The sequence below is a fragment of the Pseudomonas yamanorum genome, assembly GCF_013386765.1.
Lineage (GTDB): Bacteria > Pseudomonadota > Gammaproteobacteria > Pseudomonadales > Pseudomonadaceae > Aquipseudomonas > Aquipseudomonas yamanorum_A.
Window position 1 is genome coordinate 56213 of the sequence record NZ_JACARE010000018.1, and the last position, 113479, is coordinate 169691.

General features: G+C 60.4%; 109 protein-coding genes (2 of these 109 cut by a window edge). 56 read left to right on the plus strand and 53 right to left on the minus strand.

Features of this window, described 5'->3' with window-relative positions; translation table 11 throughout:
- Positions 1-289 carry the 5' portion of an SURF1 family protein gene (locus tag HX875_RS13560; protein WP_177043564.1) on the minus strand. 455 nt of this gene lie to the left of the window's left edge, so only the first 289 of its 744 coding nucleotides appear in the window; its start codon is at positions 287-289; the stop codon falls past the left edge of the window.
- Between the two features lie 84 nt (positions 290-373).
- On the opposite strand from HX875_RS13560, the gene HX875_RS13565 reads away from it, so the two are divergent.
- On the plus strand, positions 374-577 hold the full coding sequence (locus HX875_RS13565) for a twin transmembrane helix small protein (RefSeq protein WP_010168612.1): 204 nt from the start codon (positions 374-376) through the stop codon (positions 575-577).
- Positions 578-583: 6 nt separating this feature from the next.
- Here HX875_RS13565 and HX875_RS13570 read toward each other — a convergent pair whose 3' ends face one another.
- From HX875_RS13570 to coxB, 4 genes are all read right to left on the minus strand, one after another.
- Complete coding sequence (locus HX875_RS13570) at positions 584-1471, minus strand: cytochrome c oxidase subunit 3 (RefSeq protein WP_177043565.1); 888 nt, start codon at positions 1469-1471, stop codon at positions 584-586.
- Between the two features lie 35 nt (positions 1472-1506).
- Complete coding sequence (locus HX875_RS13575; RefSeq protein WP_008439615.1) at positions 1507-2058, minus strand: cytochrome c oxidase assembly protein; 552 nt, start codon at positions 2056-2058, stop codon at positions 1507-1509.
- Between the two features lie 141 nt (positions 2059-2199).
- Positions 2200-3789: a cytochrome c oxidase subunit I gene (gene ctaD, locus HX875_RS13580; RefSeq protein WP_177043566.1), complete on the minus strand. Its 1590-nt coding sequence runs from the start codon at positions 3787-3789 to the stop codon at positions 2200-2202.
- 58 nt (positions 3790-3847) lie between these two features.
- Positions 3848-4975 (minus strand): cytochrome c oxidase subunit II, encoded by a 1128-nt coding sequence (gene coxB / locus HX875_RS13585; RefSeq protein WP_177043567.1) that lies wholly within the window; start codon positions 4973-4975, stop codon positions 3848-3850.
- Between the two features lie 368 nt (positions 4976-5343).
- On the opposite strand from coxB, the gene HX875_RS13590 reads away from it, so the two are divergent.
- Positions 5344-5991 (plus strand): hypothetical protein, encoded by a 648-nt coding sequence (locus tag HX875_RS13590; protein WP_177043568.1) that lies wholly within the window; start codon positions 5344-5346, stop codon positions 5989-5991.
- Between the two features lie 129 nt (positions 5992-6120).
- On the opposite strand, the gene HX875_RS13595 is transcribed toward HX875_RS13590, so the two are convergent.
- The 3 genes from HX875_RS13595 to HX875_RS13605 all read right to left on the minus strand — a co-directional run bounded on the left by HX875_RS13595 (position 6121) and on the right by HX875_RS13605 (position 9736).
- The gene (locus HX875_RS13595; protein ID WP_177043569.1) at positions 6121-7662 is read right to left on the minus strand and encodes a SulP family inorganic anion transporter; all 1542 of its coding nucleotides are present in this window, start codon (positions 7660-7662) and stop codon (positions 6121-6123) included.
- 85 nt (positions 7663-7747) lie between these two features.
- Entirely contained in the window at positions 7748-8479 is a 732-nt protein-coding gene (locus tag HX875_RS13600) for a carbonic anhydrase (RefSeq protein WP_177043570.1), read from the minus strand.
- Positions 8480-8677: 198 nt separating this feature from the next.
- Positions 8678-9736, minus strand: coding sequence for a PA0069 family radical SAM protein (locus HX875_RS13605; protein WP_177043571.1), 1059 nt, complete (start codon positions 9734-9736; stop codon positions 8678-8680).
- A 223-nt stretch (positions 9737-9959) separates the two neighbouring features.
- Here HX875_RS13605 and HX875_RS13610 point away from each other — a divergent pair, with 223 nt between their 5' ends.
- Positions 9960-10211: a hypothetical protein gene (locus tag HX875_RS13610; protein WP_177043572.1), complete on the plus strand. Its 252-nt coding sequence runs from the start codon at positions 9960-9962 to the stop codon at positions 10209-10211.
- Between the two features lie 70 nt (positions 10212-10281).
- Here HX875_RS13610 and HX875_RS13615 read toward each other — a convergent pair whose 3' ends face one another.
- From HX875_RS13615 to HX875_RS13625, 3 genes are read right to left on the minus strand one after another with little or no spacing between them, the layout of a single operon-like run.
- Positions 10282-11550, minus strand: a complete 1269-nt coding sequence (locus HX875_RS13615) for a cytochrome c (protein WP_177043573.1) — start codon at positions 11548-11550, stop codon at positions 10282-10284.
- Positions 11551-11562: 12 nt separating this feature from the next.
- On the minus strand, positions 11563-13347 hold the full coding sequence (locus HX875_RS13620) for a GMC family oxidoreductase (RefSeq protein WP_177043574.1): 1785 nt from the start codon (positions 13345-13347) through the stop codon (positions 11563-11565).
- A 2-nt stretch (positions 13348-13349) separates the two neighbouring features.
- On the minus strand, positions 13350-14090 hold the full coding sequence (locus HX875_RS13625) for a gluconate 2-dehydrogenase subunit 3 family protein (RefSeq protein ID WP_177043575.1): 741 nt from the start codon (positions 14088-14090) through the stop codon (positions 13350-13352).
- Positions 14091-14364: 274 nt separating this feature from the next.
- Here HX875_RS13625 and HX875_RS13630 point away from each other — a divergent pair, with 274 nt between their 5' ends.
- Positions 14365-15051 (plus strand): phosphatase domain-containing protein, encoded by a 687-nt coding sequence (locus HX875_RS13630; RefSeq protein WP_177043576.1) that lies wholly within the window; start codon positions 14365-14367, stop codon positions 15049-15051.
- Positions 15052-15078: 27 nt separating this feature from the next.
- Here the strand turns inward: HX875_RS13630 and HX875_RS13635 are convergent, their stop codons facing one another.
- Positions 15079-15351, minus strand: coding sequence for a YheV family putative zinc ribbon protein (locus tag HX875_RS13635; protein ID WP_003214872.1), 273 nt, complete (start codon positions 15349-15351; stop codon positions 15079-15081).
- Positions 15348-17399 (minus strand): oligopeptidase A, encoded by a 2052-nt coding sequence (gene prlC / locus HX875_RS13640; RefSeq protein WP_371321479.1) that lies wholly within the window; start codon positions 17397-17399, stop codon positions 15348-15350. The genes HX875_RS13635 and prlC overlap by 4 nt, the downstream gene beginning before the upstream one ends.
- A 102-nt stretch (positions 17400-17501) precedes the next feature.
- On the opposite strand from prlC, the gene HX875_RS13645 reads away from it, so the two are divergent.
- Positions 17502-18044 carry a gamma carbonic anhydrase family protein gene (locus tag HX875_RS13645; RefSeq protein WP_063033719.1) on the plus strand — a complete coding sequence of 181 codons (543 nt, stop codon included), beginning with the start codon at positions 17502-17504 and terminating at the stop codon, positions 18042-18044.
- An 11-nt stretch (positions 18045-18055) separates the two neighbouring features.
- Positions 18056-18709, plus strand: a complete 654-nt coding sequence (locus tag HX875_RS13650) for an HAD family hydrolase (RefSeq protein ID WP_177043578.1) — start codon at positions 18056-18058, stop codon at positions 18707-18709.
- Between the two features lie 116 nt (positions 18710-18825).
- Here the strand turns inward: HX875_RS13650 and HX875_RS13655 are convergent, their stop codons facing one another.
- On the minus strand, positions 18826-19863 hold the full coding sequence (locus HX875_RS13655) for an aminopeptidase (protein WP_177043579.1): 1038 nt from the start codon (positions 19861-19863) through the stop codon (positions 18826-18828).
- Between the two features lie 140 nt (positions 19864-20003).
- Here HX875_RS13655 and HX875_RS13660 point away from each other — a divergent pair, with 140 nt between their 5' ends.
- Positions 20004-20426, plus strand: coding sequence for a PA0061/PA0062 family lipoprotein (locus HX875_RS13660; RefSeq protein ID WP_177043580.1), 423 nt, complete (start codon positions 20004-20006; stop codon positions 20424-20426).
- Here HX875_RS13660 and HX875_RS13665 read toward each other — a convergent pair whose 3' ends face one another.
- Together HX875_RS13665 and HX875_RS13670 are read right to left on the minus strand one after the other, a co-directional pair.
- Positions 20427-20666, minus strand: a complete 240-nt coding sequence (locus HX875_RS13665; protein WP_177043581.1) for a DUF1161 domain-containing protein — start codon at positions 20664-20666, stop codon at positions 20427-20429. It lies immediately after the preceding gene.
- Between the two features lie 182 nt (positions 20667-20848).
- On the minus strand, positions 20849-21280 hold the full coding sequence (locus HX875_RS13670) for an OsmC family protein (protein ID WP_177043582.1): 432 nt from the start codon (positions 21278-21280) through the stop codon (positions 20849-20851).
- Between the two features lie 217 nt (positions 21281-21497).
- On the opposite strand from HX875_RS13670, the gene HX875_RS13675 reads away from it, so the two are divergent.
- Positions 21498-22499: an LLM class flavin-dependent oxidoreductase gene (locus tag HX875_RS13675; protein WP_008439586.1), complete on the plus strand. Its 1002-nt coding sequence runs from the start codon at positions 21498-21500 to the stop codon at positions 22497-22499.
- 59 nt (positions 22500-22558) lie between these two features.
- Here the strand turns inward: HX875_RS13675 and HX875_RS13680 are convergent, their stop codons facing one another.
- Both HX875_RS13680 and HX875_RS13685 read right to left on the minus strand, forming a co-directional pair.
- The gene (locus tag HX875_RS13680; RefSeq protein WP_003214893.1) at positions 22559-22786 is read right to left on the minus strand and encodes a DUF1161 domain-containing protein; all 228 of its coding nucleotides are present in this window, start codon (positions 22784-22786) and stop codon (positions 22559-22561) included.
- A gap of 118 nt (positions 22787-22904) precedes the next feature.
- On the minus strand, positions 22905-23120 hold the full coding sequence (locus tag HX875_RS13685) for a dodecin (protein WP_017848986.1): 216 nt from the start codon (positions 23118-23120) through the stop codon (positions 22905-22907).
- Between the two features lie 156 nt (positions 23121-23276).
- Here HX875_RS13685 and HX875_RS13690 point away from each other — a divergent pair, with 156 nt between their 5' ends.
- Positions 23277-23603: a DUF883 family protein gene (locus HX875_RS13690; RefSeq protein WP_032885107.1), complete on the plus strand. Its 327-nt coding sequence runs from the start codon at positions 23277-23279 to the stop codon at positions 23601-23603.
- Here HX875_RS13690 and HX875_RS13695 read toward each other — a convergent pair.
- On the minus strand, positions 23600-24496 hold the full coding sequence (locus tag HX875_RS13695) for a LysR family transcriptional regulator (protein WP_177043583.1): 897 nt from the start codon (positions 24494-24496) through the stop codon (positions 23600-23602). The genes HX875_RS13690 and HX875_RS13695 overlap by 4 nt on opposite strands.
- Positions 24497-24605: 109 nt before the next feature.
- On the opposite strand from HX875_RS13695, the gene trpB reads away from it, so the two are divergent.
- From trpB to HX875_RS13710, 3 genes are all read left to right on the plus strand, one after another.
- Positions 24606-25832, plus strand: a complete 1227-nt coding sequence (trpB, locus tag HX875_RS13700; protein WP_177043584.1) for a tryptophan synthase subunit beta — start codon at positions 24606-24608, stop codon at positions 25830-25832.
- Positions 25832-26641 carry a tryptophan synthase subunit alpha gene (gene trpA, locus HX875_RS13705; protein WP_010168557.1) on the plus strand — a complete coding sequence of 270 codons (810 nt, stop codon included), beginning with the start codon at positions 25832-25834 and terminating at the stop codon, positions 26639-26641. The genes trpB and trpA overlap by 1 nt, the downstream gene beginning before the upstream one ends.
- A 140-nt stretch (positions 26642-26781) precedes the next feature.
- Positions 26782-27225, plus strand: coding sequence for an anti-virulence regulator CigR family protein (locus tag HX875_RS13710; protein ID WP_177043585.1), 444 nt, complete (start codon positions 26782-26784; stop codon positions 27223-27225).
- Between the two features lie 257 nt (positions 27226-27482).
- On the opposite strand, the gene HX875_RS13715 is transcribed toward HX875_RS13710, so the two are convergent.
- The 6 genes from HX875_RS13715 to HX875_RS13740 all read right to left on the minus strand — a co-directional run bounded on the left by HX875_RS13715 (position 27483) and on the right by HX875_RS13740 (position 33158).
- Positions 27483-28787 carry an MFS transporter gene (locus tag HX875_RS13715; protein ID WP_177043586.1) on the minus strand — a complete coding sequence of 435 codons (1305 nt, stop codon included), beginning with the start codon at positions 28785-28787 and terminating at the stop codon, positions 27483-27485.
- A 175-nt stretch (positions 28788-28962) separates the two neighbouring features.
- Positions 28963-30111, minus strand: a complete 1149-nt coding sequence (dgoD, locus tag HX875_RS13720) for a galactonate dehydratase (protein ID WP_003213645.1) — start codon at positions 30109-30111, stop codon at positions 28963-28965.
- Between the two features lie 33 nt (positions 30112-30144).
- Positions 30145-30765 (minus strand): 2-dehydro-3-deoxy-6-phosphogalactonate aldolase, encoded by a 621-nt coding sequence (locus HX875_RS13725; protein ID WP_177043587.1) that lies wholly within the window; start codon positions 30763-30765, stop codon positions 30145-30147.
- Positions 30766-30778: 13 nt separating this feature from the next.
- Positions 30779-31747: a 2-dehydro-3-deoxygalactonokinase gene (locus HX875_RS13730; protein WP_177043588.1), complete on the minus strand. Its 969-nt coding sequence runs from the start codon at positions 31745-31747 to the stop codon at positions 30779-30781.
- A 102-nt stretch (positions 31748-31849) separates the two neighbouring features.
- The gene (locus HX875_RS13735) at positions 31850-32176 is read right to left on the minus strand and encodes a DOPA 4,5-dioxygenase family protein (RefSeq protein ID WP_093203349.1); all 327 of its coding nucleotides are present in this window, start codon (positions 32174-32176) and stop codon (positions 31850-31852) included.
- Between the two features lie 31 nt (positions 32177-32207).
- Positions 32208-33158 carry a choline sulfate utilization transcriptional regulator gene (locus HX875_RS13740; protein ID WP_177043589.1) on the minus strand — a complete coding sequence of 317 codons (951 nt, stop codon included), beginning with the start codon at positions 33156-33158 and terminating at the stop codon, positions 32208-32210.
- A gap of 103 nt (positions 33159-33261) precedes the next feature.
- Between HX875_RS13740 and betC the strand changes: the two genes are divergently transcribed.
- The 3 genes from betC (at position 33262) to HX875_RS13755 (ending at position 37457) form a co-directional block, all read left to right on the plus strand.
- Complete coding sequence (gene betC / locus HX875_RS13745; protein WP_177043590.1) at positions 33262-34776, plus strand: choline-sulfatase; 1515 nt, start codon at positions 33262-33264, stop codon at positions 34774-34776.
- Between the two features lie 16 nt (positions 34777-34792).
- Positions 34793-35713, plus strand: coding sequence for a choline ABC transporter substrate-binding protein (choX, locus tag HX875_RS13750; RefSeq protein WP_177043591.1), 921 nt, complete (start codon positions 34793-34795; stop codon positions 35711-35713).
- 175 nt (positions 35714-35888) lie between these two features.
- The gene (locus HX875_RS13755) at positions 35889-37457 is read left to right on the plus strand and encodes a SulP family inorganic anion transporter (protein ID WP_177043592.1); all 1569 of its coding nucleotides are present in this window, start codon (positions 35889-35891) and stop codon (positions 37455-37457) included.
- 113 nt (positions 37458-37570) lie between these two features.
- Here the strand turns inward: HX875_RS13755 and aroE are convergent, their stop codons facing one another.
- A complete protein-coding gene (gene aroE / locus HX875_RS13760; RefSeq protein ID WP_177043593.1) occupies positions 37571-38389 on the minus strand; it encodes a shikimate dehydrogenase in 819 nt (272 codons plus the stop codon).
- Complete coding sequence (gene hemF / locus HX875_RS13765) at positions 38389-39318, minus strand: oxygen-dependent coproporphyrinogen oxidase (protein WP_177043594.1); 930 nt, start codon at positions 39316-39318, stop codon at positions 38389-38391. Before hemF ends, aroE begins: the two co-directional genes overlap by 1 nt.
- Positions 39319-39634: 316 nt before the next feature.
- On the opposite strand from hemF, the gene HX875_RS13770 reads away from it, so the two are divergent.
- On the plus strand, positions 39635-40612 hold the full coding sequence (locus HX875_RS13770; RefSeq protein ID WP_177043595.1) for an NADPH:quinone reductase: 978 nt from the start codon (positions 39635-39637) through the stop codon (positions 40610-40612).
- Between the two features lie 142 nt (positions 40613-40754).
- Here the strand turns inward: HX875_RS13770 and HX875_RS13775 are convergent, their stop codons facing one another.
- From HX875_RS13775 to HX875_RS13785, 3 genes are all read right to left on the minus strand, one after another.
- The gene (locus tag HX875_RS13775; protein WP_177043596.1) at positions 40755-41312 is read right to left on the minus strand and encodes an L-threonylcarbamoyladenylate synthase; all 558 of its coding nucleotides are present in this window, start codon (positions 41310-41312) and stop codon (positions 40755-40757) included.
- A gap of 54 nt (positions 41313-41366) precedes the next feature.
- Complete coding sequence (dprA, locus tag HX875_RS13780; protein ID WP_177043597.1) at positions 41367-42461, minus strand: DNA-processing protein DprA; 1095 nt, start codon at positions 42459-42461, stop codon at positions 41367-41369.
- A gap of 63 nt (positions 42462-42524) precedes the next feature.
- Complete coding sequence (locus HX875_RS13785) at positions 42525-43313, minus strand: peptidoglycan-binding protein (RefSeq protein ID WP_177043598.1); 789 nt, start codon at positions 43311-43313, stop codon at positions 42525-42527.
- 150 nt (positions 43314-43463) lie between these two features.
- Here HX875_RS13785 and def point away from each other — a divergent pair, with 150 nt between their 5' ends.
- From def to HX875_RS13810, 5 genes are read left to right on the plus strand one after another with little or no spacing between them, the layout of a single operon-like run.
- Positions 43464-43970, plus strand: coding sequence for a peptide deformylase (gene def / locus HX875_RS13790; protein WP_003213617.1), 507 nt, complete (start codon positions 43464-43466; stop codon positions 43968-43970).
- 57 nt (positions 43971-44027) lie between these two features.
- Positions 44028-44987, plus strand: a complete 960-nt coding sequence (gene fmt, locus HX875_RS13795; protein ID WP_177043599.1) for a methionyl-tRNA formyltransferase — start codon at positions 44028-44030, stop codon at positions 44985-44987.
- Entirely contained in the window at positions 44984-46294 is a 1311-nt protein-coding gene (rsmB, locus tag HX875_RS13800) for a 16S rRNA (cytosine(967)-C(5))-methyltransferase RsmB (protein WP_177043600.1), read from the plus strand. The genes fmt and rsmB overlap by 4 nt, the downstream gene beginning before the upstream one ends.
- 22 nt (positions 46295-46316) lie before the next feature.
- Complete coding sequence (trkA, locus tag HX875_RS13805) at positions 46317-47690, plus strand: Trk system potassium transporter TrkA (protein ID WP_003213611.1); 1374 nt, start codon at positions 46317-46319, stop codon at positions 47688-47690.
- A gap of 18 nt (positions 47691-47708) precedes the next feature.
- Complete coding sequence (locus tag HX875_RS13810; RefSeq protein ID WP_177043601.1) at positions 47709-48020, plus strand: tetratricopeptide repeat protein; 312 nt, start codon at positions 47709-47711, stop codon at positions 48018-48020.
- A gap of 128 nt (positions 48021-48148) precedes the next feature.
- Here HX875_RS13810 and HX875_RS13815 read toward each other — a convergent pair whose 3' ends face one another.
- Both HX875_RS13815 and HX875_RS13820 read right to left on the minus strand, forming a co-directional pair.
- Positions 48149-49036: a lysophospholipid acyltransferase gene (locus tag HX875_RS13815; protein WP_003213605.1), complete on the minus strand. Its 888-nt coding sequence runs from the start codon at positions 49034-49036 to the stop codon at positions 48149-48151.
- Between the two features lie 40 nt (positions 49037-49076).
- Entirely contained in the window at positions 49077-49634 is a 558-nt protein-coding gene (locus tag HX875_RS13820; RefSeq protein ID WP_177043602.1) for a DNA-3-methyladenine glycosylase I, read from the minus strand.
- Between the two features lie 81 nt (positions 49635-49715).
- On the opposite strand from HX875_RS13820, the gene glyQ reads away from it, so the two are divergent.
- The 4 genes from glyQ (at position 49716) to HX875_RS13840 (ending at position 54114) form a co-directional block, all read left to right on the plus strand.
- On the plus strand, positions 49716-50669 hold the full coding sequence (gene glyQ, locus HX875_RS13825; RefSeq protein ID WP_003213601.1) for a glycine--tRNA ligase subunit alpha: 954 nt from the start codon (positions 49716-49718) through the stop codon (positions 50667-50669).
- Positions 50666-52720, plus strand: a complete 2055-nt coding sequence (gene glyS / locus HX875_RS13830; protein WP_177043603.1) for a glycine--tRNA ligase subunit beta — start codon at positions 50666-50668, stop codon at positions 52718-52720. Before glyQ ends, glyS begins: the two co-directional genes overlap by 4 nt.
- Positions 52720-53259 (plus strand): D-glycero-beta-D-manno-heptose 1,7-bisphosphate 7-phosphatase, encoded by a 540-nt coding sequence (gene gmhB / locus HX875_RS13835; protein ID WP_177043878.1) that lies wholly within the window; start codon positions 52720-52722, stop codon positions 53257-53259. The genes glyS and gmhB overlap by 1 nt, the downstream gene beginning before the upstream one ends.
- An 84-nt stretch (positions 53260-53343) precedes the next feature.
- Positions 53344-54114, plus strand: coding sequence for a lysophospholipid acyltransferase family protein (locus HX875_RS13840; RefSeq protein WP_003213596.1), 771 nt, complete (start codon positions 53344-53346; stop codon positions 54112-54114).
- A 227-nt stretch (positions 54115-54341) separates the two neighbouring features.
- Here the strand turns inward: HX875_RS13840 and HX875_RS13845 are convergent, their stop codons facing one another.
- From HX875_RS13845 to HX875_RS13860, 4 genes are all read right to left on the minus strand, one after another.
- Positions 54342-54617, minus strand: coding sequence for a hypothetical protein (locus HX875_RS13845; RefSeq protein WP_177043604.1), 276 nt, complete (start codon positions 54615-54617; stop codon positions 54342-54344).
- 49 nt (positions 54618-54666) lie between these two features.
- A complete protein-coding gene (locus HX875_RS13850; protein ID WP_177043605.1) occupies positions 54667-56970 on the minus strand; it encodes a CHASE2 domain-containing protein in 2304 nt (767 codons plus the stop codon).
- A gap of 18 nt (positions 56971-56988) precedes the next feature.
- Positions 56989-57975, minus strand: coding sequence for a FecR family protein (locus HX875_RS13855; protein ID WP_256348098.1), 987 nt, complete (start codon positions 57973-57975; stop codon positions 56989-56991).
- Between the two features lie 277 nt (positions 57976-58252).
- Positions 58253-58504, minus strand: a complete 252-nt coding sequence (locus HX875_RS13860; protein WP_177043607.1) for a hypothetical protein — start codon at positions 58502-58504, stop codon at positions 58253-58255.
- 173 nt (positions 58505-58677) lie between these two features.
- Here HX875_RS13860 and HX875_RS13865 point away from each other — a divergent pair, with 173 nt between their 5' ends.
- Positions 58678-59400 carry a response regulator transcription factor gene (locus tag HX875_RS13865; protein WP_177043608.1) on the plus strand — a complete coding sequence of 241 codons (723 nt, stop codon included), beginning with the start codon at positions 58678-58680 and terminating at the stop codon, positions 59398-59400.
- Positions 59401-59497: 97 nt separating this feature from the next.
- On the opposite strand, the gene gyrB is transcribed toward HX875_RS13865, so the two are convergent.
- The 4 genes from gyrB to dnaA are packed head-to-tail and all read right to left on the minus strand — an operon-like array spanning position 59498 to position 65713.
- The gene (gene gyrB, locus HX875_RS13870) at positions 59498-61921 is read right to left on the minus strand and encodes a DNA topoisomerase (ATP-hydrolyzing) subunit B (RefSeq protein WP_177043609.1); all 2424 of its coding nucleotides are present in this window, start codon (positions 61919-61921) and stop codon (positions 59498-59500) included.
- Positions 61922-61925: 4 nt separating this feature from the next.
- A complete protein-coding gene (gene recF, locus HX875_RS13875; protein ID WP_003213585.1) occupies positions 61926-63029 on the minus strand; it encodes a DNA replication/repair protein RecF in 1104 nt (367 codons plus the stop codon).
- A 20-nt stretch (positions 63030-63049) separates the two neighbouring features.
- Positions 63050-64153, minus strand: coding sequence for a DNA polymerase III subunit beta (dnaN, locus tag HX875_RS13880; RefSeq protein WP_003213582.1), 1104 nt, complete (start codon positions 64151-64153; stop codon positions 63050-63052).
- A 39-nt stretch (positions 64154-64192) separates the two neighbouring features.
- Positions 64193-65713 carry a chromosomal replication initiator protein DnaA gene (gene dnaA, locus HX875_RS13885; protein ID WP_032868695.1) on the minus strand — a complete coding sequence of 507 codons (1521 nt, stop codon included), beginning with the start codon at positions 65711-65713 and terminating at the stop codon, positions 64193-64195.
- Positions 65714-66298: 585 nt separating this feature from the next.
- Between dnaA and rpmH the strand changes: the two genes are divergently transcribed.
- The 23 genes from rpmH (at position 66299) to HX875_RS14000 (ending at position 88515) form a co-directional block, all read left to right on the plus strand.
- On the plus strand, positions 66299-66433 hold the full coding sequence (rpmH, locus tag HX875_RS13890; protein ID WP_003213577.1) for a 50S ribosomal protein L34: 135 nt from the start codon (positions 66299-66301) through the stop codon (positions 66431-66433).
- A 16-nt stretch (positions 66434-66449) separates the two neighbouring features.
- A complete protein-coding gene (rnpA, locus tag HX875_RS13895; protein ID WP_256390017.1) occupies positions 66450-66854 on the plus strand; it encodes a ribonuclease P protein component in 405 nt (134 codons plus the stop codon).
- Entirely contained in the window at positions 66847-67092 is a 246-nt protein-coding gene (gene yidD / locus HX875_RS13900; RefSeq protein ID WP_003213574.1) for a membrane protein insertion efficiency factor YidD, read from the plus strand. Before rnpA ends, yidD begins: the two co-directional genes overlap by 8 nt.
- A gap of 2 nt (positions 67093-67094) precedes the next feature.
- Positions 67095-68777 carry a membrane protein insertase YidC gene (gene yidC / locus HX875_RS13905; protein WP_003213572.1) on the plus strand — a complete coding sequence of 561 codons (1683 nt, stop codon included), beginning with the start codon at positions 67095-67097 and terminating at the stop codon, positions 68775-68777.
- 80 nt (positions 68778-68857) lie between these two features.
- Positions 68858-70228, plus strand: a complete 1371-nt coding sequence (mnmE, locus tag HX875_RS13910) for a tRNA uridine-5-carboxymethylaminomethyl(34) synthesis GTPase MnmE (RefSeq protein ID WP_177043611.1) — start codon at positions 68858-68860, stop codon at positions 70226-70228.
- A gap of 551 nt (positions 70229-70779) precedes the next feature.
- On the plus strand, positions 70780-72672 hold the full coding sequence (gene mnmG / locus HX875_RS13915; protein ID WP_177043612.1) for a tRNA uridine-5-carboxymethylaminomethyl(34) synthesis enzyme MnmG: 1893 nt from the start codon (positions 70780-70782) through the stop codon (positions 72670-72672).
- The gene (gene rsmG / locus HX875_RS13920; RefSeq protein ID WP_003213561.1) at positions 72669-73313 is read left to right on the plus strand and encodes a 16S rRNA (guanine(527)-N(7))-methyltransferase RsmG; all 645 of its coding nucleotides are present in this window, start codon (positions 72669-72671) and stop codon (positions 73311-73313) included. The genes mnmG and rsmG overlap by 4 nt, the downstream gene beginning before the upstream one ends.
- Before the next feature lie 18 nt (positions 73314-73331).
- Entirely contained in the window at positions 73332-74129 is a 798-nt protein-coding gene (locus HX875_RS13925) for a ParA family protein (protein ID WP_003213559.1), read from the plus strand.
- A gap of 9 nt (positions 74130-74138) precedes the next feature.
- A complete protein-coding gene (locus tag HX875_RS13930) occupies positions 74139-75011 on the plus strand; it encodes a ParB/RepB/Spo0J family partition protein (RefSeq protein ID WP_177043613.1) in 873 nt (290 codons plus the stop codon).
- 148 nt (positions 75012-75159) lie between these two features.
- Positions 75160-75567, plus strand: coding sequence for a F0F1 ATP synthase subunit I (locus tag HX875_RS13935; RefSeq protein ID WP_177043614.1), 408 nt, complete (start codon positions 75160-75162; stop codon positions 75565-75567).
- 16 nt (positions 75568-75583) lie between these two features.
- Positions 75584-76453: a F0F1 ATP synthase subunit A gene (gene atpB / locus HX875_RS13940; protein WP_177043615.1), complete on the plus strand. Its 870-nt coding sequence runs from the start codon at positions 75584-75586 to the stop codon at positions 76451-76453.
- 133 nt (positions 76454-76586) lie between these two features.
- Complete coding sequence (gene atpE, locus HX875_RS13945; protein ID WP_002555987.1) at positions 76587-76844, plus strand: F0F1 ATP synthase subunit C; 258 nt, start codon at positions 76587-76589, stop codon at positions 76842-76844.
- A 56-nt stretch (positions 76845-76900) separates the two neighbouring features.
- A complete protein-coding gene (locus HX875_RS13950) occupies positions 76901-77371 on the plus strand; it encodes a F0F1 ATP synthase subunit B (protein ID WP_008439543.1) in 471 nt (156 codons plus the stop codon).
- Between the two features lie 12 nt (positions 77372-77383).
- Complete coding sequence (locus HX875_RS13955) at positions 77384-77920, plus strand: F0F1 ATP synthase subunit delta (protein ID WP_003213551.1); 537 nt, start codon at positions 77384-77386, stop codon at positions 77918-77920.
- A gap of 21 nt (positions 77921-77941) precedes the next feature.
- Positions 77942-79486, plus strand: a complete 1545-nt coding sequence (atpA, locus tag HX875_RS13960; RefSeq protein ID WP_003213549.1) for a F0F1 ATP synthase subunit alpha — start codon at positions 77942-77944, stop codon at positions 79484-79486.
- Between the two features lie 50 nt (positions 79487-79536).
- On the plus strand, positions 79537-80397 hold the full coding sequence (gene atpG / locus HX875_RS13965) for a F0F1 ATP synthase subunit gamma (protein ID WP_003213547.1): 861 nt from the start codon (positions 79537-79539) through the stop codon (positions 80395-80397).
- Positions 80398-80424: 27 nt separating this feature from the next.
- Positions 80425-81804 carry a F0F1 ATP synthase subunit beta gene (gene atpD, locus HX875_RS13970; protein WP_003213545.1) on the plus strand — a complete coding sequence of 460 codons (1380 nt, stop codon included), beginning with the start codon at positions 80425-80427 and terminating at the stop codon, positions 81802-81804.
- A gap of 44 nt (positions 81805-81848) precedes the next feature.
- Positions 81849-82274 (plus strand): F0F1 ATP synthase subunit epsilon, encoded by a 426-nt coding sequence (locus tag HX875_RS13975; RefSeq protein ID WP_008439541.1) that lies wholly within the window; start codon positions 81849-81851, stop codon positions 82272-82274.
- A 115-nt stretch (positions 82275-82389) separates the two neighbouring features.
- Positions 82390-83757 (plus strand): bifunctional UDP-N-acetylglucosamine diphosphorylase/glucosamine-1-phosphate N-acetyltransferase GlmU, encoded by a 1368-nt coding sequence (gene glmU, locus HX875_RS13980; protein ID WP_177043616.1) that lies wholly within the window; start codon positions 82390-82392, stop codon positions 83755-83757.
- A 240-nt stretch (positions 83758-83997) separates the two neighbouring features.
- Positions 83998-84765: a DeoR/GlpR family DNA-binding transcription regulator gene (locus tag HX875_RS13985; protein WP_177043617.1), complete on the plus strand. Its 768-nt coding sequence runs from the start codon at positions 83998-84000 to the stop codon at positions 84763-84765.
- Positions 84766-84775: 10 nt separating this feature from the next.
- Positions 84776-86608 carry a glutamine--fructose-6-phosphate transaminase (isomerizing) gene (glmS, locus tag HX875_RS13990; protein WP_177043618.1) on the plus strand — a complete coding sequence of 611 codons (1833 nt, stop codon included), beginning with the start codon at positions 84776-84778 and terminating at the stop codon, positions 86606-86608.
- Between the two features lie 162 nt (positions 86609-86770).
- A complete protein-coding gene (locus tag HX875_RS13995) occupies positions 86771-87352 on the plus strand; it encodes a LemA family protein (RefSeq protein WP_010168443.1) in 582 nt (193 codons plus the stop codon).
- On the plus strand, positions 87349-88515 hold the full coding sequence (locus HX875_RS14000) for a hypothetical protein (protein WP_177043619.1): 1167 nt from the start codon (positions 87349-87351) through the stop codon (positions 88513-88515). The genes HX875_RS13995 and HX875_RS14000 overlap by 4 nt, the downstream gene beginning before the upstream one ends.
- Here the strand turns inward: HX875_RS14000 and pbpC are convergent, their stop codons facing one another.
- The 3 genes from pbpC to HX875_RS14015 form a co-directional block, all read right to left on the minus strand.
- Positions 88516-90813, minus strand: coding sequence for a penicillin-binding protein 1C (pbpC, locus tag HX875_RS14005; protein WP_177043620.1), 2298 nt, complete (start codon positions 90811-90813; stop codon positions 88516-88518).
- The gene (locus tag HX875_RS14010) at positions 90794-96637 is read right to left on the minus strand and encodes an alpha-2-macroglobulin (RefSeq protein WP_177043621.1); all 5844 of its coding nucleotides are present in this window, start codon (positions 96635-96637) and stop codon (positions 90794-90796) included. Before HX875_RS14010 ends, pbpC begins: the two co-directional genes overlap by 20 nt.
- 79 nt (positions 96638-96716) lie before the next feature.
- On the minus strand, positions 96717-97346 hold the full coding sequence (locus tag HX875_RS14015; RefSeq protein WP_177043622.1) for a LysE family translocator: 630 nt from the start codon (positions 97344-97346) through the stop codon (positions 96717-96719).
- Between the two features lie 145 nt (positions 97347-97491).
- Between HX875_RS14015 and HX875_RS14020 the strand changes: the two genes are divergently transcribed.
- Entirely contained in the window at positions 97492-97965 is a 474-nt protein-coding gene (locus HX875_RS14020; protein WP_026078018.1) for an Lrp/AsnC family transcriptional regulator, read from the plus strand.
- Between the two features lie 142 nt (positions 97966-98107).
- Here the strand turns inward: HX875_RS14020 and HX875_RS14025 are convergent, their stop codons facing one another.
- From HX875_RS14025 to HX875_RS32755, 10 genes are all read right to left on the minus strand, one after another.
- Positions 98108-98308, minus strand: a complete 201-nt coding sequence (locus HX875_RS14025) for a DUF3077 domain-containing protein (protein WP_177043623.1) — start codon at positions 98306-98308, stop codon at positions 98108-98110.
- Between the two features lie 332 nt (positions 98309-98640).
- Complete coding sequence (locus tag HX875_RS14030) at positions 98641-99573, minus strand: phosphatidate cytidylyltransferase (RefSeq protein ID WP_177043624.1); 933 nt, start codon at positions 99571-99573, stop codon at positions 98641-98643.
- A 1-nt stretch (position 99574) separates the two neighbouring features.
- Positions 99575-100195 (minus strand): lysophospholipid acyltransferase family protein, encoded by a 621-nt coding sequence (locus HX875_RS14035; protein ID WP_177043625.1) that lies wholly within the window; start codon positions 100193-100195, stop codon positions 99575-99577.
- A 9-nt stretch (positions 100196-100204) separates the two neighbouring features.
- Positions 100205-100648, minus strand: coding sequence for a hypothetical protein (locus HX875_RS14040; RefSeq protein WP_177043626.1), 444 nt, complete (start codon positions 100646-100648; stop codon positions 100205-100207).
- Entirely contained in the window at positions 100638-101936 is a 1299-nt protein-coding gene (locus HX875_RS14045; RefSeq protein ID WP_177043627.1) for a phosphatase PAP2/dual specificity phosphatase family protein, read from the minus strand. Before HX875_RS14045 ends, HX875_RS14040 begins: the two co-directional genes overlap by 11 nt.
- 3 nt (positions 101937-101939) lie before the next feature.
- Positions 101940-103694 carry a bifunctional alpha/beta hydrolase/class I SAM-dependent methyltransferase gene (locus HX875_RS14050; protein WP_177043628.1) on the minus strand — a complete coding sequence of 585 codons (1755 nt, stop codon included), beginning with the start codon at positions 103692-103694 and terminating at the stop codon, positions 101940-101942.
- Between the two features lie 10 nt (positions 103695-103704).
- Positions 103705-104325 (minus strand): CDP-alcohol phosphatidyltransferase family protein, encoded by a 621-nt coding sequence (locus tag HX875_RS14055; RefSeq protein WP_177043629.1) that lies wholly within the window; start codon positions 104323-104325, stop codon positions 103705-103707.
- A 99-nt stretch (positions 104326-104424) separates the two neighbouring features.
- Positions 104425-104907 (minus strand): DUF6392 family protein, encoded by a 483-nt coding sequence (locus tag HX875_RS14060; RefSeq protein WP_218171053.1) that lies wholly within the window; start codon positions 104905-104907, stop codon positions 104425-104427.
- A complete protein-coding gene (locus tag HX875_RS32750; RefSeq protein WP_371321480.1) occupies positions 104907-105767 on the minus strand; it encodes an S-type pyocin domain-containing protein in 861 nt (286 codons plus the stop codon). Before HX875_RS32750 ends, HX875_RS14060 begins: the two co-directional genes overlap by 1 nt.
- Before the next feature lie 336 nt (positions 105768-106103).
- The gene (locus HX875_RS32755; RefSeq protein WP_256348100.1) at positions 106104-106379 is read right to left on the minus strand and encodes a PAAR domain-containing protein; all 276 of its coding nucleotides are present in this window, start codon (positions 106377-106379) and stop codon (positions 106104-106106) included.
- A gap of 286 nt (positions 106380-106665) precedes the next feature.
- On the opposite strand from HX875_RS32755, the gene hflK (HX875_RS14070) reads away from it, so the two are divergent.
- From hflK (HX875_RS14070) to bufB, 6 genes are all read left to right on the plus strand, one after another.
- Positions 106666-108597 (plus strand): protease modulator HflK, encoded by a 1932-nt coding sequence (gene hflK / locus HX875_RS14070; protein ID WP_177043630.1) that lies wholly within the window; start codon positions 106666-106668, stop codon positions 108595-108597.
- A gap of 9 nt (positions 108598-108606) precedes the next feature.
- The gene (gene hflC / locus HX875_RS14075) at positions 108607-109605 is read left to right on the plus strand and encodes a protease modulator HflC (protein ID WP_173860313.1); all 999 of its coding nucleotides are present in this window, start codon (positions 108607-108609) and stop codon (positions 109603-109605) included.
- Entirely contained in the window at positions 109602-110636 is a 1035-nt protein-coding gene (hflK, locus tag HX875_RS14080; RefSeq protein WP_177043631.1) for a protease modulator HflK, read from the plus strand. Before hflC ends, hflK (HX875_RS14080) begins: the two co-directional genes overlap by 4 nt.
- Positions 110633-112528 (plus strand): cation-translocating P-type ATPase, encoded by a 1896-nt coding sequence (locus tag HX875_RS14085; RefSeq protein ID WP_177043632.1) that lies wholly within the window; start codon positions 110633-110635, stop codon positions 112526-112528. Before hflK (HX875_RS14080) ends, HX875_RS14085 begins: the two co-directional genes overlap by 4 nt.
- Before the next feature lie 116 nt (positions 112529-112644).
- Entirely contained in the window at positions 112645-112896 is a 252-nt protein-coding gene (gene bufA2 / locus HX875_RS14090; protein ID WP_177043633.1) for a BufA2 family periplasmic bufferin-type metallophore, read from the plus strand.
- Between the two features lie 65 nt (positions 112897-112961).
- Positions 112962-113479: the 5' portion of an MNIO family bufferin maturase gene (gene bufB, locus HX875_RS14095; protein ID WP_177043634.1), read on the plus strand. 328 nt of this gene lie beyond the right edge of the window; only the first 518 of its 846 coding nucleotides appear in the window; it begins with the start codon at positions 112962-112964; its stop codon lies beyond the right edge, outside the window.

A 113479-nucleotide genomic window follows, 5' to 3' on the forward strand; every position in this document is an offset into this window, starting at 1 on the left:
GTTGCAGCAGCTCCACACCGACCTTGCCGTCGCGAAAGCGGTTATCCAGCAACACGCTGTGCTCGGCGTCGAACTGCCCGCGCAAATGCACACGACGGAACGCCGGATCTTCGGTGGCCTGCAATTGCGTACTGCTCATGGGCTCGGCAGCACGGCGCTCGGCGTAGGTTTCCAGCAGCGCCTGTTTTTCGTGACCACGGGACAGTTGCCAAAAGCCGAGGAACACCAGCAACGGCAGCAGCACAAGCACCACCAGCGTCGGCGCAATACCGGGGCGAAAGGGTTTCATGGCATTGCCGCAGAGGTCGGTGCTGCGCTGGCTATACTGAATCTCATTGCTCGCCCCCTCCAAAAAAGAGCCCCGGAGCCCACCATGCTCAAAGCAGCCATTGCCCTGATGCTGATTGCTACCGTCGTGAGCCTGTTCAGTGGCTTGTTCTTCCTGGTCAAGGACGAGGGCAACTCCAATCGCCTCGTCACTGCCTTGACCGTGCGTGTGGTGCTGGCCGTGATCACCCTGGGGTTGATCACCTGGGGGTTCTTCAGCGGCCAGCTGGTGTCTCATGCGCCCTGGTGAAAATCCTCAAAGCACGTAAACGAAGAAAAACAGCCCGATCCACACCACGTCCACAAAGTGCCAATACCAACTGGCCGCCTCGAAGCCGAACTGGTGCTCGTTGTTGAAATGCCCCTTCAGGATGCGCATCAGCATCACAAACAAAATGATCGTGCCGATGGTCACGTGGGCGCCGTGGAAACCGGTGAGCATGAAGAAGGTCGCGCCGTATACGCCGGAACCCAGGGTAAGGCCCAGTTCCTTGTAGGCGTGGATGTATTCCTCGGCCTGGAAGCCGAGAAACGCCCAACCCAGCAGCACGGTGATCGCCAGCCAGATCTTCAGCGCGCCGCGATGGCCTTTGCGCAAGGCGTGGTGGGCGATGGTGATGGTCACGCTGGAGCTCACCAGCAAGATCGTGTTGATCAGCGGCAGGCCCCACGGGCTGATGGTGCCCTTGGGCGCCGGGAACAGTTTCGGGTCAGGATTGTTCAGCAGCGGCCAGGCAAATTCGAAGTTCGGCCACAGCATGTGGGCGATGCCCTTGTGGCCTTCGCCCGCCAGCCAGGGCGCCGACATGTGCCGCACATAAAACAGCGCACCGAAGAAGGCGATGAAGAACATCACCTCGGAGAAGATGAACCAGGTCATGCCCCAGCGAAAGGAGCGGTCCATCTGCGAACTGTACAAACCGGCACGGCTTTCCTTGATCACCGCGCCGAACCAGCCAAACATCATGTAGGCCAGCAGCAGACCACCGACGAAAAAGATCAGCGGGCCGTGGGATTCCGGGCGTGCGGCCTTCAGGTCGTTGAACCAGGTAGCCAGCCCGAACACCGTAATCAGCATGCCCAACGTGGCAATTATTGGCCATTTGCTTTGCGCTGGTACGTAGTACGTATCATGAGTCGACATGTATTCGTTCTCCTAATCGAGCCCGCAAGCAACGCCTAGCCGCCGGTATGGACAGCCACGGGCGGTTGGCGCGCGGTGATATCGAACAGCGTGTACGCCAGGGTCAAATGCTTCACATCCTTGGGCATGTCGCGATCGACAATGAAGCGCACCGGCATCTCTATGCGCTGGCCTGGCTGTAGCACTTGCTGGGTGAAGCAAAAACACTCGGTCTTGTGGAAGTACATCGCTGCCTCGGCGGGCGAAATGCTCGGCACCGCCTGGGCCGTCATCGGTTTGTCGGTGGGGTTGTAGGCCACGAACAGCATCTCGGTGACCGCGCCGGGGTTGACCACCACCTCGTCGGCCTTGGAGTGGAACTCCCAGACCATGTCGATGGCATTGGTGGACAAAAACTGCACACGCACCTGGCGCGTCGGGTCCACCACCTGCTCGCCTTCGTACTGCCCGGCGGTCTTGCCGTTGATGCCGAACGCCTTGCACATCACGTCGTAGATCGGCACCAGGGCAAAGCCGAAGGCGAACATCGCCACCACCAGGATCAACAGGCGCGTGACCAGGCGCTTGATGGGCACGGACTCAAGCATGGCGGCCACCTGCGAATGAATGCTCTGTGAATGGCTTTTCTGTGGGAGCTGCCTTGCCCGCGATGCTGGCAACTCGGTCTTTCAGGCACACCGAGGTGATGCCATCGCAGGCAAGCCAGGTCCCACAGGGTAGGGAGGTGTTCATTTGACCTCCGGCGGCGTGGTAAACGTGTGGTACGGCGCGGGCGAAGGGATGCTCCACTCCAGCCCTTCGGCGCCATCCCACGGCTTGGCCGGCGCGGGCGGGCCGCCACGGATGCACTTGATGACGATGAACAGGAAGAAGATCTGCGTCGCGCCAAAGGTGAAGGCACCGATGGAGGAGACCATGTTGAAGTCGGCGAACTGCAGGTTGTAGTCCGGCACCCGACGCGGCATGCCGGCAAGTCCTACGAAGTGCATCGGGAAGAACGCCATGTTCATCCCCACGAACGACAGCCAAAAGTGCAGCTTGCCCAGGGTTTCGTCATACATGTGGCCGGTCCATTTCGGCAGCCAGTAGTAGGCCGAGGCGAAGATCCCGAAGATCGCGCCAGGCACCAGTACGTAATGGAAATGCGCCACCACGAAGTAGGTGTCGTGGTACTGGAAGTCCGCCGGGGCGATGGCCAGCATCAGCCCGGAGAACCCACCGATGGTGAACAGAATCACGAAGGCCACGGCGAACAGCATCGGCGTCTCGAAGGTCAGCGAGCCTTGCCACATGGTGCTCACCCAGTTGAACACCTTCACCCCCGTGGGCACCGCGATCAGCAGCGTGGCGTACATGAAGAACAGCTCGCCCACCAGTGGGATGCCCACCACGAACATGTGGTGCGCCCACACGATGAACGACAGGAACGCGATGCTCGCCGTGGCGTACACCATCGAGGTGTAGCCGAACAGCGGCTTGCGCGAGAAGGTCGGGATGATCGAGCTGACGGCGCCGAAGGCCGGCAGGATCATGATGTACACCTCGGGATGCCCGAAGAACCAGAACACATGCTGGAACAGCACCGGATCGCCGCCGCCGGCGGCACTGAAGAAGCTGGTGCCGAAGTGGATATCCATCAACATCATGGTCACGCAACCCGCCAGCACCGGCATCACCGCGATCAGCAGGAAGGCTGTGATCAGCCAGGTCCAGACGAACAGCGGCATTTTCATCAGGGTCATGCCGGGAGCGCGCAGGTTGAGGATGGTGGCGACCACGTTGATCGCACCCATGATCGAGCTGATGCCCATCAGGTGGATGGCGAAGATGAAGAAGGTCACGCTTTCCGGCGCATAGGTGGTGGAGAGCGGGGCGTAGAAGGTCCAGCCGAAGTTCGGCCCGCCGCCGGGCATGAACAGGGTGGACACCAGCATCAGGAACGCCGCTGGCAACAGCCAGAAACTGAAGTTGTTCATGCGCGGCAGGGCCATGTCGGGCGCGCCGATCATCAACGGGATCATCCAGTTGGCCAGGCCGACAAACGCCGGCATCACCGCACCGAACACCATCACCAGGCCGTGCATGGTGGTCATCTGGTTGAAGAACGCCGGCTCCACGATCTGCAGGCCCGGCTGGAACAGCTCGGCGCGGATCACCATGGCGAACGAGCCGCCGAGCAGGAACATGGCGAAGCTGAACCACAGGTACATGGTCCCGATGTCTTTGTGGTTGGTGGTCAGCACCCAACGCATCAGGCCCTTGGCGGGGCCGTGAGCGTGGTCACCGGCATGACCGTGGTCATCGATCACAGCGCTCATGGCCTTTCTCCTGCGAACGAGTGGGCGGGACGGTTCAGGGAATACGCAATGAAGGAAGTCATTTGCTTTCCGCCTGTTTCAGAGCCAGCACGTCTTTAGGAGTGACCATGTCGCCTTTGTTGTTGCCCCAGGCGTTGCGTTCGTAGGTCACGACCGCCGCGATATCGACTTCCGACAGCTGCTTGCCGAATGCCGCCATGGCGGTGCCGGGCTTGCCGAAGTACACGCGGTGCAGGTGGTCTTCCTTGGCTCCCGTGGCGATCGGCGAGCCTTTGAGCGCCGGGAACATCGGCGGCAAGCCCTGGCCTTCGGCCTGGTGACAGGCTACGCAGGTGGTGTGGTAAACCTTGTCGCCACGGGCCACCAGCTCATCCAGGGTCCATTCCTTGGAGGTCAGCTCCTTGAGCTTGGCCGCTTCTTCCTTGCGCTCGCCGAGCCAGGTGTCGTAGTCGGCCTTGGACTTGACCTCAACCACGATGGGCATGAAGCCATGGTCCTTGCCGCACAGCTCGGCGCACTGGCCGCGGTAGATGCCGGGCTTCTCGACCCGGGTCCAGGCCTCGTTGACGAAGCCGGGAATCGCATCGCGCTTGACCGCAAACGCCGGCACCCACCACGAGTGGATCACATCGGCGGCCGTCACCAGGAAACGCACCTTGGCGCCCACCGGCAGCACCAGCGGCTGGTCGACTTCCAGCAGGTAATGCTCGCCTTTGACGGCCTGGTTATGAATCTGCTCGGCGGGCGTGGCCAGGTTGCTGAAAAACTCCACATCCTGGCCCAGGTATTTGTAGTGCCACTTCCACTGGTAGCCGGTGACCTGGATATCGATATCCGACTCGGTGCTGTCGTAGATGTTGATCAGCGTCTTGGTGGCCGGAATGGCCATCGCCACCAGGATCAACAGGGGCACCACGGTCCAGAGAATCTCCACCGTCGTACTCTCGTGGAACTTGGCCGCCACCTGGCCCGTGGAGCGCCGGTGAACGATCATCGACCAGAACATCGCGCCAAACACGACGATGCCGATCACCACACAAATCCAGAAAATGGTCATGTGCAGGTCAAACACGGCGTGACTGACTTCAGTGGCCCCTGGCGCCATATTCGTTGTCCAGGCGGCTTGCGCCTGGCCGAATACTGACCACAACAGTAGACCCATCCAAACATGTGGATGTCGCGTCATTGCGGGTTCCCCTTATCGTTCTTGTTATCCCGCCGGTTTGCACCTGCGGCCAAGGGAGCGGCTTCCATACTGCTTACAACCGCTAAGCCTTGCCTGCTCATGCAGTCGGGCGTCATCAGCTAATTGCGTACAAAACCGAGTATAGACAGCGACCGCCACCCCGCAATGTGATCGGGCAAATGAACGAAAATGGACGAACCGACCACACAACAGGACAAGTGGAGCGACTTATCCGACGAACGATGGCGATTTGATATAACAGCAGTGCATAACCATGAAATAATTATGACAAATGCGTCTTAGGCTCTCGTATAAACGAGCTACCTTATGCTCTCCCTATTTCCTACGCCTGCACCACTGGAGCTTTCATGAACACCGCCGCATTGCGCGAGCAGATTTCCCGTGCCCATCAACACGAATCCAGCACTGGCCAGCTTGCTCAGCAGCTGGAAGTTCAGTTACCGCACCTGCACCCGGCGATCGCCCTGCCTGATGTCGACGCCAAGGGCGTGATGACGCGTTTTGTCAGCGCCTACATCGACCAGGTCCCGGATTTGCTGGACGCGGCCAACGATGTCGCCCGTGAAGCCGGCATTGAGAGCCAGATCAAACCGGTACTGAAAATCGCCGAGCATTTCTTCCTGCAGCCGCCAGCGATCCTGGCCGGGCATGAGGGCCTGGACGGTTTGCTGGACGAGGCTTACCTGGCGCATCGCCTGGTGGAAGAGGTCAACGATCTGTATATCAAGCACTTCGGCCAGCCGTTGATCCCGCTGGATACCACCGTGGCGAACGTGATTGCCCACCAGTTGATCGGCGAAACATTTGCCAACCAGCTGGATGAAGCGGTGCACCACGCGGTGGATGAGATGCTCAACGAAGACAGCTTTGCGCTGGAGTCGGTCGAGACTTACCGCGACAAGCTCAAGAGCCCGGACACGGAAGCCGCGTGGAAACGCTGGCCGTGCCTGTCGCGGCAGTTGGGTGTGGGTCTTGAGCTGGACCAGCCGGCCTAAATCTCCCGACCGACATAGATCAAATGTGGGAGCCGGGCTTGCCCGCGATAGCGGTGTATCAGCCAATACATTCTTTGCTGATCTAACGCCATCGCGGGCAAGCCCGGCTCCCACAGGGTTATGCAGGGATCACACAGCAGCTGAACCTATCCCGGTCGTTGTCCTGACTCTGCCTTCCAACCTGCGCTTCAACCCTCGCGCCTCGATCACCAGCGTCGAGCCCTTGGCCGCATTCGCCCGCCCCCATTCCTCCAACAGCTCAAGGCAGGAGTGGTCGATGTAACTCAGGTTACTGAGGGGCACATGCACGGTCGTCCCGGCAGGTACCGTCGACAACACCTGAGTCAACGCCGGCACCTTGAGAAAGGTCGCAGCCCCCGTCAAGCGCAGCTCCATCTCGCCCTCCGGCGGCAGGTCGATCAGGCTTATCTTCAAGCGTGAAGCCTTGAACGCCAGCTTGACCAGCGTCAGCCCGAAGCCCACCAGCACCCCCGTCAGCAGGTCGGTAAAAATGATCGCCAGGGCAGTCGCCGCGTAGGTGAACATCGGCATCCGTCCGTAACGCGCCAAGCCACGAAACGCCTTCATGTCCACCAGCTTGATCCCGGTGTACACCAACACGCCCGCCAGGCTTGCCACCGGAATGCTTTGCAGCACGCTGGACAGCAACAGCACGAACGCCAGTAACCACAAGCCGTGGAACATCGCCGACAGCCGCGTGGTGGCGCCGGCCTGGACGTTGGCCGAGCTGCGCACGATCACGCCGGTCATCGGCAGGGCGCCCACCAGGCCACACAGCATGTTACCCACACCTTGTGCCGATAATTCCTTGTCGAAATCGGAACGTTGCCCGGCGTGCATACGGTCGACCGCCGCCGCCGAAAGTAATGTTTCAGCGCTGGCGATAAACGCCACGGCGAACGCGGCGATCAACAGGTTGGGATCTGCCAGGTTCAGCAGGTCGCTGGGGCGCAGCCAGTCGATGGCATCGGCGAGGTTTTCCGGCACCTCCACACGCTTGACCTGCAGCGCCAGCACCAGGCTGGTAACCGTCGCCAAGCCCACACCGAGCAGGGCGCCCGGCACGAAGCGCAGTTTTTGCGGGCGAAACTTGTCCCACAGCCACATCACCAGAATCGTCGACAGCCCGAGCAAACCGGCCTGCCAGCCGAGGCCGCCGCCGAGGGTGGGTATCGCCTGGACCAACGCCGCCGGAAAGCCGGCGAGGTTATCCAGCCCGGAAGGTTTTGGCACACCGTCGAGCATCACATGCACTTGAGACAGGACAATCAGCACCCCGATCCCCGCCAGCATCCCGTACACCACCGCCGGCGCAGTGACGCGAAACCAGCAGCCCAGGCGCAAACGCCCGGCTACCAGTTGCAGGAAGCCCGCCAGCAACAGGATCGGCCCGAGCATGGCCATGCCATGCTGGCGCACCAACTCGAACACCAGCACCGCCAAACCCGCCGCCGGCCCGCTGACTTGCAGCGGCGACCCCGCCAGCCAACCCACTACCAAACCGCCGATGATCCCGGTGATCAGGCCCTTGGCCGGTGGCATCCCGGAAGCAATCGCGATCCCCATGCATAACGGCAGGGCGACCAGAAACACAACCACGGAGGCCAGCAGCTCCCGTGGCAGTACAGCTTTTAATTGAGCAGCACGCATGATGACTCTCCCGAGGCATTCGCCGGGCGTGGCAAGGCCTGGCTGCTCGAATGGCAGCCATCGCTTTACCCGACAGGGGATTGTTTTAGAAGCGCGCTTTGGGCGTCGCGGATGGGATCGGCTGGGTGCCGTTCAAAGGCAGGAACGCTGCCTGATCCGCATCGTAGGCCCTGATTTCGCTGGTCTCGATGTCATAGACCCAGCCATGGATGAACAGATGCCCGTTGGCCATGCGCGAGGCCACCGACGGGTGGGTGCGCAGGTGTTGTAACTGGGCGATTACGTTTTCTTCGGTCAGCACGTGCATGCTCTCGTGCTCGTTGGCGCAATCGCAGTTGTCCTGGACCATGGTCTTGGCGACCTCGGCATGGCGCAGCCAAGCCTTTACGGTGGGCATTTTTTCCAGGCTCAAGGGGTTGAGCACCGCGCGCATGGCGCCGCAGTCGGAGTGACCGCAAATGATGATGTGCTGCACGCCAAGGGCCAGCACCGCGTACTCGATGGCCGTGGAAACACCGCCGTTCATCTGCCCATAAGGCGGCACGACGTTGCCGACGTTACGGGTCACGAACAAGTCGCCCGGGGAGCTTTGGGTGATCAGCTCGGGAACGATGCGCGAGTCGGCGCAAGTAATAAACATCGCCCGTGGGCTCTGGGCCGTGGCGAGTTTTTTGAAGAGTTCTTCCTGCTGGGGAAAGATCTCGTTATGGAAATGCAAAAAGCCTTCAACGATGTGCTGCAGCGCTGCATCGGCGGACTCCGCCTCGTGAGGGGCTGAAGCCGACACAGCCAACGGCTGTTTATCCTTGTCACTCATGATTCATCCTCTTGGTTGGAGCAGGGGAGTTTTCCAGTGCGGTTGGCGCGCAGACCATGGCGCCGACTCATTAGTCACTCGATGAACAAGGTACCCGCCGAAACTTAACTGAAACTGAATGAACCGCTCTAGATCGGGGCTCTCAGTGATGTCAAAACGCGACCATGCCTGCAAGGCAATGCGCTTTTACCCAGCAGTCTACAACAATGCCATCTGCCTGCCCGGCGGACAAAACGCCGTGCAATCCAGATTAAACCCTTCCCGGCGGTTCAGCCCCAAGCGTTTGATCGCCTTGGCGAAACGTTGCGCCAAAAGATCGGCAAACGGCCCTTCGCCGCGCATGCGTACACCGAAGCGACTGTCGTAGACCTCACCCCCGCGCACCTGGCGCACCAGGCTCATCACATGGGCCGCCCGCTGCGGGTAATGAGCCGCCAGCCACTCCTCGAACAGCGGTGCCACCTCCAGGGGCAGGCGCAGCATCATGTACGCCGCGCTTTGTGCCCCAGCGGCATGGGCTTCGGTAAGCAGGCTTTCCAGCTCGCTGTCGTTGATCATCGGAATCATCGGCGAACACAAAACGCCTACCGGAATCCCTGCCTCGCGCATCACCCGGATCGCCCGCAGCCGGGCCTTGGGCGCCGCGGTGCGTGGCTCGAGAATGCGCTTGAGCTCATCGTCCAGGCTGGTGAGGCTGATCATCACGGCCACCAGCCGCTGCTGTGCCAGCTCGGTCAGCAGGTCAAGGTCGCGCAGGATCAGCGAGCCCTTGGTAATGATCGTCACCGGATGACGATAGCGCAGCAGCACTTCGAGGGTCTGCCGGGTGATCTTGTACTCGCGCTCGATGGGCTGGTACGGGTCGGTATTGGAGCCCAGGTTGATCGGCGCGCAGGTGTAGCCCGGTTTCGACAATTGCTGCTCCAACACGTCGGCGGCGTTGGTCTTGGCGATCAGCTTGGTTTCGAAATCCAGCCCCGGCGACAAGTCCCAATAGGCGTGACTGGGCCGCGCATAGCAATAGATACAGCCGTGCTCACAGCCGCGGTACGGGTTGATTGCCCGGTCAAACGGGATATCCGGCGAGCTGTTGCGGGTGATGATGGTTTTCGCGGTTTCGATACGGACTTCGGTGCCCTGGGTCTGTGGCACTTCCTGATACCAGCCGTCGTCTTCAGCCACGCTGACGGTGGGCGCAAAACGGTTGTGCAGGTTGGTGGCCGTGCCGCGCCCGCGAGGCGGCAAAGGAATGCTCATGGTCAGACCTCGATATGTGTATGCATATACAGTATTCGAAGATCATGTGTTCGGCCAGCACCGTTCAGCAGGCGAGAGCCATAACAGTCCTCACACAGGCAAAAACGTAACTTCCTACTTCTAATTAAATATGAAATAAATCGCCACATATGAGGCATGGATTTAGCTTTAAGTACATCGCTATGATCAGCGCCTTAATTCACTCCACACCCAAAGGATATTTATGTCTCAGGATGAACTACGTTTGACGTGCGAAGACTTTGAAAAAGACAACAGCCCGGAAGTTCTGCTGGAACGCTTTACCGAAGGTAAACTTTCGTACGCGATGTATGCCTCTTCTTCCAATAAAGACGGGCACTACGACACGACTTCCTCGCCCACAGACCTGGACAATGACGGGGATTATGATGATGAAGACAAAGCTCTATTCTTGATCCTTGCCAATACTTTTGCGAAAACCTGTGCTCGCCGATAATTAGAGACTAGGTGCCGGCCTTATATATAAATAATTACAAGGCCGGCACACTTACAGTGTAATCGGAAGTTTATTCCTCCCTGACAACCGCAGTATTTTTTCGCAGTGTTGCAACTTGTGAAGTTGTCACCGCATTTGCTTTATTACCCCAACTGCCTCGCACAAAGTTCACTACATCTGCCACTTCCTGATCCGACAACCGCCAGGCAAACGCCGGCATGGTGAAGGTCGAAGGCGCCGTATGCGTAGCCGGCAACGTGCCGCCGTTCAACACGATGTTGATCAACGAAGTGGCGTCCGTTGTCTGCAACACCGGGTTACCCGCCAACGCCGGGAATACTCGGGTGTAGCCATGGCCGTCAGTACGGTGGCAGGCCGCGCAGTTGTCGATGTACACCGAGGCCCCCGGCTTGCTGTCATCGCCCTTCCACAGCGCGTCGGCGACCTGTTTGTCGTATTGGTGCGGCTGATCCTTGGGATCCACCGCCGGCAGGCTCTTGAGGTAACGGGCGATAGCCGTCAGGTCGTCTTGCGACATGTACTGCATGCTGTGGACTACAACATCGCTCATGCCACCAAACACCGCACTGCGATCACTGCGGCCGGTCTTGAGGAACTGCACCAGCTGTTCCTCGCTCCAGCTCCCCAGGCCATCCTTGTGATCACCCCGCAGGCTCTTGGCAATCCAGCCTTCCAGCGGCGCACTGCCGGACAAGAACGTACTGCCATCTGTCGCACTCAGGGACTTCTCCTGCATGGTCAGCGCCCGTGGCGTGTGGCAGGCGCCACAGTGGCCGAGGCCTTCCACCAGATACGCGCCACGACTGATCACCGGATCGGCACCCGCCTGGGCCTTGTAATCCTCGACCTTGGGCGCAAACATCCAGCGCCATCCCGCCAACGGCCAGCGCATGCTCAGCGGCCAGGGAATGTCACTGTCCTTGTTCACCTGCGCCACCGGCTCGACGCCCTTCATGAAGTACGCATACAGCGCCTGCATGTCGCTTTCGCTCACCCGCGCATAAGACGGGTAGGGCATCGCCGGGTAAAGGGTACTACCGTTCTTGGCGACGCCATGGCGCACGGCCTTGTCGAAGTCTTCGAAGCTGTAGTCGCCCAGGCCGGTTTTGTCCGGGGTGATGTTGGTGGAGTAGATAGTGCCGATCGGGGTTTCCATCGGCAGGCCACCGGCGAACGGCTTGCCACCCTTGGCGGTGTGACAGGCCACGCAGTCACCCGCGCGGGCCAAGTATTCACCCTGTTTGACCAAGTCGGTTTCAGCCGCACTCACCGAGCAACTGCTGAACAAGGCCAGGGACGCGATAACAAATGCTTTCATGGTCATCGCTCCTTATGCCTGAACCAGTGGGCCGGGGTTTTTCAGGTACTGCTCGCGAATCGCCCGCGCCGACCAGTAGGTCAGCGCCGCCACCAGGCCCGTAGGGTTGTAGCCCAAGCCTTGTGGGAACGCGGAGGCGCCCGGGACAAACACGTTGTGTACGTCCCAGCACTGCAAGTAGCGGTTCAAGGCACTGGTTTTCGGGTCGGTGCCCATGATCGCGCCACCATTGAGGTGAGTGGTCTGGTAGGCCGCGGTGTTGAAGTGCTCACCGACTTTTTTGCCCAGCAGGGCAATCGCCTTGGGGTTCATGGCTTCGGCGATCTTGCTCATTTTATCGACCATGAAGCGGTTCATCTTGATGTCGTTTTCCTGCCAGTCGAAGGTCATGCGCAGCAGCGGCAGACCGTAGGCATCGCGGTAAACCGGGTCCAGATCGAGGTAGTTGCCACGGTAGGATTGATGGGCGCCGTGGGCATCCATCGACACCTGGTGGGTGTAGTAATCGGCGGTGGCGCGCTTCCAGGCGCTGCCCCAGGCTGGCGTGCCCGGCGGGTTGGAAGAACCGGCAATCGGTCGGCTGCCCGCCTGGTTGACCCACATTGGCGAGCCGCCCACGAAACCGTGAGGCCCATGGTCGAAGTTGTCGGCGTTGAAGTCATCGATCGCCACGCCATTGCCGCCGGCGCCGATGAAGTTGTTGGTGTGCACGTCCTTGTCGAAGAACGCCTTGATGGTAGCCATGTTCTGGTAAGCGAAGTTCCGCCCCACCACGCCCTCGCCGGAGATCGGGTCGTAGGGTTTGCCGATGCCCGACAGCAGCATCAGGCGCACGTTGTTGAACTGGAATGAACCAAGGATCACCAGGTCCGCCGGCTGCTCGCATTCACGGCCCTGTGCGTCGACGTAGGTCACGCCGGTGGCCTTGCGCTTGGTGCTGTCGAGGTTGACCTTCAGCACGTGGGAATTGGGCCGCAGTTCGAACTTGGGCTCCTGGCGCAACGCCGGCAGGATGTTCACGTTCGGCGAAGCCTTGGAATACATGTAGCAAACGTAACCGCTGCAGAAGCCGCAGAAGTTGCACGGGCCCATCTGCGCGCCGTAGGGGTTGGTGTATGGCCCCGATGTATTTGCGGAAGGCAGGTTGTAGGGTTTGTACCCCACGGAGGCAGCGGCCTTCTGGAACAGCTGTGCGGACACGGTGTTCTTCTGCGATTCCAGAGGGAAATGATTCGAGCGATCCGGCGCGTAAGGGTTGCCACCCTTGCCTTCGCCCACCAGCTGGCCTTTCACCGTCCAGGCTTGGCCGGAGGTGCCGAAGACTTTCTCGGCATAGTCGAAGAACGGCTCCAGCTCTTCGTAGCTGACGCCGAAATCCTGGATGGTCATGTCCTTGGGAATGAAGTTTTTCCCGTAGCGCTCTTCGTAATGGCTGCGCATGCGCAACTCGATCGGGTCCACCCGAAAGTGCACGCCCGACCAATGCAGGCCGGCACCGCCGACGCCGTTGCCGGGCAGGAAAGCGCCCAGTTGGCGGTTCGGCATCGCCACGTCATTCACGCTATGGCGAATGGTCACGGTTTCCTTGGAGATGTCCTGGAAGAGTTTTTTACGCACGCTGTAGGTCAATTCGTCGATGACCTGGGGATAGTTGCCGTCTGGATAAGTGTCCTGCATCGGGCCGCGCTCCAGCGCTACCACGTTGAGGCCCGCCTCTGTCAGCTCCTTGGCCATGATCGCGCCGGTCCAGCCGAAGCCGACGATCACTGCATCCACTTTCTTCATGATGGTCGCCACGTTTATGCCCTCTCGCCGCGGATCGAAACAGCCGGGAAGGGGTATTGCTCGTTGCGTTCAACCCAATCCATGAAATCGGCGCGGGCGCCGGGGAAGCCGATCATGGTCCAGCCGACCATGCCTTTGTTGCCACCGTGGACCGGGTCGCAGAAGAAACCCTCCTTGGTGTTTTGCAGCAACAGGTTGAAGAAAATCTTCGGCGGAACGCTGTCGAACTGCGCGTCGCCAGCCTCCAGACGCTGGAGCAATTTTTCCTGGGTAGCGCTGTCTTGCTCGGCAAATAGCTTACCGTTCATCGCTTTCGACCAGGCATCCGTGGCGGCGATGCCGAGGCGATAGATCTCCTTGGGCACCAATTTGCTCTGCCAGCCCATTTCAGGCGGCGCGTCGGCATTGAACGGGCCCTGCATGAACCACAGGGCGCCAGCCGCGTACGGCGTGTTCATCTGACGGTCAATATATTCCGGTGCTCCAGCTTCCAGGGCGCCTGGGCCTTGGTCGTCAGCCGGGATCAAGCGGGCAACTGCCGCGTTGATGAAGGCCCATTCCTCGGCAGTGAAATAGCTCGGCTCATAGGCCTTGCTGCTGACGGGCGCCTTTTCAGGGCTGGCTTGAACCGGCTCGGGAACCGCCATCAGCATCGAACCGCCCAGGCCCGTGCTGGCGACAGTGACCACCGGGATCAAGGTCAAGGATTTGCGCAAAAACTCACGCCGGGGGTTGTCTTGATCTTGATCAGACATGGTGGCACCTCATCATGTGGTCACGGATTTATCAGCCGCTTCATGGAGCGACTTATTAGTTTTGGCAGCAAATGGGATCCAAAGGACCCAAAGGGATAGAACACAGCAGCAATCAATAGTTACAAAGGATAGCAGGCTAAGGATCGAGGAGAATCGATTCAGCCGGAAAAAACAGCAGCCGTTCACGATTCTTTGACGAGAGCCTCACGCGGCATTGACCCCCCTTGGGCGAATCTGGGCCCCATCAGCCCTTTCCTATTCGGTTACATCGCCCATGTTCAACCATCAATTACTGCCTGCCCTCAGCCTGGCGTTCATGGCGCTGTTTTCCACCGTCCAGGCCCACGCCGAAGAGCTCACGCCCATGCGTTCACTGGAATGGGCTCAGCCAGTGGGAAGCCAATACAACCTGTATCAAATGACGCCCACGCTCTATCGCAGCGCTCTGCCGGATAGCGGCGCTGTTCCTGTACTGGAAAAACTCAAGATAGGTACGGTGATCAACTTTCTACCGGAGTCCGATGCCAGCTGGCTGAAAACACCGGGAATCAATCAGGTGCAGTTGTCCTATCGCACCAACCACGTCGACGACGCCGATGTGCTCGCGGCGCTGCGTGCCATTCAGGACGCCGAAGCCAGCGGCCCGGTGCTGATGCACTGCAAACACGGCTCCGATCGCACCGGCCTGATGGCGGCGATGTATCGGGTGGTGGTTCAGGGGTGGAGCAAGGAGGAGGCGCTGAGCGAAATGACCTTGGGTGGCTTTGGCGCAAGCAGCGGCTTTAAAGACGGCGTTCGCTACATGATGAAGGCCGATGTCGACAAGTTACGCACGGCACTGGCCAACGGTGAGTGCAGCACCAGCGCCTTTGCACTGTGCTCGATGAAAAGCTGGCTGAATACCGCGGACACCGCCAAAGACGCGGCAGCAGAAAAAACAGCCTTGGTGATCACCCCCTGAGCCATCCGCTCAGGGGGCGTAAACCCGTCAGTCTTTTTTCAACTTCGGATTAGGGAAGAACTGCACCGCCTGCACCTTGGGATCCGGTGCTTTCAGGGCCGAGGTATTCACCCGCGTACCCAATTCCTTGGGCACTGACAGACCTTGCTCATTGAGCGTGTCGGAATAACCGCAGGCCACGCATTCGCGGTGCGGCACGTCGTCCTCGCTCCACATCATCAACTTGTCCGGCTCGCTGCACGCCGGGCAGACCGCCCCGGCGATAAAGCGTTTTTTGGTTTTCACAGGTGCTTCACTCATGCTGCCGCGTCCTCACTCAGGCCGCTGTGGCGCAAGAGTGCGTCAATCGACGGCGCACGTCCGCGGAAATCGACGAACAGCACCATCGGCGCCTGGGAGCCGCCACGGGCCAGAATCGCCTCGCGGAACGCCCGGCCTGTCTCGGCGTTGAGCACGCCATCTTCTTCGAACTTGGAGAAGGCATCGGCCGACAGCACTTCCGCCCACTTGTAGCTGTAGTAACCCGCCGCGTAACCGCCGGCAAAGATGTGCGCGAAGCTGTTCGGGAAGCGGTTGTAGGCCGGCGGACGCATCACCGAGACCTCGTCACGCACGCCTTCAAGCACCTGCAACACACTGCGCCCGTCACCGTGGGTGGCATGCAGCTCAAAGTCGAACAGCGAGAATTCCAGTTGGCGCACCATCATCAGGCCGGACTGGAAGTTCTTCGCGGCCAGCATTTTTTCCAGCAGGTCCTGAGGCAGCGGCTCGCCGGTTTCATAGTGACCGGAAATCAACGCCAGGCCTTCGGGCTCCCAGCACCAGTTCTCCATGAACTGGCTCGGCAACTCCACCGCATCCCAGGCCACTCCGTTGATGCCGGACACGCCAGCGTGTTCAACACGGGTCAACAGGTGATGCAGGCCGTGGCCGAATTCGTGGAACAGGGTAGTCACTTCATCGTGGGTCAGCAGGGCAGGCTTGCCGCTGTCGGCCGGGGTGAAGTTGCACACCAGGTTGGCCACCGGGCTTTGCAGCACGCCGTCGAGGGTGCGGCGACGGTCACGGGCGCCGTCCATCCAGGCACCGCCACGCTTGTTGGCGCGGGCGTACAGGTCGAAGAAGAAGCGGCCGACGTGTTGGCCGTTTTCCTTGATTTCGAACAGGCGGACGTCCGGGTGCCAGGTGTCGAAGCCTTTCTGCTCGGCGATCTCGATGCCGTACAGGCGTTGAACAATGGCGAACAGGCCGCTGAGCACCTTGTCGATCGGGAAGTAGGCGCGCAGGGCTTCCTGGGCGACGCTGTAGCGTTGTTCACGCAGCTTTTCGCCGTAGAAACCGCTGTCCCAGCTTTGCAGGTCCGGGCAGCCTTGTTCGCCAGCGTAAGCCTTGAGCTGTTGCAGGTCCTGGGTGGCGAACGGCTTGCTGCGCTTGGCCAGGTCCCGCAGGAAGCTCAGCACCTGGTCGCTGGACTCGGCCATTTTGGTGGCCAGGCTCAGTTCGGAGAACGAGGCGAAGCCCAGCAGTTGTGCCAGCTCCTGACGCAGGTCGAGGATCTGTTCCATGACTGGGCCGTTATCGTTCTGACCGGCATTCGGGCCTTGGTCCGACGCACGGGTGCAGTAGGCCGCGTAGATTTCTTCACGCAGGGCGCGGTCGTGGGCGTAGGTCATCACCGCGTAGTAGCTCGGGAATTCCAGGGTGATCAGCCAGCCGTCGAGGCCTTTGGCCTGGGCGGCGGCGGCCATTTGTGCCTTGGCCGAATCGGTCAGGCCGGCGAGGGTCGCTTCGTCGGTGACGTGCTTGGTCCAAGCCTGGGTGGCATCGAGCAACTGGTTGGAGAACTTGCTGCCCAGCTCGGAGAGCTTGCTCTGCACTTCGGCATAACGTTTTTGCTGCTCCGGCGGCAAATCGATACCCGACAGGCGGAAGTCACGCAGGGAATGTTCCAGGATAGTTTTTTGCGCCACGTCGAAGCCGGCGGCTTCCGGGCTGTTCGCCAAGGCTTCAAAGGCCTGGAACAGTTCGCGGTTCTGGCCCATCTCGGTGGAGTAGGCGCTCAACGCCGGCAGGCACGCCTCGTAGGCTTCGCGCAGTTCGGCGCTGTTGCACACGGCGTTCAGGTGGCTGACCGGGCTCCAGGCGGCGCCCAAACGGTCATTGAGTTCGTCCATGGCCAGGACCAGCCCGGCCCAGGTCGGATTTTTACCCTGGCTTTGCAGGATGCCTTCGATGGCAACACGGTTGTCGGCGAGGATCTGTTCGATGGCCGGCTGTACGTGCTCGGCACGGATCGCCGAGAACGGCGGCAGGTCGTAGGACTGCAGAAGAGGGTTGTTCGCGCTCACGGTTGGCACCTTGGCTGAAGAAACATGTAAGAACAAAGATGGGGCCATCTTAATTACAATCAACGCCCACCGCAGCTATCAGCAGAAGAGAGAGAGCCTATCGTGACCCTTCGCACCTACCAGAATCACACGCCGGCCTTGGCCGCCGGGGCTTTCGTCGATGCGTCGGCGGTGGTGATCGGCGATGTCGAAATCGGCGCCGACAGCTCGGTATGGCCGCTGACGGTGATCCGCGGCGACATGCACCGCATCCGCATCGGTGCGCGCACCAGCGTGCAGGACGGCTGCGTGCTGCACATTACCCACGCAGGGCCCTTCAATCCTGATGGCTTCCCGCTGCTGATCGGTGACGACGTGACCATCGCCCACAAGGTCATGTTGCATGGCTGCACGGTGGGCAATCGCATCCTGATCGGCATGGGCAGCATTGTGATGGATGGCGCCGTGGTGGAAGACGACGTGATCATCGGCGCCGGCAGCCTGGTGCCGCCGGGCAAGAAACTCGAAAGCGGCTTTTTGTATGTCGGCAGCCCGGTTAAACAAATCCGCCCGCTGACTGACAAGGAACGGGCGTTTTTCACCTACAGCGCGGCGAACTACGTGAAGCTTAAAGACCTGCACCTGGCCGAGGGCTTCGACCAATGACAAGGATCCCCATGCATTACCAAACCGTTTTGTTCGACCTCGATGGCACCCTCACCGACCCGCGCGAAGGCATCACCCGCTCGATCCAGTACGCCCTCGCCAAACTGGGGATTGATGAGCCGGACCTGACCAAACTCGAACACTTCATCGGCCCGCCACTGCTGCAAGCCTTCATGCAGTTCTACGGTTTCGACGAGGCCAAGGCGTGGGAGGCGGTGAATTTTTACCGCGAGCGCTTCAAGGTCACCGGCCTGTATGAAAACAGGGTGTTTGACGGCGTGATGCCGCTGCTGGAGGCACTGAACGGCCAGGGCCGCCAACTGTATGTGGCCACGTCCAAGCCTTGGGTATTTGCCCGGGAAATTGCCCGACACTTTGATTTTGCCCGGCACTTCAAAGTGATCTACGGCAGCGAGCTGGACGGCACTCGCACCAACAAGGTCGAGCTGATTGCGCACCTTATGGCAGAAGAAGGCCTGGACCCGGCCAGCACCTTGATGATTGGCGACCGCAAGCACGACCTGATTGGTGCCCGCAGCAATGGGCTGGATGCGGCGGCGGTGGGTTATGGGTTTGGCAGCCATGAGGAACTGAGTGCCGAGGCGCCGACCTGGCATTTTGAAACGTTGGCCGAGATGCATCAGGCGTTTTTGCAGCGGCCATAAAACAATCTCGTAGCAGCTGTCGAGCCCCAGCGAGGCTGCGTCGGGCGCGACTCGGTTCCAGCCTGGCTTGATCTCTGCGGTGCGGCCTACGCAGCCTCGCTGGGGCTCGACAGCTGCTACGGGGCTTCCAGTGTTCTCAGTGCCGCCTTACGCTGATCCACCGGCAACCCGCCCAGCCTCTCCACCGCTACAAAAAACCTCACCCAATCCCCGCCTTCCTCCCGGAACAACGCGGCAAACGCCGGCACCCACTGGTCATACAAACCAAACGGCAACAACCTTGCGTTGTTCATCGGCAGGTTCATCCAGGCGTCATAGCGCTTGTCGCCGGCCCACTGGCTATCGCGCATTTGCCGGTAGTCACGGCGCAGGCGTTCGAATTCGGCCGCCTTCGCCTCACGCATGGCATCTGCCGCCAGCGGCTGGGTGTACAACTGTTCCAGGCGCTTGCGGGTGTCGAGCACCAGCCGGGTGAACTGGTCGCGCTGCTTCAACGTCGACTCACTGGCAGGCGGCAAACCCTGGGCTGCACGCCACTGGCGGGTGCCTTCCTGCTCGACAAAGGTGGCGTACGACTCGTTGAACTCGGTGTCGTCCTTCACATAAAACCGCTGGTGCGCCAGCTCATGAAAAATCAGCGTGGCCAGGCGCTCATCGCCCCAATTCATCATCGAGTTCATGATCGGGTCGTTGAACCAACCCAGGGTGGAATAGGCCTCGACGCCACCAATCGACACGTCCATGCCTTGCTGCTTCAACAACGCCGCCTGGCCGCGCGCGGCGCCCTGGTTGTAGTAACCGCGATAGGCCACGCAACCGGCAATCGGGAAGCAGTGGGTCTGGGGCGAGAGGGAAAATTCAGGCGTGGCGAAGACGTTCCAGACCACGTACTGGCGGCCGATATCGGCATACAGACGGTAACTCTGGTTATCCGGCAGGTGCAGGTGTTCGCTGGCGAAGGTGCGGGCTTTTTGCGACTGCGCCAAATGCTCGCGCAGCAGCTGCGGGCGCGAGGGGTCGGCGATGACCTTGGAGACCGGCTCCCGGGCCCGCAGCAATTGCAGTTGGCCGTCTGCCAACTGACTGTAATAACTCACGCTGGAGCAGCCGCCGAGCAACAGCAGCATCAACCCGGGAAGTAAACGCCTGACCATTCAAACCTCTCACAGGTAATCATCCCGCCAGACTATCTCGCCTGGGGGGAATTTTTCCATGGCGTGGCGTGTTTATACTCATAGGGAGCTTGCTGCAGAACGCAGCCGCTCAAAACCATTCCTACAGTTGAGTGCTTAACATGCGTCAGCTACTGCTTCCCGTCACCGCGATTTTTCTCAGTGCCTGCGCGTCGACGCCGCTCCCTGCGGTGGATCCGCAACAAGCCTGGGTCGATTTCGCCACTCCGACACCCGGTGCCAAGCTGGTGATGGCGCAACGCCTGGACGGAAAGAACCTGAACGACGGGCGCTTTTTCCAGGTGCCGCCTGGCAGCCATGAATTGATGGTGCGTTTTGATTTCGAGGTGCCTACCGGCGGCAGCTTCGGCGGGTTTGGCCAAACCACTGACCGCACCTGCTTCATGACCCTGCAATACGACCGTTTCGAGGCCGGCCAGCGTTATCGCCTGGAAGGGCGGTCACTTGGCTACAACCCGAATATCCGGCTGTACAACAAAGCGGGTCAGTTGCTGGCAGAAGAACGCAGCGTCAACTGCATCTGATCAGTCGTTGTTCTTCTGGTAGATAATGCGCTTGGTGCCGTTTTCACAAGAGCCCACGATCATGGCGCTGTCATGATTTTTGGCCTCTTCTGCGGTAATGATTTCCAGGGTGTAGGACGGAATCGCTTTGGCCTGGATTTTGACCTCGATCTCTTTCCTCAGCTCTTCACAGTCTTTCGGCGCGGCCAGTGCCGACGTGGCCAGCGCACCGCAGATAACCGCCAAGGCAATACGTTTCATGTGTGAAGCTCCCTGAATGCATGCGCACGGGTGTGCGCTAAGTCTGCAATCGGCTATTCGACCATACCTGAACGTGTAGGAGCGAGCTTGCTCGCGAAAAACGTCAACGATAAGGCGCACCGCCTGGAAGAGCGCGGCGCCTTTGAGTGCTTCGCGAGCAAGCTCGCTCCTACAAGGGTTGATCAACTAACGAGGGTGCCGTCCAGGGTGATTTTGGCGTTCAACACCTTGGACACCGGGCATCCTTCCTTGGCCTTTTTGCTCAATTCATCGAACTGCGCCTGGCTCGCGCCCGGGATCTTGGCCTGGAGGATCAGGTGCACTGCAGTGATCGCAAAACCACCGTCCACCTGGTCCAGGGTCACTTCGGCGTGGGTGTCGATGCTATCGGCCTTGAGCCCGGCGTCGCCGAGAATCATGGAAAAGGCCATGGAGAAACAGCCGGCATGGGCCGCACCGATCAGCTCTTCAGGGTTGGTGCCTTTGCCGCCTTCGAAACGGGCCTTGAAGCCGTAGGGCGCTTCGCGCAGCACGCCGGTCTCCGTGGAGATGGAACCCAGGCCAGTCTTCAGGTCGCCTTCCCAATGCGCGGATGCTTTTTTAACGATACTCATAGCGGTCTCCTCGAACGGTGGTTTTGCGTCAGTAAGGGTTCTGAGGATAGACGCCCCGGCAAAGTTCATCTTGTCGGAGAAACCTAGCGATTAAGTAGGAAATTTCCGCTTCGCTATTGAATCTCGGGTATATGCCCTCATTGCATAGGACATGCACATGAAGCGGCAGGTTTTGGTTCGTCTAAGAAGCCTGCGCCCCTATTGGAGAAGCAGGCTTATGAAATCGCTGTCCGACGTAAAGTTCTCGACCCTAGACCTGGTGCCTGTGCGCGCCAACGGCAGCCCGGCGCAGTCGCTGCGCAATTCCCTGGACCTGGCCCAGCATGTGGAAAAATTCGGCTACAACCGTTTCTGGGTGGCCGAACACCACAATATGGACGGCATCGCCAGCTCGGCGACCTCGGTTTTGCTGGGTTACCTGGCCGGCGGTACTTCGACGATTCGCGTCGGCTCCGGGGGGGTGATGCTGCCCAACCACGCGCCGTTGGTGATCGCCGAGCAGTTCGGCACCCTGGAAAGCCTGTACCCGGGCCGCATCGACCTGGGCCTTGGCCGTGCGCCGGGCTCCGACCAGATGACCGCCCGCGCTCTGCGCCGTGAACGCTCCGGCAGCGCGGACGATTTCCCGGAAGACGTGGCCGAGCTGATGGCCTACCTGGGCCCACGCACCCCAGACCAGCGGGTTATCGCCGTGCCGGGCACCGGCACCAACGTCCCGGTGTGGCTGCTGGGTTCAAGCCTGTTCAGTGCGCAACTGGCGGGCGAACGCGGTTTGCCTTACGCCTTTGCCTCACATTTCGCACCGCGCCTGATGCATGAAGCGATTCGCGTCTATCGCAATCACTTCAAGCCGTCAGCCGTGCTGGACAAGCCCTACGTGATGCTCGGCATCCCGCTGGTGGCCGCCGATACCGATGAGCAAGCCGATTACCTGGCCACCTCGGTGTACCAGCGGATCCTCGCGCTGATGCGCGGGCAAAGCCTGGTGCAGCGCCCGCCGGTCAAGACCATGGACGGCCTGTGGCTGCCCCATGAGAAAGACGCGGTCGGCAGCTTCCTTGGCCTGGCCATGGTGGGCAGCCCGCAGAAGATCCGCGCCAAGCTGGAAGTGCTGGTGGAGCAGACCGGCGCTGACGAGCTGATCTTTACCTGTGACCTGTACGAGCACGCCGACCGGATTCATTCCTACGAACTGCTGGCGCAGATCATGAAGGGCTAAACCCGAGGCATAAAAAAACCGACGCACTTGCGTCGGTTTTTTATGTCTGCAACACGGGATCACCCGCGCTTGTAGGCAATTTCCTTGGTACCGGCTTCACAGCTGCCGACAACCGTGTGGTCACTAGGTGCAGCACCTTTGTCCACGATTTCCAGGGAATAGCCTGAAGCGCCCTTAGCGTCGATTTTCGCCGCAATCTCGCTTTTCAGCTCTTCACAAGGCTTGCCCGCCGCCAGGGCTGTGCCCGCAATGCTCAACAAACCTACCGCCAACAAAAAGTTCTTCATCCGTCACTTTCCTTGGGTTGATCGAAAGGAAGCACGCCAACGCTCGTCACGTCGACGTACCTAAAGGTTGTAGCGGAGTTTATGGCAATCGGCCAGCGCGCAAGTTCAACCGGCTGGATCAACTACTGGCAATACGGAACCCTACCTTGAGGGTGACCTGGAAATGCGCGGCCTTGCCATCCTTGATGTGGCCACGGGTTTCGGTCACTTCAAACCACTCCAAGTGCTTGATGCTCTTGCTGGCTTCCGCCAGGGCATTATTGATGGCTTCCTCGATGCTGGTCGTGGAAGAGCCCACCAGTTCGACTTTCTTGTAGGTGTGATGATCACTCATAAGGTTTTTCTCCTGGGTGGTTTATGAAGCCTAGCAGTGAATTCTCGTACTGCTTCTGGCGACCATTCCCACGCGAAAGTTCAGATTTACTGCACTTTCTGAAACCGCCGCAGTCGGAAACAACACACGCCACTCAATCACTCCAGGAGAGCCCACATGGCCAACACCTCTTTACGCAAAGCGTCATTGGAAAGCATGGAAGCCGAGATTTCGAGCCTGCTCAAATCTCTGGAAAGCCTCAAGGACGATGCGTCTGACGAGTCGCGCAAAACCCTGAAGGCCCTGAAAAGCAATGCCGAGAACGCCCTCAAGCATTCCCGCCACCTGATCAGCGATGCCTACGAAGAAAGCAAAGTCAAAATCCGCGAAACCAGTGTTGCAACACGGGACTACGCGCAAGAGCACCCATGGACTACCGCCGGTGTCGCCGTTGGTGCGCTGGGCCTGCTGGCGGCTTACTTGCTGTGCAAACGCGGCGACTAAACGTCCTGGCGCGCCAGCTCAGCCTTGAGCCACTGCGCCAGTTGCCGGGCGCGCCCATCCGCGGCGCGCTTGGGTAGCCACAACGCCAGTTGCGCCGGGGTTTCACTGAAACCCCACGGCGCAACCAGGCGGCCCGCTCGCAGGTCCTCTGCCACCAGCGGCTGCGGCGCAATCGCCACCCCCAACCCTGCCACCGCTGCCTCCAGCAAATAATACAAATGCTCGAAACCCTGGCCGTACTTCAACGCGCCGGCGTCGATCCCGTGGTGCTGAGCCCAGCTGGGCCAGGCTTGTGGGCGAGAGGTGGTGTGCAACAGGGTTTCATTGCGCAGTGCCTCGGCAGGCGCCTGGCGCAATCGTTCGTAATGGGCAAAACGTGGGCTCATGACCGGGCCGATGCGCTCGCTGGCCAATTCGTAAACCTGCATATCCGCCGGCCACGGCGGCTCGGCGAACACCAGCAGCGCATCCAACCCCGGGCGACGCGGGTCAAGGTCGCCTTCGCCTGCCGACAAGTGCAGGCGTAAATCCGGCAAATCCGTATTCAGGCGGCCCAAGCGCGGGATAAACCAGCGCGCCAGCAGGCTGCCGGAGCAGCCGAGCACAAACGGCGCGTCGGCACTGCTTTGGGTGAGTTCGGCGCAAGTGTCCCTTAAACGCTCGAACGCCTCGAAACTCGCATCCCGCAGGCGGATACCGGCATCTGTGAGTTTGAGGCCGCGCCCGTCCTTGACGAACAGGCTGACGCCGAGATGCTCTTCCAGCACCTTGAGCTGCCGGCTGACCGCCCCATGGGTGACGTGCAGTTGCTCGGCAGCCTGGCTCACGCTGTTCAGGCGAGCGGTCGCCTCAAAAGCGCGCAGGGCATTCAGCGGGGGAAGATCTCGGCTCATCTGTGAGTTTTCCTGACAGGTTGTGGCGATCTTATCGGTTTTCAGCGCCCAGCGTCAGGGGTAGAGTGACCGTCATTGCCTCTTACATATTTTCTACCTGGAGCGTCCCATGACTCAGTCCCAGACCGATTTACGCAACGGCCCAGATGCCAATGGCCTGTTTGGTTCGTTCGGCGGCCGCTACGTGGCGGAGACCCTGATGCCGTTGATCCTTGATCTGGCCCGCGAATACGAAGCGGCCAAGATCGATCCGGCGTTCAACGAAGAACTGGCCTACTTCCAGCGCGACTACGTCGGACGTCCAAGCCCGCTGTACTTCGCCGAACGCCTGACCGAATTCTGCGGCGGCGCCAAGATCTACCTTAAGCGCGAAGAGCTGAACCACACCGGCGCCCACAAGATCAACAACTGCATCGGCCAGATCCTGCTGGCGCGGCGCATGGGCAAAAAACGCATCATCGCCGAGACCGGCGCCGGCATGCACGGTGTGGCCACTGCCACCGTCGCCGCGCGGTTTGGCCTGCAATGCGTGATCTACATGGGCACCACCGACATTGAGCGCCAGCAGGCCAACGTATTCCGCATGAAGCTGCTGGGCGCCGAAGTGATCCCGGTCGTCGCCGGCACCGGCACCCTGAAAGACGCGATGAACGAAGCCCTGCGCGACTGGGTGACCAACGTCGACAGCACCTTCTACCTGATTGGCACCGTGGCCGGCCCACACCCTTACCCGGCGATGGTTCGCGACTTCCAGGCCGTGATCGGCAAGGAAACCCGTACCCAGCTGCAAGCCCAGGAAGGTCGGCTGCCCGACAGCCTGGTGGCCTGCATCGGCGGCGGTTCCAACGCCATGGGCCTGTTCCATCCGTTCCTGGATGACACCAGCGTCGACATCATCGGCGTTGAGGCGGCCGGCTACGGCATCGAAACCGGCAAGCACGCGGCGAGCCTCAACGGCGGCGTACCGGGCGTACTTCACGGCAACCGCACGTTCCTGCTGCAGGACGACGATGGCCAGATCATCGACGCCCACTCGATTTCCGCCGGCCTCGACTACCCGGGCATCGGCCCTGAACACGCCTGGTTGCACGACATCGGCCGCGTCCAGTACACCTCGGTAACCGACGACGAAGCGCTCGACGCGTTCCACAAATGCTGCCGCCTGGAAGGGATTATTCCTGCACTGGAAAGCGCCCACGCCCTGGCCGAAGTGTTCAAACGCGCACCGACCTTGCCGAAAGATCACCTGATGGTGGTGAACCTGTCCGGCCGTGGCGACAAAGACATGCAAACCGTGATGCACCACATGGAACAGTCCCAGCAGGAGAAACACTGATGAGCCGCCTGCAAACACGTTTTGCGCAACTGAAAGAACAAAACCGCGCCGCCCTGGTGACCTTCGTTACCGCCGGCGACCCGGGCTATGACACCTCGCTGGCGATCCTCAAGGGCTTGCCGGCGGCCGGTGCCGATGTGATCGAACTGGGCATGCCCTTCACCGACCCGATGGCCGATGGTCCCGCCATTCAACTGGCCAACATCCGCGCGCTGACTGCCAAGCAGAACCTCACGAAAACCCTGCAAATGGTCCGCGAGTTCCGCAAGGACAACAGCGACACGCCACTGGTGTTGATGGGCTACTTCAACCCGATCCACATGTACGGCGTGCCACGCTTTATCAGCGATGCGAAAGAAGCCGGCGTCGACGGCCTGATCGTGGTCGACATGCCGCCCGAGCATAACGGCGAGCTGTGCGACCCGGCCCAGGCCGCCGGTATCGACTTTATCCGCCTGACCACGCCGACCACCGACGACGTGCGCCTGCCGACCGTACTTAACGGCAGCTCCGGGTTTGTGTACTACGTGTCGGTAGCCGGTGTGACCGGTGCCGGTGCCGCGACCCTGGAACACGTCGAAGAAGCCGTGACCCGCCTGCGTCGCCACACCGACCTGCCGATCAGCATCGGTTTTGGTATCCGTACCCCGGAGCAGGCCGCTGCAATCGCCCGCCTGGCAGACGGTGTGGTAGTGGGGTCGGCACTGATCGATCACATCGCCAATGCCAGCAACGACCAGCAGGCCATCGACGGTGTATTGACCCTGTGTTCGGCGCTGTCGGAAGGTGTGCGCAACGCCCGTAAGTAAGCGGCTCGTAAGCGGTAGGTAAAGTTCCTGATACAGAGGAATCATGCTGGCAAATCAGTACCTAAGCTAACAAGACCAAGGGATTTCGAACGTGGTTCGAAATCCCTTTTTTGTTCGTGCAGTACTGAGGAAACAGCCCCATGAAAATCCCCAAACGTTTGATTGCAGGTGTAGGCGTGCTGGTGCTTGGCGCCAGCGCCCTGGTCCAAGCTGCGCCCTATGACCAGGGTGGCGGACCTGACCGTGGTGGGCCACAAGGCCAGCACGATCAACGTGGCGATGACCATCGCGGGCCGCAGGACAACCACCGTGGCGGCCCTCCTCAGGACTTTGGTCCTGTGAGACAGGTCATCCGCGACAACCATGGCGACTTCCGCCGTGGCGCACCACCGCCTCCCGGTATCCACCTGGAGCGCGGCCAGCGCCTGCCGCCAAACTACTACGGCGAGCGCCTGGACCCTCGGGCGCTGGGCCATCTGCCGCAATACCCAGGTTACGAATGGCGCCGCTCGGGCGGGGACATCGTGTTGATCGCCGTGGGCACCAGCATCGTCTATCAGATTCTGGATGGCGCGCTGTACTAGAGCCGGACTGCTTTTGTGGCGAGGGAGCTGCTGTGGCGAGGGAGCTTGCTCCCGCTGGAGTGCGCAGCGCTCCCAGGATTTTGGGGCCGCTGCGCAGNNGGCGAGGGAGCTGCTGTGGCGAGGGAGCTTGCTCCCGCTGGAGTGCGCAGCGCTCCCAGGATTTTGGGGCCGCTGCGCAGCCCAGCGGGAGCAAGCTCCCTCGCCACAGCAGCTCCCTAGCCATAGCAAGCTCCCTCACCACAGGTATTCAGCAGTCGCTAAATTTCGATACGTTCGACCTTGCCCACCAACAGGATGTAGGAAAGCGCCCCCAGCAACGCCAGCACCGCGATATACGTAATCGCCGGCGCAAACGAATCCCCGGTGGCCAGAAAGCCAATCACGATCGGCGTGGTGATCGCCGACAGATTGCCGATGAAATTGAACACCCCACCCGTCAGCCCCAGCAGCCTTGCCGGCGCCAGGGTCGACACCAGCGACCAGGTGATCGACGCCAGACCATTGCCGAAAAACGCCACCGCCAGAAAGGCAATCACCCACGCCGTGGAGTCAACAAAGTTGGCGCCAATGATCGCCGTGGAAATCAACAGCCCGCCAATGATCGGCAGCTTGCGCGCAAACCCCACCGACGTCCCCCGGCGAATCAGCCAATCGGAAAACAGCCCCGAACACAGCACGCCGACAAACGCCGCGAGAAACGGCAGCGACGCCAGCAGGCCGGATTTGATGAAGTCCATGCCGCGATATTTCACCAGGTAGGTGGGGAACCACGTCAGAAAAAACCACAACGTGGAGTTCAGGCAGAACTGCCCCAGGTAGATCCCCCATAACTTGCGCTTGCTCAGCACGATGCCGAGGTCGACCCAACTGAACGGCGCCTTGGCCGCCTGCGCCTGGATATCCACCAACCCGCCGCCTGCGCGGATCAGCTCGATTTCCGCCGCATTCGCACCCTTGAAATCCCGAGGCTCGCGGTACACCGCGTACCAGATTAACGCCCACACAATGCCCACGCCGCCGGTGGCGACAAACACCATGTGCCAGCCAAAGGTGTGTTGCAGCCACGCCAGTACCGGCGTGAGAAACGCCAGCCCGACGAACTGCCCGGAGGTGTAGACCCCAATCGCCGTGGCCCGCTCACGCTCGGGAAACCAGGTGGTGACCACCCGGCTGTTGATCGGGTAAGCCGGGGCTTCGAGGGCACCGACCGCCATGCGCAATACGAACAGTGCGATAAAACTGGCGGCGAAGCCGAGCATCACCGTGGCGATTGACCACAGCAGCAGGGCGACGCTGTAGAGAATGCGCGGCGGCACCCGGTCCACCAGCCAGCCGCCGGGGATTTGCATGGCGGCGTAGGTCCAGCCGAACGCGGAGAAGATCAGCCCGACATGCACCGGGTCGATCCCCAGCTCACTGGTCAGGGCCGGGGCGGCAATCGACAGGTTGCTGCGGTCCAGGTAGTTGATCACCACCGTGATGAACAGCAGCACCATGATGAAGAAACGCTTTCGGCTGGGCGTGACTAAAGAAGCCTGCCCGGTGAAGGACTCGGATTGCATGGGGTTGCCTCTTCTTATGATTATTGAGGACGGGTCTTACTGAAGAAACCGCGGTTCATGTGGGAGCTGGCTTGCCTGCGATGGCGGCGTGTCAGTGCCGCGGATGCAAGCTGACACACCGCTATCGCAGGCAAGCCAGCTCCTACAGAGACCGTGTTCCGTCAGGAATAAAGGCTTACCACTCGGCAAAACTCCCATCGGCATGCCGCCAGATCGGGTTGCGCCAGCGATGCCCGATGGCCGCGCGTTCGATCACATATTCCTCGTTGATCTCGATGCCCAGGCCCGGCCCGTTAGGGATCTTCACAAAGCCCTGGTCGTAGTCGAAAACCCCCGGATCGCGCACGTAATCCAGCAGGTCATTACTCTCGTTGTAGTGAATGCCCAGGCTCTGTTCCTGGATGAACGCGTTGTAGCAAACCGCGTCCAGCTGCAGGCAAGCCGCCAGGGCAATCGGGCCGAGCGGGCAGTGCAGGGCGAGGGCCACGTCGTAGGCTTCGGCCATGTTGGCGATCTTGCGGGTCTCGGTGATACCGCCGGCGTGGGAAGCATCCGGCTGGATGATGTCGACGTAGCCTTCGCTGAGCACGCGCTTGAAGTCCCAGCGCGAGAACAGGCGCTCGCCAAGGGCAATCGGGGTGCTGGTGAGCGGCGCCAGCTCTTTCAGCGCTTCGTAGTTTTCGCTGAGCACCGGCTCTTCGATAAACATCAGTTTGTAGGGGTCGAGTTCTTTCATCAGCACCTTGGCCATGGGCTTGTGCACCCGGCCATGGAAGTCCACGCCGATGCCGACGTTGGGGCCAACCGCATCACGTACGGCGGCGACGTTGGCCAGGGCCTGGTCGACTTTTTCGAAGCTGTCGAGAAATTGCAGCTCTTCGGTGCCGTTCATTTTCACCGCGGTAAAACCACGGGCCACGGCTTCCTTGGCGGCGCGGGCGGTGTCTGCCGGGCGGTCGCCACCGATCCACGAATACACGCGGATCTTGTCACGCACCTGGCCGCCCAGCAGGTCGCTGACCGACACGCCGAGGGCCTTGCCCTTGATGTCCCACAGCGCCTGGTCGATACCGGCGAGGGCGCTCATATGGATCGCGCCGCCACGGTAGAAGCCGCCGCGGTAGAGCACGGTCCAGATGTCTTCGATATTGCGTGGGTCTTTGCCGATCAAGTAGTCGGACAACTCTTCGACAGCGGCCGCCACGGTGTGGGCGCGGCCCTCGACCACAGGCTCGCCCCAACCAGTCACGCCCTGGTCGGTTTCAACCTTGAGGAAGCACCAGCGCGGCGGGACGATGAAGGTGGTCAGTTTGGTGATTTTCATCTTCTTGTCTCTCTTGTAGATGGAGAACGCTAATCAGCCCAAGGCATTCCAGGCCGCGACGTAGGCCTGGGCATTGCTTGCCACCTGGGCGACGCTCATGCCTGGCTTGAACAAGCCGGAGCCGAGGCCGAAGCCTTTGACGCCCGCGTCGAAAAATACCTGCATGTTGTCCGGGGTGATGCCGCCCACCGGCAGCAACACCGTGCCTGCGGGCAGTACCGCGAGCCAGGCCTTGACCACCGCCGGGCCCATTTGCTCGGCCGGGAACAGTTTCAGCACGTCGGCGCCTTCGGCCAGCGCAGCAAACGCTTCAGTCGGCGTGGCCACACCCGGCGACAGGTACAGGCCCGCAGCCTTGGCGGCACGCAGCACCTTGGCATCGCTGTGGGGCATGACGATCACCTGGCCGCCGGCCGCTTTGACTTGATCGACCTGTTCCGGAGTCAGCACCGTGCCCGCGCCGATCAGGCAATCGGCAGGCAGGCTGTCCCGCAGGATGCGGATGCTGGCGTAGGGATCCGGCGAGTTGAGCGGTACCTCGATCACCCTGAAGCCCGCTGTGTACAGCACCTCGCCGATCGCCAGCGCCTCGTCCGGTCGCAGGCCGCGCAGGATCGCGATCAAACCGTTGTGTGTCAGTGCTTGCTTGAGCATGTCGGGCCTCTCGTCAGGTTGCAGGCAGCAGCCCCGCCGCCATGGCCAGCTGCCAAAGGCCACGCTCGGTAGCCTCCTGCGCCAGGGTCACGTGGGGGAAACCACAGAGTTGGAGTGCACGCTGGTAGCGGGTGCAGAGTTGGGTTGCGCCCACCAGGACGATGTCGCGCGCCTGGGCCTGCTGGCGGGTGCGCAGGCCCATGAGTTCGTGGCCGATCAGCAGGCCGGACAGATAGTCCGGTTGCTCGTCGGGCGCCAGTTCGCCGGTCAAGCCCAGGGTGCGGGCGCTGAATAAGGTCGATAACAGGCCCGCCTGGCCATCCGCCGACAGTGCCACCTGCACGCCGCGATCAAAAGCGACGGCCTGGAACTGTTCGGAAGGACGTTGGGTGCGACCCAAAATGCTGTGTTGGCTGAGCACGGCGAACAGCTCGCCGGTCATGAAGGTGTCGAAGTGGGTGATGCAGCCTTCCACCACCTCGACCCACTTGGAATGGCTGCCCGGCAGGCCGATCAAGACGTCGCGCCCGGTATTGGCGGACAGGCTTTGCAGCACGCCGAGGACCTGGGTTTCTTCGCCGCGCATCACGTTAGGCAACGCGCCGCGTTGAATCACCCCGGGAACGATGTGCACCGCGGTGCCCCGCAGGCTGCGCACAACATGCAGTGCCTGGCCAAGGGTGGCGACATCGGCCGGGGTGTCGCGGTAAACCGCTTCGCTCCAGCCCTGGGCGCTGCCGACCATGCCGCAGGCGATGACGGGGAGGCCGGGCTGGGCCTCGAGCCAGTCACCGCAGGCCGCGTCGAATGCCAGCTCGAAACCGTTGCTGCTGCGAACGCCGGCAATGTCCCGGGGTTCGGTGGGCAAGTGCATGATCCCCGACGCCAGGGCGCGTCGTTCGATAACGACGCCTGCCGGGCCGAGCTTGTAAGCACGAAGGGAACTGGTTCCCCAATCGAGCGCGATCAATTGCGCCTGCATCGCTTCACCTGAGTGTTCTGAGCGGATGAGGCGAATATAAACCCAAGACCGTTAAAGTCTCAATATATAAATATCAGTCCCATATATAGGGAATACAAACACTCAGAATATCGACAAGTCCAGCGTGCGCATCGCCCCCATCCAGATCGCATGGTCGGTGTGGTCCTTGAGGTCGTCACCGGTGGTGGGGTGCAGGAACACCACCAGGCCGTTGCGGTTGAGCGCCAGCCACGGCAGGACGACGCCGATGTATTCCGGGTCGAACGCCAGCTGGCAGCTCCAGTCCGGGTGCGGGCCTACCGGGCGCTCATGCACGCGGCCCATGCGCAGCGGGAACATCTGCGCGGCGTCTTCGCAGAGTTTGCGCGCCTGGTCGATGGTGTTGGCGTCGAAGTAGATATGGGCGTGGTAGCCCTTGATACGTTGCATGACAGGCTCCGGGCTCAATGATCGGCAAATCCTAGACCGCAATGGACGGCAGGGCCAGGCCGGTCAACGATTGTGCGCTGCTGGCCTGCTCGGCCATCAGCCAGTCGACGAAACGCTCGATCAACTGGCTGCGACGTTTGCGCTGGGGCAGCACCACGTAATAGCCGAAGCGCGAGATCACCGTGTCGCCAATCGGCCGGCACAGCCAGTTTTGCTCCAGCAAGTTATCCACAAGATGGCGCCAGCCAATGGCCACGCCCTGGCCGGCAATCGCCGCCTGGATCAACAGGGTGTAGTTGTCGAAACGCAGTTGGCCCGGGGTGGGCGCGGTAGTGATACCCAGCTCGCGGAACACGCCGCCCCAGTCGAACCACTGGTTGTTGTTTTGCTGGCGCAGGTGCAACAAGGGGAACTCCAGCAGGCTCTGCAACGGCAGGGGCGCGTCGCGGTCCTGGATGAGCTGCGGGCTGCAGACCGGGAACACTTCCTCGTTGAACAGCCAATGGCTGTCGCCCTGTTTGAAACGGCCATCACCGAACAGCACCGCCACATCGATATCGCTGCGCAACGTGGCGTGATTGCGCTCACTGGTGACCAGGCTCACGTCCACCTGCGGGTTGGCTTCATGAAAACGGTGCAGCCGCGGCATCAGCCAATACGCAGCGAAGGCAAAGTCCGTCGCCACCTGCAGGACTTCGTGCTGGTCCTGCTCGGCAATCGCACTCAGGCCCTGGTTGATGCTCTGCAAGCCGGCCTGCACCTGTTCGAACAACAAGGCGCCCGCATCGGTCAGCTCGATGCCCCGGTAAATGCGATCAAACAGGCGCACTTTCAGCTGTTCTTCCAGGCGCTTGATCTGCTGGCTGATGGCCGGCTGGGTGGTGCCCAGCTCCATGGCCGCTGCCGTAAAGCTGCGTTGGCGCGCGGCGGCTTCAAACGCGCGAAGCAGATCAAGTGACAGGTTACCGAGGGATTCATACATAAGCTGTGCTTATCCTAGACATTGCTTCTCATGGGCTTTACCACGTTTTCCATGGCCTGCATGCTCATTCGCATAAACATCGACTATGGAATGCCGCGAAACCATGAAGCGCAAGAACATTCTTTTCATCATGGCCGATCAGATGGCCGCGCCGATGCTTCCGTTCTACGGTCCTTCGCCTATCAAACTGCCGAACCTGAGCCGCCTCGCCGCCGAGGGTGTGGTGTTCGACGCCGCTTACTGCAACAGCCCGTTGTGTGCACCGTCGCGCTTTACCCTGGTGAGTGGCCAGTTGCCGAGCAAGATCGGCGCCTACGACAACGCAGCCGATTTCCCCGCCGATGTGCCGACCTATGCCCACTACCTGCGTCGCCTCGGCTACCGCACGGCGCTGTCGGGCAAGATGCACTTTTGCGGCCCCGACCAACTCCACGGTTATGAAGAACGCCTGACCAGTGATATCTACCCGGCCGACTATGGCTGGGCAGTGAATTGGGATGAGCCAGACGTGCGCCCCACCTGGTACCACAACATGGCCTCGGTGCTGCAAGCCGGGCCGTGCGTGCGCACCAACCAGCTGGATTTCGACGAAGAGGTGGTGTTCAAGGCCCAGCAATACCTGTTCGACCATATCCGCGAAGACGGCGACCAGCCGTTCTGCCTGACCGTCTCCATGACTCACCCACACGACCCGTACACCATTCCCAAGCCGTTCTGGGACCTGTACGACGACAACGACATCCCGTTGCCCACAACCCCGCCACAGGCCGATCTCGACCCTCACTCGCAACGCCTGCTCAAGGTCTATGACCTGTGGGACAAGCCGCTGCCGGTGAACAAGATCCGCGATGCGCGCCGCGCCTACTTCGGCGCGTGCAGCTACATCGACAGCAACGTCGGCAAGCTGCTGCAAACCCTGGAAGACACGGGGCTGGCCGACGACACCATCATCATCTTCTCCGGCGACCACGGCGACATGCTCGGCGAGCGCGGGCTCTGGTACAAAATGCACTGGTTTGAAATGGCCGCCCGGGTGCCGCTGCTGATCAGCGCGCCGGGGCAGTTTGCCGCCGGCCGGGTGACCGCTGCCGTGTCCACCGCCGACCTGCTGCCGACCCTGGTGGAACTGGCCGGCGGCGAGCTGGACCCGAGGCTTGCGCTGGATGGCCGCTCGCTGGTCTCGCACTTGCGAGGGCAGGGCGGCCACGACGAAGTGTTCGGCGAATACATGGCCGAGGGCACCATCAGCCCGCTGATGATGATCCGGCGTGGCGCCTACAAGTTCATCTACAGTGAGGACGACCCTTGCCTGATGTTTGATGTAAAAAACGACCCGCACGAGCGGGAGAACCTCAGCCAGTCACCGGAACACCGGCCACTGTTCGAGGCGTTTTTGAGTGAGGCGCGGGCCAAATGGGACATCCCGGCGATTCACCAACAGGTGCTCGCCAGCCAACGCCGTCGCCGCCTGGTATTCGAGGCGCTGACCCAAGGCAAGCTGAAGAGCTGGGACCACCAGCCACTGGTAGACGCCAGTCAGCAATACATGCGCAACCATATCGACCTCGACGATCTGGAGCGCAAGGCACGTTTTCCACAACCCTGCCAAAACCAATAAAACTGAGGGGAAGGCCATGCAAAAGTTATCCACCGTGGTGAGCGTTGCGCTGCTGGCACTGAGCAGTGCCGGCGCCTACGCGGACTCAAGCTGCGACACCGTGAAGATGGCCGATCCGGGCTGGAGTGATATCGCCGCGACCAATGCCATTACCGGTTTTTTGTTGAACGGCATGGGCTACAAGGCCAAGGTCGACACCCTTGCGGTGCCGATCACCTTTGGCGGGCTCAAGGACGGCCAGGTGGATGTGTTCCTGGGTAACTGGATGCCGGCGCAGCAGGGCTTCTACGACAAGTTCGTGGCCAATGGCGATGTGGTGCAACTGGCGAAGAACCTCGACGGCACCGAGTTCACCCTCGCCGTGCCGGACTATGTGTGGGACGCCGGGGTGCACGACTTTGCCGATCTGAACACGTTTGCCGACAAGTTCGACAAGAAGATCTACGGCATCGGTTCGGGTGCACCGGCGAATATCTCGTTGCAGGAAATCATCAAGAAAAACGACTTTGACCTGGGCCAGTGGAAGCTGATCGAGTCCAGTGAACAGGCGATGCTGGCCGAAGTGTCCCGGGCGGTGAAGAAGCAGAAGTTCGTGACCTTCCTCGGCTGGACGCCGCACCCGATGAACGTGCAGTTGAAGATGCATTACCTCAAGGGCGGGGAAAAGTACTTCGGTGACACCGGCAGCGTGTATACGTTGACCCGCAAGGGCTATGCCCAGGCGTGCCCGAATGTGGGCAAATTGCTGACCAACCTGAGTTTCACCCAGGAGATGGAGAACGCCATCATGGCTGAGGTGGTGAACAAGAAGGTCAGCAATGCCGAGGCGGCGAAGGCGTGGATCAAGGCGAATCCGGCAGTGCTGGATAAGTGGCTCGATGGGGTTAAAACCGTCGATGGGCAGGATGCGCTGGCCGCTGTAAAAGCCAAGCTCTAACGGCTGACGCCGCACCCTGTGGGAGCCGGGCTTGCCCGCGATAGCATCACCGCGGTGTCCCTGTAGGACCGAGGCGCCTGCATCGCGGGCAAGCCCGGCTCCCACAGTCAGCGGACTCCCACAGTCCGGCGTTTGTCCTGATACCCTGATTCAAACCTATCAATCCGAGCCCTAAATGCCCCGGCCCAACCGCCATACACTCTTCCCCTTCCTCAGCTGGTTCCCGCGCCAAACCCGCGCCAGCGTCGGGCGAGACGCCATCGTCGGCCTGAGCGGTGCAGTCCTGGCATTGCCGCAATCCATTGCCTATGCGCTGATCGCCGGTCTCCCACCGGAGTACGGCCTGTACGCCGCCATCATCCCGGTGTTGATCGCCTGCTTGTGGGGTTCTTCCTGGCACCTGATCTGCGGTCCCACGGCGGCGATTTCCATCGTGCTCTATGCCAGCGTCAGCCCACTGGCCGTGCCCGGCTCCCAGGACTACATCACGCTGATCCTGTTGCTGACCTTCCTGGCCGGCGTCTTCCAATGGCTGCTGGGCATGCTGCGCTTTGGCGCCCTGGTGAATTTCGTCTCGCATTCGGTGGTGCTCGGCTTCACCCTCGGCGCAGCTGTGGTCATCGCCCTGGGGCAATTGCCCAACCTGCTGGGGCTGGATCTGCCCAGCCAGGCCACGGCGATCAACAGCCTGCTGGCACTGATCAACCATGCCGGGGAGTGGAATCACCCTTCAGTGGTGCTCGGACTCGGCACCTTGCTGGTGGGGGTGCTGCTGAAACTCTGGGTACCGCGCTGGCCAACACTGTTGATCGCGCTGGCCCTGGGCAGCCTGATCCCGTGGCTGTGGCCGGCGGTGTTCGGGCAGGTGGCGTTGGTCAGTTCATTTGTCGGCAAGTTGCCGCCGTTCAGCCCGCTGCCGATGGACCTGGACATGGTCCTGCGCCTGCTGCCGAGTGCCGTGGCGGTGGGCATGCTCGGGCTGGTGACCAGCCTGTCGATTGCGCGCTCGTTGTCGGCCCGCTCCCAGCAATTGCTCGATGCGAATCAGGAGGTGCGCGCACAGGGTTTATCCAACATCGTTGGCGGATTTTTCTCCGGGTACCTGTCGGCAGGTTCCTTCACCCGCTCCGGCCTTAGCTATGAGGCGGGCGCCTGTTCGCCGCTGGCGGGGGTGTTTTCCGCGCTGTGGGTGGCGCTGTTTGCGCTGTTCGGCGCGGCGCTGATCGCGCATATCCCGATCCCGAGCATGGCCGCCAGCATCCTGCTGATTTGCTGGGGGTTGGTGGACCACCGTGGTATTCGGGCGTTGTTCCGGGTCAGCCGTGCGGAGTTCGTAGTGATGAGCCTGACCTGCATCGCCACGCTGTTGCTGGAGCTGCAGACCGCGATTTACGCAGGAGTGCTGGCGTCGCTGTTTTTCTACCTCAAGCGCACTTCGCAGCCGCGAATCCAGCAATGGCGGGACGGTGAGGACGATGTACTGCGGGTGGGCGGGTCGATCTTTTTCGGCGCCAGCCATTACCTGCAAGTGCGGCTGCAAAGCCTGCACGGCCAGCGGGTGGTGATCGAGGCGCAGCAGATCAACTTTATCGACTATTCCGGGGTGGAGATGCTGCACCAGGAGGCGCGCCGATTGAACGGTTTGGGGCGCAGCCTGGCATTGCGCAAGGCCCGGCCACAGGTGGTGGAAGAGTTGAAGAAACTGGAAGGGGCCGACAAATGCCCCCTCCATTTCGAAGACTGAACGCGGTTAAAACTGTAGGAGCTGGCTTGCCTGCGATAGCGGTGTATCAGTGCCAAATGTGTAGCTGACCCACCGCTATCGCAGGCAAGCCAGCTCCCACATTTGGATTTGCGTCAGGCCAGTTGCCTGCGCAGCTCAGCTAAAACCGGCGCCGAATCCGGGCGCACACCGCGCCACAGGAAGAACGCTTCCGCCGCCTGTTCCACCAGCATCCCCAGCCCATCCATCGCCACCGCAGCGCCTTGCTCACTGGCCCAACGGCAGAACGCCGTAGGCTCCTTGCCGTACATCATGTCGTAGCAAAAAGTCTTTCCGGGTTCGATCAGGCTGCCCGCAATCGGCGGTACATCGCCTGACAAGCTGGCGGACGTGGCGTTGATGATCAGGTCCACCGGCTCACGCAGCCAGTCGAAACCGCTGGCAGACACCGGGCCGAGATCGTCGAAGAGCTCGGCGAGCAATTCGGCCTTTTCTACGGTGCGATTGGCAATGATCAGCGAACCCGGTTGCTCAGCCAGCAATGGCTCCAAGGCACCGCGCACCGCGCCACCGGCCCCCAGCAGCAGGATGCGTTTGCCTTGCAGGCTGAACCCGGCATTCACCGTCAAATCCCGCACCAGGCCGGCGCCGTCGGTGTTGTCTCCCAGCAGGCTGCCGTCGGCGAGCTTGCTCAGGGTGTTCACCGCGCCGGCCCGCTGGGCGCGCTCGGTCAGGGTGTTGGCCAGGCGATAGGCCTCTTCCTTGAACGGTACGGTGACGTTGGCACCACGGCCTTGTGCGAAAAATGCTTTTGCACAGCCGGTAAAATCCTCCAACGGCGCGAGCAAGGTGCTGTAGTCCAGTTGCTCGCCGGTCTGTTCGGCGAACAGGCGGTGAATCAGCGGCGACTTGCTGTGGCCAATGGGGTTGCCGAAGACGACATAACGATCCATCAGACCGCCGCCTTGGGCAGCACGCCCAGCCAGTCGCGGTCTTGCAGGAAGTAGTCGGTGAGGCGCGCTTCTTCGCTGTCGGGGGCGGCTTTCCAGTCATAGCTCCAGCGCACTTGCGGTGGCAGCGACATCAGGATCGACTCGGTGCGCCCGCCCGATTGCAGGCCGAACAGGGTGCCGCGGTCGTAGACCAGGTTGAACTCGACGTAGCGGCCACGGCGGAATTCCTGGAACTCGCGCTGCTGCTCGGTATAGGCCATGGCCTTGCGGCGCTGGACGATCGGCAGGTAGGCGTCGATGTAGGCATCGCCGATGGCGCGCATGAAGGCGAAGCTGGTGTCGAAGTCCCACTCGTTCAAGTCATCGAAGAACAAACCGCCGATGCCCCGGGGTTCGTTGCGGTGCTTGATGTGGAAATAGTTGTCGCACCAGGCCTTGTAGCGTGAGTAGACGTCCGGGCCAAACGGCGCGCAGGCCTGCTCGGCCACGCGGTGCCAGTGGATGCAGTCTTCTTCGTTGCCGTAGTAGGGCGTCAGGTCGAAGCCGCCACCGAACCACCACACCGGCTCTTCGCCTTCTTTTTCGGCGATGAAAAAGCGCACGTTGGCGTGGGACGTCGGCACATGCGGGTTGTGCGGGTGGATCACCAGCGACACACCGAGGGCCTCAAAACCGCGACCGGCCAATTCCGGGCGATGAGCACTGGCGGACGGTGGGAGGCCGCTGCCAAACACGTGGGAAAAGTTAACGCCGCCTTTTTCGATCACCGAACCGTTTTCGATCACACGGGTGCGACCGCCGCCGCCGGCAGGCCGGGTCCAGGCGTCTTCGATAAAGCGAGTGTCCGTCTCGAAGGTTTCCAGGGCGCTGCAAATGCGGTCTTGCAGGTCAAGCAGGTAGGCTTTGACAGCCTCGGTGCGGGTAGTCATGACATCACCTTGAATCGGGCAAAGCTACACGAGGCCATTGGGCGTCGGCGGCAAATGGGCGCACAGGATACCACTGCACCCACTACTGCCGCAGTTGACGAAGATCAAGCTTAGGAGTCCGATAGAAAAGTGCCCTGTCCCACCAATGCTGTTCCTTTTGGGCGGCGTCTGTTGCCGTCATACTGCGTTGCCGCTCCTCCCCATAGCACGCTATGAGTCGTCGCGGCGCCTTGTCTGACGACAACAGCCACTCGCCCAAAAGGAACGCATTGGCGAGACAGGGCACTATCGCGAAATTGACTTGAGGAGAGTGCAGATGGCCAAACGTATCCAGTTCCGTGCCCATGGCGGCCCCGAAGTGCTTGAGTATGTGGACTACACCCCGGCAGAACCCGGCCCGCAGCAGGTTCGCGTGCAGAACAAGGCCATTGGCCTGAACTTCATCGACACGTATTTCCGCAGCGGCCTGTACGCGCCACCGGCCTTGCCGTCGGGCCTGGGCGCTGAAGGTGCCGGCGTCGTGGATGCCGTCGGTAGCGAAGTGACTCAATTCAAGGTGGGCGATCGCGTGGCTTACGGCAGCGGCCCATTGGGCGCCTACAGCGAATTGCACGTGCTGCCGGCTGCCAACCTGGTGCACCTGCCGGACGACATCAGCTTCGAACAGGCCGCCGGTGCGATGCTCAAGGGCCTGACCGTGCAGTACCTGCTGCGCCAGACCTATGAGTTGAAGGGTGGCGAAACCATTCTGTTCCACGCCGCTGCCGGTGGTGTCGGTTCGCTGGCGTGCCAATGGGCCAAGGCCCTGGACGTGAAGCTGATCGGTACCGTCAGCTCGCCGGAAAAGGCCGCGTTGGCCAAGTCCCTCGGCGCCTGGGAAACCATCGACTACAGCAAGGAAAATGTCGTACAGCGCGTACTGGAACTGACTGACGGCAAGAAGTGCCCGGTGGTGTACGACGGCGTAGGCAAGGACACCTGGCTCACCTCGCTGGACAGCGTGGCGCCACGTGGGCTGGTGGTGAGTTTTGGCAATGCGTCGGGCGCTGTGGATGGGGTGAACCTGGGGATTCTGGCGGCCAAGGGCTCGCTGTATGTCACCCGGCCGACTTTGGCGACCTACGCCAACAACCCGGAAAACCTGCAGGCAATGGCGGATGATCTGTTTTCAATGATCATCAGCGGGAAATTGCAGATTGATATTAACCAGCGGTATTCGCTGGGGGATGCGGCGAAGGCGCAGACGGAGTTGTCGGCGCGGCGCACCACTGGGTCGACCATTTTGTTGCCATAAGGCTTTTGGGGCTCTGGCACCTGTAAGGGCCCCATCGCGGGCAAGCCCGGCTCCCACAGTTGATCTTCAGTGCACACAAAATATGTGTTCAACAGAGATCCCTGTGGGAGCCGGGCTTGCCCGCGATGGCCGCGACTCGGTCTCAAGACGGGCGCACAACCTCACCCGTCGCCAGATCCCGAATCAGACTCGGGTTCTTGCGCCCCCCCAGGTTCCCGCCCAACACCCGATCCACCTGCCCACGGAAATACTGCTCCACACGAATCCGTGTGCGCGCCGCCGGGCGGCCTTGTGGATTGGCCGAGGTGGAAATCAACGGCCCGACCAGCGAGCACAAATCCCGCACCTGCGGATGATCGGTCACCCGCAACGCCACCGTGTCATGCACCCCGGTAATCCATTCGGGCAACAAATCCTGATGGGGCACGAGCCACGTATTAGGGCCGGGCCAAGTGCTGGCCATGCGGTCCATCCACACATCCGGGAAATCTTCGAAGAGAAAATCAAACTGGCGGATATTGTCGGCAATCAGGATCAGGCCTTTATCCACAGACCGGCCCTTGATCGCCAGCAGCCGATCCACCGCTTCCTCGTTCCAAGGGTCACAGCCCAGGCCCCAGACTGCCTCGGTTGGATAGGCAATCACCGCGCCTGCGCGAATTTCTCGTGCGGCTTCTCGCACACGCCACCTGTTGACCATTGCTCACTCTCCGGACTAAAGCTCTGCGCAGTTTACCGATCTTCGTTACAAAACCTAGCCGCGCGCAAGCCAGCGTCCGCTTTCGCAGATCACCCGGCCCTCCAGTTCCAGCTCCGTGAGGCTGGCCAGCACCTCGGACAAGGCCCTTCCGCTGGCAATCGCCAAGGCTTCACTGGTGTGCGGCGCGGCGTGCAACAGCGCCACCAGCGGGTGAGTGACCGCCACCGGCGCCGGGCGGGACAGTGCCTGCCAGCCACGCAAGTTTTCGAGGATGTGTTCAATGGTTTCCACCAGCACGGCGCCATCGCGAATCAACTGATGGCAACCTTTGGCGCCTGGGTGATGGATCGAGCCGGGAATCGCGTAAACCTCGCGCCCTTGCTCAGCCGCCAGCCGCGCGGTGATCAGCGAACCACTGGCCATGCTGGCTTCCACTACCAGCACCCCAAGGGACAGGCCGCTGATAATTCGATTGCGCCGTGGGAAGTTGCCGGCCTGGGGCGCAGCGTCCAACGGAAACTCGGAAACCACCGCACTGCCTTGGGCAATCATCGCCTCGGCCAGGCGTCGGTGGCGCTGTGGATAAAAATTTTCGAGCCCGGTGCCCAGCACGCCGATTGTATGCCCCCCGACATCCAAAGCCGCCTGGTGAGCAGCACCGTCAATACCCAGGGCAAGGCCACTGGTGATGACAAAACCAGCACTCGCCAGGCTGCGGGAAAACGCGGCGGCGGTGTCCATTCCTGGCCTGGAGGCACGGCGGCTGCCCACCATCGCCAGTTGCGGCTTTTCCAGAATCGCCGGGTTGCCGGCAACGAATAACAGTGGGGGCGCGTCATCCAATTCTGCGAGCAACGCGGGGTAGTCTGGCTGGTCCCACATCAGCAAATGCTGGGCCGGACGCTCCAGCCAGCGCAACGCGACGCTGGCGCCATCACGCACTTCCTCGCTGCGCCGGGCATCGGCACTGGTCATCTTGAGTCCCAGGGAACACCAGGCACTGGCCGGTGCGCTGATGGCTTTTGACGCAGAACCAAATGCCTCGATGAGTTTTTTAAAGCCCTTGGGACCCAGCTCCGGCAGCCTGTGCAAGCGTAGTCGGGCTTCCAGTTCTGCCGGGAAAATTTCACGGTCATTCGTCGGTAACATTTGATCGTCCTTGATCGGAACAAGCTGTGGATAACTCTGTTGGTAACTTATTTAGCAACCTAATTATTGCCTTCGATCAGGCACCTCAAAACGGTCCCCCACCGCCAGGGAGCGCGACGCACTGATCACCAGGCCGTAACTGAGCTTTTCGTAGGTGCGGAACACCATGAGCGTTCCGACAGGCTCGTCGGGAATCTTCACCGGGGCGCCGGTCACCCTGTCCCGAACGGTTTCCCCGGTGTTCACCACGGCCAGCAAATGACCTTCCATCAGGCCGTCGCGCCGGCCCTTGTTCAACGTCACCGCGTCCAGTACCCCGATCTGTGTCACGCCTCGGGGCACGTCAATGATGTGCCCGGCAATCGCCTCGGCAGGCCACTGAATCACCAGGCTCGTGAGATCGGTGGGCGCTTGGGGGCTGAGCAGTCGGTCCCCGGGACGCACCTCCTGGGTCACCCGCTGCACGCCCAATGTGCTGACATCGCCCGCGGTCACAAAACGCGCGGTGCCGATGTCGTCAGCGTTGATGCCCAGCAATTCCTGGCTTTCAGGGTCGGTGTAGGCCTTGCCCCGGCGAAAGATCCCGTAGGTTTGGACGGCTGGGTCCAGGGCGCCCCGCGCATAAACGCGCTCGCCGTTGGCGCCCAATACGCGCCCGGCATCTGCTGCAACAATATAGGGAGCGTGGTCCAGCTCCTGGGGCGTATCGAGCATGCGGTTGTGCAGTAAAAAGCGCTGGATGGCTTGCTGGGTATGAAGCGCCAGCGGTTGACCGGCCTGTGGAAAGCTGGCGGGAACCTGGGCAGCAACGACCTGGGCCCACAGCAGCAAGACGAGTAGCGATTTCCTCATGGGGTGAATCTCCTTTATTATGTGCACTCGCGTGAAACGCCACAGCCATCGCGGCTTCCGGACGTTTTCCCACGGCACTTACACCGGCACAGCAGGGATCCATCCCCGGCGCCGACTTGCCTTTACCTCACATGTGCAGCAATTACGCTTATGGCTATTTTGAACATCCTCGAATTTCCGGACTCACGCCTGCGCACCATCGCCAAGCCAGTGGCCGTAGTGGACGCCAAGGTTCGTCAGTTGGTCGATGACATGTTTGAAACAATGTATGAAGCCCCGGGTATCGGCCTCGCCGCGACCCAGGTCGACGTGCATCAGCGCGTCGTGGTCATGGACCTGTCCGAAGACCGCAGCGAGCCTCTGGTGTTTATCAACCCTGAGTTCGAAACCCTGACCGACGAGATGGGCCAGTACCAGGAAGGTTGCCTGTCGGTGCCGGACTTCTACGAGAACGTCGACCGTCCCCAGCGCGTCAAGATCAAGGCCCTGGACCGTGACGGCAAGCCGTTCGAGATGATTGCCGAAGGCCTTTTGGCGGTGTGCATCCAACACGAATGCGACCACCTTAACGGCAAGCTGTTTGTCGATTACCTGTCCACGCTTAAACGCGACCGGATCAAGAAGAAGCTGGAAAAGAAGCATCGCCAGCAAGCTTGATTCCCTTCTTTCAAAGGCTTGCTCCGGCAAGCCTTTTTCTTTTGTGAGACGTTTCCCATGACCGAGCCACTGCGCATCGTTTTTGCCGGCACCCCCGAATTCGCCGCCGAACACCTCAAGGCCCTGCTCGCCAGCCCGTATGAAATCGTGGCGGTCTACACCCAGCCCGATCGCCCGGCCGGTCGTGGGCAAAAACTGATGCCCAGCCCGGTCAAGCAGCTGGCGCTGGAAAACAACATTGTGGTGTTGCAGCCGCCGACGCTGCGCAACGCCGATGCCCAGGCGGAACTGGCGGCGCTGAAGCCGGACCTGCTGGTGGTGGTGGCGTACGGTTTGATCCTGCCCCAGGTCGTGCTGGATATCCCGCGTCTGGGCTGCATGAACAGCCATGCCTCGTTGCTGCCGCGCTGGCGCGGTGCGGCGCCGATCCAGCGTGCGGTCGAAGCCGGCGACGCCGAAAGCGGCGTGACCGTAATGCGCATGGAAGCAGGCCTGGACACCGGCCCGATGCTGCTGAAAGTCACCACCCCGATCACCGCTGAAGACACCGGCGGCAGCCTGCACGATCGCCTCGCCGAAATGGGCCCGCCGGCTGTGGTCCAGGCCATCGCCGGCCTGGCCGCCGGCACCCTGGAAGGCGAAGTACAGGACGACAGCCTCGCCACCTACGCCCACAAGTTGAACAAGGATGAAGCCCGTATCGACTGGAGCCGCCCGGCCGTGGAGCTGGAGCGCCTGGTACGGGCCTTCAACCCATGGCCGATCTGCCACAGCACCCTCAATGGCGAAGCCTTGAAAGTACTCGCCGCTACCTTGGCCGAAGGCAAGGGCGCACCCGGTGAGATCATCGGCGCCAGCAAGGACGGCCTGCTGGTGGCGTGCGGTGAACAGGCGCTGTGTCTGACCCGTCTGCAATTGCCCGGCGGCAAGGCGCTGAACTTCAGCGATTTGTTCAACAGCCGCCGTGAGAAATTTGCCGCAGGCATCATCCTCGGCCAAGCGGTAGACGCCCAATGAACCCACGTCTGGCCGCCGCCAAGGCCCTGGCCGCCGTACTCAACGGCAAGGCTTCCCTCAACAGTTCGTTGCCGATCCAACTGGATAAAGTCGAAGACCGCGACCGCGGCTTTACCCAGGACCTGGCCTTCGGTACCGCCCGCTGGCAGCCACGGTTGTCGGCGCTGGCGGCCAAGCTGCTGCAAAAACCATTCAAGGCGGCGGATGCCGATGTCGAGGCGCTGCTACTGGTAGGCCTGTATCAACTGCTCTACACCCGCGTGCCAGCCCACGCCGCCATCGGCGAAACCGTGGGTTGCGCCGACAAGCTGAAAAAGCCTTGGGCCAAGGCCCTGCTCAACGCCGTACTGCGCCGCGCCCAGCGCGAAAGCGAAGCGCTGCTGGCCGAGCTGGAACATGACCCGGTGGTGCGCACCGCCCACCCGCGCTGGCTGCAAAAATCCCTGAAAGCGTTCTGGCCCGAGCAATGGGAAGCCATCTGCGCCGCCAACAACGCCCACCCGCCAATGATTTTGCGGGTCAATCGCCGCCATCACACCCGCGATGCTTATCTCTCTTTGCTGAGCGAAGCCGGTGTCGCGGCCACGGCCTGTGTCTACAGCCAGGACGGCATCGTTCTTACAGAGCCAGGCGATGTGCGTAACCTGCCAGGCTTCGCCGAAGGCTGGATCAGCGTGCAGGACGAAGCCGCCCAACTGGCCGCCGACCTGCTGGACCTGGCCCCGGGCCAACGGGTGCTGGACGCCTGCTGCGCCCCCGGCGGCAAGACCTGCCACATCATGGAAGTGCAGGCAGACCTGGCCGGCGTCGTCGCCGTGGACCTGGAAGCCAAGCGCCTGGTGCGCGTGCGGGAAAACCTCGCCCGCCTGGGCCTGAGCGCCGAGTTGATCGCCGCCGACGGCCGCGACACCGCCACCTGGTGGGACGGCAAGCCGTTCCAGCGCATCCTGCTGGACGCGCCGTGTTCCGCCACTGGTGTGATCCGCCGCCACCCGGACATCAAGCTGACCCGCCAACCTGACGACATCGCAGCGCTTGCCGTGCTGCAAGGTGAGTTGCTGGACGCGCTGTGGCCAACCCTGGAAGTCGGCGGCATCCTGCTGTACGCCACCTGCTCGACACTGCCGACCGAAAACACCGAGGTCATCGAAGCCTTCCTCGCCCGCACCAGCGGCGCACGGGAACTGGACCTCGACATCCAGGCCGGGATCAAGCAGCCTCATGGCCGCCAGTTGCTGGCCCAGGAAGGCGGCCACGACGGGTTCTATTACGCCAAGCTGATCAAGATTGCCGCCGCTCGCGGCTGAATGGTTTTAAGGGAGTGACCGGATGAAAATCATCATCCTCGGCGCAGGGCAGGTTGGCGGTACGCTGGCCGAGCATTTGGCCAGCGAAGCCAACGACATCACCGTGGTCGACACCGACGCGGAGCGCCTGCGGGATTTGGGCGACCGCCTGGACATCCGTACCGTACAAGGCCGCGCCTCGTTTCCTACGGTGCTGCGCCAAGCCGGCGCCGACGATGCCGACATGCTGGTGGCGGTCACCAACAGTGACGAGACCAACATGGTCGCCTGCCAGGTCGCCCATACCCTGTTCCACACCCCGACCAAAATCGCCCGGGTGCGTGAGGCGGCGTACCTGACCCGTGCCGGCCTGTTCGACAACGACGCGATCCCGGTCGACGTGCTGATCAGCCCGGAACAGGTGGTGACCCACTACATCAAGCGCCTGATCGAACACCCGGGAGCCTTGCAGGTGATCGACTTCGCCGAAGGCAAGGCGCAGCTGGTGGCGGTCAAGGCTTACTACGGCGGGCCGTTGGTGGGCCAGCAACTGCGCCAGTTGCGCGAGCACATGCCCAACGTCGAGACGCGGGTGGCAGCGATCTTCCGTCGCGACCGGCCGATTTTGCCCCAGGGCGATACGGTGATCGAGGCTGACGATGAGGTATTTTTCATCGCCGCCAAAGCGAACATTCGCGCGGTGATGAGCGAAATGCGCCGTCTGGATGAAACCTACAAACGCATCGTCATCGCCGGCGGCGGGCAGATCGGTGAGCGCCTGGCCGAGGCCATCGAGAGTCGCTATCAGGTGAAGATCATCGAGATGAATCCGGCACGCTGCCGGTACTTGTCCGACACCCTCGACAGCACCGTGGTCCTGCAAGGCAGCGCCTCGGACCGTGACCTGCTGCTGGAAGAAAACATCGCCGACGCCGACATCTTCCTGGCACTGACCAACGATGACGAAGCCAACATCATGTCGTCGTTGCTGGCCAAGCGGCTGGGGGCGAAGAAGGTGATGACCATCATCAACAACCCGGCCTACGTCGACCTGATCCAGGGTGGCGATATCGACATCGCCATCAGCCCGCAACTGGCGACCATCGGCACCTTGCTGGCCCACGTGCGGCGTGGCGATATCGTCAGCGTGCACTCGTTGCGCCGGGGCGCGGCGGAAGCCATCGAGGCGATCGCCCACGGTGATTCGAAGTCGAGCAAGGTGATTGGCAAGGCGATCCGCGATATCGGCCTGCCGCCGGGCACCACTATTGGTGCAATCATTCGTGATGAAGAAGTGATCATCGCCCACGACGACACGGTAATCGCCACGGGCGACCACGTGATTCTGTTCCTTGTGGATAAAAAACATATCCGCGATGTGGAGAAGCTGTTCCACGTGGGCCTGAGCTTTTTCTGATCAAACGGAGTGACCGACATGCTCGAATCCCTGGAAAAAATGCTCGCCAAGGGTGTGGATAACTCACTGCTGCGGTTTGGTTTGGGCAAGGGTTATCTGGATCTGAAGGACAACGCCAAGGCAGCGGAGCATTTGCAGAAATGCGTCGAGTTCGATGCGAAGTATTCGGCGGCGTGGAAGCTGTTGGGTAAAGCGCAGTTGGGGCAGGGTGACAACGTCGCCGCACGACACGCTTGGGAGAAGGGCATAGAAGCGGCCCTGGCCCATGGCGACAAACAGGCCGAAAAAGAGATGACGGTGTTCCTGAAGAAACTCGACCGCCAGGCCTGAGAGACTCCTGTGGGAGCTGGCTTGCCTGGGATGCAGGCACCTCGGTCTTTCAGTTACACCGAGGTGATGCCATCGCAGGCAAGCCAGCTCCTACACTAGATCTGCATGGGTCTACAGATCGACGTACATCAGTACCATCGCGCCTCACCCGGCGGGCGTTTTTTGAAGCGCTTCATGCTCCACATGTACTGGCTCGGGTAAGCCCCCACATACCGCTCCACCACCTTGCTCATCGCTGCACACGACGTCGCGGTGTCGGTGCTGTACATGTCTTCCGGCGCCGCTTCCAGGATCACTTTGTAGCCCGAGCCATCCGGCAGCCGCAGGGCATGCAGGAACACCCCGACCGCCTTGTGCCCCGCCAGCATGTTCGGCACGAACTTGCTGGTCAGCGCCTGGGTGGCGAAGAACGGTACGAAGATCCCGGCGGATTCCGCCGGCTCCGGGTCGGCAGGAATTCCCACCTGGCCGCCTTTACGCACCTCCTTGATCACACTCAGGATGCCTTCCTTGGTGGAAGCCGCCACGCGGTTGCCCAGTTGCACCCGCTGCTTGCGCAGCAAATCATCAACCGCCTTGAGCTTGGGCGGGCGGTAGAAAATGATCGGTTTGCACTGGCTGCAATAGAAGTGGTTCAACACTTCCCAGTTGCCCAGGTGGCTGGTGATACCCACCACGCCTTTGCCCGAGGCCAGGGCTTCGTGCAGCACTTCCAGGCCTTCGACTTCACGCACCAGGTCGATGGAGCGCTGGGCCGGCCAGATCCACGCACAGGCGCTTTCAGTCAGGGACTTGCCGATGTCCATCAGGCTGCGGCCCACCAGGCGCTCGCGCTCGGCCGGGTCCATGTCCGGGAAGCATTTGGACAGGTTGATCCGCACCGTCTCGCGGGAGCGGTTGGGGGTTTTCCACATGATCCAGCCAATTGCCGAACCGACCGCTTGCACCGCGCGCCAAGGCAGCAGGGCAAACAACCGAAGAGCGCCTACCAGCAAGGCGCCTTTAAACTTTTCCACAGGTCACTCCTGATCGTGTGTGGTGCGCAAAGCCGCCATTCTAACCGGCGTTGGCGAGGTCCGCGTAACGGTCGCAGTCCTGAGTGTGGTCCATGACCATGCCCGAGGCCTGCATGAACGCGTAGCAGATGGTTGGCCCGACGAACGTGAAGCCGGCTTTTTTCAGGGCTTTGCTCATGGCTTCAGCCTCCGGTGTAATCGCCGGGACCTGGCTGCGATCCTTGAAATGATTGACCTTGGGCACACCGCCCACAAACGACCACAGAAACTCCACTGGGTCCTCCAGCGCCAGCCAGGCGGCGGCATTGCGCCGGGTGGCATTGAGTTTCAGGCGGTTACGCACGATGCCCGGATCGAGCATCAGCGCCTCGATCTCGGCATCGCTCAGTTGAGCCAGACGTTGCGCATCAAAACCGAACAAGACCTTTCGATAATGCTCGCGTTTGCGTAAAACGGTGATCCAGGACAGGCCCGCCTGGAACCCTTCGAGCAAAAGCAACTCGAACAGTCCCTGCGCATCGCGCAGCGGCGTTCCCCACTCCTGATCGTGATAAGCCATGTACAGCGGATCTTCAGAACACCAAAAGCAGCGTGGCATAAGGCTCCAGGGGATGGTGGCGCGGCCGAATCGGGTATACTCCCGCTCTTTAAATCGCAGCCCAAGTAACAGGTGAATTTCGTGAGCCAGCCTACGCCAGCCGTGCGTACCTTCCAAGACTTGATCCTCGCCCTCCAGCAATACTGGGCCGAGCAAGGTTGTGTGGTACTTCAGCCCTACGATATGGAAGTAGGCGCCGGCACTTTCCACACCGCTACCTTCCTGCGGGCCATCGGCCCGGAAACCTGGAACGCCGCTTATGTGCAGCCCAGTCGTCGCCCGACTGACGGCCGCTACGGCGAAAACCCGAACCGCCTGCAGCACTACTACCAGTTCCAGGTGGTGTTGAAGCCGAACCCGGACAACTTCCAGGAGCTGTACCTCGGCTCGCTGAAACACGTCGGCCTGGACCCGCTGGTTCACGACATCCGTTTCGTCGAAGACAACTGGGAATCGCCAACCCTCGGCGCCTGGGGCCTGGGCTGGGAAGTCTGGCTCAACGGCATGGAAGTGACGCAGTTCACTTACTTCCAGCAAGCCGGCGGCATCGAGTGCTACCCGGTGACCGGCGAGATCACCTACGGTCTCGAGCGCCTGGCCATGTACCTGCAAGGCGTGGATTCGGTCTACGACCTGGTGTGGGCTGACGGCCCGTTCGGCAAGGTCACCTATGGCGACGTGTTCCACCAGAACGAAGTGGAGCAGTCGACCTACAACTTCGAACACGCCAACGTCGAGAAGCTGTTCGAACTGTTCGACTTCTATGAAAGCGAAGCCAAGCGCCTGATCGAACTGGATCAGCCGCTGCCGTTGCCGAGCTATGAAATGGTTCTGAAGGCATCCCACACCTTCAACCTGCTGGACGCCCGCCGCGCCATCTCGGTAACCGCGCGCCAGCAATACATCCTGCGTGTACGCACCCTGGCGCGTTCCGTCGCCCAAGCCTACCTGCTGGCTCGCGCCAAGCTGGGCTTCCCGATGGCAACCCCGGACCTGCGTGATGAAGTGTTGGCTAAGCTGGAGGCTGCACAATGAGTGCTCAAGATTTCCTGGTTGAACTGGGCACCGAAGAGCTGCCACCCAAGGCACTCAACACCCTGGCCGATGCGTTCCTGGCCGGTATCGAAAAAGGCCTGCAGACCGCTGGCCTGAAGTTCGCTGCAAAGAAGGTCTACGCCGCGCCGCGCCGCCTGGCTGTGTTGCTCACCGCACTGGAAACCCAGCAGCCGGACCGCAGCATCAACCTCGACGGCCCGCCACGCCAGGCCGCCTTCGATGCTGAAGGCAACCCGACTCAAGCCGCCCTGGGTTTCGCCAAGAAGTGTGGTGTTGAGCTCAGCGAAATCGACCAGAGCGGTCCGAAACTGCGTTTCAGCCAGGTGATCACCGGCAAGCCGACCGCCAGCCTGTTGCCGACCATCGTCGAAGACTCCCTGAACGACCTGCCTATCCCCAAGCGCATGCGCTGGGGTGCGCGCAAGGAAGAGTTCGTGCGTCCGACCCAATGGCTGGTGATGCTGCTCGGTGACCAGGTCATCGACTGCACCATCCTCGCCCAGAAGGCAGGCCGTGATTCCCGTGGTCATCGCTTCCACCATCCTGAAGCCGTGCGCATCACCTCGCCGGCCAACTACGCCACTGACCTGCGTGCCGCCTACGTGCTGGCGGACGCCAATGAGCGTCGCGAGCTGATCAGCAAGCGCACCGAAGAGCTGGCCCGCCTGCAGGAAGGCACCGCCATCGTGCCGCCAAGCCTGCTGGACGAAGTGACCGCTTTGGTTGAGTGGCCCGTGCCGCTGGTGTGCTCGTTCGAAGAACGTTTCCTCGACGTGCCGCAAGAAGCGCTGATCACGACCATGCAGGACAACCAGAAGTATTTCTGCCTGCTGGACGTGGACGGCAAGTTGCTGCCGCGCTTCATCACCGTGGCCAACATCGAAAGCAAGGACCCGCAGCAGATCATCGCCGGTAACGAGAAAGTCGTTCGCCCGCGCCTGACCGACGCCGAGTTCTTCTTCAAGCAAGACAAGAAGCAGAAGCTCGAAGACTTCAACCTGCGCCTGCAAAACGTGGTGTTCCAGGAAAAACTCGGCAGCGTCTACGACAAGGCGGTGCGGGTTTCCAAGCTGGCGGCCTACATTGCACCACGCATTGGTGGCGACGCTGCCTGGGCTGCGCGTGCCGGCCTGCTGTCCAAGTGCGACCTGGCCACCGAGATGGTCGGCGAGTTCCCGGAAATGCAAGGTGTTGCCGGTTACTACTACGCCCTCAATGACGGCGAGCCGGACGACGTCGCCCTGGCGCTGAACGAACAGTACATGCCGCGCGGCGCTGGCGCCGAGCTGCCGACCACCCTCACCGGTGCGGCCGTGGCCATCGCTGACAAGCTGGATACCCTCGTCGGTATCTTCGGTATCGGCATGTTGCCTACCGGCAGCAAAGACCCGTATGCCCTGCGCCGTGCAGCCCTGGGCGTGCTGCGCATCCTGATCGACAAGAAGCTCGACCTCGACCTGACCCAGGCCGTGGTGTTTGCTGTCGGCCAGTTCGGTGCCAAGGTCAAGCAAGCCGGCCTGGCCGAGCAAGTGCTGGAGTTCGTGTTCGACCGCCTGCGTGCGCGTTACGAAGACGAAGGCGTGGACGTTTCGGTGTACCTGTCGGTGCGTGCCCTGCAACCGGGTTCGGCGCTGGACTTCGACCAACGCGTGCAGGCCGTACAAGCCTTCCGCAAGTTGCCGGAAGCCGATGCCCTGGCCGCCGTGAACAAGCGTGTGTCGAACCTGCTGAGCAAGGCCGACAACCTCGGCAATGCCGAAGTCGACCCGGGCCTGTTCGCCGATGCCAAGGAGTTCTCGCTGAACTCGGCCATCGCCAAGGCAGAAAATGCAGTGAAGCCGCTGATCGCCGAGCGCAACTACGCCGAAGCACTGGCGCGTCTCGCAACTTTGCGTGAGCCGGTGGATGCGTTCTTCGAAGCGGTGATGATCAATGCCGAAGACGCAGGTGTGCGGAAAAACCGCTACGCCATGCTGGCGCGTCTGCGTGGCCTGTTCATCAATATCGCTGACATTTCTGTACTGGGCTGATCATGTTGAAACTGCTGATTCTCGATCGGGACGGAGTGATCAATTACGACTCCGACGCTTACATCAAATCGGTGGCGGAATGGATTCCACTGCCCGGCTCGATCGAGGCCATCGCGCAGTTGAGCAAAGCGGGCTGGACGGTGGCCATCGCCACCAACCAGTCCGGCATCGCCCGCGGCTACTACGACATCGCCACCCTCGACGCCATGCACGCGCGCCTGCGCACGCTGGTGGCCGAGCAGGGCGGTGAAGTAGGGCTGGTGGTGTATTGCCCCCACGGCCCGGACGAAGGCTGCGATTGCCGCAAGCCCAAACCGGGTATGCTTAAAACTATTGCTGAACATTACAACGTGCCGTTGGCGGGTCTATGGTTTGTCGGGGACAGCCTCGGTGACCTGGAAGCCGCCAAAGCCGTCGACTCTCAGCCAGTTTTGGTAAAAACCGGGAAAGGCGAAAAGACCCAGGCTAAAACCCTGCCGGTAGGTACCTTGATTTTTGACGATCTGGCGGCGGTTGCCGCAGAACTTATCAACAACTAGCAGCCCTTCTGACTTCCTGACCAAGGACTGTTCGGGAGCGCGCTTTTAACAGGCGGGCGTTGTCCCGCAACGGTAAATGCCGCCATGTCGATTTTGCAGGCCATCAGAACCTTCTTCTTTTACCTGCTGCTGGGCACCAGTTCCTTTCTGTGGTGCACCCTGAGCTTTTTTATCGCGCCTTTTCTGCCGTTCAAGGCGCGCTATCGTTTCATCAACGTCTTTTGGTGCAACTGCGCGTTGTGGTTGACCAAGGTGTTCCTGAACATTCGTTTCGAGATCAAAGGCGCCGAAAACGTCCCGGACCAGCCTTGCGTGATTCTGTCGAACCACCAGAGCACCTGGGAAACCTTCTTCCTGTCTGCGTACTTCTCGCCCCTGAGCCAGGTGCTCAAGCGTGAGCTGCTGTACGTGCCGTTCTTTGGCTGGGCCATGGCCATGCTGCGACCGATCGCCATCGACCGCGACAACCCCAAGGCCGCACTCAAGCATGTGGCAAAGAAGGGCGACGAGCTGCTCAAGGACGGCGTCTGGGTACTGATCTTCCCGGAAGGTACGCGGGTGCCCTACGGCACTGTGGGCAAGTTCTCACGTGGCGGTACAGCTTTGGCGGTGAACGCCGGCCTGCCGGTGTTGCCGATTGCCCACAACGCCGGCAAGTTCTGGCCAAAGACGGGCTGGGCCAAGCGGGAAGGCACCATCACCGTGATCATTGGCGAACCGATGTATGCCGAAGGCGAAGGCCCACGGGCGATTGCAGCGCTGAACGACCGTGCCCAGGCATGGAATGAAGCGCAACAACGGGCCATGGGTTCACTGCCGCCGGAGCCGGTCGTGGTCGACACGCCGGTGATTTGAGTTTCTGTGGATAACCTGTGTACGGTTTGTTGGCGAATTGAGCTTTTTAGCTTATAGGCTGCTGATTTAATTACATATTTCTCAAGCTCATAAAACAGCGGAAAAGGTGCATAAGTTTTTCCCAGCCTCGCTCAGAGACGATTTAAAGTCATAAAAAAAAGCCCCACATCTGTGATATGGGGCTTTTTTATGGCTTTTTTCAAAGCGATCTGCAAACCAGCAAGCTCTTACCGAGACAGCGCATTCTGACTGGCATCAACCATCGCCCGCGTGAGCATTAGAAAACTGTCATCGTCGAGGCTCCCATTGCTGACTTTAGCCGCCAGATCTCCAAGCGCACCGGAAAATTGATCTTTGTAACGGAGGTCAAGGGCAGCCACAAATCCCCGGGCCTGATCCTGGTTGCTTATTACCGGTTGAGACAGTGGTTGAGGTTGCTGCATATCAACGTTAGTCGGCGCATTAAGGGCAGGCGAAGAAAGCGACAGATGTGGACCGTTCATGAGTTACTCCAAGACATTTCAGAGCACTTGGGTGGCGAAGGCCTCATGATCAGTTCCATTCTTTCCCTTCTAACAATGGAAACAGGAGTGTGAACGTCGTGCCTTTACCGACAACGCTCTCACAAAAGATCCGACCTTGATGTCGGTCAACTACAGCCTTGACCATCGTCAGCCCCAATCCTAAACCCTCCACATCCTTCACTGAATCAAAGCGCCGATATTGAATGAACAAATCGGGCAAATCTTCAGGGGCAATACCTGGGCCTTGATCGCTGATCCGGCATCTCAGCCCTTGGTCCGAGCAATTCAAGCTCAAGGTTACCCTCGTTCCAGACGAGCTGTATTTGACAGCGTTTTCCAACAAATTGAACAAGGCACGGGTGAGCAGCGATTGATCCGCCCAGACCATCTCGTCGCCGTCTTCATCCAGGTCGTGAACCAGCTGTATACCTTTCAACTGCGCGTGCACCGCGACTTGATCAAATGCATCCAGCACCAGCATGGCGAACAGGCTGGGCTGGAACTGATAACCGTCAGATTCAGCTTTCGCCAGTTGCACGAATGATTCGGTCAGGTTGAGGGCACGGCGGACCTGTTGTTCGATCTGGGCAAATATCGGCGCGGCGCTGTCCTGGACATCCAACAAGGCGAGGATCGCCGAATGCGGCGCACGCAAGTCGTGGGACAGAAAGCGCAGCAAGGTTTCCCGCTGCTGCTGGGCGTCGCGCTCGATACTCAGGTCTGTGAGGCTCAGCAGCCAGCCCAGGGCCACGTCACCGTCTGCGGGTAGCAGTGGGGCCAGGTCGAGGCGCAGGCTGCGATTCAGGGTGTCACGAAACTCGATGATTTCCAGCGCCGCCAGGGCAGGGCGAAAGCCGCCCTGCAGCGGTGGATAACCCAAAGCGGCGAGCTGTTCCAACAGATTTTCAGCCGCCAGTTCGTTGCCGAACACATCACGGGCGATCCGGTTGGCCAGCAGGATATTGCCCTTGGGGTCGGTAATCAAAGTCGCTACAGGCAAACACTCCAGGCCATCGGCCATAAAGCGTCGAGTGTCCCGAGTACGGCTGACCGCCTGTTCAAGGGCGAAGATTCGTCCCTGCAATACATCGCCCTGGCTGGCGGGCGCCCGGCGGCGCTCAGGGAGTACTTTGGGCTCGTTGTCCAGGCGTGCCAGTTCCCAGCCGAAGTAGGCCAGGATCACGCTCAGGCGCCGCCAGTTCCAGATCAGGTAGCTGAGTAGCATGCCAATCAGACTCGCCGCCGGCGACCACCAATGGCCCAGGCGCAACAGGCCCCATGAACCGAGAAGCGCGGCGACCATGCAACCGAGGGTCAGCCACAGGGCATAACGCGGGCGAAGTAGCAGAAGGCCCAATAACAAGGCGACCATCGCGGTGGCCAGCAGCGTTGTCATCCACACGGGCAGATCGACGATGCTGCGCCCTTGCAGCAAGCCATTGAGGATGTTTGCCTGGATCTCCACGCCCGGCGTGGTACCGACGCTGGCCGACAGCGGCGTGACATAACGGTCGCCCATGCCCGGTGCAGTAGCGCCGATCAGGATCAAGCGATCGCGCAGCAGCTCGGGCGGCACCTCCCCACGTAATACGCTGGTATACGGCACGCTGGGGAAGCCGGCGCCACTTGCAATGAAAGGAATTCGAATGACATTTTCCCGCTGCCAGTTGGCGCTGTCCGATGGACCAGGCGCGCCCGGCATCACGGATTGCTGGCCGCTCAGTTCAAAGGCCAGCCAGGCGAGCTGCGGCGTCATATTCCCTGGCGGACCTTCGCGCAAATACAGGCTTCGAACGATACCGTCACTGTCCGCTTCTACATTGATATGGCCGACACTCCTGGCGCAGTCACGCAGCGGCAGCACAGGCAGGATTTGCGCCACAGGCTGGCCATAGCGGGGCGTGCCTTCACGGATCAAGGGCAACAGGACGGTCCCGGCATTGCACATCGCCTCGGCCAGGCGCAGGTCATTCGCCGGCTCCCGGGCGGGCTCGCTGAAGATCACATCAAACAGAATGCCTGCAGGCTTGGCCGCAGTCAGCCTATCCAGAAGGTCGGCATGTACGCGCCGGGACCACGGCCACTGGCCGAGTTCTTTCAGGCTTCGGTCATCAATGGTTACCAGCAGGATGCGGGGATCCACCGACAACGGTGCCAGGCGACGCAGGCTGTCATACAACAGATTATTGAGGGCCAGACCTGGGCTCAGCGACAGAAACGCCGTGATGGGCAACAGCAAAAGGCTGACCCAAAGCCATTCGCGCACCAGCCCATTGAACAGCCGCTGCGCCTGAGTCGGCTGGCGCTTTTCAGCCCTGTGCCACAGCCTCACCGGCACGCTTCCGAAGCGCTATTGCACACGCGTCGCAGGCGGGTAATAGAAGATGTCATAGACGCCGGTTTCTCCCTCCAGCCCGTGTTCATCATAGGCCGACAAGCGAACGTGATAGAACGATGCTTTCAGCCCAGTGAAGCGCATTTGTGGCTTATCGGAGAAGTTTTCCTGCTTGATATTCAGAAACTCCTTATCGGTCGCGACCTGAGCCCTGTACCGCTGGGCACCGGCCAATGGCCGCAGGAACAGAGTCCAGACAGGCGCGTCACCCTTTTGGCCGTCCTGGCCGACCAGCCGCGGTGCATCAAGCAGTTCCACGGGTTTGAGTTCACCTTGTTTCTTGAACGCCAGGCCCTGCCGGGCACCGACCTTCACTTCACCCGCCACCGGACCGGTAATGGGTTTTTTCTTGATGGGACGCGGGGTGGCTGGAGCATCATCACGATTGACCGCCACTTGCCCATTGAGCACTTCCACCAGCGATTGTTCGCCATCGTTGCGCACACGGAAATGCGTACCGCGTACACCCAGGACGCCCACCGGGGTCATGATCTGGAAACGGTCATAGTCGCTGGCACGCTTGATCACGTAAGCCTCGACCTGACCTTCTTCAAGAATGACCTGGGGGATGGATTGTTCTTCGACCAGATGCAGCCGGACCTGGGAGCTGGACGGCAAGACAATACGCGAACCGTCCCCCAGCAACAGGCTGACAAACGCCGCCGGTGAGGTTTTTACGCTCTCTTGTTCATCGATGAGCATGCCTTCTTCCAGGACAGTGGAAACACCCTTGGCATCCAGTTTCCAGGCTTCACCCGTCAAGTGCTGCACCACCGCCGGAAGAGGCTGAGCGCGGCACATCCGGTTGTCGTCAATGTAAGGCGCGCGGGGAGGGGCGGGACGTGCCAAGGCCGGCAGACTCACTACGCCAAGCGTAACGATCAATCCAGAACCCAACAGGGTAGAAACGGCAAAGCGGAATCGGCACGGGAAAAAGGTCATGGCGCTCGTCAAGATTCTAGTTCTAATGGGGCATCAGAAAGCACGTTCAGGAAGCGTCTTACAGCGGGAAGACCTTGAGTACCGTCTACGATACTCGATGAGGTATCGCGGTCGATAGCCGAAATGTCTGGGGAGTGGGATCCATGCTGAAGATGACACGTCCCTGTGTCGGAGCACTTCCCTCGCCCCAATCCGTGTGTCATCCAGCGACAGCGAATTTACCTACAACATAGGTGCATCGGATCGATTCGCAACATTTGTTCAGATTTGGCGGTACTTAAAATACCCAGCGTTGGGTCTGCTGCTGTTCGCGGAGCTGCTGAAACGGTGAGCTGGCGAAGCCCATACCATCACCGGGCTCACTCAAGGTTTGACGCTCATCGAACGGCGCTGGTGTTACCGGCTTGGATGCGCCCACCGTTTCAGTCCCCAGGGTTGCCGCCACTACCACCAACACCAGTCGTCCCCAAACACTAACCTTCTCCAGAACGGCCTCACGTCTCGAAACAGCATAAAACCAGATTGCCATTGATCCTTTTCCTGAAGGTCTCGAGCCGGTATCTTCCCAGCTTGGGTATTGACGATTTCCAATGGCTTACGGCCATTTGATATCAGCGTACCGAGAGATTCAGAGGGCCTGAGAATCTGGCCATAATTGTTCAGATTCAACGCCCGCATTCTTCAATAAGAAAGGACCCTGCCATGCGTGTCGCAATACTGGATGACGAACCTGCCGAACTGCGGCGGGTGGAACAGACACTGCGACAAATCCCCAGCGCTGCGGATCAGCCATGGACCCTGCACTGCTTCGAGCGTGGAGAAGACCTGCTACGCCAACTGCGCCGGGAAACCTTCGACCTGCTGATCCTGGACTGGCAACTGCCCGACCTGAGCGGCCTGGCGTTGCTGCGCTGGACCCGCGAGCACATGGAAGCGCCACCTGCCGCCATCATGCTCACCAGCCGCGATGCCGAGAGCGATATTGTCCAGGCGTTGAACAGTGGCGCGGATGATTACGTCAGCAAGCCGTTTCGCCCCAATGAACTGAAGGCACGGGTCAATGCCGTTCTGCGGCGCCACGGTTTGCAAAAGTCCGCGGCCAGTGAAGTGTTGACCTTCAACGACCTGACCTTTGATGATGCTGAACTCACGGTGAGCAGGGCAGGGAAACCCATCAGCCTGACGGAACGTGAGTATCGCCTGGCTCGGTGCCTGTTCGAGAACCTGGCCCGGCCGTTGTCGCGGGAGTACCTGTATGAGCGGTTTTGGACTCACGAGGAAATGGTGTCGTCACGGCCGCTGGATACGCATATTTATCGGCTGCGGAATAAGCTGGGACTGACAGCGGATCGGGGTTGGCAGTTGCTGACGATTTATGGGTATGGATATCGGTTGGAGAGTGTAACGGCGGCTACCGAGGATTGAGATGTTCCACGTGGAGCATTTATAAAACCCCGTCTTCCACCCAATAAAAAAGGCCAACGCTAAGCGTTGGCCTTTTTTGTTTTGCGCTACGACCTGATCAGAAGTCCAGGTTGGACACCGCCAGGGCGTTGCTCTCGATGAAGTCACGACGAGGCTCGACCGCATCACCCATCAGGGTGTTGAAGATCTGGTCCGCGCCAATGGCGTCTTCGATGGTCACACGCAACATGCGACGCTGAGCTGGGTCCATGGTGGTTTCCCACAGCTGATCCGGGTTCATTTCGCCCAGACCTTTGTATCGCTGAATGGTGTGACGCTTGGTGCTTTCAGCCATCAGCCAGTCCAGGGCTTCCTTGAACTCTTTTACGGCTTTCTTTCGTTCGCCACGCTGAATGTAGGCACCGTCGTCCAGCAGGGTGCTCAGTTGCGCGCCGAGGGTGACAACCGTCTTGTAGTCGTTGCTGCCGAAGAAGTCGCGGTTGAAGGTGACGTAGTTCGACAGGCCGTGGGAGATCAGTTCGACCTCTGGCAGCCAGACGTTACGTTCACGGTCTTCACGCAGGCTGGCTTTGTACACCAGGCCAGATTTTTCAACGGTGCGCAGACGCACTTCGTACTGGGCCAGCCAATCCTGCATGTGTGCATGATCGCCCAGCTGTTCCAGGGTGACGGCTGGCAGGTAGATGAAGTGCTCGGTCAGCTCCTGAGGGTACAGGCGCGACAAACGCTTGAGGGTCTTCATCACCATGCGGAAGTCGTTTACCAGGCGCTCCAACGCTTCACCGGAGATGCCCGGGGCTTCGTCGTTCAAGTGCAGGCTCGCATCTTCCAGGGCCGACTGCGTCATGTACTCTTCCATGGCGTCGTCGTCTTTGATGTATTGCTCTTGCTTGCCCTTTTTCACTTTGTACAGCGGCGGCTGGGCGATGTAGATGTAGCCGCGCTCGATCAGCTCCGGCAACTGACGGAAGAAGAACGTCAGCAGCAGGGTACGGATGTGCGAACCGTCGACGTCAGCATCAGTCATGATGATGATGTTGTGGTAGCGCAGCTTCTCGATGTTGTACTCATCGCGGCCGATGCCACAGCCCAAAGCGGTGATCAAGGTGCCGACTTCCTGCGAGGAAATCATCTTGTCGAAACGCGCCTTCTCGACGTTGAGGATCTTCCCCTTCAACGGCAGGATGGCCTGGGTGCGACGGTTACGACCCTGCTTGGCGGAACCGCCAGCAGAGTCACCTTCCACCAGGTACAGTTCGGAAAGGGCAGGGTCTTTCTCCTGGCAGTCAGCCAGTTTGCCTGGCAGGCCAGCGATATCCAGTGCGCCTTTACGACGGGTCATCTCACGGGCTTTACGCGCCGCTTCACGAGCCCGCGCCGCATCGATCATCTTGCCGACGACCAGCTTGGCTTCGTTCGGGTTTTCCAGCAGGAAGTCGGAGAAGTACTTGCCCATTTCCTGTTCAACCGCGGTCTTCACTTCGGAAGACACCAGCTTGTCTTTGGTTTGGGAGCTGAACTTCGGATCCGGAACCTTGACCGAGATAATCGCAGTCAGGCCTTCACGTGCATCGTCACCGGTGGTGGCGACTTTGTGCTTCTTCGCCAGGCCTTCCGCTTCGATATAGGTGTTCAGGTTACGCGTCAGTGCCGAACGGAAACCCACCAGGTGAGTACCGCCATCGCGCTGAGGAATATTGTTGGTGAAGCACAACAGGTTCTCGTTGAAGCTGTCGTTCCACTGCAGGGCGATTTCAACGCCAATGCCGTCTTCACGCTGGATGTTGAAGTGGAATACCTGGTTGACCGCAGTCTTGTTGGTGTTCAGGTATTCAACGAACGCACGCAGGCCGCCTTCGTACTTGAACAGCTCTTCCTTGCCGCTGCGCTCGTCCTTGAGGACGATACCCACACCGGAGTTGAGGAAGGACAGTTCACGAATCCGCTTGGCCAGGATATCCCAGCTGAAGTGGATGTTTTTGAAGGTATCAGCCGAAGGCTTGAAGTGAATCTGCGTACCGGTGCTTTCGCTGTCACCGACGATTTTCATCGGTTCCTGTGGAACACCGTGGACATAAGTCTGTTCCCAGATCTTGCCGCTACGGCGCACGGTCAGGATCAGCTCTTCGGAAAGGGCGTTTACTACCGAAACACCTACACCGTGCAGACCGCCGGATACTTTATAGGAGTTATCGTCGAACTTACCGCCGGCGTGGAGCACGGTCATGATGACCTCTGCCGCCGAAACGCCTTCTTCTTTATGCACATCTACCGGAATGCCGCGACCGTTGTCGCGTACGGTAATGGATTCGTCCGGGTGGATGATGATGCTGATGTCGTCGCAGTGACCGGCCAAAGCTTCGTCGATCGAGTTATCGACCACCTCGAACACCATGTGGTGCAGACCGCTGCCATCATCGGTATCACCGATGTACATACCGGGACGTTTGCGTACGGCATCCAAACCTTTAAGCACTTTAATGCTGGTCGAGTCGTACGTATTCGTATTTTCTTCGCTCATGCCTTCACTCCCGATGGTCGTGGGTCTGGGTGATACGGCCTTGTTCCACGTGGAACAAAGCGACTGGCGTTTCCGTCTGCCAGCCTTCCCTCAATAATTCGTGGTCTACACAGGTGATAAACACCTGGCAGCGTAAGTCTTCCAACAAGCGGCATAACGCGCGGCGGTGCTGCTCGTCCAGTTCGGACGGCAAGTCATCCACCAGATAAATACACTGCCCGCGCCGGGCCTGGCTAACCAGATGCCCTTGGGCGATACGCAGGGCGCAGACCACCAACTTTTGCTGACCGCGGGACAAGATATCCGCGGCATTATGTGCGCCCAATCTAAGGCGCAAATCAGCCCGTTGTGGTCCGGCCTGGGTGTGACCAATTTGCTGATCCCGCTGTAAGGACGTCGCGAGCACTGCACTCAGTTCCCGGTCTTTGTCCCAACCACGGTAGTAGCTCAACGTCAGCCCCTCGAGTTCAAGCAACTCGCTCAAGGTCTGCTCAAAGACTGGTTTCAAGGCTTTGATATAGGCACGGCGGTATTCATCTATTTCAGCGCTGGCCAGGCACAGTTCCCGGTCCCAAGCAGCTTGCGAAGCGGCGTCAAGTGTACCATGCCGCAGCCATGAGTTCCGCTGCCGCAGGGCCTTCTGCAGGCGCTGCCAAGTGGCCATGAAACGCGGTTCCACGTGGAACACTCCCCAATCGAGGAATTGTCTGCGGATCTTTGGTGCACCTTCCAGCAAGCGAAAGCTATCCGGGTTGATCAGTTGCAGCGGCAGAATTTCCGCCAGTTGCGCGGCACTGCGAGCGTTTTGCCCGTCAATGCGGATTTGAAACTCTCCCTGCCGGTCTCGAGATATCCCCAGGCTGCTGTGACCGCCTTCCGCCAATTCGACTTGGCCAAATACCGTGCACGCCAGTTGTTCGTACTGAATCACCGGTAATAGGCGGGCGCTGCGAAAGGAACGGGCGAGCCCCAGCAGGTGAATGGCTTCCAGCACGCTGGTTTTGCCACTGCCGTTGGCGCCGTGGAGGATATTGATGCGGGGGGAGGGGGAGAAGGTCACCGGGTGCAAATTGCGCACCGCGGTGACCGAGACACGACTGAGGGACATCTAGCTTCTGCTGAACATGATTACAGGCGCATCGGCATGACAACGTAAGCCGAGTCATCGTTGTCGGATTCTTGTACCAGGGCGCTGCTGTTGGAGTCGGACAGGATCAAACGAACCTGTTCGGTGGTCATCACGCCCAGCACGTCGAGCAAATAGCTGACGTTAAAGCCGATTTCCAGGTTGCCGCCGTTGTAGTCGACGCCCACTTCTTCTTCCGCCTCTTCCTGCTCCGGGTTGTTCGCCTGGATTTTCAGTTGGCCGTTGGCCAATTGCAGGCGAATACCGCGGTACTTCTCGTTGGAAAGAATCGCAGTACGGCTGAACGCTTCACGCAGGGCCTGACGATCGCCGATCACCAGTTTGTCGCCACCTTTAGGCAGCACGCGCTCGTAATCCGGGAACTTGCCGTCAACCAGCTTGGACGTGAAGGTGAACTCGCCGGTGGTCGCGCGGATATGGTGCTGACCCAACACGATGCTGACATTGCCGTCCGGCTCGGTCAGCAAGCGGGCCAGTTCCAGGATACCTTTACGCGGCACGATAACCTGATGGCGATCCGGCTGACCGATATCGGCTTTCATCGAGCACATAGCCAGACGGTGACCGTCGGTGGCGACGGCGCGGATGATGCCTTCAGAGACTTCCAGCAGCATGCCGTTGAGGTAGTAACGCACGTCCTGCTGGGCCATGGCGAAGCTGGTGCGCTCGATCAAACGGCGCAGTCGGCTTTGCTCCAGGCTGCAGGTCAGCGAGCCAGGACCTTCTTCCACGGTCGGGAAGTCGTTGGCAGGCAAAGTCGACAGCGTGAAGCGGCTGCGACCGGCCTTCACCACCAGCTTCTGCTCATCAACCTTGATGTCGATCAGCGCGTCGTTGGGCAGGCTTTTGCAGATGTCCATCAGCTTGCGCGCCGGCACGGTGATCTCGCCCGGTTCGGCGGGCTCTTCCAGCTGGACACGGCCGACCAGCTCGACTTCCAGGTCGGTACCGGTCAAGGACAGTTGCTGGCCTTCTACAACCAGCAATACGTTGGAAAGCACCGGCAAGGTCTGTCGGCGCTCGACGACGCCTGCGACCAGTTGCAGGGGTTTCAACAGGGCTTCGCGTTGAATGGTGAAATGCATGGTCTAGTCCCTTGCCTTAATAAGCTGCGCTGGTGTTCATCAAGTAGTCAGTGTACGCAGCAGGTTCTTGTAGTCCTCGCGAATATCCGCGTCGGATTCCTTAAGTTCGTTGATCTTGCGGCACGCGTGCAAGACCGTGGTGTGGTCGCGACCGCCAAACACATCACCAATTTCCGGCAGGCTATGGTTGGTCAGCTCTTTGGAGAGCGCCATCGCCACCTGACGGGGACGTGCCACCGAGCGCGAACGGCGCTTGGACAGCAGGTCGGAAATCTTGATCTTGTAGTACTCGGCCACGGTGCGCTGGATGTTATCCACACTCACCAGCTTGTCTTGCAACGCCAGCAGGTCTTTCAGGGATTCGCGAATCAGCTCGATGGTGATGTCGCGGCCCATGAAGTGCGAGTGAGCGATGACCCGCTTGAGCGCGCCTTCCAGCTCACGCACGTTGGAACGAATGCGCTGGGCGATGAAGAACGCGGCGTCATGAGGCAGATCGACTTTAGCCTGGTCGGCCTTCTTCATCAGGATTGCGACGCGGGTTTCCAGCTCCGGCGGCTCTACCGCAACGGTCAGGCCCCAGCCGAAGCGCGACTTCAGACGCTCTTCCAGACCTTCGATTTCCTTCGGATAGCGGTCACTGGTCAAGATGACCTGTTGGCCGCCTTCGAGCAGTGCGTTGAACGTGTGGAAAAACTCTTCCTGGGAACGTTCCTTGCGGGCGAAGAATTGAATGTCATCGATGAGCAAGGCATCAACGGAACGGTAGAACCGTTTGAACTCGTTGATTGCGTTGAGCTGCAGCGCCTTGACCATGTCGGCCACGAAGCGCTCCGAGTGCAGGTACACAACCTTGGCGTTCGGGTTCTTCTTTAACAGGTGGTTACCCACAGCGTGCATCAAGTGAGTTTTACCCAAGCCAACGCCGCCATAAAGGAAGAGCGGGTTGTAACCGTGCTTGGGGTTGTCGGCGACCTGCCAGGCAGCCGCACGGGCCAACTGGTTGGATTTACCTTCGACAAAGTTCTCAAAGGTGAACGTGCGGTTCAGGTAACTGGTGTGCTTGAGCGCACCTTCTACCTGGACGGTGCGCTGTTCAGCACGAACCGGAGCCTGTTGGGAGCTGGCGCCGGCCATTGGGTCAAAGCTGTCGCGGGACGGCTCTTCATTTATAGGCGCGTTTTTCTGCGACGAGGATTTCGAAGGCGTCTGGGCAACCGGTGCTGGCGAGTTATTAACAGGTGCCGCCGCAGCCTGAGCCTGCGAAGCACTCGCTGCCAGCGGTGCATTCGGCGCAGCACGAGGTGCCGAGCTGCGTTTGCTGCCTATTAATAAGGAGAGTACCGGAGCAAGCCCGTTGCCGTGTTCGTCGAGCAATTCGAGAACGCGGCTCAGGTATTTCTCGTTGACCCAGTCTAGAACAAAACGATTGGGTGCGTAGACACGCAACTCGTCGCCTTCGGCTTCGACCTGTAGCGGACGGATCCAGGTGTTGAATTGCTGGGCAGGCAGCTCATCGCGCAAAAGCTCCACGCACTGCTGCCAAAGTTCCACTGACACGGATATCCCCTAAGTTGAAAGCCGGTGAGGCAAAAACAGCCGCCATTGTAGCGGCCAGCCGTCCACTTATCCACATGTAGGTTGCTCACAGGGTGCCAAGAATCAATGCCTTAACCGTAAAAAAGGCGACAAATGGTCTGTGCATAAGCTCTGTGGATAAGCGACCCTAAGCCCGTTGTACAAGTGGGGTCGAAAGTCTGTGGGTAACTGGCCTGTGGATAAGTAGCCATTCCACACACAGCTTATCCGATAGCGCAGCACAGGCAGAGCACCGTTTCTCCCCCGTGTTGTCATTCTCTGTACATCACGTGGAATATGGGCTGAAGGTAGTTATCCACAGAAGATCGCCTCCCTAGCTTTTATAAGCTTTACAGAAAAGCTTTAAATAACTTCCTTCTTTATTTTTATATCTATGGCATTGCTCGTGAAAGCCGAACCGCACGGATTCGGTTCAAATGCCTCCAGAGATCTAATTAAAGGAAAAGCTGGTTGGAAATTGACCTAGAGGCTTGCTTTCTCTAGAATCGCCGGTCTCTTAAAACGGGGGCCATTCCGGCCCGTTGTGGACGAACCAGGTAACACGCCATGAAACGTACTTTCCAACCAAGCACCATCAAACGCGCCCGTACTCACGGCTTCCGTGCTCGCATGGCCACCAAGAACGGCCGTGCTGTCCTGTCGCGTCGCCGCGCCAAAGGTCGTGCGCGTCTGGCAGTTTGATAATCCGGTACTGGTGGTGAGTCAGGACTTCAGTCGGGAAAAGCGTCTGCTAACCCCCCGGCATTTCAAGGCAGTCTTTGACTCCCCCACCGGCAAGGTTCCGGGGAAAAATCTCCTGCTCCTTGCGCGTAACAACGATCTGGATCACCCCCGTCTCGGGTTGGTGATCGGCAAGAAGAGCGTAAAGCTCTCCGTTGAGCGCAATCGCCTCAAGCGTCTGATGCGCGAATCGTTTCGCCTCCACCAGGAGACTCTGGTTGGTTGGGATATTGTTATCGTCGCGCGCAAAGGCTTGGGGGACGTAGAAAACCCCGAATTGATTCAGCATTTCGGCAAGCTCTGGAAACGTTTGGCTCGTACCAACAAGCCAACACCAGCTGTCAGCACCGAAACTGTAGGGGTAGACAGTACTGATGCGTAAACTGGCACTCGTTCCGATCCAGTTTTACCGCTATGCCATTAGTCCCCTGATGGCAAATCACTGTCGTTTCTACCCCAGTTGTTCCTGCTACGCGTTGGAAGCCATAGAAAATCATGGCCTTCTGCGCGGTGGCTGGCTGACCTTTCGTCGTTTAGGTCGCTGTCATCCGTGGAATCCCGGTGGTTATGACCCGGTTCCACCTATCCCTACCTCCCGTTCTTCTTCGATGGCCGAGTAATCATGGATATTAAACGCACGATCCTGATCGTCGCCCTGGCAATCGTGTCCTACTCTATGGTTCTTAAGTGGAACCAGGATTATGGCCAAGCTGCCCTGCCGACTCAGAATGTTGCTACCAATCAGTCGGCGCCGGCTATTCCGGACACGCCACTGGGTAACAATGCTGCCGCCAGTGCCGATGTACCCAGCGCGAATGCCGATACCAGCACCCCGGTAGAAACCCCGGTCGTCACCAATAAAGACCTCATCCACGTAAAAACGGATGTACTGGACCTGGCTATCGATCCACAAGGTGGTGATATCGCCCAGCTGAAGCTGCCGCTGTATCCACGTCGCCAAGACCATCCGGATGTTCCGTTCCAGCTGTTCGATAACGGCGGCGAACGTGTATATCTGGCGCAAAGTGGCCTGACCGGCACTGACGGTCCGGATGCTCGTGCTACCGGTCGTCCGGTTTATTCGACCGAACAGAAGACTTATCAACTGGCTGATGGCCAGAACCAGTTGAACGTCGACCTGAAATTCAGTCACGACGGCGTCAACTACATCAAGCGTTTCAGCTTCACCCGCGGTTTGTACGATCTGAAAGTCACCTATCTGATCGACAACGAAAGCGCGAAGCCGTGGACTGGCAACCTGTTTGCCCAGCTCAAGCGCGACAACAGCGCCGATCCTTCTTCCAGCACCGCCACCGGCACCGCGACTTACCTGGGCGCAGCCCTGTGGACAAGTAGCGAGCCGTACAAAAAAGTGTCGATGAAAGATATCGACAAGGGCGCGCTGAAAGAAACAGTCCAAGGTGGCTGGGTTGCCTGGTTGCAACACTACTTCGTGACCGCATGGATCCCGAACAAGGGTGATGCGAACCTGGTTCAAACCCGCAAAGACAGCCAGGGCAACTACATCATTGGCTTTACTGGCCCGACGTTGACCGTCGCTCCGGGTGCCAAGGCTGAAGCCAGCGCTACGCTGTATGCCGGCCCGAAAAGCCAGGCAGTCCTCAAAGAGTTATCCCCAGGTCTGGAACTGACTGTGGATTACGGCATTCTCTGGTTCATTGCCCAGCCGATCTTCTGGCTGCTGCAACATATCCACAGCATTGTGGGTAACTGGGGTTTCTCGATCATCCTGCTGACCATGCTGATCAAGGGGATCTTCTTCCCACTGTCGGCTGCCAGCTACAAGTCGATGGCGCGTATGCGTGCCGTGGCCCCGAAACTGGCCGCGCTGAAAGAACAACATGGCGATGACCGGCAGAAAATGTCGCAGGCCATGATGGAGCTGTACAAGAAAGAGAAGATCAACCCGCTGGGTGGATGCTTGCCGATTCTGGTGCAGATGCCGGTATTCCTGTCGCTGTACTGGGTTCTCCTGGAAAGCGTGGAAATGCGTCAGGCACCGTTCATGCTGTGGATAACTGACCTGTCGATCAAAGACCCGTTCTTTATCCTGCCGATCATCATGGGCGCGACCATGTTCATCCAGCAGCGTCTGAACCCGACTCCGCCGGACCCGATGCAGGCCAAGGTAATGAAAATGATGCCAATCATCTTCACCTTCTTCTTCCTGTGGTTCCCGGCTGGTCTGGTGCTGTACTGGGTGGTCAACAACTGCCTGTCGATCTCTCAACAGTGGTACATCACACGTAAAATCGAAGCGGCTACCAAAAAAGCCGAGGCGTAATTTACTCTGTGGATAACACCACTCAAGACGCCCCCTAGTGGGGCGTTTTGCTTTCCGTCACTTTTATCCGGGTACCCGCCATGAGCGCTCCTCGTGAAACCATCGCCGCTGTCGCCACCGCTCAAGGTCGTGGTGGTGTCGGTATCGTTCGTATTTCCGGGCCGCTCGCCGGCGTGGCGGCCCAGGCCATCAGTGGGCGGGAGCTGAAGCCTCGGTATGCGCATTACGGGCCTTTTCTAGGCGCCGAAGAAGAGGTTCTGGACGAAGGGATTGCCCTTTATTTCCCGGGCCCGAACTCATTTACCGGCGAAGATGTGCTTGAACTGCAAGGCCACGGCGGCCCGATCGTTCTGGATATGCTGCTGCAGCGTTGTCTTCAACTGGGTTGCCGCCAGGCACGCCCGGGCGAATTCAGCGAGCGCGCGTTCCTCAACGACAAGCTCGACCTGGCCCAGGCCGAAGCGATTGCCGACCTGATCGAAGCCAGTTCTGCACAAGCCGCGCGTAATGCGTTGCGTTCATTGCAGGGTGCGTTTTCCCTGCGTGTGCATAACCTCACCGAGCAGTTGATCAGCTTGCGCATCTACGTAGAAGCGGCGATTGATTTCCCCGAGGAAGAAATCGACTTCCTCGCCGATGGCCATGTCCTCGCGATGCTGGATAAAGTCCGTGAGGAGTTATCCACAGTACTGCGTGAAGCCGGGCAAGGAGCCTTGCTGCGCGACGGTATGACCGTGGTGATTGCCGGCCGGCCCAACGCTGGCAAGTCGAGCCTCCTCAATGCCCTGGCCGGACGCGAAGCGGCCATCGTTACCGAGATTGCCGGCACTACACGGGATATCTTGCGCGAACATATCCACATCGATGGGATGCCACTGCATGTCGTGGACACGGCCGGGCTGCGTGACACCGATGACCAGGTGGAGAAGATCGGAGTAGAACGCGCGTTGAAGGCAATCGCTGAAGCCGATCGCGTACTGCTGGTGGTTGATGCCACCGCGCCGGAAGCTGCGGACCCGTTCGCACTGTGGCCAGAATTCCTCGAACAACGGCCAGACCCGGCCAAGGTCACGCTGATTCGTAACAAGGCTGACCTGACGGGCGAAGCAATCGCCCTGGAAGTCAGCGAGGATGGCCACGTCACCATCAGCCTCAGCGCCAAGTCGGCAGGGGATGGCCTGGAGTTGCTGCGCGACCACCTGAAGGCCTGTATGGGTTACGAGCAGACCTCCGAAAGCAGCTTCAGTGCTCGCCGCAGGCACCTGGAAGCGCTGCGGCATGCTAGCACAGCCCTGGAGCACGGTCGGGCACAGTTGACCCTGGCAGGTGCTGGTGAGCTGCTGGCTGAAGATCTGCGCCAGGCTCAACAGTTATTGGGCGAGATTACCGGTGCTTTCAGCTCCGATGATCTGCTGGGACGGATCTTTTCCAGCTTCTGCATCGGTAAATAACGTTTACCGTTCCCCAGACAGGCCATTCGGGCCTGTCTGTTCTGCCCGTTTCAGGGCATTCAATTCTTTTTTCTGAATAACGCGAACGTCGCGACGGCTTTCCTACGTCCGGGATTTGCCTCATTTGACGCTTTTCTGTGGATTAAGCCCTGTGAATAACCGCCCCTGTGCCCAGTTGATAACAGGGCGTAAAACCTGAGTAAAAACCCCTCTGTGGATAACCACCTGTTTAATCCACAGGCTTACACCACTTATCCAAGGGCCTCCTTGGCACCTAACCACAGACTTTTGAATCTCTGTACATAAAGTAAATAAAGGCCTGTAGCGATCTATCCACAGAAACATGCCTCAGTAGAAATAAACATAAAAACAAAGATTTAATAAATTTCTCTCTTTTAATTTCTATTGTTCGTGATTCATCCACAGCTGGTTAAATTTTGTGCAAAGGGTTCTTTAGGAAGGGCGAAGTCCCTATACTTGCCGACTCGTTCGAAAACCTGATCTCGAACGCTCATTCCTAATTACCTACAGAAGCAGGCACGAGGTGCGTGGTGGATTTCCCTTCCCGTTTTGAAGTGATCGTCATCGGCGGCGGTCATGCCGGTACCGAGGCAGCACTGGCGTCAGCACGCATGGGGGCAAAAACCCTGTTGCTGACGCATAACGTGGAAACCCTCGGTGCCATGAGCTGCAACCCCGCGATTGGCGGGATTGGCAAAAGCCACCTGGTCAAGGAAATCGATGCCCTGGGCGGCGCGATGGCCATGGCTACCGACAAAGGTGGTATTCAATTTCGCGTGTTGAACAGCCGCAAAGGCCCGGCCGTGCGAGCCACTCGTGCTCAAGCCGACCGGATCCTGTACAAGGCCGCTGTCCGCGAAACCCTGGAAAACCAGCCGAACCTGTGGATATTTCAACAGGCAGCCGATGACCTGATCGTCGAGCAGGACCAGGTACGCGGTGTTGTCACCCAAATGGGCCTGCGTTTCTTCGCAGAATCCGTGGTGTTGACCACCGGTACGTTCCTCGGTGGACTTATCCACATCGGTATGCAGAACTATTCCGGTGGCCGCGCTGGTGATCCGCCGTCAATCGCCTTGGCACAACGCCTTCGCGAACTGCCACTGCGCGTTGGTCGCCTGAAAACCGGCACGCCGCCACGTATCGATGGCCGTTCGGTGGATTTCTCGGTGATGACTGAGCAAGCCGGCGACACACCGATCCCGGTCATGTCGTTCATGGGCTCCAAGGAACAGCATCCGAAACAGGTCAGTTGCTGGATTACCCACACCAACGCCCGAACCCACGAAATCATTGCCGCGAACCTCGACCGTTCGCCGATGTATTCCGGTGTGATCGAAGGCATTGGGCCACGCTATTGCCCGTCGATCGAAGACAAGATCCATCGCTTTGCCGACAAGGAAAGCCACCAGGTCTTCATCGAGCCGGAAGGTTTGACTACCCACGAGCTGTATCCGAACGGGATTTCCACTTCCTTGCCGTTCGACGTGCAAATCCAGATCGTGCAGTCGATTCGCGGTATGGAAAATGCGCACATCGTGCGGCCTGGCTATGCCATCGAGTACGACTACTTCGACCCGCGTGACTTGAAATACAGCCTGGAAACCAAGGTGATCGGCGGTTTGTTCTTCGCTGGACAAATCAACGGCACCACCGGTTACGAAGAAGCCGGCGCCCAGGGTTTGCTGGCCGGAGCCAACGCCGCACTGCGTGCACAGGGCAAAGACAGCTGGTGCCCGCGTCGCGATGAGGCGTACATCGGTGTGTTGGTCGACGACCTGATCACCCTCGGCACCCAGGAACCGTACCGGATGTTTACGTCCCGGGCCGAATATCGCCTGATCCTGCGGGAAGACAACGCCGACCTGCGCTTGACCGAAAAAGGTCGCGAGCTGGGCTTGGTCGACGACGCGCGTTGGGCTGCCTTCTGCAAAAAGCGCGAAAGCATCGAACTGGAAGAGCAACGCCTGAAAAGTACCTGGGTTCGTCCGGGCACCGAGCAAGGCGATGCGATTGCCGAGAAATTCGGCACGCCGCTGACTCACGAGTACAACTTGCTGAATCTGCTGTCGCGTCCGGAAATCGACTACGCTGGTCTGATCTCGGTAACGGGCGGTGGGGCAGAAGATCCACAGGTCGCCGAGCAGGTCGAAATCAAGACCAAATACGCCGGTTACATTGACCGTCAGCAGGATGAGATCGCTCGTCTGCGGGCCAGTGAAGACACCAAGCTGCCTGTGGATATCGATTACACAAATATTTCCGGCCTGTCGAAAGAGATTCAAAGCAAGCTGGGGATAACTCGACCAGAGACCCTGGGCCAGGCTTCACGTATCCCGGGCGTCACGCCGGCAGCCATTTCGCTGTTGATGATTCATTTGAAAAAACGCGGCGCGGGCCGTCAGTTGGAGCAAAGCGCTTGAGTTCGTTGGTCACCTCGCAACACGCCGAAGAGTTATCCACAGGTGCTCGCCAGCTTGGCGTCAACCTGACCGAAGCCCAGCACGAGTTGCTACTGGGTTATCTGGCCCTGTTGATCAAATGGAACAAGGCTTACAACCTCACTGCAGTGCGTGACCCGGACGAAATGGTTTCTCGCCATCTGCTCGACAGTCTCAGCGTGATGCCGTTTATCGAAAACGGCCGCTGGCTCGATGTTGGCAGCGGTGGCGGTATGCCCGGCATCCCGCTGGCGATCCTGTTTCCCGAGTCGCAAGTGACGTGCCTGGACAGCAACGGCAAGAAAACCCGCTTCCTGACCCAGGTCAAACTCGAACTCAAGCTGGATAACCTGCAAGTTATCCACAGTCGCGTCGAAGCCTTCACGCCTGAACAGCCTTTCAACGGAATTGTTTCCCGGGCTTTCAGCAGCATGGAGAACTTCAGCAACTGGACCCGCCACCTCGGCGACCGCGACACCCGTTGGCTGGCAATGAAGGGCGTTCATCCAAGCGACGAGCTGTTAGCATTGCCGGCAGACTTCCACCTCGATAGCGAACACGCCTTGGCCGTACCCGGTTGCCAAGGCCAACGCCATCTGCTGATACTGCGCCGCACGGCATGATTGGGAACACAAGCAAGAATGGCTAAGGTATTCGCGATAGCGAACCAGAAAGGTGGCGTGGGCAAAACCACCACCTGCATCAACCTCGCAGCATCCCTGGTCGCTACCAAGCGTCGGGTGCTGTTGATCGATCTCGATCCACAGGGCAACGCCACCATGGGTAGCGGTGTGGATAAACACGGCCTGGAAAACTCGGTCTATGACTTGCTGATTGGCGAGTGCGACCTGGCCCAGGCCATGCACTTTTCCGAGCACGGCGGTTACCAACTGCTGCCGGCCAACCGCGATTTGACCGCGGCGGAAGTGGTGCTGCTGGAAATGCAGATGAAAGAAAGCCGTCTGCGCAGCGCCCTGGCGCCGATCCGCGAGAATTACGACTACATTTTGATCGACTGCCCGCCCTCGCTGTCGATGCTGACACTGAACGCATTGGTCGCCGCCGACGGGGTGATTATCCCCATGCAGTGCGAGTACTTCGCACTGGAAGGGTTGAGCGACCTTGTGGATAACATCAAGCGTATCGCCGAGCTGCTCAACCCGAACCTGCAGATCGAAGGCCTGCTGCGGACCATGTATGACCCGCGCCTGAGCCTGATGAACGATGTGTCGGCACAGCTCAAGGAACACTTCGGCGATCAGCTCTACGACACCGTGATTCCACGCAACATCCGCCTGGCCGAAGCGCCAAGCTATGGCATGCCCGCGCTGGCGTATGACAAGTCATCCCGCGGTGCCATTGCCTATCTGGCTCTGGCCGGTGAGATGGTTCGTCGTCAACGCCGCAATTCACGCACCGCTGCAGCCCAGCCAACTTAAGGAATCCCCATGGCCGTCAAGAAACGAGGTCTCGGACGTGGACTGGATGCACTGCTGAGTGGTCCGACTGTCACGACCCTTGAAGAGCAAGCGGTGCAGGCCGACGAGCGTGAGCTGCAGCACCTGCCGCTGGACCTGATCCAGCGCGGCAAATACCAGCCGCGCCGGGACATGGATCCCCAGGCGCTGGAAGAATTGGCGAACTCGATCAAGTCCCAGGGCGTGATGCAGCCGATCGTGGTGCGCCCGATTGGTGCAGGCCGCTTTGAAATCATCGCCGGCGAACGCCGCTGGCGTGCCAGCCAACAGGCTGGCAAGGAAACCATCCCGGCGATGGTGCGCGATGTACCGGATGAAACCGCCATCGCCATGGCACTGATCGAGAACATACAGCGCGAAGACCTCAATCCGATCGAGGAAGCGATCGCCCTGCAGCGTTTGCAGCAGGAATTCAAACTGACTCAGCAGGAAGTCGCGGATGCGGTGGGCAAGTCCCGGGTTACCGTGTCCAACCTGTTGCGTCTGATCGCACTGCCGGAAGTCATCAAAACCATGCTTTCCCATGGCGACCTGGAAATGGGTCATGCCCGTGCTTTGCTCGGTTTGCCGGAAAATCAACAGGTTGAAGGGGCGCGACACGTTGTCGCACGAGGCCTCACCGTTCGTCAGACCGAGGCCCTGGTTCGCCAGTGGCTCAGCGGCAAACCTGCACCGGTCGAAACTGCCAAACCTGATCCGGATATTGCACGCCTGGAGCAGCGCCTGGCCGAACGCCTAGGCTCTGCGGTGCAAATTCGCCACGGAAAGAAAGGCAAAGGGCAATTGGTCATCGGATATAACTCATTGGATGAGCTTCAGGGCGTTCTTGCCCACATCCGCTGAAACAATTGCTTCTGTAGCGCGCAGTCGGAAATCACTACCCGGCAGTTGAATAGGGGCTGAACCGCCCCTATACTCTGCGCGCATTTTGTCGGCACAAATTATGCCAAGTTATTGATTTCCGGCAGCCGACTATTGAGGAGCAAGAGTGATGGAAACCCGCACGCCAAACACGTCGCCGTTCCATCGCTTGGCCGTTTTCCCGGTTTTAGTGGCTCAATTTGTCATTTTACTGATCGCCTCTTTGGCGCTCTGGTATTGGTATGGAGTCGTAGCCGGGTACTCAGGACTCTGCGGAGGCCTGATAGCCTTGCTGCCCAATATGTATTTTGCTCACAGGGCCTTTCGGTTTTCCGGCGCCCGAGCAGCCCAGGCTATCGTCCGGTCTTTTTATGCCGGCGAGGCGGGGAAACTGATTTTGACGGCAGTGCTGTTTGCACTGACCTTTGCAGGTGTGAAGCCATTGGCGCCGCTAGCTGTATTCGGCGTCTTCGTGTTGACCCAATTGGTCAGCTGGTTCTCGCCCCTGCTGATGAGAACAAGACTTTCGAGACCTTAGGGCGTTTGAGGCAACCATGGCAGAGACAACCGCTTCGGGCTATATCCAGCACCACTTGCAGAACCTGACCTTCGGTCAGCTACCCAATGGCGGCTGGGGCTTTGCCCACACCGCAGCAGAAGCCAAAGAAATGGGCTTCTGGGCATTCCACCTGGATACTCTGGGCTGGTCTGTCGCATTGGGTCTGATTTTCGTCCTGATTTTCCGCATGGCGGCAAAGAAGGCGACTTCCGGTCAGCCAGGTGCATTGCAGAACTTCGTTGAAGTATTGGTCGAATTCGTCGATGGCAGCGTGCGTGACAGCTTCCATGGTCGTAGCGCGGTGATTGCACCGTTGGCACTGACCATCTTCGTCTGGGTGTTCCTGATGAACGCCGTCGACCTGATTCCGGTCGACTGGATTCCTCAGCTGGCCATCCTGATCTCCGGCGATCAGCACATTCCATTCCGTGCAGTTTCCACCACGGACCCTAACGCCACCCTGGGCATGGCCCTGTCGGTGTTTGCGTTGATCATTTTCTACAGCATCAAGATCAAGGGTATCGGCGGCTTCATCGGCGAACTGACCCTGCACCCGTTCGGCAGCAAGAACATCTTCGTTCAAGCCCTGCTGATCCCGGTGAACTTCCTGCTGGAATTCGTGACCCTGGTCGCCAAGCCGATTTCCCTGGCCTTGCGACTGTTCGGCAACATGTATGCCGGCGAGCTGGTGTTCATTCTGATCGCTGTGATGTTCGGCAGTGGTCTGCTCTGGCTTAGCGGCCTGGGCATTGTTCTGCAGTGGGCGTGGGCTGTGTTCCACATCCTGATCATCACCCTGCAGGCGTTTATCTTCATGATGCTGACCATCGTCTACCTGTCGATGGCGCACGAAGAGAACCATTAAGACCAGTTTCGACTAGTCTGATGTCCCTCCCGGTCAAACGGGAGGGGAGCCCTGAAGGGCTATGAAACGATTTGTTTTACCGCTTTAAAATCTAAAAAACCTAAACCATACGACGTAAAAGTCGGGAGGAAAGATGGAAACTGTAGTTGGTCTAACCGCTATCGCTGTTGCACTGTTGATCGGCCTGGGCGCCCTGGGTACTGCCATTGGTTTCGGCCTGCTGGGCGGCAAGTTCCTGGAAGGCGCAGCGCGTCAGCCAGAAATGGTTCCAATGCTGCAAGTTAAAATGTTCATCGTCGCCGGCCTGCTCGACGCCGTGACCATGATCGGTGTTGGTATCGCTCTGTTCTTCACCTTCGCGAACCCCTTCGTTGGTCAACTCGCCGGTTAATCACTCGTTTTTTCGAGTGATTGGTGTGTTGTGCAACGAACGAGCGAGGTATTGGCGTGAACATTAATGCAACCATTATTGGTCAGTCCTTAGCGTTCTTGATTTTTGTTGTTTTCTGCATGAAGTTCGTATGGCCTCCGGTCATCGCGGCTTTGCACGAACGTCAGAAGAAGATCGCAGACGGACTGGACGCTGCCGCACGAGCAGCTCGCGACCTGGAGTTGGCCCAAGATAAAGCGGGTCAACAACTGCGCGAAGCGAAAGCTCAGGCAGCTGAAATCATTGAGCAAGCCAAGAAACGCGGTAACCAGATCGTTGAAGAGGCTGTTGAAAAAGCCCGTATCGACGCTGACCGTGTGAAGGTTCAGGCTCAAGCCGAGATCGAGCAGGAACTGAACGGTGTCAAAGATGCGCTGCGTGCCCAACTGGGTGCTCTGGCCGTCGGCGGTGCTGAGAAGATCCTGGGTGCCACAATCGATCAAAACGCGCACGCGGAGCTGGTAAACAAACTGGCTGCTGAAATTTAAGCGAGGGCGATCATGGCAGAATTGACCACGTTGGCCCGACCTTACGCTAAGGCAGCCTTCGAGCACGCCCAGGCCCACCAGCAGCTGGCCTCTTGGTCAGCCATGCTCGGCCTGGCTGCAGCAGTGTCGCAAGACGACACCATGCAGCGCGTGCTCAAGGCCCCGCGACTGACGAGCGCAGACAAGGCCGCCACGTTTATTGACGTGTGCGGCGACAAGTTTGATGTAAAAGTGCAGAACTTCATCCACGTCGTTGCCGAAAACGACCGTCTCCCGCTTCTGCCGGAGATCGCCGCTCTGTTTGACCTGTACAAGGCCGAACAAGAGAAATCGGTAGATGTTGAAGTGACCAGTGCTTTTGCATTGAACCAAGAACAGCAAGACAAACTCGCCAAGGTTCTCAGTGCACGACTCGACCGGGAAGTGCGCCTGCAAGTTGCGGAGGATGCCACCCTGATTGGTGGTGTCATCATTCGCGCCGGCGACCTGGTTATCGATGGCTCGATTCGCGGCAAACTCGCGAATCTTGCCGAAGCATTGAAATCTTGAGTTTGAAGGGGCAGCAGAGCAATGCAGCAACTCAATCCTTCCGAAATAAGTGAAATTATCAAGGGCCGCATCGACAAGCTCGATGTGACCTCCCAAGCCCGTAACGAAGGCACTGTCGTCAGCGTATCTGACGGCATCGTGCGGATTCACGGTCTGGCCGACGTAATGTACGGCGAGATGATCGAGTTTCCGGGCGGCGTCTACGGTATGGCCCTCAACCTGGAGCAAGACTCTGTAGGTGCCGTTGTATTGGGCTCCTACCAGACTCTGGCCGAAGGCATGAGCGCCAAGTGCACAGGCCGCATCCTGGAAGTTCCGGTTGGTAAGGAACTGCTGGGTCGCGTTGTCGACGCACTGGGTAACCCAGTTGACGGCAAAGGTCCGCTGAACAACACCGAGACCGATGCGGTCGAGAAAGTTGCTCCAGGCGTGATCTGGCGTAAGTCGGTAGACCAGCCTGTACAGACTGGCTACAAGGCTGTCGATGCCATGATTCCTGTCGGCCGTGGCCAGCGTGAGCTGATCATCGGTGACCGTCAGATCGGTAAAACCGCTCTGGCGATCGACGCGATCATCAACCAGAAAGACAGCGGGATCTTCTGCGTCTACGTAGCTATCGGTCAGAAACAATCGACCATCGCCAACGTGGTTCGCAAGCTGGAAGAAAACGGCGCCCTGGCTAACACCATCGTCGTGGCCGCCAGTGCTTCCGAATCCGCTGCACTTCAGTTCCTGGCACCGTACTCCGGTTGCACCATGGGCGAATACTTCCGCGACCGCGGTGAAGACGCGCTGATCGTTTATGACGATCTGTCCAAGCAAGCAGTGGCTTACCGCCAGATTTCCCTGCTGCTGCGCCGTCCACCAGGCCGTGAAGCTTACCCAGGCGACGTGTTCTATCTCCACTCCCGTCTGCTGGAGCGCGCATCCCGCGTTTCGGAAGAATACGTAGAGAAGTTCACCAACGGCGCAGTGACCGGCAAAACCGGTTCTCTGACCGCACTGCCGATCATCGAAACCCAGGCTGGCGACGTTTCCGCGTTCGTTCCGACCAACGTGATTTCCATCACCGACGGTCAGATCTTCCTGGAGTCGGCCATGTTCAACTCCGGGATCCGTCCTGCAGTGAACGCCGGTGTTTCGGTATCCCGTGTGGGTGGTGCCGCTCAGACCAAGATCATCAAGAAGCTCTCCGGTGGTATCCGTACCGCTCTGGCTCAGTACCGTGAACTGGCGGCATTCGCCCAGTTCGCTTCTGACCTGGACGAAGCGACCCGTAAGCAACTTGAGCATGGTCAGCGCGTTACCGAGCTGATGAAGCAGAAGCAATACGCACCAATGTCGATCGCTGACATGGCGCTGTCGCTGTATGCCGCTGAGCGTGGGTTCCTGACCGACGTTGAAATCACCAAGGTCGGCAGCTTCGAACAAGCGCTGATTGCTTACTTCAACCGCGATCACGCCGAATTGATGGCGAAGATCAACGTGAAGGGTGACTTCAATGACGACATCGATGCTGGCATCAAAGCCGGTATCGAGAAGTTCAAGGCCACCCAAACCTGGTAAGCCGCAGCGGGGGCCGCGAGGCTCCCGCTTGCTAACCTGATAGGTGTTACATGGCAGGCGCAAAAGAGATTCGCAGTAAGATTGCGAGCATCAAAAGCACGCAAAAGATCACCAGCGCCATGGAAAAAGTGGCGGTCAGCAAAATGCGCAAGGCACAAATGCGCATGGCTGCTAGCCGTCCCTACGCGGAGCGTATCCGCCAGGTTATTGGTCATCTGGCCAACGCCAACCCGGAATATCGCCACCCGTTCATGATCGATCGCGAAGTAAAGCGCGTTGGTTATGTAGTGGTGAGCAGTGACCGTGGTTTGTGCGGTGGTTTGAATACCAACCTGTTCAAGGCCCTGGTCAAGGACATGGCGGTAAACCGCGAAAAAGGCGTCGAGATCGATCTGTGTGTGGTCGGTAGCAAGGGTGCGGCCTTTTTCCGCAACTTCGGCGGTAACGTCGTTGCAGCTATCAGCCACCTGGGCGAAGAACCGTCGATCAATGATTTGATCGGCAGCGTCAAAGTGATGCTGGATGCATACCTGGAAGGCCGGATTGACCGCCTGTCCGTGGTATCCAACAAGTTCATCAACACCATGACGCAACAGCCTACCGTGGAGCAGTTGATTCCATTGGTGGCCGCCCCGGAACAAGAACTCAAGCACCACTGGGACTACCTCTACGAACCAGACGCCAAAGAGCTGCTTGACGGCTTGATGGTGCGCTACGTGGAGTCGCAGGTGTACCAGGCGGTGGTCGAGAACAACGCGGCTGAACAAGCTGCGCGGATGATCGCGATGAAGAACGCTACCGACAACGCCGGTGATTTGATCAGCGATTTGCAGCTGATCTACAACAAGGCGCGTCAGGCTGCGATCACCCAAGAGATCTCGGAAATCGTCGGCGGCGCTGCCGCGGTTTAACGGTTCAAATATTCAGAGGATCCAGCTATGAGTAGCGGACGTATCGTTCAAATCATCGGCGCCGTTATCGACGTGGAATTCCCACGCGACAGCGTACCGAGCATCTACAACGCTTTGAAAGTCAAAAGCGATGCAGGCACCACCCTGGAAGTTCAGCAGCAGCTGGGCGACGGCGTGGTTCGTACCATTGCAATGGGTTCCACCGAAGGCTTGAAGCGCGGTCTGGAAGTCACTGACTCTGGCGCAGCCATCTCCGTACCAGTCGGTAAAGCGACCCTGGGCCGGATCATGGACGTCCTCGGTAACCCGATCGACGAAGCCGGTCCAATCGACACCGAAGAGCGCTGGGGCATTCACCGTCCTGCGCCTTCCTTCGCGGAACAAGCGGGCGGCAACGACCTGCTGGAAACCGGCATCAAGGTTATCGACCTGGTTTGCCCGTTCGCCAAGGGCGGTAAAGTCGGTCTGTTCGGTGGTGCCGGTGTAGGCAAAACCGTAAACATGATGGAACTGATCCGTAACATCGCCATCGAGCACAGCGGTTATTCCGTGTTCGCCGGTGTGGGTGAGCGTACTCGTGAGGGTAACGACTTCTACCACGAGATGAAGGATTCCAACGTTCTGGACAAAGTGGCACTGGTTTACGGTCAGATGAACGAGCCGCCGGGTAACCGTCTGCGCGTAGCACTGACCGGCCTGACCATGGCCGAGAAGTTCCGTGACGAAGGTAACGACGTTCTGCTGTTCGTCGACAACATCTATCGTTACACCCTGGCCGGTACTGAAGTATCCGCACTGCTGGGCCGTATGCCTTCCGCAGTAGGTTACCAGCCGACCCTGGCCGAAGAGATGGGTACTCTGCAAGAGCGTATCACTTCGACCAAAAACGGTTCGATCACCTCGATCCAAGCGGTATACGTACCTGCGGATGACTTGACTGACCCGTCGCCAGCGACCACGTTCGCCCACTTGGACGCCACCGTCGTACTGTCCCGTGACATCGCCTCCCTGGGTATCTACCCAGCGGTCGATCCACTGGACTCGACTTCGCGCCAGCTGGACCCGAACGTCATCGGCCAGGAACACTACGACACCGCTCGCGGCGTCCAGTACGTTCTGCAGCGTTACAAAGAACTGAAGGACATCATTGCGATCCTGGGTATGGACGAGCTGTCGGAAACCGACAAGCAGTTGGTATCCCGCGCTCGTAAGATCCAGCGTTTCTTGTCGCAGCCGTTCTTCGTGGCTGAAGTCTTCACCGGTGCCTCGGGTAAATACGTTTCCCTGAAAGACACCATTGCTGGCTTCAAAGGCATCCTCAACGGTGACTACGACCACCTGCCAGAACAAGCGTTCTACATGGTCGGCGGCATCGAAGAAGCGATCGAGAAAGCCAAGAAACTGTAATTCCGGCGCCCGGTAACGGGCGCTAATCAGGTTGAGGCAAGCAGATGGCTATGACATTCCATTGCGATATCGTCAGCGCGGAAGGGGAAATCTTCTCCGGTCAGATCGAGAGTGTGATTGCACACGGCGAACTGGGCGACCTGGGTATTAACTTTGGCCACGCGCCATTGATTACATCCTTGAAGCCTGGTCCGATCACTCTGACCAAGCTGGGCGGGGAACGGGAGGTGTTTTACATCTCCGGTGGTTTCCTCGAGGTTCAGCCGAACATGGTCAAGGTACTTGCCGACACCGTGCAACGTGCTGCCGACCTGGATGAAGCCTCCGCTCAGGAAGCCGTCAAGGCTGCCGAGAAGGCCCTGAACGAAAAAGGCGCAGATTTCGACTACGGTTCTGCTGCTGCACGTCTGGCCGAGGCCGCAGCTCAGCTGCGCACCGTCCAGCAGATCCGCAAGAAGTTTGGCGGTTAAGCCGTCAAGCCTCATGTGTGATTGATTAAAAAGGGTAGCCTCGGCTACCCTTTTTCTTTTTTAGCAAAACACTTCTTTGGTCTGAAGTCTGACCGCCCAGGATTGGTAGCCATTCATGTCTCTCGAAATCGTAATTCTTGCCGCAGGCCAGGGCACCCGCATGCGTTCGGCCTTGCCCAAGGTGTTGCACCCGGTTGCCGGCAACTCGATGCTCGGCCATGTTATCCACAGTGCCCGGCAACTTGATCCACAGCGCATTCATGTGGTGATTGGCCACGGAGCCGATGTGGTGCGTGAGCGACTGGCGGCGGACGACTTGAATTTCGTATTGCAGGACAAGCAATTGGGTACCGGCCATGCCACCGCGCAAGCGGTGCCGTTCATCAAGGCCGACACCGTGCTGATCCTTTACGGTGACGTGCCGCTGATCGAAGTGGAAACCTTGCAGCGCCTGCTCAAGCATGTGGTGCCTGGCCAGATGGGCCTGCTGACCGTTGAGCTGGATGACCCGACCGGCTACGGCCGCATTGTGCGCAACGCTGACGGCAAGGTCGCGGCCATCGTCGAGCACAAAGACGCCAGCGAAGCCCAGCGTGCCATCACCGAAGGCAATACCGGAATCCTCGCCGTGCCGGCCGATCGCCTGGCTGACTGGATGAGCCGCCTGTCCAACAATAATGCCCAGGGCGAGTACTACCTGACCGATGTCATCGAGATGGCTGTCAGTGATGGCCTGTTGGTCGCCACCGAACAGCCCCACGACCCGATGGAAGTGCAGGGCGCCAACGACCGCAAGCAACTGGCGGAGCTGGAGCGTCACTATCAACTGCGCGAAGGCCGCCGCTTGATGGCGCTGGGCGTGACACTGCGGGATCCGGCACGTTTCGATGTGCGGGGTGATGTCACTGTGGGTCGCGACGTGCTGATCGACATCAACGTGATCCTGGAAGGTCGCGTGGTGATTGAAGATGACGTGATCATCGGCCCGAACTGCGTGATCAAGGACAGCACCCTGCGCAAAGGCGTGGTGATCAAGGCCAACAGCCATATCGACGGCGCGGTGATGGGTGAGGGCAGTGACGCTGGTCCATTTGCACGCCTGCGTCCGGGTAGCGTGCTGGGGGCCAGGGCCCATGTGGGTAACTTTGTAGAACTGAAAAACGCACAGATGGGCGACGACGCCAAGGCCGGGCACCTGGCCTACCTCGGTGATGCCGTGATTGGTGCGCGCAGCAATATCGGCGCCGGCGCCATCACGTGTAACTACGACGGCGCCAACAAGTACCAGACGACCATTGGCGAAGACGTGTTTATCGGCTCCAACAACTCGTTGATTGCACCCGTCAGCATTGGTGATGGTTCAAACACAGCGGCAGGCTCGACCATCAACCAGGATGTGGATAAGTCTCAACTCGCAGTGGCCCGCGCCCGCCAGCGCAACATCGACGGCTGGAAGCGCCCGGTCAAGATCAAGAAGACCTGAGTTATCCACAGTCTGATTGACCACCACTTTCACCTGTAGGAGCTGGCTTGCCGGCGATGACGGAGTGCCAGACAACATCAACGTTGGCTGTCAGACCGCTATCGCAGGCAAGCCAGCTCCCACAGTTGTTTAGTGTTGTTGCCAGACTTTTCGCAAAAATTGACCTAGCTCCCTTGACGATCCTCAGCCAATAGGTTTTGATTGCCTTCGTTATCTTTCGAAACGAAACTTATCATCACCATGTCGAAACGAAATACACCCCAACGTCGCCACAACATCCTTGCCATGCTCACTGAGCAAGGTGAAGTCAGCGTGGACGAATTGGCCAAACGTTTCGAAACGTCGGAAGTCACCATCCGCAAGGACCTGGCGGCCCTCGAAAGTAACGGCCTGTTGCTGCGTCGCTATGGCGGCGCCATCACCATGCCCCAGGAACTGGTCGGCGATCCGGCCCAGCCCATTTCGGTCTACAAGCGCGCCATCGCCCGTGCGGCCGTCCGGCGTTTGCGCGAACACGCCCGCATCATCATCGACAGCGGCAGCACCACCGCCGCCATGATCCCCGAACTGGGCCATCAGCCCGGCCTGGTGGTGATGACCAACTCCCTGCACGTGGCCAGCGCCCTGAGCGAACTGGAACACGAGCCGGTACTGTTGATGACCGGCGGCACCTGGGACCCGCATTCGGACTCGTTCCAGGGCCAGGTCGCCGAGCAAGTGCTGCGTTCCTACGATTTCGACCAGCTCTTCATTGGCGCCGATGGCATCGACCTGGAGCGCGGTACCACCACCTTCAACGAGTTGCTGGGGCTGAGCCGCGTCATGGCCGAGGTCGCCCGCGAAGTGGTGGTGATGGTCGAGTCCGACAAGATTGGCCGCAAGATCCCCAACCTGGAACTGCCCTGGAGCAGCGTCCATACCCTTATTACCGATGATCGCCTGCCGCTTGAGGCCCGCGACCAGATCCAAGCCCGCGGCATCACGCTGATTTGCGCGGCAGTCATCTAGGAGAAAAACCATGTGTGGAATTGTTGGCGCAGTCGCTGAACGAAACGTCACCGCCATTTTGCTCGAAGGCCTCAAACGCCTGGAATACCGCGGCTACGACAGCGCCGGTGTGGCGCTCTTTACCAACGCCGGCAAGCTTGAGCGCATGCGTCGCCCGGGCAAGGTCAGCGAACTCGAACAAGCGTTGGCCGGTGAGCCGCTGGTAGGCCGCCTGGGTATCGCCCACACCCGTTGGGCTACCCACGGCGCACCGTGCGAGCGCAACGCGCACCCACACTTCTCCGGTGACCTGGCGGTGGTGCACAACGGCATCATCGAAAACCACGAAGTGCTGCGTGAACAACTGAAAGGCCTGGGCTACGTCTTCACTTCGGACACCGACACCGAAGTCATCGCCCACCTGCTGAACCACAAGCTTAAAGACCTGGGCGACCTGACCAACGCCCTCAAGGCCACCGTCAAGGAACTGCACGGCGCCTATGGCCTGGCCGTGATCAGCGCCAGCCAGCCCGACCGCCTGGTCGCCGCCCGCAGTGGCAGCCCATTGGTGATCGGCCTGGGCCTGGGCGAGAACTTCCTCGCCTCCGACCAACTGGCCCTGCGCCAGGTGACCGACCGCTTCATGTACCTGGAAGAAGGCGACATCGCCGAGATCCGCCGCGAAAGCGTGTCGATCTGGGACGTCAACGGCAAGTCCGTTGAACGTGAAGCCGTGCAGTACCGCGACGGTGCCGAAGCCGCCGACAAGGGCGAGTTCCGCCACTTCATGCTCAAGGAAATCCACGAGCAACCGGCCGTGGTGCAACGCACCCTGGAAGGTCGCCTGAGCCAGAACCAGGTGTTGGTACAAGCCTTCGGCCCGCAAGCCGCCGAGCTGTTCGCCAAAGTGCGCAACGTGCAAATCGTCGCCTGCGGCACCAGCTACCACGCCGGCATGGTTGCCCGTTACTGGCTCGAAGAACTGGCCGGCATCCCGTGCCAGGTCGAAGTCGCCAGCGAATTCCGCTACCGCAAGGTGGTGGTGCAGCCCGACACCCTGTTCGTCACCATCTCCCAGTCCGGCGAAACCGCCGACACCCTGGCCGCCCTGCGCAATGCCAAGGAACTGGGCTTCCTCGGCAGCCTGGCAATCTGCAACGTCGGCATCAGCTCCCTGGTGCGCGAGTCCGACCTGACCCTGCTGACCCAGGCCGGTCGCGAAATCGGCGTGGCCTCCACCAAGGCCTTCACCACCCAGTTGGTGGGCCTGTTGCTGCTGACCCTGTCCCTGGGCCAGGTGCGCGGCACGCTGGAAGAGGGCGTCGAAGCCAATCTGGTGGAAGAACTGCGCCGCCTGCCGGCCCGCCTGGGCGAAGCGCTGGCCATGGACAGCACCGTGGAAAAAGTCGCCGAGCTGTTCGCCGACAAACACCACACCCTGTTCCTTGGCCGGGGCGCGCAATACCCGGTGGCGATGGAAGGTTCGCTCAAGCTTAAGGAAATCTCCTACATTCACGCCGAAGCCTACCCGGCCGGTGAGCTCAAGCACGGCCCGTTGGCCCTGGTGGATGACGACATGCCAGTGGTGACCGTCGCGCCGAACAACGAACTGCTGGAGAAGCTCAAGTCCAACCTGCAGGAAGTGCGCGCCCGTGGCGGCCAGTTGATCGTGTTCGCCGACGAAAAGGCCGGCATGACCAATGGCGAAGGCACCCACGTCATCAACATGCCGCACATCCACGACACCTTGTCGCCGATCCTCTACACCATCCCGCTGCAACTGCTGTCGTACTACGTGGCTGTGCTTAAGGGCACTGACGTTGACCAGCCGCGCAACCTGGCGAAGTCGGTGACGGTGGAGTAAAGCCTCACCCGTACCAGCAAAACCCCCGATATTCGGGGGTTTTGCTTTTTCAGGCTACCGAGCATCGGCTCCTGCCGTTTCTGTGGACTAATTCCGGGAGTATTCCCCCGCTTTACCCCTAGAATGCGCCCTGTGGATAACTAGCCAGGGAATGCCGTCACCATGAACATCGAACTGCTGATCGCCGGTATCGTCGTGCTGATTATTGTCGTCGGCCTGGTCGGCTGGCTGGTGGGGGTCTACAACGGCCTGGTGATGCGGCGCAACGATGTGGATAAAGCCTTCGCCAACATCGACGTGCTGCTCAAGCAACGGGCCGACCAGATTCCCGACCTGATGCGCGTGGTGCAAACCGCCATGAACCATGAGAACGCGCTGTTCACCCGCCTCAGCGACGCCCGTACCGCGTACCTCAACGCCAGCAGCCTCACCGATAAGGTCGATGCCTCCAACCAGCTCAATACGGCGCTCAAGTCAGTCATTGCGGTGGCCGAGAATTATCCGACGCTGATCTCCGGCCCCAACATGGTCGAGTTGCAGCAGGCGATCTCGGCGGTGGAAGAACGCATCGCCGACCGCCGCGAGTTCTTCAATGAGTCGGTGAACCTCTACAACATCGCCATCGCGATTTTCCCGGATCTGTTCTTCGCAAAAATGCTCGGCTACCAGCGTATCCCGCTGCTGGCCATCAGTGCCGAAGAAACCCGCTACGAAGGCGTAAAGCTTGAGGTGCCGGGGGCATGAAAACTACGCAGGCGGGTGTAGTCGCGAAAAAGCCGGCTTGGAAAACGATGGTGGCGCTGATCTTTCTCGCCGGCTTCATCGGCCTGATGGTTTACGCCCCGACGATCCTGGTTGCGCTGTTTTTCCCCGTCTGCATTTTGATCGGTTTGCTGGCCAGCTTCGGCCCCAACTTCTATCGCACCGAACAGCGCCTGGCCACCAGCCAGATACGCTCTTTGGCCATGGGCCTGGTGGAAGTGAACGGCAAGGTGATCGTCGACACGCCGCTGATCTCTCCGGTCAACGGCAAACCCTGCGCCGGCTACGTGTGGATCATCGAGGAAGGCACTAAAGACAAGGACGGCGACTGGAGCTGGAGCGAGGTCTCGGCCGAGGCTCGCTGCAACGACTTCCGCCTGCAAGACGCCACCGGTGAAGTGACGGTGATTGCCGAAGGCATCGACCTGTTCGGCAAGAAGCGTCCTGACGACCATGAGTGGATCAGCAACTCCCGCCGCCAGGGCGAACTGCTCCTGACCCAGGATATGCAGGTGATGCTGATTGGCGACGCCTGCGAACGTGACGGCAAGACGGTGATTGCCCAGGGCCGGCAACGTGACGCGGTGTTCGGCCTGGCCGAGACCAAGGATGTAGAAAACCGCCGGGTGCTGGCGCCGCTGTGGCGCGCCGGTGGTTTCTACGCGGTGGTGGTGGGGTTGATCGGTGTCGGCATCATGGCCATGACCCCGGAACATTTTGCCCAGCTGCATTTGCCGGGCCCCGCCACTTATCAGCAAATGGCGGCGCTGAACCCGGCCTATCGTTTTCTGGCCTGGTTGTACCGTGACAACGGCTTCGTGATTCCCTTCATGGCCGCATTCGGGTTTTTGCTGGCGATGTTCGTGGTGTTGCTCGCGCTGCGGCTTTTGCTGCCCAAGGGCATGCGCCTGGCAGTGGGCCGTGTGCTGGGCGCCTGGATGGGCTTGGGCATGGTGATTGGCGGCGTGGTGACCTTGTTGCTGGTGGTGGCCCAGGTGGACACCATGAAGGTGTTCCTGGTGTGGATGATGATTCTGCTGGGCACCCTGGTGTTCTCGATCTTTGAGCAACGCAAGCTCGGCGCGGCGTACAAGCATTTTACAAAAGACGCAGGCGCCGCCAGTTTCGGCGACGAAGACGCCTGATCAGGGCACGAACTCCACTTTCAAGCCCCGGCTCGCGCTGCGCCCCTGATCATCAGTGACCCGCAGCCGGTACTCCCCCGATTTACCCGGCCGCCAGTTCAGCGTGGTTTGCGGCGGGCCCTGGCCGATCAAGGTCTGGTCGGCAAACCAATACAGCGTCAGCGCATCACTGGCCGCGTTGGCGTTCAGCGGGATGCTTTCCTGGGGCTGTGACAGGCGCAGGTGATAACTGACCTGGGTCAGCGGCGAGCGAATCTGCGGCGCTTCGCTCTGGTCGCCGATTCGATTGGGTTGGCAGCTTTTCTGCACATTCGGCGGCGTGCGCCGTGGTAGCCCGGCCGCGCGGAACAGCCGCTGCACATCGCTGGGCCAGAATTCGAAGACTTCTTCACGGGTGTACTGCGGATCGAACGGCGGGCACGCGGCCTTGCCGGTGCGGGTGTCGATCAGCACCGGGCGGTGCAGGTTGGACACGCGAATCGGTGACACGCCCGGGATGTACCAGGTCTTGCGGGTGCGCGGACACCAGCGGTTGGGCAACTCGCCGGAGGCGGCGCAGACGTCGATGCGGATCAAGCCGGCGGGTGGCTTGTCGGGTTTGATCACCACGTTGGGCAAGGCCAGGGGCAAGGCGTCGGCGATCCGGAAGAACAGCGGCGCTGCGGTTTTCGCGCCGATGAATTCTGGATTCGGACGACCGTCGAAGTTACCTACCCACACCACCAGCACATACGGGCCTACGAGGCCGGCGCTCCACGCATCGTGAAAACCCCATGAGGTGCCGGTCTTCCAGGCTGTGCGCCAGTGGCGTCCCGGCAGCCCGTCCGGGCGCGGGTTGCGCCGCAGCATATCGCGCACCATAAACGTGGCCTGCGGGGTGAGTAGCTGGGCGCCGGTGGTTTGCGGTTGCTCCTGCAAGTAACGCAGGGGCCGCAAATGCCCGTCACCCGCCAACATCACATACAGCCGCGCCAGTTCCTCGGGGGTCATCTCGCCGCCGCCCAGGGCCAGCGCCAGGCCGTAATGGCTTTCGCCACGCAGGCCCTTAATGCCTGCGCGTTGCAGCAATCCATAGAGTGACGGTGAGCGGACCTGACTGGCCAGCCACACCGCCGGGATGTTGCGGCTGCGGATCAACGCATCGCGGGCTGTCACCGGGCCGACAAAACTGCCGTCGAAATTTTCCGGCTGGAAGTAGCCGAAGTTACTCGGCATGTCCTTGAGGATGCTCATGGGGTGAATCACCCCTTGGTCCAGCGCCAGCCCATACAGGAATGGCTTGAGGGTGGAGCCCGGCGAGCGCCGCGACAACACGCCGTTGACCTGGCCGTGGATGCCTGTGGATAAGTAGTCCGCCGAACCCACCAGGGCTTTCACGCTCTGGTCGCGGCTGTCAACCAGGATCGCCGTGGCGTTTTCCACACCACTGCTGCGGCGCTCGGCAATGAAGCCGGTGATCAGGCGTTCCAGCAATTGTTGCAGCGGCAGGTTGAGGGTGCTGTTCAACTCGTTGCCGGTTTGCGACGCCAGCAACTGTTCGCTCAAGTGCGGCGCCAGAAACGGGATCTGCTGGCGGTTACGGGCTTCCAGGGGCAGGTCCAGCAAACTGTCATTACGCGGGTCCTGTGGATAAGTTTCCCGCCAGTCGGCCATCAGCCGTTGCCGGGCGGTTTGCAGCGATGGCCCGAAGCGCGCGCGGCGACCTGGCTGTTGGGGAATAACCGCCAGCGCCAGCGCTTCAGACAACGACAATTGCGCTGCGGACTTGCCAAAGTAAATCCGGCTGGCCGCCTCGGCGCCTTCGATATTGCCGCCCATGGGCGCCAGGTTGAGGTAGGCCTCCAGGATGTCGTGCTTGCTGTAACGTGCCTCCAGCCACAACGCCAGGGCCATCTGCTCCAGCTTGCCGGGTACCTGACGAGTGTTGAGATCCCACAGGCGCCTGGCCAACTGCATGCTCAGGGTTGAACCGCCCTGACGCTGGCCACCGCTGTAGGTGGCCATGGCCGCCCGCAGCAAGGCCGGGGGATTGACCCCCGGGTGCCAGTAGAAATTGCGGTCTTCCTTGAGCAGCAGCGCTTCAACCAGTGACGGAGAAATCCGCTCCAGTGGTAGCCACAGGCGATATTGCCCGTCAGCCGCCAGGGTCATGCGCAGCAGCGAACCGTCGTCGGCCAGCACCACCCGTGAGGAGGTGGCCGCCTGTTCCAGCGGTGCGTGGGGCCACAACCGCAGCCCCGCCAGAATCAACGCCGCTGCCAGCAGCGGCGTCAGGCGTTTAAGGCTTGGTAATTTCAAGCTGGCCTACTTTGCCGCGTCCTTGCAGGGTGGTTTCGTACATGCCCTCGGCGTAGGCCGGTGGCGTATTGAAGGTGCCTGCGTTGGTGGCGCGTACGCGGTACACGAAGGTGCCTACATCCCGCAGCGCGGTGCCGTACAACACCACTCGGTCATCACGCACATCAACATAGTCCGGCTGCCAGTTGCTCAGGTCGGTCTCGCCGATCGGCGCTTGCCAGGCGTCGGCTTCCTCGGTGTCTTCGCTGGTTTCAACGTACTCCGAATCGTCACCTTCGCTTTCCTCGCTGCTGGCCGCTTCCGGCTCCGGCGGCAAGTTATACACAGGCTCGACGCCACCCGGCAGCAAGTCGACCACGGCCACTTGCTGCACCTGATCACGGTCGGTGGCCCGCAGGCGCAGGCGCACCAGGAATTCATCACCTACGGCGACCTTGCTGACTGGATTGCCTTTGAGGTCGAGGTATTCGTGGATGATTTCCAGGCCGTTGTTGATCGGCTTGAGGTTGGCGCCCTTGTCATAACCCGCTTCGCTCAGCATGTAGAACGCCGCCGGGCCGTCGGATTTTTCCATCTGCAGTTTTTGCGTGCCGGCAGGCACCGCTGCACGTGGCGGCTGGCCGGCCATCTGCAACAACTGTTGCTGCTTGTCGCCGAGCCACGCGGTGGCTTTGAGGGTCATATCGCTTTGGGCGCGTTGGCCATAATTGTCCAGGGCCCGCAGCAACAGTGCCGCCGACAGCGAGTTGTAGCGCTGCTCGTTGAGGCGCTTGCCAAGTTTATCCAGCAGGCTGGCCGGCACGTCGTCGAGCAACTCGGGGAAGTGACGGGCCAGCAAATGCAGGTGCTCGGCGTCGTGCACCAGCGGGTCGTAATACAGGCCGTCGCTGTCCCACTTATCCGAGAGCGAGAGCCATGGCACCTTGCGGAACAGCGCATCGGCCTGACGATCCTGCTTGAGCAACTTGTAGCTGGCGGCCAGGTACGCGGCGCCAATGTCGTTCTGCCAGGTGTCCTTGAAGTAGCTTTCGTAGCGCTCGCGGATATCGCTTAAGGCGCCGCTCACCAGAATCCCCTGACGGCTCAACAGGTAACTGGCGTAGGCGCGGTTGCGCAATTCCGACAGGCCTTCGCTTGGGCCATTGGCCAGGTCGGTGAGGTACGCGTTGGAACGTTGCAGCAAGTCTTCCGGCACCGGCAACCCGCGCTCCCGGGCTTCGATCAGGAAGTCGGTGGCGTACAGGCTGGCGTACGGCGCCACGTCCGGGTTGGCCGCCCACAAACCGAAGCCACCGGCCTGGTTCTGCCGCTGACGCAGCATGCGCACCGCGCCGCTGAAGGCCTGCTCGGCCTCGGGTGCATTACCGCCCCAGATCAACGCCGGCATGGCCTTGGACACCAATTGCTCGGTGCAGGCGTAGCCGTAGTCATCCAGGTAATGCTTGAGGCCGTTGGCCCAGACCAGCGGGGACGCGGCGACGCCCAATTGCACGTCGCGCAACTGGCCGAACAGCTCGCGGGTCGGTTTCAGCTCTTTGCTGGCGCTGTCGAAACGGCCCAGGCTCAGGGCCACCCGATGCTCGCTCAATGGCCGGATCGACGTGGTTTCCGCCACCTGGATCCGCTTGCCATCCGGCAGCACCGCGACGAAGCGCAAGTGTGCCGAGCCGAGGGTTTCACCGACCTTGATCTTGAACTCGGCGACGCCTTCCTTGCGCGGTTGCAGCGCCAGGGTGCTGGCCTTGTCGCCTTGTACCTGCAGGCCATCGCTGGTCTGCACTTCAAACTTCACGTCGGCTGCGGCTTCCAGGTTGCTGAACACCCCGGCGCTGACACTGAACACATCCCCCGGTGCGACAAAAGCCGGCACGTTCGGGGTGATCACCAGCGGCCCGCGCACTTCAGTGTTGGCCTCGCTGACGCCCACGCTGTCGCTGTCCACCGCCACCGCAAACAGGTGCAGCTTGCCGTTGAAGCTGTCCGGCACCTGGTAATGCAGTACGGTTTCACCGGCCGGCAAGTCCACCAGGCCAGACCACCAGGCCACAGGCGGCTGATGTTTACGCTTGAACGGGTTGAGATGGTTGGCCAGGGCGCCTTCGGTATCGCCACCGGGCGCTGCCCCACTGAGCAGGCGGCTGAATTCCGGCAGGATCAGGTCAAGGATCTGACTGGTACCGACCTCCAGCGCACGTTTCTGGAAGAAGAAGCCCAGCGGGTCCGGTGTCTGGTAACGCGCCACCTGCAGGATGCCTTCGTCCACCGCATAGACCACTGCGCGGCCCGGGCGGTCGGCGTTGACCTTGATGTCCAGGGTCTGCCCCGGTTCGATCTTCGCCGGGCCTTCGACTTTCAGCGCCATACGCCGCGCATCCAGGTTGATGCTGAACGGCACCACGCCGTAGGACAACGGGCTCATGTAGACCTCGGACGAGCCGATGTCCCGCACGAACTGCACGTTGACGTAGGCATTGCCCTCAAGCCCTGCGGGAACGCGGATGTGTTGCACGCTGTTGGTGCTGTCGGCCTTGAACCACTGCTGGGTGTAGACCTTGTCCCGTTCGATGGTGATCAACCCGGCGCCGGTGTACGGCGCGCGAATGCTGATGGCGATCTCATCACCGGTGGCGTAGCTGCGTTTATCCAGGCGCAGTTGCAGCTCGGCGTTACGTTCCAGGGAGCGTGAGGTGTTGCCCCGGCCGGCGACGCTGTAGTCGATCTGGTTCAGCAGGTTGCCGTTGGCGTCTTTCAGTTGCAGGGTGAAATCACCCGGGGTGCCGGTGTTCAGGGTTTGCTTGGCGCCGTCCTTGGTCATCACCAGCGGCGACGCCGGCTGGCTGATGTTCTTGATGCGCGACTCGTATTTGTAGGTGCCGTTGGACTGCTTCACCAGCACCGAAACGTAGCGGTGCTCGACCACTTCGCTGGTCAGGCCGTCGACTGCGACGGGCGTGAGGTCTGGCGCCACGGCCAGCCATTGCACTTCACGCGGGGCGTCCTTGGCGACGAAAGACAGCGAATCCTTGCTCTTCACACCCACCAGGTACGGCGCCGCCGAGACCAGCAACGCGCTTTGTGCGGCGACGTTGCGACCGCCTTCGGCTTCGTACACCTGGGTCATCACTTGCAGGCGATAGGTGCTGTTGGCGAAGCGTTGCAGGTTCAGGTCCAGCACGGCCTGGCCATTGTCGTCGACGGTGGTTTCGGCCAGGTCTTCGGAACTGGCTTCTTCCAGCGAGTCATTCAGGCGGAAGCGGTAGTCCGGGTAGCGATCAAAGGCCGCGAGCGTCGGGCTCAGGGACATTTTTGCGGTGACGCGACGGCCCGCCGCCGGAGCGCCGAACAAGTGCATCGCAGTGACCTTGGCCACCACCTGGTCCGGCGGGATCCAGCCCGGCACTGGCGTGTCGTGCAGGCTCAGGCTGACCTTCATGCGGTCCGGTTCAAAGTCGCGGACCTTGAAGCTGACGCTGCCCAGGTCAGTGCGCCGCTGCTTCTCGCCGATCAGTTGCAGGGTCGCGGTGTAATCGCCGGAAGGCGCCACTTCGCTGCTTGGGAAATCAAAAGTTTCAAAGCCGCTGGCGGAGAGCTTCAGTGGCTGGCGAATCACTTCCAGGCCACGTGGGTCGGTGATTTGCAGCTCCACCGGCAGGCCTTGCAGCGCGCCTTTCCAGTCGCCGCTGCGCACGATCATGCCCAGGTGCGCGGTCTCGCCGGGTCGGTACAGGCCGCGGTCGGTAAACAGATAAGCGCTGAGGCGATTGATCGCACCGTCTTCTTCCAGGCCGCCTACATCAAAGCGCGACAAATCCAGCTGTTGGGACTGACGGGCAATCGGCAGGAAGGATTGGTCATTGCCACGACTGACGACATACATCAGCGGGGTTTTCTCGCGGCGCAGTTCATCCAGCTTGGCAAAGTGCGCATGGCCTTCGGCGTCGGTGCGGCCGCTGGCGACCGGCAAACCGTTGCGGCCGATGATATCGACCTGGGCGTCGGACACCGGCGAGCCGTTGCCGATGGACTGCACATAAACGTCGTGGCTGCCATCGCTGGAGCGCTTGGCGATGATGCCCAGGTCGGTGACCACGATGAAACGCAGGTCGCTGGTGGTGTTGCGTTCGTACTCGAAGGTGCGATCAGCCGGGTCGTCCTGCGGGCTGAGCTTGAGCACGAAAATGCCCCGGCGGCCGCCGTTGGCTGTCAGGTAGTTGCTCAGATCGACGTTGTCGTAGACGGTTTTGGACGGGTCGCTAGCCGACAGCGGAATGTCCAGGCTCTGACGCTCCACCATCCGGTCGAAGTAGTCATTGGCAAAATTCGGTCGGGCAAAGCTGCCGCTGCTCTGGTCCACCAGATGTTGCAACTGGTTGGGCAACAGGCGGGCGATTTCCACATGGGCGCCGGGCACGCCACGGGCCATGAAGCCCAGGCGTTTTTCGCCGGTGAGGCTGAGCAGGGCGCCGTCGGACAGGAACTGCAGCGTGCGCGGATAAGCCGGCATGCTCACGAGGGAAGCTGTAGGGTTTTTCGCCAGGTAGCCGCCGATGGCTTCCAGGTTGGCCGGTACCCGCACATACAGGGCGCGGCCAGGCGGGGCCTTGAATTTGAAGGCGTGCAGGGTATTCAGCGGTTCGACGCTCGGCACGTGGGTCAGTTTGACCTTGGTGCTGCTGGCCAGCAGCTTGTCGTCGATGTCTTGCAGGTTCCAGGGGCGGGTGTCGTCCTCGGCTTTTTCCGGCAGCATCCAGGCCTGGACCTTGTTGGCGATGGTCTCGTCGGCCACGGCGCTGGAACTGCTGAACATCAATACCGGCTCGGGCTCGGCGCGCTCGTTGTCGACAAAGCTGACTTCGGCACCGGTAAAGGTCAGGCGATAGCGGCCGGGCACGGTGACTTCGGCCACCAATGGCGCAGGGCTGGCATTGCCGCCGTCGCGGGCCTTGAGGCCTTCATCGAGTTTGGCACTGACCGGGGTGCTTTCCAGCGGCGTGGCCAGGGCGGCGGAGCGCACGAAGGCGTTGAGCTTGTGCTCGTCGAAGGTGATTTCCGGGCGATTGGGCAGTTGCGCGTCGCGGTAGGTCAGGCCTTTGCCGAGGGTTACGGAGGCACGTTTGCGTACGCTGTCTTCGTCTACCGGGTGGGAAAAGTGGAAGGTCGCGACCAGCTGTTTCTGCGTCGGGTTGCTCGGGTCCTGGTACAGCTCGTTTTGCGCCAAGGTGGCGCGGAACGGCTGGGTGGAGAATTGGCTGGTGTATTGGCTTAGCAGTACGCCATCGGCCAACAGGTTCTTCTTGGCCAGGTCGATGGTGTAGTGGGCGTCGATGGGCCAGTCTTTTTCCGGGGTGAACACCAGGCTGCGGTCATCCGACCAGCGCCAGGCGCCGGCGATGGCGGGCTTGAGGGTGATGCCTTCGGTGACCGGCTTGCCGATGGCCGCCAGCGGTGCCACGGATTCGGCGAAGCGAACCTGCAAGTTATCCACAACCGGCTGCGGCTGGGTGTAATCCGTCAGGTTGGGCTTGTGCAGCGAATAGCCCACGGTGTGGGGCTGCGGCAGGTGGGAATACCAGTGCCAGCCATACACGCCAGCGGCCACCAGCAACACCAGGGCCAGGACTCCACCGGCCGCCTGGCGCGGATAAGCCCGGGCCTTGTGGCCGAGATTGACCAGGCCGTTGCCTGTGGCTTGCAGCCAGCGCGGCGGTTGCCACTGGCCAAACAGGCTACGGGCCAGCCATCGCACGGCGCTGAACAGAACACTCACCACTGAGATCAAGGCCCCGAAAAAACGGCGGCTGGTCGCTTTTAACGAATCAAACATGGTGAGCATCCCTGGCAATGTGTCGCGTATCTTACACGTCTCTTTGATACAAAAGATGACGGCAAATGCGCCGCAAAGCTCAGGCTTGCTGTACGAAGGTGAGGCGTATCGCAAAACCGATTAAAAGGCTGCCAAACAGCCATTGCTGAAGGCGCTGGGCGGACGGGCTCCGCTCCAGCCAGCGGCCGATTCTGGCACCGGCCAATCCATAGCAACTGTCGAAAGCCAGGCCGACCGCCACCAGAATCGCGCCCAACAGGGCGAACTGTGCCGTCACCGATGCGCCGTGTGGATCGATGAATTGCGGCAGCAGTACGGAGCAGAACAGCAGCGCCTTGGGGTTGAGCAGATTGGTCAGCAGGCCGCGCTGGAAGGCTCCGCGCCAGGCGTGGGCCGGTGCGGTACCGTCCTCGGCGTTCAGGTTGGGCAGCAGGTTGGCGCGCAGGCACTGGATGCCGATCCACAGCAGGTACGCTGCCCCGCCCAGGCGCACCACATCGAAGGTCCAGGGCGCGACCTTGAACAGGGTCGCCAGGCCCATCCCTGCCAGCGCGACGTGGCAGGCCCTGGCCAGCCCCAAACCGGCTGCGGTTGCCAGCGCCATTGCCTTGCCCTGGCGGGCGCCGGTTTGCAGCAGCAGGATCATGTCCGGGCCGGGCAACAGGTACACCACCGCCAGCGCGAGTAAAAACAACCAGAGTTCTGCCATGTGCCTGCCCCTTGCGGTAGGTGATTCGTAGGGCAATTTTAGGGGCGAAGGCCGGGGCAGGTGCTTGCGTAGTCAGCTGGAAAAGCGTCTAGTCTTGGCACAATCTGCCACTTCTGCCGGGCGAAACACTTCACTTATGCCAAATCTGAAACTGGATGCGTTTGACCGCAAGATTCTTGAAGCCCTGCAACGGGATGGCCGCCTGAGCAATGTGCAACTGGCGGATGAGATCGGCCTGTCGGCCTCACCTTGTTTGCGCCGGGTGCGACTGTTGGAAGAGGCGGGCGTGATCCGTGGTTACCAGGCGAGTCTTGACCGGGATGAAGTCGGGTTGGGGCTGACTGTGTTTGTCGGGGTAAAAGTGGAGCGGCATAACGACGAACAGGCGGAGGCGTTTCGGTTGGCGGTGACGGCATTGCCTCAGGTGATTTCGGCGTTTCTGGTGTCGGGGGAATCGGACTTTCTGCTGCAGGTGGTGGTGCCGGATTTACGCGGGTATGAGCGGTTCCTGACCGGGAGTTTGTTGAAGTTGCCGGGGGTGAGTGATATCCGCAGCAACTTTGCGATTCAAACGGTGAAGACGCCGGGAGCGTTGCCGTTGGGGCATCTTCCCGGCTGACGATTTCTTATTGTGATGAGGACGCTTGTTGTGGCGAGGGAGCTTGCTCCCGCTGGGCTGCGTAGCGGCCCCAAAATCTTGGGAGCGCTGCGCACTCCAGCGGGAGCAAGCTCCCTCGCCACAGGGGTTGTGTGTACTCGGGCTATTGGGGGTGCAGACAATCGAGCGATCTATCCACCATCACCTTGGCCATTTCCACCAGGTGCATGACCGCGGGCGAAGTTTCGCTCAACTCCTGAGCGCAGTGAAGCAGGTCCGATGCATAGGCCAAGGCGTCTTCGAAGCTGAGTTCTGGATGCGTTGTGAAGAAAGGGAATAGGTGGCAGGGCGTTACTTTGGTCATGGAATAACTCCAATTGTGCGCCCAATGTTGAACGTTCGAGCTGCTAAACCCGGTCACTGAATTGACAGTGACGGACGCAGACTAGACGCCGAAAAGACGGGGCACAAGAGGCTGGGATTCTCTCGAAAATGTCCTGCGAAGGAAAGGGAAGGGACGCTCAAGCGGAGCATTTTCAGACTTTGTCGCAACCTTGAAAACACCGCAAAAAAGTGTGGGAGCTGGCTTGCCGGCGATGACTGACTAACCTTCAACAGTAATGTTGACTGTTAAACCGCTATCGCAGGCAAGCCAGCTCCCACATTGGAATTTAGTCGTGTTGGAGGTGGGTGTTTTCAGGTCCACCAATAGCGCACGAGATGGAAGAAGATCGGCGCCGCAAAACACACGGAGTCCAGCCGGTCCAGCATCCCGCCGTGCCCTTCGATCATGTGCCCCCAATCCTTCACCCCCCGGTCGCGCTTGATCGCGGACATCACGATCCCGCCGGCAAACCCCAGCAGGTTGATCAATAGCGCAATCAGGAACGACTGCCAGGGATTGAACGGTGTGGTCCACCACAGCGCGGCACCGATCAGCGATGACAACAGAATCCCGCCGACAAACCCTTCCACGGTCTTCGACGGCGACAGGTTGGGGGCGATCTTGTGTTTGCCGAACAGCTTGCCGCACACGTACTGCAGCACGTCCGACAGCTGCACCACGATCACCAGGTAGGCGATCAGCAGCAGGTTGCGGCCTTCATAGCCGACGATGTCCAGGGTCAGCAGCGCCGGGACGAAGGACACGCAGAACACCGCGATCATCAGCCCCCATTGCACTTTCGACGCCCGTTCCAGGAAGTGCGTGCTGTCACCGCCCAATGAAGCAAGGATCGGCAGCAGCAGGAACACGTACACCGGGATAAAGATCGAGAACAACCCGTACCAGTCGAAGTAGATCAGCAGGTATTGCAGCGGCAGGGCCAGGTAGAACGCTGCTACCAGCGCGGGGTAATCGCTGCGCCGGGTCGGCGTGAGGGTGAGGAATTCCCGCAGCGCATAGAACGACACGGCGTAGAACAGCAGGATCACCGCGCCGGTGCCGAGCCAGAAGGCGATGCCGATCACCACCACCATCACCCACCAGGCGTTGATGCGGGCGTTAAGGTTGTCGATCACCGCGTTCGGCGAGCCACGGGTGCGCAGTTTGAGGATCAGGCCGATCAGTGAGGCGAGCACCAGGATTGCGCCGATCCCGCCGAACAACATCAGGGTTTGGCTATCCATGTCAGGAATGCTCCGGGGCGAGGGCAAGCAAGGCGTCGCGGGTGCGGGCGAGGAACAGCGCCTTGTCTTCGCCGTCCTCCAGTTGCAGCGGTGCGCCGAAGCTGGTGGTGCACAGTAATGGCAGCGGCAGTACGCGGCCCTTAGGCATGACCCGGTTGAGGTTGGCGATCCACACCGGGATCAATTCGGCTTGTGGATAACTCTTTGCCAGGTGATACAGGCCGCTTTTGAAGGGCAATAGGCCGTCTTCCAGATTGCGCGTGCCCTCAGGGAAGATGATCAGCGAGTCGCCGTTTTCCAGAGCCTGGAGCATCGGTGCCAGTGGGTTATCCACAGGGTCCTTGCGCTCACGATCAATCAGCACGCCGTTGAACACCCGGTTGATGATGTAGCGGCGCAGGGCGCTTTTGTTCCAGTAATCGCTGCCGGCCACCGGACGGGTGAATTTACGCAGGTTCTGTGGCAACGATGCCCACAACAGTACGAAGTCGCCGTGGCTGCTGTGGTTGGCGTAATAGATGCGTTGCACCGGCACGGGCGCACAGCCAAGCCACAGGCTGCGGGCGCCGGTGACGGTGCGGGCCATGGAGGTAATCAGGGTGGCGACCACGGGTTCGAACATGAGGATTCCTTATCCGGCGAAGGGCAGCCAGGGGCTGGCCAGGATGACGGCCACGGTCAGCAGCACTTGCGCCGCCAGCAGGTAGGCTTGCTTGCGCAACAGTTTCAGGGCGCCGCGACGGCGTTCGGTCCAGGGCCGGCCGGCGCGCTTCGCGGATTGCAGGCCGAGGGCCTGCATGGCCTGGTCGAAGTCGGGCGTGCGCTCGGTGTCGCGAGCCAGCAGGGCGAACAGGTCGGCGTCGAAGGCCACCCGCAGCGCCCAGTATTTTTCCAGCAGCCCGAGCACAATCATCCACAGGCTGAGGATCAGGCAGATCGGCGTGATGCTGGCCATCAGCAGTTGCGCCAGGCCAAACAGTACGCCGAGCAAGGTCAGGCCTGTGGATAACTGGTCCAGGGAACGGCCCCGGCGCAGCAGGCTGGCGACGACCTGTAATTCCATATCAGCGGGCATGGGTTAAACCCTCCAGGGCTTCACGGTGAGCAGGATGCAGGACCACACGTGGGCGTGCTGTACGAATAATAGCCACCGCCTCGTCGACATTGGCTGCGCGCCCGGTATGGAGCAGCCATGCGGCCACGGCGGTGGCGCTGCGCGAGTAACCGAGGGCGCAGCACACCAGCAGCGGCCCGGCTGAGCGTAGCCGTTCAATGGCCTGAGCGGCTTCCAGGCATTGCGCCGCAGTGGGTGCCGTGAGATCGAGTACAGGCAGGCTGTAATAGGCGCGGCCCTGTGGATTAATCGGCAATTCGGCGCATAGATCGACGACGGCCTTGAATGAATCCATCTCAGTGCCTGCAGGAATTCGCCCCAGCCAAACGTTATCCACAACCTGATCGGGCTGTGGATGTTTACGTGTCCACAGGCGGGAATTGATCCAGGCGGCTGCCAGATAGGGCGCGAACAACCAGCGCGCCGCCGGAGTGAGTCGTCCGTCCGCACGCTTCTGAAAGCCCGAAACGCCCAGCACCAAGTAATTCGCCTTCATCAATCCAAGGGAAACCGCCGGCCAAAGTAGCCATAACCAACCGCCGCCGAGGCTGAACGCCAGGATCAAACACACCAACGATCCGAAGCCATAGCGCAATCCCAGCCGCCAACGCTGCCGGTCCCGGGTCAGGTGGGCATTCAGCAGCGGGCTCGGATGCTCCAGCGGCCACAGCCATACGCACAGCCAGCCGGCGAGGGCGCCTGTGGGTAAGTCGATAAAGTGATGTTGATAAGTGGTCAGCACCGAAAGGCCGATCAACGCGAACCAGCCATGCACCAGCCAGCGCCACAGGCCCTGACTATGCCGCTGGTACATTATCCACAGCACCACCAGCAGGGCGATGTGCAGCGACGGTGCTTGGTTGAACGGCTTGTCGAACCCGGCGAGTACCGCAAACAGCCAGCCGAATACGCCATCCAGCTCCGGCCGTTCGAAGGTGAAGCGCAACGGCCAGATAAGGAAGCAGGTGACAGCAATCACCTGGGCCGTGAGCAGGCGCAGGGCATGCTGTTTCAGCTCATGGCGCGTACTGGGCAGTAGCAGGGATAAACCGTAGAGCAGGTCGATGGACCAGTAGGGCACGATGGTCCAGGCCCAGAACGGGATATGGCTTTCCCAGCCGAACACCATCGTACCCACGTCGCTGCGCTGGCTGGTGACCCACGTGGCAAAGCCGTAGGTGCTGAAAAACAGCGGCGCCAACAGCAGCAGCCACAGCACCGCCGGTTTTAACAGGCCCGGTTCACGCATGGGTCAGACCCGCTGCGCCAGGGACACGCTGAAAATCCCCCATTCATCCACGCGTTGGGTGATCTTGCGGAAACCGGCAGCTTCCACCAGTTGATCCATTTCCGCCTGGCTGCGCCGGCGCATCACCCAGGCTTGGCCCTGACGGTGGCTGGTGAGGGCGCGGGCGATCAGTTCCAGTTGCGGGTGCCACGGTTGGCCGGTGTACACCAGGTAACCACCGGGCTCCACAGCTTCTGCCAGGCCGGCGAGCGAGCCACCGACCATCGCGTTATCCGCAAACAGCTCATACAGCCCGGACACCACCGCCAGCGTCGGCTTGGGTTCCAGCGCCGCCAGGTCTGCCCGGTCAAACGCATCGCCTTTGACGAACCGGGCGATGTCGCCCAGGCCTTTCTCACGAATCAGCGCGCCACCGTCGCGCACGTTGATGTCGCTGTAGTCCCGCAACAGGATCGATTCCGGCAACGGCGAAACGCCCTGCAAGGCTTCCAGAATGTACCGACCATGCCCGGCGGCGATGTCGACGATGCGTACTTCCTTCTGCTCATCACGCAACTTGCCCATCGCCAGGCGCAGCAGCTCTTCCACGTTCAACTTGCGCTGGCGAATGCCGCGCCAGCCGATGGAGTTCAGGTAGTTGGTGTCGATCATCCGCCCCAGCCCGCCTTTGCCGGTGGGCGTATTGCGGTACACATAGTCCAGGGTGCTGCCGGAGTCGAAGCCGGTGTCGAAACCGAGCTTCACACCATCCGACAGCTTGCTGCCCAGGCCCATGCTGGCGCGGGTCATGCGCCAGTAGAGGTCGCGCGGCGAGTTGCGCGGCAACGGTGCGGCCAGGGATTCGGATTCGGCGCAGGTCAGGCCTATCTTGTCGGCATCCAGCAAGTTGGCGCGGTCCAGCGGGTGCTCGAAGTTCTGCAGGATAAAGCGCCGGGCGCTGTTCAACGCCACGGCGCGGTCACGCTCACCGAGGGTGTCGTGGAAGAAACCGGGCAGGATGTGCAGCTCTTTCTTCAGGCTGCCCAGGCGGTCGAAGAACTGCTGCTGGGGTTTGCGGTGCACCACAAAGTCCGAGCCGGAGATCAACAGCTGGGTGGGCACCTGAATCGCCTGGGCATCGGCTACAACCCGGTCGGCCGCTTCGTACAGGCCCAGCAGCACATTCACCGAGATGGCTTTGGTAATCAGCGGATCAGTGTCGTAGGACGCCACGCGCTCCGGGTCATGGCTCAGGAACTTGGCCTTGACGTAACTGTTGACGAAAAAGTTGCCGCGAAACTTGCGCATCAACCCCAGGCCCGGGCGGGCGAAGGGCACGTAGAGCTTGACCTTGAATGCCGGGGAGGCGAGCACCAGCGAGCGAATCTTCGGCGCGTAGTCGTGCACCCACGTGGCCGCGATCACCGCGCCGACGCTTTGGGCGATCACCGCGAGGTTCTCTTCCTCAATGCTGTAGGCGCCGCCGATATGGTCGACGAAGGTCTGCACGTCCCGGGCGCTGGTGGCGAAGCTGGGGCTGTCGCCGCGTTCGCCGGGGGATTGGCCGTGGCCGCGGGCGTCCCAGGCGAAGAAGTCGAATTCCGGCAGGTTGAGTTCGTCCACCAGGTGGGCAATGCGTCCGGAGTGCTCGTGGCCGCGATGGAACAGCACGATCGCCTTGCGCGGCGCAAAGCCCGCCGGTGCGGTGGCGGGCCAGTGACGGTAGAAAAGCTCCACCCCGTCATGGGTGCTGAAGGTGCGCTCTTGCTGTTCACGCATCGCAAAATCCTTATGCAGAAGGGGAGGTTTGTTCTTCTTTGAGGCCTTGGCGCACGCGGTTGACCAGGGTGTAGGCCAGCAATGCCGCGACCAGCCACATCACCGCGTCGACCCAACTGGCACCGAGCCAGCCCAGCGCCACACCGGTGGCCAGTACGCCGAGCACAAACGCCCGATCGCTCTTGCCCATGGGTCCGTCGTAGCGCCGCGAAGCCCCGACCATCGGCCCGAGCACGCCAGCGTACTCGCTGAACACCGCCAGCAGCGTCACCAGCAGCACCGGCGCCAGGCTGACCTCGGGGATCAGCGCAAACGGCAGGATCAGCGCGCTGTCGGCGATCACGTCACACAGTTCATTGAGGTAGGCGCCGAGTCGCGACTGCTGGCCGAATTCCCGGGCGAGCATGCCGTCGATGGCGTTGAGGGCCATGCGCAGGATCATCCACAGCGGGATCAGCGCAAACAGCCACACATGTTGAGCAAAGCTGGCGATCAGCAATCCCACCAGCAGGGAAACCACCCCGGCGAGCACGGTGATCTGGTTGGCGGTGGTACCGTTGTCGTAGAGGCGCTGCACCAGCGGACGCAGCAGGTTCTGAAAACGCGGTTTAAGCTGATAGATCGAAATCATGGGGAGTGACGCTTCCTTGTCCGTAAGCCCGCGAAAAACTGTGGGGAGTGTGCCGATTTATCACGGCTGAAACCAGTGATGGCTCGTGTTTCTGGGGACTTAGTCATGCCCTTCAGTTATCAGGGAGAAACAGATGTTGTTCACAACAAGGTTTTCGAGGTAGCTGAATGTCACCTTGACGTTGAGGTGAGTTTTTTGATCCATGGCATAGGTGTCAGAGCCGCCTTGTATTCCCAGAACACCGGGAAGTCTGGCCGGAGGAATGGAGTCCATTGGTGTTCCCAGAACGTTACGTATGAAGCTCTGGTCCATGTTCAATGTGAATGGAGCGGGCAGTTGGCCGATATAGACGGGCTGGCCTACGGTCTGCACCAAGATGATCAATACTTCTTTCAGACGATGGGTGTCCGCCGAGAACCAAAGTTCGATGCCGGCAATTGGCTTTTGGATCAAGTCTTCGTTGTCATCATCTTCAAACAGTGGCATCAGGGGGGCGCCAGAACCAGTACCCTCCCTCACAAGTTCGTGGTACTCACGACCGAGTGCTGTCACCCAATGCTGAATTTTTTCTGCATCCACCATCAGTACCACCCCTGATCTTCATTAGTTTTGTGCATTTTGGTGCGGGCTTCTTCAAGGTCCGCATTGGAGAAACCATTCTCGAGCATGTAGGGTTTGATCGCATCAAAGTTGCTATCTACCGCCCCGCGTAGATAGCGCGCGTCAAGTTGTTGCTTGGTTTTGGTATTTCTCCAGCCGTAAGTTTCGCTGTACTTTTGATGAATATGGGCGGGAATAGCGATGCTGGCAACGGACTTCATAACGGTATAAATCTCGTCTGAGGATAGTTTTCTCAGTTTCCTCAAGTAGTGTGTCAGAGCCGCCCGTGAAGGCATGTGATCCAGATGCAGTCCATTACGCGGCCGTCCGCTGAACGCACCGTAAGAATCTACCTCCAAAGGTTTCACCGCCGGCTTGGCAAACACCAAATACAACGGCGGCACACCAGAATCTGCAGGGAACGTGATAATCGTGTCTTGCCAGGTAACGTCCTCAGCATCCCGTCCGGGATAGTGCGTAATCCCCGTCTCCTGCCCCACCGGAATCGGATGCACCAGCAAGTTATCCAGCCTTTCCGGCGTACCCGGATAAGGCGTTGGCGCATTCACCACCGGGCCGTTATTCGGCGTCCAGGTGATGGAAATACCGTCCAGCACCGCCACCATTGCGCTCTTGTCTGCGTTCCATCGGGCCTCTGTCACTGGCACACGATCCGCGCCACTGCCGGGCCGCGTATGCAAGCCGTAAACTCGCGTGTCCCCAGCCTCATCCAGACGAAACTGGAAGCGCACCCGGGTACTGGCAACCCGCATGCCTGCCAATTGCTCCGGGCTGTACAGCGTCGAATCACCGATATCCCGTGGCCAAAAGGCCAACATCACAACATTCAACGCCGAACCGGCTCCGGCAGCCGCCCCGGTGAGTCTGCGAACCGCCCATGACCCAAGATCAGCCCCCAACACTCCCGCAACACGGCCTACCGAGCCAGTGGTTCCCGTCGAGCCCATCAGTGCCGCAGAGCCAAAATTCACCGCACGTTCGGGGGGCACGCCTGCGGCGATAGAACCGGGAGGCACTGAAACGCAAGACTTGGCGAAGACACAGTCGCTAGCGGGTCGAGTCATTGTGCCGGGGGAGGCGTAAGAGGCAGGGGCAACCGGGATGGATCGAGGAGTAGCAACCGCAGACATCTGTTCAAGTTGCCCAACACTGAACCGCTACCCAAAAACATTTTGGTTAGCGATCAGTACCGGCGGTGGCGTGCATTTACAGATACATAAATCGCCATCAAGGGCGGCTTGCCTGCCGTCCCATATTTCCGACTGATACGAGCCGATATTGGCGATGAAACCGGTGGTGCCGCAAGCGGGACACAGCACCGAATCACCTTCCCGGGATATGGGCTGGCCCCCGATATTGGCCCGGTTGCAGCCGGTCAGCACGGTGCCGCCTGCCGTGGTTTTCGCCCCCACGGTGATATTGCAGCGCCTCATATCGCGCGCTCTATTTTTGGACTGTCCATTGTCTTTCCTTTTCTCGCGCTCAAGCGCGCTCGAACACTGTAAAAGTGTTGATTCAAGAGGGAGCCTGAATGGCGGGGGAAAGATGCTGCTAAATAACCCTGGACCAAACAACTGACCGTTCGGTTAGGTGGTGTACTTGTTAGCAGAGCAAGGAGACTCTCTACGCCAGGGAATTCGTATGTTTTGCAATGACCAAACAAAAATTTCACGCCCCGCGTTATAGGGTAACCAATTGTTTCTGTGTGGGCGTTTGGGGATGCGAGTGGATCTGGACGCTGATGACGTGGCCATTGAAGGGCTGCCGCGTTTTCAGCAAGGGTTGTTTCATGCCCGCCGGTTAAGGCAGGCCGGCATTGGCTTGACGGTGCTGGCGGTTGGCGGCTGGATGCTGGCACTGTTTGTGGCGCTGTTCGCCCCGCTGTCGATCTGGCCGGTGGTGCTGATTAACTGTGCCTCGGCGTTGCTGGTGCTGGTGGCCGGTTTGCAATCGGCGTGGTGGGTCGCGGACTGGCGGGCCATGGCGCTGGAGGAACCGACGGCGCTGCTGATCGAGCCGCCGTTGCCGGCAGAAGACCCCGGTTGGCTCAACCGTCTGTTCGGCCGGGTCGGTAGCGGCTTGCTGACGCAGATTGGCGCGCCGGTGTTCTGGCTGTGCGGCTGGTCGTTGCTGGCGCTGTTCAGCGTCCTGGAATTCTGGAGCCTGACATTGCCCGCCGCCGCGGTGGGCCAGGCTGCCAGCGTGGGCGCGGCCATTGCCCTGGCGCTGGCCTTCGGCTTGCTGGTGTTTGAACGGCGTATGGCCCAGGAAAGCACCGCCCAATGGCCGGAAGCGGCGCAACTGGCGCAATTGAGCCGGGTGGCAATTATTTGCCTGGTGATCAGTGCGATTTGTTTGCTGTTTGCCGGTGAAGAATCCGTGTGGCCGTTGCGCCTGGCGGTGTTGATCGGTCTGTTGCCGGCCCTGGTGGCGCTGGAGTTTCTGTTACGCGGCCTGCTGTCGCTGTTCAGCCCGCGCCAGGAGCGCCTTGAGCCACGGCTGATGGCGCAGAGTTTTATCGCCGGGATGCTGCGCTGGCCGCCGCAACCGTTGCTCGCCCTGCAGCACGAACTGCACAACCGTTTCGGCATCGACCTGCGGCAGATCTGGGCCTTTACCTACATGCGCCGGGCGTTCCTGCCGGTGCTGGTGGTGGTGCTGGCCGTAGGCTGGATGCTGACCGGCGTGCATGAAGTCGCTCTGCAAAGCCGTGGGATTTATGAACGCTTTGGCAAGCCGGTGGAGGTCTTCGGGCCTGGCCTGCATGCCGGTTTGCCGTGGCCGCTGGGCCGGGTGCTGAACGTGGAAAACGGTGTGGTCCATGAACTGGCCACCAGCGTTGGCGAAGCGGCGACCACCGACGTCGCACCCGCCGAAGGCCCGGCGCCGTTGATCGCCAACCGCCTGTGGGACGCCAGCCATGTGAATGACAAATCCCAGGTGATCGCCAGCAGCAGCGGCGACAAGCAAAGCTTCCAGATCGTCAATATGGATGTGCGCTTCGTGTACCGCATCGGCCTGAGCGACCAGGCGGCACTCGCCGCCACCTATAACAGCGCCGATGTGCCCACGCTGATTCGCAGCACCGCCAGCCGTATCCTCGTCCACGAATTTGCCTCGCGAACCCTCGACGAATTACTCGGCGAACAACGCAACAGCCTCGCCGATGAAATTGGCCTGGCGGTGCAGGCGGACCTGAAGAAACTCGACAGCGGCGTGGAAATCCTCGCCACCGTGGTGGAAGCCATTCACCCGCCCTCCGGTGCGGCCAACGCCTACCACGCGGTGCAAGCGGCGCAGATTGGCGCCCAGGCGCTGATCTCCCGGGAGCGCGGCGCCGCCAGCGAGCAGACCAACCAGGCGTTGCTGCAAGCCAGCACCGCCCGCGACCAGGCCCAGGCCACGGCCCATGAGGTCAGTGCCGGCGCCCAGGCGGCGGACCTGCGTTTCAGCGCCGAACAAAAGGCCTATCAACAAGCTGGCCAGGCCTTCGTGCTGGAGCAGTACCTGAGCCAACTGAGCCTGGGCCTGGCCCACGCCAAATTACTCATTCTTGATCATCGCCTGGGCGCCAGTGGCGCACCGACCATCGATCTGCGTTCCTTTACCTTACCGGCCGACCCTGCGGTGCCGCGTAAAGCCGTTCAATAAGGAGTTCATCTGTTGAGCGCTCATTCTCACGATCACGCAGGCCATGGTCACCACCACGGCCATCATCATCACCATCACGGCGATGAACAGGAAGCCGGCCCGTTCCCTTGGCGGCGCATGGGCTGGGCGGTGTTGCTGGTGCTGTTTGCCGTGGCTGCGGCGAGCCTGGTGCAGGTGCGTTCCGGCGAAGCCACGGTGATTACCCGCTTCGGCAACCCGTCGCGGGTGCTGCTGGAGCCGGGCCTGGGCTGGCGCTGGCCGGCGCCGTTTGAAGCGGCGATTCCGGTAGACCTGCGCCTGCGCACCACTTCCAGCGGTTTGCAGGATGTGGGCACCCGCGATGGCCTGCGGATCATCGTGCAGGCCTACGTGGCCTGGCAGGTGCAGGGCGACCCCGACAATGTGCAGCGTTTTATGCGTGCGGTGCAGAACCAGCCGGATGAAGCGGCGCGGCAGATTCGCACCTTCGTCGGTTCGGCGCTGGAAACCACCGCCGCCAGTTTCGACCTGGCCAACCTGGTGAACACCGATGCCAGCCAGGTGCGCATCGCCGATTTTGAAGCGCAGTTGCGCCAGCAGATTGATCAACAATTGCTCACCACCTATGGCGTGCGCGTGGTGCAGGTTGGCGTTGAGCGGCTGACCTTGCCCTCGGTGACACTGGCCGCCACCGTCGACCGCATGCGCGCCGAACGCGAGACCATCGCCACCGAACGCACCGCGGTGGGCAAGCGTGAAGCGGCGCAGATTCGCTCTGCCGCCGAGCGTGATGCGCGGATCGTCCAGGCGGACGCCACGGTGAAAGCCGCTGATATCGAAGCGCAATCCCGGGTGGAAGCCGCACAGATTTATGGCCGTGCCTACGCCGGCAACCCGCAGCTGTATAACCTGCTGCGCTCCCTCGACACCCTCGGCACCGTGGTTACGCCGGGCACCAAAATTATCCTGCGCACCGACGCTGCACCGTTCCGCGCACTGGTGGACGGGCCGAAGGATGTCCAGCCATGAGTGAGCGGGAAAGCCTCGACAGCCCGTGGATCCAGGCTGGACGGCTGACGTTCCTGGCGCTGTATGCGGTGACGGTATTGGCCGCGTTGGCGTGGGCGTTTTCCAACGTACGGCAGATCGACCCGCAGAACCGCGCCGTGGTGCTGCACTTCGGCGCGCTGGACCGGATTCAGAATGCCGGGCTGCTGCTGGCCTGGCCGCGCCCGTTTGAACAAGTGGTGCTGTTGCCTGCAGCGGACCGGGTGATCGAGCGCCGGGTGGAAAACCTGCTGCGTTCCGATGCGGCCACGCAAGCCGACCGCGTGGCCAGTTTTGCTACGCCCCTGAGCGACGCCCTGGCCGGCTCCGGTTACCTGCTGACCGGCGATGCCGGCGTGGTGCAGCTGGATGTGCGGGTCTTCTATAAGGTCACCGAGCCTTACGCTTTTGTGTTGCAGGGCGATCACGTGCTGCCGGCGCTGGATCGGCTGGTCACCCGCAGCGCCGTGGTGCTGACCGCCGCGCGGGATCTGGACACCATCCTGGTGGCGCGCCCCGAGCTGATCGGCGCCGACAACCAGGCGGCCGAACGTCGCGAGCGGCTGCGCGGTGATCTGGTGCGAGGCATCAATCAACGCCTGGCTGACCTTGCGTCCACCGGTCTTGGCCTGGGCATCGAAGTCACCCGGGTCGATGTGCAATCGAGTCTGCCGGGCCCGGCAGTTAACGCTTTTAACGCGGTGCTGACTGCCAGCCAGCAAGCCGACAAGGCCGTGGCCAATGCCCGCACAGACGCGGAAAAACTCACCCAGACCGCCAATCAGGACGCCGACCGCGCCGTGCAGGTGGCCCACGCCCAGGCCAGCGAGCGCCTGTCCAACGCCCGGGCGCAAACCGCCACCGTCGCCAGCCTGGCACAGGTCAAGGACCCAGGCCTGTTGCTGCGCCTGTACCGCGAACGCCTGCCGAAGATTCTCGGCCAGGCCGGTTCCGTGACCACGGTGGACCCTAAAGACGATTCCCGCCTGATCATTCAGGGAGCCGAACAATGACTGCCCACGCCGCCCCGATGCTCTCATCGGCCGAACAACGCAGCGCCGCGCGGCAACTGACCTTGGCGATGCTCGCCTTGGGCCTGCTCAGCCTGGGCCTGGTATGGCGCTGGCTGGCGCCGGACCAGACCGGCGTCAGCCAATTGCTGCTGGGCGTTGCCTCGTTGCTGGTGGCTGTGCCCGTGATGCGCTCGGCCTGGTACAGCCTGCGTTATCCGAGCCTGCATGGCATCACCGACCAACTGATCGCCCTGGCGATGCTCGGCGCCTGGGCCACCGGTGACCTGCTGACCGCGGCGCTGCTGCCGATCATCATGATCTTCGGCCATGTGCTGGAAGAGCGCAGCGTCATCGGTTCCCAGGAAGCGATTCATGCCCTGGGCAAACTGACCCGCAGCCACGCGCGCCTGGTGCAGGTGGACGGGACGATTCTGGAAGTCGACAACGGCATCCTGAAGACCGGCGATATCGTCGAAGTGCGCGCCGGTGACCGGGTGCCTGCTGACGGCGTGGTGCTGTCGGGCCAGGCCAGCCTCGACACCGCGCCGATCACGGGCGAATCGGTGCCGCTGGAGGCGAGTGTGGGCGTGCAGGTGTTTGGCGGCGCGATCAACCTCGACGGCTTGCTGCGCCTTGAAGTGACCCGCACCGGCAATGAGTCGACCCTGGGCAAAGTCATCGCCCTGATGCAGAGCGCCGAACGCTCCAAGCCGCCGATCACCCGGCTGCTGGAGCGCTACGCCGGTAGCTACATGGTGCTGGTGTTGTTGCTGGCGGCGGTCACCTGGTTTGTCACCAATGACGCCCAGGCGATGCTTGCGGTGCTGGTGGCGGCGTGCCCGTGTGCGCTGGTGTTGTCGGCACCGGCCACGGCGATTGCGGGAATTGCCGTCGCAGCTCGTCATGGGATTCTGATTCGCAGCTCGGCGTTTCTTGAAGAGTTGGCGGACCTGACGTCACTGGTGGTCGACAAGACCGGCACCCTGACGTTTGGCACCCTGCGTTTGCAGTCCATCGACACCCGCGAGCCGGATCGGCAGGTGTTGCTGAATCTGGCGGCCAGCCTCGGCTCGGCCAGCAGCCATCCGGTCAGCCGGGCGTTGGCGGGGTTGGCGACTCAGGAGCAAATGCTGGTGCTGTCGGATATTCGTGAGCGTCAGGGCCTCGGTGTGGTGGCGAAGACGGCGCAGGGCGAAGCTGCCCTTGGCCGGCCGGAATTGTTTGAGCAACTCGGCATCGCGACCACGGCAGTTCCCACTCATGATGGCCCGATTGCCGGGTTGGCGTTGAACGGACAATTCCTCGCCTGGTTGCTGCTGGCGGACAGCGTGAAACCTGAAGCCCGCCAGGCGATGAAGGAGCTGCGTGAATTGGGTCTCGGTCGCCAACTGCTGCTGACCGGCGACCGCCAAAGCGTGGCCGACAGCCTGGCACTGGAAGTGGGCATCAGTGACGTCGAGGCCCAGGCCTTGCCGGAAGACAAACTCAACCGCGTATTGGGCGAAATCGGCAGCGGCTTCCGGCCCATGGTGGTGGGTGACGGGATCAACGATTCCCTGGCGCTCAAGGCCGGTGTGGTCGGCGTGGCGATGGGCGCGGGCGGGGCGGATATCGCCCTGGCGTCGGCGGACGTGGTGCTGATCGGCAGCGACCTGCGGCGCCTGGGCACCTGCGTGCGCTTGAGTCGCCAATGCCGGCACACGTTGCAGGTCAACGTGATCATCGGCCTGGGCTGGACGCTGGCCATCGTGGTGTTCGCCGCATTCGGCTGGCTGGGCGCGGCGGGCGCCATGATTGCGGCGGTGTTGCACAACCTCAGCACGCTGCTGGTGCTGGGGAATGCGGGGCGTTTGTTGCGCTTTCAGGAGCCGCTGTTGAAGCTCGACGAATAAATTTTAAAATTTTTTCAGCCTCGCTGTAACGCCATGGGGGGACCTCACTCTAGTGCTATGTCGAGACTGAACAATCCGTTCAGACCGACTCCACAATCGATCATGAGGAATACACAATGAACATCAAATCCGCTGCTGCTGGTGCCGCCCTCGCTTTCGCTGCTGCCGGCATGTTTGCTGGTGTTGCTACCCAGGTGCAGGCAGCAGACGCGCCGATCCATTGCTATGGCGTCAACGCCTGCAAAGGCCAGAACGACTGCAAGACCAAAGACCACGCTTGCAAAGGCATGGGTTCTTGCAAAGGCCAGGGCTTCTTGTCGATGAGCAAAGCCATGTGCGACCAGAAAGGCGGCAAAGTCGGCGAGTAACCGACCACCGAGTGCAACCGCAGCGGGGCCCCCGCCGCTGCGGACACTTTCCCCAGGAGTGTTTTATGTCCGCCTCCCTTCCGAGCCTGGGTTACGGCCTGGGTTTACGCAGCGAGTACTACCAGCAGATCCTTGAACAATCGCCGGCCGTGGATTGGTTCGAAGTGATCTCCGAGAATTATCTGGTCCAGGGCGGCAAGGCCTTGTACTACCTGGATGCGATAGCCGAGCGTTATCCCCTGGTGATGCATGGTGTGTCCCTGTCCATCGGCGGGCCCCATGCCCTCGATATCGATTACCTGAAACAACTCAAGCAGCTCGCCGAGCGCATCCAGCCGGCGTGGATTTCCGATCACCTGTGCTGGAGCCGCGGCAACGCGCACCAGCTGCATGACCTGCTGCCACTGCCTTATACCGAAGAAAGCCTGTACCACGTTGCCGGTCGCGTACGGCAGGTGCAGGACGTGTTGCAGCGTCCTTTCGTGCTGGAAAACGTCTCCAGCTATGTGCGCTCCAAGGCGGACGAGTTTACCGAGTGGGAGTTTCTCAACGCCCTGACTCATCTCACCGGCTGCCAGCTGTT

Excerpts from the sequence above, each read along its gene's own strand:
- HX875_RS13810 (WP_177043601.1), top strand. The coding sequence starts at position 47,709 with ATGCTCGAATCCCTGGAAAAAATGCTCGCCAAGGGTGTGGATAACTCA.
- HX875_RS14030 (WP_177043624.1), bottom strand. The coding sequence starts at position 99,573 with ATGGATAGCCAAACCCTGATGTTGTTCGGCGGGATCGGCGCAATCCTG.
- hflK (WP_177043630.1), top strand. The coding sequence starts at position 106,666 with ATGCGAGTGGATCTGGACGCTGATGACGTGGCCATTGAAGGGCTGCCG.
- HX875_RS13840 (WP_003213596.1), top strand. The coding sequence starts at position 53,344 with ATGTCGATTTTGCAGGCCATCAGAACCTTCTTCTTTTACCTGCTGCTG.
- HX875_RS14045 (WP_177043627.1), bottom strand. The coding sequence starts at position 101,936 with ATGCGTGAACCGGGCCTGTTAAAACCGGCGGTGCTGTGGCTGCTGCTG.
- ctaD (WP_177043566.1), bottom strand. The coding sequence starts at position 3,789 with ATGAGCGCTGTGATCGATGACCACGGTCATGCCGGTGACCACGCTCAC.
- dprA (WP_177043597.1), bottom strand. The coding sequence starts at position 42,461 with ATGTTACCGACGAATGACCGTGAAATTTTCCCGGCAGAACTGGAAGCC.
- trkA (WP_003213611.1), top strand. The coding sequence starts at position 46,317 with ATGAAAATCATCATCCTCGGCGCAGGGCAGGTTGGCGGTACGCTGGCC.
- HX875_RS13690 (WP_032885107.1), top strand. The coding sequence starts at position 23,277 with ATGGCCAACACCTCTTTACGCAAAGCGTCATTGGAAAGCATGGAAGCC.
- HX875_RS14055 (WP_177043629.1), bottom strand. The coding sequence starts at position 104,325 with ATGATTTCGATCTATCAGCTTAAACCGCGTTTTCAGAACCTGCTGCGT.
- atpG (WP_003213547.1), top strand. The coding sequence starts at position 79,537 with ATGGCAGGCGCAAAAGAGATTCGCAGTAAGATTGCGAGCATCAAAAGC.
- HX875_RS13675 (WP_008439586.1), top strand. The coding sequence starts at position 21,498 with ATGAAATCGCTGTCCGACGTAAAGTTCTCGACCCTAGACCTGGTGCCT.
- HX875_RS13590 (WP_177043568.1), top strand. The coding sequence starts at position 5,344 with ATGAACACCGCCGCATTGCGCGAGCAGATTTCCCGTGCCCATCAACAC.
- atpD (WP_003213545.1), top strand. The coding sequence starts at position 80,425 with ATGAGTAGCGGACGTATCGTTCAAATCATCGGCGCCGTTATCGACGTG.
- HX875_RS13570 (WP_177043565.1), bottom strand. The coding sequence starts at position 1,471 with ATGTCGACTCATGATACGTACTACGTACCAGCGCAAAGCAAATGGCCA.
- HX875_RS14050 (WP_177043628.1), bottom strand. The coding sequence starts at position 103,694 with ATGCGTGAACAGCAAGAGCGCACCTTCAGCACCCATGACGGGGTGGAG.
- HX875_RS14025 (WP_177043623.1), bottom strand. The coding sequence starts at position 98,308 with ATGACCAAAGTAACGCCCTGCCACCTATTCCCTTTCTTCACAACGCAT.
- HX875_RS13955 (WP_003213551.1), top strand. The coding sequence starts at position 77,384 with ATGGCAGAATTGACCACGTTGGCCCGACCTTACGCTAAGGCAGCCTTC.
- HX875_RS13565 (WP_010168612.1), top strand. The coding sequence starts at position 374 with ATGCTCAAAGCAGCCATTGCCCTGATGCTGATTGCTACCGTCGTGAGC.
- glmS (WP_177043618.1), top strand. The coding sequence starts at position 84,776 with ATGTGTGGAATTGTTGGCGCAGTCGCTGAACGAAACGTCACCGCCATT.
- HX875_RS14040 (WP_177043626.1), bottom strand. The coding sequence starts at position 100,648 with ATGCCCGCTGATATGGAATTACAGGTCGTCGCCAGCCTGCTGCGCCGG.
- gyrB (WP_177043609.1), bottom strand. The coding sequence starts at position 61,921 with ATGAGCGAAGAAAATACGAATACGTACGACTCGACCAGCATTAAAGTG.
- HX875_RS13660 (WP_177043580.1), top strand. The coding sequence starts at position 20,004 with ATGCGTCAGCTACTGCTTCCCGTCACCGCGATTTTTCTCAGTGCCTGC.
- HX875_RS13605 (WP_177043571.1), bottom strand. The coding sequence starts at position 9,736 with ATGAGCATTCCTTTGCCGCCTCGCGGGCGCGGCACGGCCACCAACCTG.
- HX875_RS13595 (WP_177043569.1), bottom strand. The coding sequence starts at position 7,662 with ATGCGTGCTGCTCAATTAAAAGCTGTACTGCCACGGGAGCTGCTGGCC.
- HX875_RS13935 (WP_177043614.1), top strand. The coding sequence starts at position 75,160 with ATGGAAACCCGCACGCCAAACACGTCGCCGTTCCATCGCTTGGCCGTT.
- yidD (WP_003213574.1), top strand. The coding sequence starts at position 66,847 with ATGCGTAAACTGGCACTCGTTCCGATCCAGTTTTACCGCTATGCCATT.
- HX875_RS13655 (WP_177043579.1), bottom strand. The coding sequence starts at position 19,863 with ATGGTCAGGCGTTTACTTCCCGGGTTGATGCTGCTGTTGCTCGGCGGC.
- HX875_RS13665 (WP_177043581.1), bottom strand. The coding sequence starts at position 20,666 with ATGAAACGTATTGCCTTGGCGGTTATCTGCGGTGCGCTGGCCACGTCG.
- atpE (WP_002555987.1), top strand. The coding sequence starts at position 76,587 with ATGGAAACTGTAGTTGGTCTAACCGCTATCGCTGTTGCACTGTTGATC.
- HX875_RS13860 (WP_177043607.1), bottom strand. The coding sequence starts at position 58,504 with ATGGCAATCTGGTTTTATGCTGTTTCGAGACGTGAGGCCGTTCTGGAG.
- HX875_RS13755 (WP_177043592.1), top strand. The coding sequence starts at position 35,889 with ATGCCCCGGCCCAACCGCCATACACTCTTCCCCTTCCTCAGCTGGTTC.
- HX875_RS13865 (WP_177043608.1), top strand. The coding sequence starts at position 58,678 with ATGCGTGTCGCAATACTGGATGACGAACCTGCCGAACTGCGGCGGGTG.
- HX875_RS13630 (WP_177043576.1), top strand. The coding sequence starts at position 14,365 with ATGTTCAACCATCAATTACTGCCTGCCCTCAGCCTGGCGTTCATGGCG.
- HX875_RS14085 (WP_177043632.1), top strand. The coding sequence starts at position 110,633 with ATGACTGCCCACGCCGCCCCGATGCTCTCATCGGCCGAACAACGCAGC.
- HX875_RS13715 (WP_177043586.1), bottom strand. The coding sequence starts at position 28,787 with ATGCAATCCGAGTCCTTCACCGGGCAGGCTTCTTTAGTCACGCCCAGC.
- HX875_RS13775 (WP_177043596.1), bottom strand. The coding sequence starts at position 41,312 with ATGGTCAACAGGTGGCGTGTGCGAGAAGCCGCACGAGAAATTCGCGCA.
- bufA2 (WP_177043633.1), top strand. The coding sequence starts at position 112,645 with ATGAACATCAAATCCGCTGCTGCTGGTGCCGCCCTCGCTTTCGCTGCT.
- HX875_RS14015 (WP_177043622.1), bottom strand. The coding sequence starts at position 97,346 with ATGGCAGAACTCTGGTTGTTTTTACTCGCGCTGGCGGTGGTGTACCTG.
- HX875_RS13930 (WP_177043613.1), top strand. The coding sequence starts at position 74,139 with ATGGCCGTCAAGAAACGAGGTCTCGGACGTGGACTGGATGCACTGCTG.
- hemF (WP_177043594.1), bottom strand. The coding sequence starts at position 39,318 with ATGACTACCCGCACCGAGGCTGTCAAAGCCTACCTGCTTGACCTGCAA.
- HX875_RS13670 (WP_177043582.1), bottom strand. The coding sequence starts at position 21,280 with ATGAGTATCGTTAAAAAAGCATCCGCGCATTGGGAAGGCGACCTGAAG.
- HX875_RS13740 (WP_177043589.1), bottom strand. The coding sequence starts at position 33,158 with ATGTATGAATCCCTCGGTAACCTGTCACTTGATCTGCTTCGCGCGTTT.
- HX875_RS13710 (WP_177043585.1), top strand. The coding sequence starts at position 26,782 with ATGAAAATCCCCAAACGTTTGATTGCAGGTGTAGGCGTGCTGGTGCTT.
- yidC (WP_003213572.1), top strand. The coding sequence starts at position 67,095 with ATGGATATTAAACGCACGATCCTGATCGTCGCCCTGGCAATCGTGTCC.
- recF (WP_003213585.1), bottom strand. The coding sequence starts at position 63,029 with ATGTCCCTCAGTCGTGTCTCGGTCACCGCGGTGCGCAATTTGCACCCG.
- glmU (WP_177043616.1), top strand. The coding sequence starts at position 82,390 with ATGTCTCTCGAAATCGTAATTCTTGCCGCAGGCCAGGGCACCCGCATG.
- choX (WP_177043591.1), top strand. The coding sequence starts at position 34,793 with ATGCAAAAGTTATCCACCGTGGTGAGCGTTGCGCTGCTGGCACTGAGC.
- HX875_RS13650 (WP_177043578.1), top strand. The coding sequence starts at position 18,056 with ATGCATTACCAAACCGTTTTGTTCGACCTCGATGGCACCCTCACCGAC.
- HX875_RS13730 (WP_177043588.1), bottom strand. The coding sequence starts at position 31,747 with ATGCAGGCGCAATTGATCGCGCTCGATTGGGGAACCAGTTCCCTTCGT.
- betC (WP_177043590.1), top strand. The coding sequence starts at position 33,262 with ATGAAGCGCAAGAACATTCTTTTCATCATGGCCGATCAGATGGCCGCG.
- HX875_RS14010 (WP_177043621.1), bottom strand. The coding sequence starts at position 96,637 with ATGTTTGATTCGTTAAAAGCGACCAGCCGCCGTTTTTTCGGGGCCTTG.
- dnaN (WP_003213582.1), bottom strand. The coding sequence starts at position 64,153 with ATGCATTTCACCATTCAACGCGAAGCCCTGTTGAAACCCCTGCAACTG.
- HX875_RS14060 (WP_218171053.1), bottom strand. The coding sequence starts at position 104,907 with ATGGTGGATGCAGAAAAAATTCAGCATTGGGTGACAGCACTCGGTCGT.
- mnmE (WP_177043611.1), top strand. The coding sequence starts at position 68,858 with ATGAGCGCTCCTCGTGAAACCATCGCCGCTGTCGCCACCGCTCAAGGT.
- HX875_RS13615 (WP_177043573.1), bottom strand. The coding sequence starts at position 11,550 with ATGAAAGCATTTGTTATCGCGTCCCTGGCCTTGTTCAGCAGTTGCTCG.
- atpB (WP_177043615.1), top strand. The coding sequence starts at position 75,584 with ATGGCAGAGACAACCGCTTCGGGCTATATCCAGCACCACTTGCAGAAC.
- atpA (WP_003213549.1), top strand. The coding sequence starts at position 77,942 with ATGCAGCAACTCAATCCTTCCGAAATAAGTGAAATTATCAAGGGCCGC.
- HX875_RS32755 (WP_256348100.1), bottom strand. The coding sequence starts at position 106,379 with ATGAGGCGCTGCAATATCACCGTGGGGGCGAAAACCACGGCAGGCGGC.
- HX875_RS13635 (WP_003214872.1), bottom strand. The coding sequence starts at position 15,351 with ATGAGTGAAGCACCTGTGAAAACCAAAAAACGCTTTATCGCCGGGGCG.
- HX875_RS13575 (WP_008439615.1), bottom strand. The coding sequence starts at position 2,058 with ATGCTTGAGTCCGTGCCCATCAAGCGCCTGGTCACGCGCCTGTTGATC.
- fmt (WP_177043599.1), top strand. The coding sequence starts at position 44,028 with ATGACCGAGCCACTGCGCATCGTTTTTGCCGGCACCCCCGAATTCGCC.
- trpB (WP_177043584.1), top strand. The coding sequence starts at position 24,606 with ATGACTCAGTCCCAGACCGATTTACGCAACGGCCCAGATGCCAATGGC.
- HX875_RS13610 (WP_177043572.1), top strand. The coding sequence starts at position 9,960 with ATGTCTCAGGATGAACTACGTTTGACGTGCGAAGACTTTGAAAAAGAC.
- HX875_RS14000 (WP_177043619.1), top strand. The coding sequence starts at position 87,349 with ATGAAAACTACGCAGGCGGGTGTAGTCGCGAAAAAGCCGGCTTGGAAA.
- coxB (WP_177043567.1), bottom strand. The coding sequence starts at position 4,975 with ATGACGCGACATCCACATGTTTGGATGGGTCTACTGTTGTGGTCAGTA.
- HX875_RS13820 (WP_177043602.1), bottom strand. The coding sequence starts at position 49,634 with ATGCCACGCTGCTTTTGGTGTTCTGAAGATCCGCTGTACATGGCTTAT.
- rsmB (WP_177043600.1), top strand. The coding sequence starts at position 44,984 with ATGAACCCACGTCTGGCCGCCGCCAAGGCCCTGGCCGCCGTACTCAAC.
- HX875_RS13995 (WP_010168443.1), top strand. The coding sequence starts at position 86,771 with ATGAACATCGAACTGCTGATCGCCGGTATCGTCGTGCTGATTATTGTC.
- HX875_RS13975 (WP_008439541.1), top strand. The coding sequence starts at position 81,849 with ATGGCTATGACATTCCATTGCGATATCGTCAGCGCGGAAGGGGAAATC.
- HX875_RS13680 (WP_003214893.1), bottom strand. The coding sequence starts at position 22,786 with ATGAAGAACTTTTTGTTGGCGGTAGGTTTGTTGAGCATTGCGGGCACA.
- HX875_RS13735 (WP_093203349.1), bottom strand. The coding sequence starts at position 32,176 with ATGCAACGTATCAAGGGCTACCACGCCCATATCTACTTCGACGCCAAC.
- trpA (WP_010168557.1), top strand. The coding sequence starts at position 25,832 with ATGAGCCGCCTGCAAACACGTTTTGCGCAACTGAAAGAACAAAACCGC.
- def (WP_003213617.1), top strand. The coding sequence starts at position 43,464 with ATGGCTATTTTGAACATCCTCGAATTTCCGGACTCACGCCTGCGCACC.
- HX875_RS13685 (WP_017848986.1), bottom strand. The coding sequence starts at position 23,120 with ATGAGTGATCATCACACCTACAAGAAAGTCGAACTGGTGGGCTCTTCC.
- HX875_RS13785 (WP_177043598.1), bottom strand. The coding sequence starts at position 43,313 with ATGAGGAAATCGCTACTCGTCTTGCTGCTGTGGGCCCAGGTCGTTGCT.
- HX875_RS13855 (WP_256348098.1), bottom strand. The coding sequence starts at position 57,975 with ATGACCTTTTTCCCGTGCCGATTCCGCTTTGCCGTTTCTACCCTGTTG.
- dgoD (WP_003213645.1), bottom strand. The coding sequence starts at position 30,111 with ATGAAAATCACCAAACTGACCACCTTCATCGTCCCGCCGCGCTGGTGC.
- HX875_RS14035 (WP_177043625.1), bottom strand. The coding sequence starts at position 100,195 with ATGTTCGAACCCGTGGTCGCCACCCTGATTACCTCCATGGCCCGCACC.
- hflK (WP_177043631.1), top strand. The coding sequence starts at position 109,602 with ATGAGTGAGCGGGAAAGCCTCGACAGCCCGTGGATCCAGGCTGGACGG.
- HX875_RS13985 (WP_177043617.1), top strand. The coding sequence starts at position 83,998 with ATGTCGAAACGAAATACACCCCAACGTCGCCACAACATCCTTGCCATG.
- HX875_RS13925 (WP_003213559.1), top strand. The coding sequence starts at position 73,332 with ATGGCTAAGGTATTCGCGATAGCGAACCAGAAAGGTGGCGTGGGCAAA.
- HX875_RS13600 (WP_177043570.1), bottom strand. The coding sequence starts at position 8,479 with ATGAGTGACAAGGATAAACAGCCGTTGGCTGTGTCGGCTTCAGCCCCT.
- HX875_RS13725 (WP_177043587.1), bottom strand. The coding sequence starts at position 30,765 with ATGCTCAAGCAAGCACTGACACACAACGGTTTGATCGCGATCCTGCGC.
- glyS (WP_177043603.1), top strand. The coding sequence starts at position 50,666 with ATGAGTGCTCAAGATTTCCTGGTTGAACTGGGCACCGAAGAGCTGCCA.
- rpmH (WP_003213577.1), top strand. The coding sequence starts at position 66,299 with ATGAAACGTACTTTCCAACCAAGCACCATCAAACGCGCCCGTACTCAC.
- HX875_RS13845 (WP_177043604.1), bottom strand. The coding sequence starts at position 54,617 with ATGAACGGTCCACATCTGTCGCTTTCTTCGCCTGCCCTTAATGCGCCG.
- HX875_RS13770 (WP_177043595.1), top strand. The coding sequence starts at position 39,635 with ATGGCCAAACGTATCCAGTTCCGTGCCCATGGCGGCCCCGAAGTGCTT.
- aroE (WP_177043593.1), bottom strand. The coding sequence starts at position 38,389 with ATGGATCGTTATGTCGTCTTCGGCAACCCCATTGGCCACAGCAAGTCG.
- HX875_RS13625 (WP_177043575.1), bottom strand. The coding sequence starts at position 14,090 with ATGTCTGATCAAGATCAAGACAACCCCCGGCGTGAGTTTTTGCGCAAA.
- HX875_RS13695 (WP_177043583.1), bottom strand. The coding sequence starts at position 24,496 with ATGAGCCGAGATCTTCCCCCGCTGAATGCCCTGCGCGCTTTTGAGGCG.